The sequence below is a fragment of the Rahnella sp. BIGb0603 genome (assembly GCF_024808755.1).
GTDB classification, from domain to species: Bacteria; Pseudomonadota; Gammaproteobacteria; order Enterobacterales; family Enterobacteriaceae; genus Rahnella; species Rahnella contaminans.
Genome location: NZ_JANUEX010000001.1, coordinates 288,358 through 403,700 on the forward strand (window position 1 = coordinate 288,358; position 115,343 = coordinate 403,700).

General features: G+C 52.3%; 106 protein-coding genes, 3 tRNA genes and 1 other RNA gene (2 of these 110 only partly in view). 54 read left to right on the top strand and 56 right to left on the bottom strand.

What is annotated here, in order from left to right:
• The 3 genes from cmoB to M2403_RS01325 all read left to right on the top strand — a co-directional run.
• Positions 1–264, top strand: partial view of a tRNA 5-methoxyuridine(34)/uridine 5-oxyacetic acid(34) synthase CmoB gene (cmoB, locus tag M2403_RS01315; RefSeq protein ID WP_259228374.1) — the final stretch only. Its footprint begins 708 nt before the window's first position; the window shows 264 of its 972 coding nt (coding positions 709–972); its start codon lies beyond the left edge, outside the window; it ends in the stop codon at positions 262–264.
• Between the two features lie 166 nt (positions 265–430).
• A complete protein-coding gene (locus M2403_RS01320) occupies positions 431–634 on the top strand; it encodes a hypothetical protein (RefSeq protein ID WP_104922452.1) in 204 nt (67 codons plus the stop codon).
• Positions 635–1,061: 427 nt separating this feature from the next.
• Positions 1,062–1,304 carry a hypothetical protein gene (locus M2403_RS01325; protein ID WP_152325795.1) on the top strand — a complete coding sequence of 81 codons (243 nt, stop codon included), beginning with the start codon at positions 1,062–1,064 and terminating at the stop codon, positions 1,302–1,304.
• Positions 1,305–1,408: 104 nt separating this feature from the next.
• Here the strand turns inward: M2403_RS01325 and cutC are convergent, their stop codons facing one another.
• The gene (cutC, locus tag M2403_RS01330; protein ID WP_165056982.1) at positions 1,409–2,167 is read right to left on the bottom strand and encodes a copper homeostasis protein CutC; all 759 of its coding nucleotides are present in this window, start codon (positions 2,165–2,167) and stop codon (positions 1,409–1,411) included.
• A gap of 112 nt (positions 2,168–2,279) precedes the next feature.
• Between cutC and M2403_RS01335 the strand changes: the two genes are divergently transcribed.
• Entirely contained in the window at positions 2,280–3,428 is a 1,149-nt protein-coding gene (locus M2403_RS01335; RefSeq protein ID WP_259228376.1) for a MalY/PatB family protein, read from the top strand.
• On the opposite strand, the gene M2403_RS01340 is transcribed toward M2403_RS01335, so the two are convergent.
• Positions 3,425–3,985 carry a VOC family protein gene (locus tag M2403_RS01340; RefSeq protein WP_259228378.1) on the bottom strand — a complete coding sequence of 187 codons (561 nt, stop codon included), beginning with the start codon at positions 3,983–3,985 and terminating at the stop codon, positions 3,425–3,427. The genes M2403_RS01335 and M2403_RS01340 overlap by 4 nt on opposite strands.
• A gap of 354 nt (positions 3,986–4,339) precedes the next feature.
• Between M2403_RS01340 and argS the strand changes: the two genes are divergently transcribed.
• Both argS and yiaA read left to right on the top strand, forming a co-directional pair.
• Entirely contained in the window at positions 4,340–6,073 is a 1,734-nt protein-coding gene (argS, locus tag M2403_RS01345) for an arginine--tRNA ligase (RefSeq protein WP_165056978.1), read from the top strand.
• A 162-nt stretch (positions 6,074–6,235) separates the two neighbouring features.
• A complete protein-coding gene (gene yiaA / locus M2403_RS01350) occupies positions 6,236–6,682 on the top strand; it encodes an inner membrane protein YiaA (protein ID WP_152325790.1) in 447 nt (148 codons plus the stop codon).
• Positions 6,683–6,762: 80 nt separating this feature from the next.
• Here the strand turns inward: yiaA and murJ are convergent, their stop codons facing one another.
• The 4 genes from murJ to rimJ form a co-directional block, all read right to left on the bottom strand.
• Positions 6,763–8,298: a murein biosynthesis integral membrane protein MurJ gene (murJ, locus tag M2403_RS01355; RefSeq protein ID WP_152325789.1), complete on the bottom strand. Its 1,536-nt coding sequence runs from the start codon at positions 8,296–8,298 to the stop codon at positions 6,763–6,765.
• Positions 8,299–8,493: 195 nt separating this feature from the next.
• Complete coding sequence (locus tag M2403_RS01360; protein ID WP_259228384.1) at positions 8,494–9,405, bottom strand: Gfo/Idh/MocA family protein; 912 nt, start codon at positions 9,403–9,405, stop codon at positions 8,494–8,496.
• 12 nt (positions 9,406–9,417) lie between these two features.
• Positions 9,418–10,071: a YceH family protein gene (locus M2403_RS01365; protein ID WP_217152956.1), complete on the bottom strand. Its 654-nt coding sequence runs from the start codon at positions 10,069–10,071 to the stop codon at positions 9,418–9,420.
• A 10-nt stretch (positions 10,072–10,081) separates the two neighbouring features.
• A complete protein-coding gene (rimJ, locus tag M2403_RS01370; RefSeq protein WP_259228386.1) occupies positions 10,082–10,669 on the bottom strand; it encodes a ribosomal protein S5-alanine N-acetyltransferase in 588 nt (195 codons plus the stop codon).
• A 212-nt stretch (positions 10,670–10,881) separates the two neighbouring features.
• Between rimJ and mdtH the strand changes: the two genes are divergently transcribed.
• From mdtH to M2403_RS01385, 3 genes are all read left to right on the top strand, one after another.
• Positions 10,882–12,087: a multidrug efflux MFS transporter MdtH gene (gene mdtH, locus M2403_RS01375; RefSeq protein ID WP_152325785.1), complete on the top strand. Its 1,206-nt coding sequence runs from the start codon at positions 10,882–10,884 to the stop codon at positions 12,085–12,087.
• Between the two features lie 256 nt (positions 12,088–12,343).
• The gene (gene grxB, locus M2403_RS01380; protein ID WP_152325784.1) at positions 12,344–12,991 is read left to right on the top strand and encodes a glutaredoxin 2; all 648 of its coding nucleotides are present in this window, start codon (positions 12,344–12,346) and stop codon (positions 12,989–12,991) included.
• Between the two features lie 141 nt (positions 12,992–13,132).
• Positions 13,133–13,696 carry a lipoprotein gene (locus M2403_RS01385; RefSeq protein ID WP_152325783.1) on the top strand — a complete coding sequence of 188 codons (564 nt, stop codon included), beginning with the start codon at positions 13,133–13,135 and terminating at the stop codon, positions 13,694–13,696.
• A 76-nt stretch (positions 13,697–13,772) separates the two neighbouring features.
• Here the strand turns inward: M2403_RS01385 and M2403_RS01390 are convergent, their stop codons facing one another.
• From M2403_RS01390 to M2403_RS01405, 4 genes are all read right to left on the bottom strand, one after another.
• A complete protein-coding gene (locus tag M2403_RS01390; protein ID WP_165056972.1) occupies positions 13,773–14,357 on the bottom strand; it encodes a molecular chaperone in 585 nt (194 codons plus the stop codon).
• Positions 14,358–14,417: 60 nt separating this feature from the next.
• Positions 14,418–15,158, bottom strand: coding sequence for a phosphatase (locus tag M2403_RS01395; protein WP_152325781.1), 741 nt, complete (start codon positions 15,156–15,158; stop codon positions 14,418–14,420).
• A 67-nt stretch (positions 15,159–15,225) separates the two neighbouring features.
• Positions 15,226–16,167 (bottom strand): glyoxylate/hydroxypyruvate reductase GhrA, encoded by a 942-nt coding sequence (ghrA, locus tag M2403_RS01400; protein WP_259228393.1) that lies wholly within the window; start codon positions 16,165–16,167, stop codon positions 15,226–15,228.
• A 125-nt stretch (positions 16,168–16,292) separates the two neighbouring features.
• Positions 16,293–17,735 (bottom strand): peptide MFS transporter, encoded by a 1,443-nt coding sequence (locus M2403_RS01405; protein ID WP_259228650.1) that lies wholly within the window; start codon positions 17,733–17,735, stop codon positions 16,293–16,295.
• Positions 17,736–18,171: 436 nt separating this feature from the next.
• Between M2403_RS01405 and M2403_RS01410 the strand changes: the two genes are divergently transcribed.
• Positions 18,172–18,261: transfer RNA gene (locus M2403_RS01410), tRNA-Ser, on the top strand.
• Between the two features lie 124 nt (positions 18,262–18,385).
• Here M2403_RS01410 and M2403_RS01415 read toward each other — a convergent pair.
• Positions 18,386–18,538 carry a Hok/Gef family protein gene (locus M2403_RS01415; protein WP_217152958.1) on the bottom strand — a complete coding sequence of 51 codons (153 nt, stop codon included), beginning with the start codon at positions 18,536–18,538 and terminating at the stop codon, positions 18,386–18,388.
• A gap of 337 nt (positions 18,539–18,875) precedes the next feature.
• Between M2403_RS01415 and M2403_RS01420 the strand changes: the two genes are divergently transcribed.
• Positions 18,876–20,189, top strand: a complete 1,314-nt coding sequence (locus tag M2403_RS01420) for an FAD-binding oxidoreductase (RefSeq protein WP_259228651.1) — start codon at positions 18,876–18,878, stop codon at positions 20,187–20,189.
• A gap of 51 nt (positions 20,190–20,240) precedes the next feature.
• Here M2403_RS01420 and M2403_RS01425 read toward each other — a convergent pair whose 3' ends face one another.
• From M2403_RS01425 to M2403_RS01440, 4 genes are all read right to left on the bottom strand, one after another.
• Entirely contained in the window at positions 20,241–20,897 is a 657-nt protein-coding gene (locus M2403_RS01425; RefSeq protein ID WP_152325778.1) for a methionine ABC transporter permease, read from the bottom strand.
• Positions 20,878–22,032 carry a methionine ABC transporter ATP-binding protein gene (locus M2403_RS01430; RefSeq protein WP_259228395.1) on the bottom strand — a complete coding sequence of 385 codons (1,155 nt, stop codon included), beginning with the start codon at positions 22,030–22,032 and terminating at the stop codon, positions 20,878–20,880. The genes M2403_RS01425 and M2403_RS01430 overlap by 20 nt, the downstream gene beginning before the upstream one ends.
• Before the next feature lie 12 nt (positions 22,033–22,044).
• Positions 22,045–22,887, bottom strand: a complete 843-nt coding sequence (locus M2403_RS01435; RefSeq protein WP_152325776.1) for a MetQ/NlpA family ABC transporter substrate-binding protein — start codon at positions 22,885–22,887, stop codon at positions 22,045–22,047.
• Positions 22,888–23,065: 178 nt separating this feature from the next.
• Positions 23,066–23,875 (bottom strand): helix-turn-helix transcriptional regulator, encoded by an 810-nt coding sequence (locus M2403_RS01440; protein ID WP_259228399.1) that lies wholly within the window; start codon positions 23,873–23,875, stop codon positions 23,066–23,068.
• Between the two features lie 153 nt (positions 23,876–24,028).
• On the opposite strand from M2403_RS01440, the gene M2403_RS01445 reads away from it, so the two are divergent.
• Positions 24,029–24,424 carry a hypothetical protein gene (locus M2403_RS01445; protein WP_259228401.1) on the top strand — a complete coding sequence of 132 codons (396 nt, stop codon included), beginning with the start codon at positions 24,029–24,031 and terminating at the stop codon, positions 24,422–24,424.
• 131 nt (positions 24,425–24,555) lie between these two features.
• Here M2403_RS01445 and opgB read toward each other — a convergent pair whose 3' ends face one another.
• From opgB to M2403_RS01475, 6 genes are all read right to left on the bottom strand, one after another.
• The gene (gene opgB / locus M2403_RS01450; protein ID WP_165056957.1) at positions 24,556–26,865 is read right to left on the bottom strand and encodes a phosphatidylglycerol--membrane-oligosaccharide glycerophosphotransferase; all 2,310 of its coding nucleotides are present in this window, start codon (positions 26,863–26,865) and stop codon (positions 24,556–24,558) included.
• Positions 26,866–27,286: 421 nt separating this feature from the next.
• Positions 27,287–27,991, bottom strand: a complete 705-nt coding sequence (locus M2403_RS01455; RefSeq protein WP_206738772.1) for an ABC transporter ATP-binding protein — start codon at positions 27,989–27,991, stop codon at positions 27,287–27,289.
• Between the two features lie 8 nt (positions 27,992–27,999).
• The gene (locus M2403_RS01460) at positions 28,000–28,890 is read right to left on the bottom strand and encodes an ABC transporter ATP-binding protein (RefSeq protein WP_259228405.1); all 891 of its coding nucleotides are present in this window, start codon (positions 28,888–28,890) and stop codon (positions 28,000–28,002) included.
• Positions 28,887–30,176 carry a high-affinity branched-chain amino acid ABC transporter permease LivM gene (gene livM / locus M2403_RS01465; protein WP_152325771.1) on the bottom strand — a complete coding sequence of 430 codons (1,290 nt, stop codon included), beginning with the start codon at positions 30,174–30,176 and terminating at the stop codon, positions 28,887–28,889. The genes M2403_RS01460 and livM overlap by 4 nt, the downstream gene beginning before the upstream one ends.
• A gap of 10 nt (positions 30,177–30,186) precedes the next feature.
• Positions 30,187–31,101 carry an ABC transporter permease subunit gene (locus tag M2403_RS01470; protein WP_152325770.1) on the bottom strand — a complete coding sequence of 305 codons (915 nt, stop codon included), beginning with the start codon at positions 31,099–31,101 and terminating at the stop codon, positions 30,187–30,189.
• A gap of 79 nt (positions 31,102–31,180) precedes the next feature.
• Positions 31,181–32,305: a branched-chain amino acid ABC transporter substrate-binding protein gene (locus M2403_RS01475; protein ID WP_259228408.1), complete on the bottom strand. Its 1,125-nt coding sequence runs from the start codon at positions 32,303–32,305 to the stop codon at positions 31,181–31,183.
• A 433-nt stretch (positions 32,306–32,738) separates the two neighbouring features.
• Between M2403_RS01475 and M2403_RS01480 the strand changes: the two genes are divergently transcribed.
• On the top strand, positions 32,739–32,954 hold the full coding sequence (locus M2403_RS01480; protein ID WP_217152961.1) for a YgdI/YgdR family lipoprotein: 216 nt from the start codon (positions 32,739–32,741) through the stop codon (positions 32,952–32,954).
• Between the two features lie 2 nt (positions 32,955–32,956).
• Here M2403_RS01480 and M2403_RS01485 read toward each other — a convergent pair whose 3' ends face one another.
• On the bottom strand, positions 32,957–33,901 hold the full coding sequence (locus M2403_RS01485) for a sugar-binding transcriptional regulator (RefSeq protein ID WP_208952316.1): 945 nt from the start codon (positions 33,899–33,901) through the stop codon (positions 32,957–32,959).
• 207 nt (positions 33,902–34,108) lie between these two features.
• On the opposite strand from M2403_RS01485, the gene dalD reads away from it, so the two are divergent.
• The 3 genes from dalD to M2403_RS01500 all read left to right on the top strand — a co-directional run bounded on the left by dalD (position 34,109) and on the right by M2403_RS01500 (position 38,367).
• The gene (dalD, locus tag M2403_RS01490) at positions 34,109–35,506 is read left to right on the top strand and encodes a D-arabinitol 4-dehydrogenase (protein ID WP_259228411.1); all 1,398 of its coding nucleotides are present in this window, start codon (positions 34,109–34,111) and stop codon (positions 35,504–35,506) included.
• A gap of 10 nt (positions 35,507–35,516) precedes the next feature.
• Positions 35,517–36,980: a xylulokinase gene (xylB, locus tag M2403_RS01495; protein ID WP_259228414.1), complete on the top strand. Its 1,464-nt coding sequence runs from the start codon at positions 35,517–35,519 to the stop codon at positions 36,978–36,980.
• Between the two features lie 91 nt (positions 36,981–37,071).
• Complete coding sequence (locus M2403_RS01500) at positions 37,072–38,367, top strand: MFS transporter (RefSeq protein WP_259228417.1); 1,296 nt, start codon at positions 37,072–37,074, stop codon at positions 38,365–38,367.
• Between the two features lie 46 nt (positions 38,368–38,413).
• On the opposite strand, the gene hemB is transcribed toward M2403_RS01500, so the two are convergent.
• From hemB to M2403_RS01515, 3 genes are all read right to left on the bottom strand, one after another.
• Complete coding sequence (gene hemB / locus M2403_RS01505) at positions 38,414–39,388, bottom strand: porphobilinogen synthase (protein ID WP_152325764.1); 975 nt, start codon at positions 39,386–39,388, stop codon at positions 38,414–38,416.
• A 212-nt stretch (positions 39,389–39,600) separates the two neighbouring features.
• A complete protein-coding gene (locus tag M2403_RS01510; protein WP_259228420.1) occupies positions 39,601–41,700 on the bottom strand; it encodes a peptidase domain-containing ABC transporter in 2,100 nt (699 codons plus the stop codon).
• Positions 41,687–42,973 carry an HlyD family secretion protein gene (locus M2403_RS01515; RefSeq protein ID WP_152325762.1) on the bottom strand — a complete coding sequence of 429 codons (1,287 nt, stop codon included), beginning with the start codon at positions 42,971–42,973 and terminating at the stop codon, positions 41,687–41,689. The genes M2403_RS01510 and M2403_RS01515 overlap by 14 nt, the downstream gene beginning before the upstream one ends.
• 423 nt (positions 42,974–43,396) lie before the next feature.
• Here M2403_RS01515 and M2403_RS01520 point away from each other — a divergent pair, with 423 nt between their 5' ends.
• Positions 43,397–43,588, top strand: coding sequence for a hypothetical protein (locus M2403_RS01520; RefSeq protein WP_015697753.1), 192 nt, complete (start codon positions 43,397–43,399; stop codon positions 43,586–43,588).
• A 92-nt stretch (positions 43,589–43,680) separates the two neighbouring features.
• Here M2403_RS01520 and M2403_RS01525 read toward each other — a convergent pair whose 3' ends face one another.
• From M2403_RS01525 to pspA, 6 genes are all read right to left on the bottom strand, one after another.
• Complete coding sequence (locus M2403_RS01525) at positions 43,681–44,748, bottom strand: YcjF family protein (RefSeq protein WP_259228425.1); 1,068 nt, start codon at positions 44,746–44,748, stop codon at positions 43,681–43,683.
• Positions 44,745–46,142 (bottom strand): YcjX family protein, encoded by a 1,398-nt coding sequence (locus M2403_RS01530; protein WP_259228426.1) that lies wholly within the window; start codon positions 46,140–46,142, stop codon positions 44,745–44,747. Before M2403_RS01530 ends, M2403_RS01525 begins: the two co-directional genes overlap by 4 nt.
• Positions 46,117–46,368, bottom strand: a complete 252-nt coding sequence (locus M2403_RS01535) for a phage shock protein PspD (protein ID WP_259228428.1) — start codon at positions 46,366–46,368, stop codon at positions 46,117–46,119. The genes M2403_RS01530 and M2403_RS01535 overlap by 26 nt, the downstream gene beginning before the upstream one ends.
• Positions 46,369–46,450: 82 nt before the next feature.
• A complete protein-coding gene (gene pspC, locus M2403_RS01540) occupies positions 46,451–46,810 on the bottom strand; it encodes an envelope stress response membrane protein PspC (protein WP_152325758.1) in 360 nt (119 codons plus the stop codon).
• The gene (gene pspB / locus M2403_RS01545) at positions 46,810–47,037 is read right to left on the bottom strand and encodes an envelope stress response membrane protein PspB (RefSeq protein WP_152325757.1); all 228 of its coding nucleotides are present in this window, start codon (positions 47,035–47,037) and stop codon (positions 46,810–46,812) included. The genes pspC and pspB overlap by 1 nt, the downstream gene beginning before the upstream one ends.
• A 79-nt stretch (positions 47,038–47,116) precedes the next feature.
• Positions 47,117–47,788 carry a phage shock protein PspA gene (gene pspA, locus M2403_RS01550; RefSeq protein WP_152325756.1) on the bottom strand — a complete coding sequence of 224 codons (672 nt, stop codon included), beginning with the start codon at positions 47,786–47,788 and terminating at the stop codon, positions 47,117–47,119.
• Positions 47,789–48,021: 233 nt separating this feature from the next.
• On the opposite strand from pspA, the gene pspF reads away from it, so the two are divergent.
• Positions 48,022–49,026: a phage shock protein operon transcriptional activator gene (gene pspF, locus M2403_RS01555; RefSeq protein ID WP_165056939.1), complete on the top strand. Its 1,005-nt coding sequence runs from the start codon at positions 48,022–48,024 to the stop codon at positions 49,024–49,026.
• Positions 49,027–49,252: 226 nt separating this feature from the next.
• On the opposite strand, the gene zigA is transcribed toward pspF, so the two are convergent.
• Positions 49,253–50,440, bottom strand: a complete 1,188-nt coding sequence (gene zigA, locus M2403_RS01560) for a zinc metallochaperone GTPase ZigA (protein ID WP_259228431.1) — start codon at positions 50,438–50,440, stop codon at positions 49,253–49,255.
• 221 nt (positions 50,441–50,661) lie between these two features.
• Between zigA and sapA the strand changes: the two genes are divergently transcribed.
• The 7 genes from sapA to dtpA all read left to right on the top strand — a co-directional run bounded on the left by sapA (position 50,662) and on the right by dtpA (position 59,516).
• Positions 50,662–52,326, top strand: a complete 1,665-nt coding sequence (gene sapA, locus M2403_RS01565) for an ABC transporter substrate-binding protein SapA (protein ID WP_152325753.1) — start codon at positions 50,662–50,664, stop codon at positions 52,324–52,326.
• Complete coding sequence (gene sapB / locus M2403_RS01570) at positions 52,323–53,288, top strand: putrescine export ABC transporter permease SapB (RefSeq protein WP_152325752.1); 966 nt, start codon at positions 52,323–52,325, stop codon at positions 53,286–53,288. The genes sapA and sapB overlap by 4 nt, the downstream gene beginning before the upstream one ends.
• Entirely contained in the window at positions 53,275–54,165 is an 891-nt protein-coding gene (gene sapC, locus M2403_RS01575; RefSeq protein ID WP_165056933.1) for a putrescine export ABC transporter permease SapC, read from the top strand. The genes sapB and sapC overlap by 14 nt, the downstream gene beginning before the upstream one ends.
• Complete coding sequence (gene sapD / locus M2403_RS01580; protein WP_152325750.1) at positions 54,165–55,157, top strand: putrescine export ABC transporter ATP-binding protein SapD; 993 nt, start codon at positions 54,165–54,167, stop codon at positions 55,155–55,157. Before sapC ends, sapD begins: the two co-directional genes overlap by 1 nt.
• The gene (gene sapF, locus M2403_RS01585) at positions 55,157–55,966 is read left to right on the top strand and encodes a putrescine export ABC transporter ATP-binding protein SapF (RefSeq protein WP_152325749.1); all 810 of its coding nucleotides are present in this window, start codon (positions 55,157–55,159) and stop codon (positions 55,964–55,966) included. The genes sapD and sapF overlap by 1 nt, the downstream gene beginning before the upstream one ends.
• Positions 55,967–56,218: 252 nt before the next feature.
• Positions 56,219–57,421, top strand: a complete 1,203-nt coding sequence (locus tag M2403_RS01590) for a peroxidase-related enzyme (RefSeq protein WP_217153636.1) — start codon at positions 56,219–56,221, stop codon at positions 57,419–57,421.
• A gap of 583 nt (positions 57,422–58,004) precedes the next feature.
• A complete protein-coding gene (gene dtpA, locus M2403_RS01595) occupies positions 58,005–59,516 on the top strand; it encodes a dipeptide/tripeptide permease DtpA (protein ID WP_152325747.1) in 1,512 nt (503 codons plus the stop codon).
• A gap of 97 nt (positions 59,517–59,613) precedes the next feature.
• Here the strand turns inward: dtpA and M2403_RS01600 are convergent, their stop codons facing one another.
• Both M2403_RS01600 and M2403_RS01605 read right to left on the bottom strand, forming a co-directional pair.
• The gene (locus tag M2403_RS01600) at positions 59,614–61,509 is read right to left on the bottom strand and encodes a diguanylate cyclase domain-containing protein (protein ID WP_259228436.1); all 1,896 of its coding nucleotides are present in this window, start codon (positions 61,507–61,509) and stop codon (positions 59,614–59,616) included.
• 164 nt (positions 61,510–61,673) lie between these two features.
• Positions 61,674–62,705, bottom strand: coding sequence for an AraC family transcriptional regulator (locus M2403_RS01605; RefSeq protein WP_152325745.1), 1,032 nt, complete (start codon positions 62,703–62,705; stop codon positions 61,674–61,676).
• Between the two features lie 305 nt (positions 62,706–63,010).
• Between M2403_RS01605 and M2403_RS01610 the strand changes: the two genes are divergently transcribed.
• The 5 genes from M2403_RS01610 to gstA all read left to right on the top strand — a co-directional run bounded on the left by M2403_RS01610 (position 63,011) and on the right by gstA (position 68,216).
• Positions 63,011–63,280 carry a hypothetical protein gene (locus M2403_RS01610; RefSeq protein ID WP_152325744.1) on the top strand — a complete coding sequence of 90 codons (270 nt, stop codon included), beginning with the start codon at positions 63,011–63,013 and terminating at the stop codon, positions 63,278–63,280.
• 142 nt (positions 63,281–63,422) lie between these two features.
• Positions 63,423–64,556: a diguanylate cyclase gene (locus M2403_RS01615; RefSeq protein ID WP_152325743.1), complete on the top strand. Its 1,134-nt coding sequence runs from the start codon at positions 63,423–63,425 to the stop codon at positions 64,554–64,556.
• 190 nt (positions 64,557–64,746) lie between these two features.
• Complete coding sequence (locus M2403_RS01620) at positions 64,747–66,420, top strand: bifunctional diguanylate cyclase/phosphodiesterase (protein ID WP_152325742.1); 1,674 nt, start codon at positions 64,747–64,749, stop codon at positions 66,418–66,420.
• A gap of 124 nt (positions 66,421–66,544) precedes the next feature.
• Positions 66,545–67,411, top strand: a complete 867-nt coding sequence (gene dapA, locus M2403_RS01625) for a 4-hydroxy-tetrahydrodipicolinate synthase (protein WP_165056918.1) — start codon at positions 66,545–66,547, stop codon at positions 67,409–67,411.
• Positions 67,412–67,610: 199 nt separating this feature from the next.
• Positions 67,611–68,216 (top strand): glutathione transferase GstA, encoded by a 606-nt coding sequence (gene gstA, locus M2403_RS01630; protein ID WP_152325740.1) that lies wholly within the window; start codon positions 67,611–67,613, stop codon positions 68,214–68,216.
• Between the two features lie 102 nt (positions 68,217–68,318).
• On the opposite strand, the gene pdxY is transcribed toward gstA, so the two are convergent.
• The 5 genes from pdxY to anmK form a co-directional block, all read right to left on the bottom strand.
• Positions 68,319–69,179 carry a pyridoxal kinase PdxY gene (pdxY, locus tag M2403_RS01635; protein ID WP_152325739.1) on the bottom strand — a complete coding sequence of 287 codons (861 nt, stop codon included), beginning with the start codon at positions 69,177–69,179 and terminating at the stop codon, positions 68,319–68,321.
• Positions 69,180–69,280: 101 nt separating this feature from the next.
• Complete coding sequence (gene tyrS / locus M2403_RS01640; RefSeq protein WP_152325738.1) at positions 69,281–70,555, bottom strand: tyrosine--tRNA ligase; 1,275 nt, start codon at positions 70,553–70,555, stop codon at positions 69,281–69,283.
• A 162-nt stretch (positions 70,556–70,717) separates the two neighbouring features.
• A complete protein-coding gene (gene pdxH, locus M2403_RS01645; RefSeq protein WP_259228441.1) occupies positions 70,718–71,383 on the bottom strand; it encodes a pyridoxamine 5'-phosphate oxidase in 666 nt (221 codons plus the stop codon).
• Positions 71,384–71,486: 103 nt separating this feature from the next.
• Positions 71,487–71,798, bottom strand: coding sequence for an MliC family protein (locus tag M2403_RS01650; RefSeq protein WP_152325736.1), 312 nt, complete (start codon positions 71,796–71,798; stop codon positions 71,487–71,489).
• Between the two features lie 84 nt (positions 71,799–71,882).
• A complete protein-coding gene (anmK, locus tag M2403_RS01655; RefSeq protein ID WP_165058651.1) occupies positions 71,883–73,001 on the bottom strand; it encodes an anhydro-N-acetylmuramic acid kinase in 1,119 nt (372 codons plus the stop codon).
• 396 nt (positions 73,002–73,397) lie between these two features.
• Here anmK and M2403_RS01660 point away from each other — a divergent pair, with 396 nt between their 5' ends.
• A complete protein-coding gene (locus M2403_RS01660) occupies positions 73,398–73,868 on the top strand; it encodes a glycine zipper 2TM domain-containing protein (RefSeq protein WP_152325735.1) in 471 nt (156 codons plus the stop codon).
• Between the two features lie 112 nt (positions 73,869–73,980).
• On the opposite strand, the gene slyA is transcribed toward M2403_RS01660, so the two are convergent.
• Positions 73,981–74,415, bottom strand: a complete 435-nt coding sequence (gene slyA, locus M2403_RS01665; protein ID WP_152325734.1) for a transcriptional regulator SlyA — start codon at positions 74,413–74,415, stop codon at positions 73,981–73,983.
• 194 nt (positions 74,416–74,609) lie between these two features.
• Here slyA and M2403_RS01670 point away from each other — a divergent pair, with 194 nt between their 5' ends.
• Genes M2403_RS01670 through M2403_RS01680 form a run of 3 tightly spaced genes read left to right on the top strand, consistent with a single transcriptional unit; the run spans position 74,610 to position 77,755 of the window.
• A complete protein-coding gene (locus M2403_RS01670; protein ID WP_259228652.1) occupies positions 74,610–74,834 on the top strand; it encodes a DUF1656 domain-containing protein in 225 nt (74 codons plus the stop codon).
• A 2-nt stretch (positions 74,835–74,836) separates the two neighbouring features.
• Positions 74,837–75,694, top strand: a complete 858-nt coding sequence (locus M2403_RS01675; protein ID WP_165056914.1) for an HlyD family secretion protein — start codon at positions 74,837–74,839, stop codon at positions 75,692–75,694.
• Positions 75,695–75,703: 9 nt separating this feature from the next.
• Positions 75,704–77,755 (top strand): FUSC family protein, encoded by a 2,052-nt coding sequence (locus tag M2403_RS01680; protein WP_259228445.1) that lies wholly within the window; start codon positions 75,704–75,706, stop codon positions 77,753–77,755.
• A gap of 20 nt (positions 77,756–77,775) precedes the next feature.
• Here M2403_RS01680 and M2403_RS01685 read toward each other — a convergent pair whose 3' ends face one another.
• On the bottom strand, positions 77,776–78,672 hold the full coding sequence (locus M2403_RS01685) for an aldo/keto reductase family oxidoreductase (protein ID WP_165056910.1): 897 nt from the start codon (positions 78,670–78,672) through the stop codon (positions 77,776–77,778).
• 132 nt (positions 78,673–78,804) lie between these two features.
• Positions 78,805–79,044: a DUF1289 domain-containing protein gene (locus M2403_RS01690; RefSeq protein WP_152325730.1), complete on the bottom strand. Its 240-nt coding sequence runs from the start codon at positions 79,042–79,044 to the stop codon at positions 78,805–78,807.
• Positions 79,045–79,446: 402 nt separating this feature from the next.
• On the opposite strand from M2403_RS01690, the gene M2403_RS01695 reads away from it, so the two are divergent.
• The 3 genes from M2403_RS01695 (at position 79,447) to rnt (ending at position 81,928) form a co-directional block, all read left to right on the top strand.
• Positions 79,447–80,538: an alkene reductase gene (locus M2403_RS01695; protein WP_152325729.1), complete on the top strand. Its 1,092-nt coding sequence runs from the start codon at positions 79,447–79,449 to the stop codon at positions 80,536–80,538.
• 162 nt (positions 80,539–80,700) lie between these two features.
• Positions 80,701–81,108 carry a lactoylglutathione lyase gene (gene gloA / locus M2403_RS01700; protein WP_152325728.1) on the top strand — a complete coding sequence of 136 codons (408 nt, stop codon included), beginning with the start codon at positions 80,701–80,703 and terminating at the stop codon, positions 81,106–81,108.
• A 136-nt stretch (positions 81,109–81,244) separates the two neighbouring features.
• Positions 81,245–81,928, top strand: coding sequence for a ribonuclease T (gene rnt, locus M2403_RS01705; protein WP_152325727.1), 684 nt, complete (start codon positions 81,245–81,247; stop codon positions 81,926–81,928).
• 112 nt (positions 81,929–82,040) lie between these two features.
• Here rnt and M2403_RS01710 read toward each other — a convergent pair whose 3' ends face one another.
• Complete coding sequence (locus tag M2403_RS01710) at positions 82,041–82,382, bottom strand: Grx4 family monothiol glutaredoxin (RefSeq protein ID WP_015697793.1); 342 nt, start codon at positions 82,380–82,382, stop codon at positions 82,041–82,043.
• A 463-nt stretch (positions 82,383–82,845) separates the two neighbouring features.
• Here M2403_RS01710 and M2403_RS01715 point away from each other — a divergent pair, with 463 nt between their 5' ends.
• The gene (locus M2403_RS01715; RefSeq protein ID WP_259228653.1) at positions 82,846–83,748 is read left to right on the top strand and encodes a C40 family peptidase; all 903 of its coding nucleotides are present in this window, start codon (positions 82,846–82,848) and stop codon (positions 83,746–83,748) included.
• Between the two features lie 164 nt (positions 83,749–83,912).
• Here M2403_RS01715 and M2403_RS24905 read toward each other — a convergent pair whose 3' ends face one another.
• Positions 83,913–84,002: a YnhF family membrane protein gene (locus M2403_RS24905; RefSeq protein WP_104922526.1), complete on the bottom strand. Its 90-nt coding sequence runs from the start codon at positions 84,000–84,002 to the stop codon at positions 83,913–83,915.
• Positions 84,003–84,335: 333 nt separating this feature from the next.
• Between M2403_RS24905 and purR the strand changes: the two genes are divergently transcribed.
• Positions 84,336–85,361 (top strand): HTH-type transcriptional repressor PurR, encoded by a 1,026-nt coding sequence (gene purR / locus M2403_RS01720; protein WP_104922527.1) that lies wholly within the window; start codon positions 84,336–84,338, stop codon positions 85,359–85,361.
• A gap of 35 nt (positions 85,362–85,396) precedes the next feature.
• Here the strand turns inward: purR and punR are convergent, their stop codons facing one another.
• A complete protein-coding gene (gene punR / locus M2403_RS01725; RefSeq protein ID WP_259228451.1) occupies positions 85,397–86,302 on the bottom strand; it encodes a DNA-binding transcriptional activator PunR in 906 nt (301 codons plus the stop codon).
• A gap of 136 nt (positions 86,303–86,438) precedes the next feature.
• On the opposite strand from punR, the gene punC reads away from it, so the two are divergent.
• Both punC and cfa read left to right on the top strand, forming a co-directional pair.
• Complete coding sequence (punC, locus tag M2403_RS01730) at positions 86,439–87,650, top strand: purine nucleoside transporter PunC (protein ID WP_152325725.1); 1,212 nt, start codon at positions 86,439–86,441, stop codon at positions 87,648–87,650.
• A gap of 360 nt (positions 87,651–88,010) precedes the next feature.
• A complete protein-coding gene (cfa, locus tag M2403_RS01735) occupies positions 88,011–89,162 on the top strand; it encodes a cyclopropane fatty acyl phospholipid synthase (RefSeq protein WP_165056904.1) in 1,152 nt (383 codons plus the stop codon).
• Between the two features lie 109 nt (positions 89,163–89,271).
• Here the strand turns inward: cfa and M2403_RS01740 are convergent, their stop codons facing one another.
• A complete protein-coding gene (locus tag M2403_RS01740) occupies positions 89,272–89,925 on the bottom strand; it encodes a riboflavin synthase subunit alpha (RefSeq protein ID WP_152325723.1) in 654 nt (217 codons plus the stop codon).
• Between the two features lie 254 nt (positions 89,926–90,179).
• On the opposite strand from M2403_RS01740, the gene M2403_RS01745 reads away from it, so the two are divergent.
• The 5 genes from M2403_RS01745 (at position 90,180) to M2403_RS01765 (ending at position 94,484) form a co-directional block, all read left to right on the top strand.
• Positions 90,180–91,553, top strand: coding sequence for an MATE family efflux transporter (locus M2403_RS01745; protein WP_208951306.1), 1,374 nt, complete (start codon positions 90,180–90,182; stop codon positions 91,551–91,553).
• A 232-nt stretch (positions 91,554–91,785) separates the two neighbouring features.
• Positions 91,786–91,862 (top strand) — tRNA-Val (locus M2403_RS01750).
• 32 nt (positions 91,863–91,894) lie between these two features.
• Positions 91,895–91,971: transfer RNA gene (locus M2403_RS01755), tRNA-Val, on the top strand.
• Positions 91,972–92,541: 570 nt separating this feature from the next.
• Positions 92,542–93,954 carry a pyruvate kinase PykF gene (pykF, locus tag M2403_RS01760; RefSeq protein ID WP_015697801.1) on the top strand — a complete coding sequence of 471 codons (1,413 nt, stop codon included), beginning with the start codon at positions 92,542–92,544 and terminating at the stop codon, positions 93,952–93,954.
• A gap of 293 nt (positions 93,955–94,247) precedes the next feature.
• Entirely contained in the window at positions 94,248–94,484 is a 237-nt protein-coding gene (locus M2403_RS01765; protein WP_013576093.1) for a major outer membrane lipoprotein, read from the top strand.
• A gap of 218 nt (positions 94,485–94,702) precedes the next feature.
• On the opposite strand, the gene M2403_RS01770 is transcribed toward M2403_RS01765, so the two are convergent.
• From M2403_RS01770 to sufA, 7 genes are all read right to left on the bottom strand, one after another.
• Positions 94,703–95,716, bottom strand: a complete 1,014-nt coding sequence (locus M2403_RS01770; protein ID WP_152325721.1) for a L,D-transpeptidase family protein — start codon at positions 95,714–95,716, stop codon at positions 94,703–94,705.
• A 260-nt stretch (positions 95,717–95,976) separates the two neighbouring features.
• The gene (gene sufE, locus M2403_RS01775; RefSeq protein ID WP_152325720.1) at positions 95,977–96,390 is read right to left on the bottom strand and encodes a cysteine desulfuration protein SufE; all 414 of its coding nucleotides are present in this window, start codon (positions 96,388–96,390) and stop codon (positions 95,977–95,979) included.
• Positions 96,391–96,418: 28 nt separating this feature from the next.
• Positions 96,419–97,639 (bottom strand): cysteine desulfurase SufS, encoded by a 1,221-nt coding sequence (gene sufS, locus M2403_RS01780; RefSeq protein WP_152325719.1) that lies wholly within the window; start codon positions 97,637–97,639, stop codon positions 96,419–96,421.
• Positions 97,639–98,940: a Fe-S cluster assembly protein SufD gene (sufD, locus tag M2403_RS01785; protein ID WP_152325718.1), complete on the bottom strand. Its 1,302-nt coding sequence runs from the start codon at positions 98,938–98,940 to the stop codon at positions 97,639–97,641. The genes sufS and sufD overlap by 1 nt, the downstream gene beginning before the upstream one ends.
• The gene (gene sufC / locus M2403_RS01790) at positions 98,915–99,661 is read right to left on the bottom strand and encodes a Fe-S cluster assembly ATPase SufC (protein ID WP_165056895.1); all 747 of its coding nucleotides are present in this window, start codon (positions 99,659–99,661) and stop codon (positions 98,915–98,917) included. The genes sufD and sufC overlap by 26 nt, the downstream gene beginning before the upstream one ends.
• A 123-nt stretch (positions 99,662–99,784) precedes the next feature.
• Positions 99,785–101,308, bottom strand: a complete 1,524-nt coding sequence (gene sufB, locus M2403_RS01795; RefSeq protein WP_152325716.1) for a Fe-S cluster assembly protein SufB — start codon at positions 101,306–101,308, stop codon at positions 99,785–99,787.
• 54 nt (positions 101,309–101,362) lie between these two features.
• A complete protein-coding gene (gene sufA, locus M2403_RS01800; protein ID WP_104922540.1) occupies positions 101,363–101,734 on the bottom strand; it encodes a Fe-S cluster assembly scaffold SufA in 372 nt (123 codons plus the stop codon).
• Positions 101,735–102,192: 458 nt separating this feature from the next.
• On the opposite strand from sufA, the gene M2403_RS01805 reads away from it, so the two are divergent.
• On the top strand, positions 102,193–102,597 hold the full coding sequence (locus M2403_RS01805) for a hypothetical protein (RefSeq protein WP_152325715.1): 405 nt from the start codon (positions 102,193–102,195) through the stop codon (positions 102,595–102,597).
• Between the two features lie 129 nt (positions 102,598–102,726).
• On the opposite strand, the gene M2403_RS01810 is transcribed toward M2403_RS01805, so the two are convergent.
• Together M2403_RS01810 and M2403_RS01815 are read right to left on the bottom strand one after the other, a co-directional pair.
• Positions 102,727–103,146, bottom strand: coding sequence for a hotdog fold thioesterase (locus M2403_RS01810; RefSeq protein WP_152325714.1), 420 nt, complete (start codon positions 103,144–103,146; stop codon positions 102,727–102,729).
• A gap of 16 nt (positions 103,147–103,162) precedes the next feature.
• On the bottom strand, positions 103,163–106,219 hold the full coding sequence (locus tag M2403_RS01815; protein ID WP_259228467.1) for an FAD-binding and (Fe-S)-binding domain-containing protein: 3,057 nt from the start codon (positions 106,217–106,219) through the stop codon (positions 103,163–103,165).
• Between the two features lie 326 nt (positions 106,220–106,545).
• Between M2403_RS01815 and ydiK the strand changes: the two genes are divergently transcribed.
• Positions 106,546–107,643, top strand: coding sequence for an AI-2E family transporter YdiK (gene ydiK / locus M2403_RS01820; protein ID WP_152325712.1), 1,098 nt, complete (start codon positions 106,546–106,548; stop codon positions 107,641–107,643).
• Positions 107,644–107,831: 188 nt separating this feature from the next.
• An RNA gene (gene rprA / locus M2403_RS01825) (antisense sRNA RprA) lies at positions 107,832–107,942 on the top strand.
• Between the two features lie 123 nt (positions 107,943–108,065).
• On the opposite strand, the gene ppsA is transcribed toward rprA, so the two are convergent.
• On the bottom strand, positions 108,066–110,441 hold the full coding sequence (gene ppsA, locus M2403_RS01830; RefSeq protein ID WP_152325711.1) for a phosphoenolpyruvate synthase: 2,376 nt from the start codon (positions 110,439–110,441) through the stop codon (positions 108,066–108,068).
• 508 nt (positions 110,442–110,949) lie between these two features.
• Here ppsA and M2403_RS01835 point away from each other — a divergent pair.
• From M2403_RS01835 to M2403_RS01855, 5 genes are all read left to right on the top strand, one after another.
• Positions 110,950–111,771 carry a pyruvate, water dikinase regulatory protein gene (locus M2403_RS01835; protein WP_101077080.1) on the top strand — a complete coding sequence of 274 codons (822 nt, stop codon included), beginning with the start codon at positions 110,950–110,952 and terminating at the stop codon, positions 111,769–111,771.
• A 127-nt stretch (positions 111,772–111,898) separates the two neighbouring features.
• Entirely contained in the window at positions 111,899–112,945 is a 1,047-nt protein-coding gene (locus tag M2403_RS01840) for a 3-deoxy-7-phosphoheptulonate synthase (RefSeq protein WP_152325710.1), read from the top strand.
• A 341-nt stretch (positions 112,946–113,286) separates the two neighbouring features.
• Entirely contained in the window at positions 113,287–114,321 is a 1,035-nt protein-coding gene (locus M2403_RS01845) for a hemin-degrading factor (RefSeq protein ID WP_152325709.1), read from the top strand.
• Positions 114,318–115,148: a hemin ABC transporter substrate-binding protein gene (locus M2403_RS01850; protein ID WP_152325708.1), complete on the top strand. Its 831-nt coding sequence runs from the start codon at positions 114,318–114,320 to the stop codon at positions 115,146–115,148. The genes M2403_RS01845 and M2403_RS01850 overlap by 4 nt, the downstream gene beginning before the upstream one ends.
• Positions 115,145–115,343, top strand: partial view of an iron ABC transporter permease gene (locus tag M2403_RS01855; RefSeq protein ID WP_165056888.1) — the 5' end (the start) only. The gene runs 830 nt beyond the window's last position; the window shows 199 of its 1,029 coding nt (coding positions 1–199); it begins with the start codon at positions 115,145–115,147; its stop codon lies beyond the right edge, outside the window. Before M2403_RS01850 ends, M2403_RS01855 begins: the two co-directional genes overlap by 4 nt.

A 115,343-nucleotide genomic window follows, 5' to 3' on the forward strand; every position in this document is an offset into this window, starting at 1 on the left:
CTGGTGCCAGGCGACCGTTACGCGCAGATGGGAAATATCTATTTCATTCCGTCTGCCGAAGCGCTGAAAGACTGGCTGATTAAATGCGGATTTTTAGATGTGCGTATCGCGGATGTCAGCGTCACTACAGTTGAGGAACAGCGCCGTACCGACTGGATGACCAGCGAATCACTGGCCGAATTCCTAGACCCGAACGATCCGACGAAAACTATTGAAGGTTATCCGGCACCGCGCCGCGCGTTGCTTATCGCCCGCAAACCTTAAACCTGTTTTCTCCGCCAGGCACACTGTCTGGCGGAAACCTTCTCCGCATTTATCTCCGGCTTTCTACCCCCTCGCGCTGTACATCCGGGATTAAAAAGGTCTAACCTTTCGGAATGGCTATCTGTTTGTTCTGACAGAGATCGTGGTTAACGTTCTGGGAGGATGTATGAAATTCCCTAAAGGCAGTATCGTTCAACACAGATCCGGCGATATCAAAGGCACCGTGATGAATACGTTTGAATCTGATAAGGAAATCGTCTCATATTACGTTTCCTGGGAAGATGGCAGCAGCAGTCTGCATCAGGAAAACGAATTGCACTGGGCCAATATCGATGTCGCAATCAAAATTAAAAACTTCTACGAAAAGTAGCCAGCACACTTCTGACTGACATAAATCTTCCGAATTTATTCACCTTTTGCGGCCTTAAGATCAGGGCTGACGGCCTCTGTGCGCCAGGCCTTTGTAAAGCTTCCTGTTTTCATACTTTATCGTTGGATTGATTCATAGTGTTTCGTGTATAAATTCGGCCAAAGTTATTCATCAGAACGCGAACCTGTCGCGGAGATAAGTATGCGCCGGCGAATCCGATTCCTTTTTGATCGTGCAGTGATTGTTTTAGGCCTCTTTGTGATGTGTCTGGTGGTTAAAGCCGGCATGTTTGGCGTGGCTTACCTCACCTGGGGCTGACACTTTTCAGATTAAATGACAACATTTGTCCAATTTTCGATCTGACACCCTTTCCAAATGTAATGGAAATGCTAGTCTCCTATAACCATTCAAACCACAAGGTTATAAAGTGTCCGACTCACACGAAAACCCGGATGTTCTCCTGCGCACCGCTCAGGCACTGGAGGCTGCAATAGCATTCAGCATCGCTTCAATTTCGGTAAATCTTCCCGATGTAAAAACGGAAGTTGTTGAGTCTTTACGCCGTAATACGGCGAACAGCGATAAACAGGATCCCACAAAAGACGCCATCGAACATCTGGTGACGCTGATTGAAACCGCAGCAGGCTCTTCCGAAAAACACCGCGTCTAGCAGAGATATTAAGTATAAAAAAAGCCCCGCCAAAATGACGGGGCCTGGTACTTGCGCAGGGCGACGCAATAAGGGTCGTTTGACCCGGTTAAATCTTGAGATTATTACGCCGTGCGGGATATTTGATCGTCAAACTGCAATGTACTTTTCATTGCGGCAACAATATCACCGTCCACGCAATAACGACTGAATTCATCAAAATCGGTGTCGGAACTCATGGTGACACCGGCTTTGCGGTAGCGCATAGAGGAAGGCACCTGACGCCCTGCCGAGCTGTGTAATTCGGTCAGCCCGATATCCACAAACTTTTGCAGATTCGTCAGACGCACACCTGCGCCAGCCATAATAATAGGACCACGCGTGAGCTGATTCAGTTCCCGAAGCATCGGCAAACCGACTTCCGCATTTTGCTGCTGTCCGGAAGTCAGAATGCGCGCCACACCTAGCTGAGTCAACTGCTCAAGCGCAATCTTCGGGTTCAGGCACATGTCGAAAGCGCGGTGAAATGTCACAGCCATATCGCCGCATAACGCCATGACTTCCCACATTCTTGGCATATCAATATGCCCTTCATCGTCGAGCATGCCGACCACCAGACCTGGAAAACCGAGATCGCGGATCATCGCGATGTCGCTTTTCAAAACATCAAATTCGCTTTGGCTATAGCAAAAGTCACCACCCCTCGGACGTACAATCGGATGTACAGGGATCGTCACTTTTTCCCTCGCCAGTTTGAGGGTGCCGTAACTCGGCGTAATACCGCCGTCGGCCTGACTCGCGCACAATTCGACGCGATCGGCTCCGGCTTGTTCTGCTGTTAACGCACAATCCACGCTGTAACAACACACTTCTAATTTAGTCATGTGACCTCTCCTGATTACGGCATTATGCTACAACACTTGTGTGTAACCGGCCATGTCGCGTAGGCTCTGACATGAGCATTCCCGCCCAACTGCCTGCTTAGGAAAGCTAACTATGGCACTCAATTTTGATTTGTGGGTAGACCGCAGTCACAGTGATAGCGTTAAGTGGAATAAATATCATCAGCAGGATGTGATTCCGCTTTGGGTCGCCGATACCGACTTCACGTCTCCGCCTCAGGTAATTAAAGAACTGCAACAACGCGTGGCCGAAGGTGTCTTTGGTTACGGTATTACTCCGCCGGAACTGATTGATATTGTGGTTAAACGGCTTACAGACCTTTATGACTGGGCGATTCAGCCGGAATGGATTGTCTGGCTTCCGGGTCTGGTCTGCGGGCTGAACGTGGCCGTGCGCGCCAACGTGGCGCCGCACGAAAGCAGCCTGATGCCGATGCCCATTTATCCGCCTTTTATGCAGGCCGCACAATCCGAAGGCCGGGCATTTAAATCCATTCCGGTCACCCAACAGCAACAACGCTGGGTGGTCGATTTTGCCGCCGCCGAAAGCCAGCTTGATGGCAGTGAAAAGCTGCTGATGCTCTGCAACCCTTACAATCCGGGCGGTACGGTATATCGTCGCGATGAACTGCTGCAACAACATGAATTCGCCAGACGCCACAATCTGGTGGTGTGTTCCGATGAAATCCACTGCGACCTGATTCTGGAGCCGGATCTGAAGCACGTCCCCTTTGCCTCACTCAATGCGGATGCAGAACAACGTTCGATTACGCTGATGGCACCGTCGAAAACCTTCAATCTGGCCGGACTGGGTGCCTCGATGGCGATCATCCCAAACCCCGAACTGCGCCGGAAATTTTTTGACACCAGCAAAGGTATCGTGCCGCACGTCAATATTCTGGCGTATGTTGCGGCGACTGCGGCCTACCGTGATGGCGAAGCGTGGCTTAACGCACAGCTCGATTATTTGCGTGAAAACCGGGATCTTGTGGCGACGCGTATTAACGCCATGCCAGGTTTACGCATGCTGGCACCCGAAGGCACCTATCTTGGCTGGATTGATGCCAGCGCATTGCCGGTGGACGACCCGTACCGTTTCTTTGTCGAAGCGGGCGTGGGCTTCTCCGGCGGAGCCGAATTTGGCGCGCCGAAGTGCGTGCGCATCAATTTCGGCTGTCAGCGCGCCCTTCTCGGGAAAGCACTCGACCGGATGGAAGCCGCACTCGATAAGCTCCGGCGTTAACCTGCTTCTCTTTCGCTGGCGACAATTTCACGCAGGCTGTGCGGATGGAATTTAATCGTTACTGAACCGTCAGTGACCGCCAGCGTAGGATTAGGCAAACGCTCATTGTCCCCTTTGGGCGCACTCTGCTTCAGTTTTATACCGGGCGTCATCAGCGCTTCATCGGCAATCAGTGCCAGCGCCCGCGTATACAACTCTTCTTCTGCGCCCGGCAGCACAATCTCAATATGCTCCCACCCCTCGTGCGGATATCGTTTATCACCCGGATAAGGCAATTCCACCAGATCAATGCTCAGCGGCCCGACCGTGAGCGGCTCATCGAGCGTAAACAGGCAAATAGGCCGCCCGTTAATCAGGGTTTCATTGAGCAGGCTGCCGCATTTTCCCAGCCCGGATTTCCAGCGATCGGCTGTCGTGTTCTGATGACAGCGCACAGAAATATGATCGGCATGAAATTCACTCAGATTGATCTGCAATTTTGCAGCGAATGCCATTAATACGTCGGAAAATCGCGACATATCGTCAACTAAATCCTGTAACTCTGGCACATGTTTCATGGCGGGCATCCTATCTCTTTTCAGTTTGCAGATCTTTAGGGTCGGGTAATTTACACAGCCTTTCATCCGGTTGCCAGAGACATGCCGCAGAATCACGCTTTCATGCCGTTCAGACGTGCGGCGATACTGACGCCGCAGGGCTAATATGATATAAACACGCATCATTTTCGGTTAATCCGTTAAAAACGTATAACCAGTAAACAACTACATTCTTCCCCTAAATCATTCGGGTTGCATCAAGGCAGCAACTGACCCAATCCTGGGAGCATACATCAGTATGTGACCAAGGTTCGCAAAGGCAGCCGACACAAAGGCGGCGCGAAGGATGACGGGGATAAATTATAAGGTAATCCGGTGAATATTCAGTCACTCCTTTCAGAAAAAGTCAGCCAGGCACTGATCGCAGCAGGCGCATCCGCCGACAGCGAAGCGCAGGTCCGTCAGTCCGCCAAAGCTCAGTTTGGTGACTATCAGGCTAATGGCGTAATGTCCGTGGCGAAAAAACTCGGTATGCCGCCACGACAACTGGCAGAGAAAGTGGTTGAACTGTTGGATCTGAACGGCATCGCAAACAAAGTCGAAATTGCCGGTCCGGGTTTCATCAATATCTTCCTGGATCCGGCATTCGTCGGCGCCCACGTTGACAGCGCACTGAATGACGAAAAACTGGGCATTGCACCCGTTGAGCCGCAAACTATCGTCATCGACTACTCTGCGCCAAACGTGGCGAAAGAAATGCACGTTGGCCACATCCGCTCCACCATTATCGGCGACGCCGCCGTGCGTACCAACGAACTGCTGGGTCATAAAGTGATCCGCGCAAACCACGTTGGTGACTGGGGCACACAATTCGGGATGCTGATTGCCTATCTCGAAAAAGTGCAGAACGAAAACGCCGGTGACATGAATCTGGCTGATCTGGAAGAATTCTACCGCGCAGCGAAAAAGAACTACGACGAAGACGAAGCCTTTGCCGAGCGCGCGCGTGGCTACGTGGTGAAGTTGCAGGGCGGCGACGAATACTGTTTGCAAATGTGGCGCAAACTGGTCGATGTGACCATGAAGCAAAACCAGCTGACTTATAACCGCCTGAACGTCACCCTGACCGAAGACGATGTCATGGGTGAAAGCCTTTATAACAGTATGCTGCCGGGTATCGTGTCTGACTTGCAGTCAAAAGGTCTGGCCGTCGACAGCGAAGGTGCCGTCGTGGTTTATCTGGACGAGTACAAGAATAAAGAAGGCGACCCGATGGGCGTCATCATCCGTAAAAAAGATGGCGGCTACCTTTACACCACCACCGATATCGCTTGTGCGAAATACCGCTACGAAACGCTGGGTGCCGATCGCGTACTGTATTACATCGACTCCCGTCAGCATCAGCATTTGATGCAGGCCTGGACCATCGCGCGTAAAGCCGGTTATGTCCCTGATTCTGTCGCGCTTGAGCACCACATGTTTGGCATGATGCTGGGCAAAGACGGCAAGCCGTTCAAAACCCGCTCAGGCGGCACGGTGAAACTGTCCGATTTGCTGGACGAAGCGATTGAACGCGCACGCAAGCTCATCACAGAAAAGAACCCTGAGCTAAAAGATGCGGAAGAACTGGAAAAACTGGTCAACGCCGTGGGTATCGGCGCAATCAAATACGCTGACCTGTCGAAAAGCCGTACCACCGATTACATCTTCGACTGGGACAACATGCTGGCCTTCGAAGGTAACACCGCGCCGTACATGCAATATGCTTACACCCGCGTGGCATCAATCTTCAAACGTGCAGAGATTGACGTTAACAGCCTGACTCAGCCGGTCGTGCTGCGTGAAGAACGCGAGGCGGCACTGGCTACCCGTTTGCTGCAATTCGAAGAAGTCCTGACCGTTGTTGCCCGCGAAGGCACACCACACACCATGTGTGCTTATCTCTACGACGTCGCCGGCCTGTTCTCAAGCTTCTACGAACATTGCCCGATCCTGAACGCAGAAGACGAAACCAGCCGCAACAGCCGCCTGAAACTGGCACTGTTAACGCAGCGCACGCTGAAAACCGGTCTGGATACGCTGGGTATTGAAACCGTAGAACGTATGTAATTCCAGTTACACTCATATTATTAAGGGCGCCCGGCGCCCTTTTTTATTTCATTAATTTCATTCCGTAATTTGCAGTTATATCGTAATATCCGTCGCGCACGAAATCACTTAGGAAAGTGATTAATAAACCAAATTCTATTGGTCTTCAGATAAAGGATATCTATGAATAATCTTCAAAATCGCCCTTCTACTGCTTTTGTTTTCGCTTCATGGATTGCGCTGCTGGGTGGCGTTATTATTTTTCTCATTGGCCTTAATAACGCACAAATGCAACTGAATGAAAAAGGCTACTATTTTGCCGTTCTGGTTCTGGGTCTGTTCTCTTCAGTTTCCTTGCAAAAACATGTGCGTGATAAACTCGAGGGTCTGCCTACCACTGCACTGTATGCGAACCTTTGCTGGGCAGCTTTCGCGATCGCCATTGCGCTGATGTGCATTGGCTTGTGGAATGCTGAATTGCTGTTAAGCGAAAAAGGGTTTTACGGCGTCACCTTTTTTATGTGCTTATTTGGGGCTACTGCTGTGCAGAAAAACACGCGCGACACGGCCGCATTAAACATCGCTAAATTGCAGGAATATTCTGACAAAGAAAACATGACCGAAGAATAAATAATAACTTTCGCATTAAAAAAGCCCGCCAATAATATAGCGGGCTTTTATTGATTTTTGGAATAATAATACTATAAATCCTAATCCAGTCGTCTCGCAAACTCTTTCACGCGGAACCCTAACAGGCCGAGCACGGCGAAGTACGCCACCACGCCAGCCGCGACAACGGCCGCCAGACGCGCCAGACGATACGCCATTCCGCCGACATCCCAGGCAGGCATCAGCCACATCATGCCGAGCAGCGCCGCAGACATTGCAATCACCGCGACAAACAGTTTGATCAGGAAGACTTTCCAGCCCGGCTGGGGCTGGAAGATATCCTGTTTACGCAGTTGCCAGTAAAGCAGAGACGCGTTCAGGCATGCAGCCAGACCAATCGACAACGAAAGACCGGCATGTTTCAGCGGACCGATAAATGCAAGGTTCATCACCTGTGTCATCAGCAATGTAACGATGGCGATTTTGACCGGTGTTTTAATGTCCTGACGGGAATAAAAGCCCGGCGCCAGAACTTTCACCACAATCAGCCCCATCAGGCCGACGGAATATGCCACCAGCGCGCGCTGCGTCATTGATGCATCGAAGGCGCTGAATTTTCCGTACTGGAACAGCGCAACGGTCAGCGGTTTCGCCAGAATACCCAGGGCGACAGAACTTGGCAGTGCCAGCAGGAAACAAAGACGTAGGCCCCAGTCCATCAGGCGGTTGTATTCGGCATGATTGCCGCTCGAAAAACTCCGTGCCAGCGACGGCAGCAGAATTGTCCCCAGGGCCACGCCCAACACCCCGGACGGAAACTCCATCAGACGATCAGCGTAATACATCCATGACACGGAACCTGAAACGAGGAAGGACGCGAAAATGGTGTTGATAATCAGGGAAATCTGGCTCACCGAAACCCCCAGAATTGCCGGGCCCATCTGACGCATAACGCGCCAGACGCCGGCATCTTTCAGGTTCAGACGCGGCAGAACCAGCATACCGATTTTCTTCAAATGCGGGAGCTGATAGCCCAGTTGCAGCAATCCGCCTGCAACCACCGCCCAGGCCAGCGCAAGCACCGGCGGGTGGAAATAAGGCGCAGCAAACAGCGCAAAGCCAATCATGCTGACGTTCAGGAACGTCGGCGCAAAAGCCGGTATCGAGAAACGGTTCCAGGTATTGAGTATCGCCCCGACCAGAGAGGCCAGGGATATCAGCAGGATATACGGGAACGTGATGCGCAGCAGCGAACTGGTCAGTGCAAATTTATCGGGCGAATCCACAAAGCCGGGAGCCGTAATATAAATTACCCACGGAGCGGCGAGCATACCAAGCACGGTGACAATCGCCAGAACCAGCGTCAGCAGGCCCGAAACGTAAGCAATGAACGTCCGCGTGGCTTCCTCACCTTGCTGAGTTTTGTACTCGGCCAGAATGGGCACGAAAGCCTGAGAGAATGCGCCCTCAGCGAAAATACGACGTAATAAATTGGGCAGTTTGAACGCCACAAAAAAGGCGTCGGTCACCATTCCGGCACCAAAAACGCGGGCCACAATGGCGTCGCGGGCAAAGCCTAATACACGTGAAAACATCGTCATTGAACTGACGGCTGCCAAAGATTTAAGTAGATTCATGTCACTTTTCTTGTTTGCCGGTGGCCTGTCTATAACTCAATATTGATCAACAGGTTAAACAACCACGCCTGCATCAGCAGGCGTGAAAGATGAACCGGCATGGCTCAAAGATGCGCTTAGTCTACGCATCCGCCATGCAATAGCCAACGGCAGTTGTTATAGATTGTTACCCGCACCATCCTGTGCGGCTTTCACTCAGTTTTGCAGAATTTTTTCGATCATGGCCTGCGCGTAAATCGCCTGTTCGCCGCTGGTTTCAGGTGCGGTCTGGTTCGAGACGCAATCGACGAAATGCTCAATTGCCCCGACAAAACCACGCTGCGCCAGCGTACTTTGCCAGCCAGCAACAGGTTGCTGCGTCAGGATATCATCACGTTCATCGCGCCAGATTCGCATATCGTCGAGCTGATAAACGGCGCCTTCAGTTACCGCCTGCACGCTTTCGCGGAATGTTCCGGCGCGGCGATGCATTGAAGTCGTCACCAGCGTTTCTCCGCACAGGAAATGATGCTCGCCATAAAGCATCTGGTCAGCCTCGTTAATCTGAATCAGCCCGCTTTCCAGGCTGGCATTGCCGCCCGCCAGCCACAGCGCCGTATCCACGACGTGCAGATAATCATCCAGCAACGTAAAACGCAGATCGTGTGGCCCGACGCTGTTCGTACGGTGTTTATCCATACGCAAGGACGCCGGTTGTTGCATCTGTTCTTTCAGCTGACGATATAGCGGCGCAAAACGGCGGTTAAACCCGACCATCAGCGCTTTGCCTGCCCGGTTAGCCTGTTCAACCAATTGTTCGGCCTGATCCAGCTCAGCTGCCAGCGGTTTATCCACATACACATGGACGCCCTGCGCCAGCAATTGCCCGACGACATCGAAATGGCTGGCCGTACTGCTGTGGACGAATACCGCGTCGCACTGGCTGGCCAGTTCGTCCATCCGGGAAAAACAGGCCATCCGGTAGCTATCGCAAACGGCCTGTGCTTTTTGCTGATTCGGGGAGAAACCGCCGACCAGCGTCCATTTTTCAGCATGACTGAGAACCGGCAGATACGCTTTTTGCGCGATCCCGCCAAGTCCGATAACGCCTATCCGAAGTTTACTCACGACGTTTTCCTTTTAATCACCCAAATGTTGCAGGAGGCTTTCCAGACGTTCTTTCAGTTCGGCCACCTCTGCCTCAAGCGCTTCCACGCGTGCGGCCAGCCCGGAGTCCGGTGCGGCGGCGCTTAAAAATGGCTCTTCTGTGGCGCTGGCCGCCTGGCTGACTTCACCGCTGAACAGATGCATAAATCGGCTTTCGCGCTTGCCCGGTTCACGCGCCAGACGCACGCAGAACGGGCCATCTTCGCGGTTAGTCAGATCGGTCAGAGTTTGCTCGACTTCAGCAACGTCAGAAAAATCATGCAGGCGGTTGGTGCGGGTGCGTAATTCGCCCGGCGTTTGCGCGCCGCGCAACAGCAGCGTAGTGACGACCGCCACTTCCTGCGGTGAAAATTTGAGATTGCCGAATTCGGAATTACAAAAACGATGCTCGTACTTCATGGTGCGGGAACCGCTGAGGGTGCGGATGATGTGCTTGCGCAGCAGTAAATCCAGCGTTTGCTGAACGTCACTTTCGCTGAGTTCCATCACTGGTTCACGGTTAGTTTTCTGGTTGCAGGCGGTGGTTAATCCGTTGAGCGTCATCGGATACTGTTCCGGCGTGGTGAGTTGTTTTTCCAGCAAACAACCGACAACCCGGGCTTCCCGGTCACTGAGTTCATGTTTCATGTTGCGCTCCTTATCGGGACGGGGGCGTCCATTCTTGCCAGGTTAGCGCCGTCAGCACGTGATCCTGCCATTTGCCATCAATCAGTAAATAGTCTTTCGCATAGCCTTCACGCTCGAAGCCCAGACGCTCGAGCAGTTGCCCGCTGCGTTTATTGTGCGGCATATAATTGGCCATAATCCGGTGCATTTTTTGCTGGCGCTGCATATAACGGATTAACGATTGCAACGCTTCCTGCATCAGCCCTTTCCCCTGCCACTCGTGACCCAGGGAATAACCGAGGAAACAGGCATGGAATGAGCCGCGCAGAACATTACTGAAATTTGCCACGCCCATAATGCGGTTTTCATCGGGATCGAGCAGGATAAAATAATACGCGCTGCCCTGTTTCTGCATTTCGGAAATTAACCCGAGACGCGCCTGCCATCCGGAAGGATAACAATGGCTTTCATCCCTGACCGGTTCCCAGGGTTTCAGAAACGCCCGGTTCTCCGCATAGTATTCAGCCAGCCGGTGCGCATCGCGGTCATGAACCAGGCGCAGAACCATCCGGTCAGTGGTAAGCCGCACTTTCGGCACGGCAGATTTATAGCCAAACATCCCTTCCTCCACATCCCGCTCGGGTCGATGAATAGAATTTATAGGAAACACCTGATCATCGCCAATTCTGCCAGTCAGAACGCGGCTTGACGATAAAAAAATATTATCAATAGCGCCCTATCTAATTGCCTGATTCCAGTTCAGACTGGAACGGTCTTTTCTTCCTTTCTGTATCTGCCGGACAGGGTACAAATAATCGCTCATGGTGAAGCATGTCTCTGGTATCACAAGCTCGGAGCTTGGGTAAGTATTTTCTGTTATTAGACAACGCGCTGGTTATTTTAGGCTTTTTCGTGGTTTTTCCGTTGATCTCGATCCGATTTGTCGATCAGCTCGGCTGGGCCGCGATGGCCGTCGGTCTGGCGCTGGGTGTCCGCCAGCTCACGCAACAGGGATTAGGCATTTTCGGCGGCGCAATCGCTGACCGTTTCGGTGCCAAACCGATGATTATCACCGGCATGCTTTTACGCGCTGCCGGATTCGCCACCATGGCAATGGCAGATGAACCGTGGATTTTAGTCTGTTCCTGCATTCTCTCCGGCCTCGGCGGCACCTTGTTCGACCCGCCGCGCACCGCGCTGGTGATCAAGCTGACCCGTCCGCACGAGCGCAGCCGTTTCTTCTCCCTGATGATGATGCAAGACAGCGCCGGAGCGGTTATCGGTGCGCTCATCGGCAGCTGGTTGCTGCAATATGATTTCCATTACGTGTGCTGGGCCGGTGCGGGCATATTTGTGCTGGCCGCCGCCTGCAACGCCTGGCTGCTGCCTGCTTACCGCATTTCCACCATGCGCACACCGATGCGTGAAGGCATGATGCGTGTGCTGCGCGATCGCCGTTTTCTGGCGTATGTACTGACGCTGACCGGTTATTACATGCTGACCGTGCAGGTCATGCTGATGTTGCCGATTGCAGTCAATGATGTCGCGGGCAGCCCGGCGGCAGTGAAATGGATGTATGCGATTGAAGCCGTGCTTTCCCTGACGCTGCTGTATCCGATTGCACGCTGGAGCGAAAAACGCTTCCGCCTTGAGCAGCGTCTGATGTTCGGCCTGCTGATCATGACCCTCAGTCTTCTGCCCGTCGGGCTGGTGACATCGATTAACCCGCTGTTGCTGCTGATCGGTTTCTTCTACATTGGGTCAATTATTGCCGAACCGGCGCGCGAAACGCTGAGTGCCTCGCTGGCCGATGCCCGCGCACGTGGCAGCTACATGGGCTTTAGCCGTCTGGGGCTGGCGCTAGGCGGTGTGATCGGTTACACCGGCGGCGGCTGGATGTATGACACCGGCCGTGCGCTTGAGCTTCCTGAATTGCCCTGGTTTTTACTGGGCATCGTGGGCTTCATCACCCTCACCGGTTTGTACTGGCAATTCAATCTTCGCCGCATCGAACCGGCCATGCTGAGCGGTAATTGACGTCAGCAAATACACAAAATGATTGGCGTTGTAACAAGGCGGCAAAAGAGCGAATCCCGATGAGCTGACCAGTGTCAGTGATTCGGGTGAGGAAGCGCGGCCAACGCAGTTACGGCGACAAGCATGACGTGTATGTTTGATCTCCCCTCCTCAATTACCCATACTGGTTTCAGCGTATCGATTAAATCCGAACCTATATCCGGCAGTTTCCACGCACCCTACAGGTCAACGCCGGCGACAACAGGAGCTATGAACCATGAGACTTTACGTTTACGAACATTGCCCTTTTTGCGTTAAAGCACGCATGATTTTCGGTCTGAAAAACATTCCGGTAGAAATCAAAGTTCTGCTCAATGATGACGAGAAAACCCCGATTTCCATGGTGGGCAAAAAGATGGTGCCGATCCTGCAAAAACAGGATGGCGGCTTTATGCCGGAAAGTATGGACATCGTGCATTACGTGGATAAAAGTGACGGAAAACCGCTGCTGACCGGCCCGCTGAATGCGTCTATTGCGACCTGGCTGCGTCATGTTTCTGAATATATGGGTCGTCTGCTGCTGCCTCGTTTTGCAGCCGCGCCGCTGGAAGAGTTCTCCACGCCGGAAGCGCGTAAATATTTCTCCGACAAAAAGCAGGCTGCCAGCGGCGATTTTCAGGAGCATCTGAAACATTCAGAAGGTCTGGTGAAAAAAATCAGCCAGGACTTACGTGCACTCGATAAGCTGATCGTCGAACCAAACGCCGTCAACGGCGAGCTTTCAGAAGATGATATCAATCTCTGGCCGGTACTGCGTTCGCTGACTATCGTTCAGGGAATTGAGTGGCCGTCCCGCGTTCAGGCTTATCGCGACAATATGGCCAAACAGACGCAGGTTAATCTGTTTACACGCCTCGCCAGTTAAATCTTGCGCCGGAAGCCTGCTTCCGGCGATTTTCCCTTTTCTTCCCCTTCTCCAGCACTTAGGCTAATCAGCGTTGTCTGATTGGAGCGAAACCGTTTAGCGGTCATGCTGACAAAATAGTTTTTACGTAATGAGGGAAGAATGACAAAGCGACTTTTAGGTGCTGCAGTTCTGATGTGCGCCAGCCTGCTGGCAGGGTGTAACCAGCTGACGCAGTACACCATCAGCGAGCAGCAGGTTAATGACTATCTGCACAAGAACAATAATTTCGAGAAACAACTCGGCGTGCCGGGGCTGGTGGATGCGAAATTAGTGCTGACCAATCTCAGCAGCCAGATTGGCCGCGCCGAACCAGGCGTCGTGACGCTGACCGGCGACGCACATGTCGATATCTCGTCATTATTTGGCCCGCAGAAAGCCGATATGCACCTGACGCTTAAAGCCAATCCGTCTTACGACAAGGATAAAGGCGCGATTTTCCTGAAAGATATGCAGGTGGTGGATTACACCATTCAGCCGGAAAAAATGGACAGCGTGATGAAAGGCCTGATGCCTTACCTGAACAATTCGCTGAAAACTTACTTCGATCAGCGTCCGGCGTACGTACTTAATGGCGATCGCAGCAAAGGCGAAGCGATGGCGAAAAAACTGGCGAAAGGCATAGAAGTGAAACCGGGTGAACTCGTCATCCCGTTTACTGACTAATATAAAAAGCTGATTAATATAAAAAGCCCGGCACATCTTCATGGCCGGGCTTTTTTATTTCTGACTCATCAGGGATTTACTGATCGTCTTCTTCGTCGTCATCCAGATCCGGCGGCAGCTGTTCTTCCAGCTCATCGCGCATCACCTGCAATGCTTCGCGGCTGATTTCAGCCAGCGTGCGGTAAAAACCGCTGGTGGCGTGCGCTTCAACTTTACCCAGGAATTTCCCGCACCACGGGAACAGGTAATCATCGAACAAAGTGATTTGCGCGCCCACTTCATCTTCCTGCGACTGATCTTCCAGCCATGACGCAGCAAGCAGCATCGCACCGAAGTGATCGGCAGGCGCTTCGCCTAACGGCATTCCGCGCTGTTGCAGGAAAGTACGGATATCCATTTCATTTGCACCATCAACGTAAGCGCTGCGCAAAGGCGAAACTGCACATTCTGAGCCGACAAACAAACGGTTAAACTCAGCGGCCAGCGCCTGAGGATCAGCGCTTTCCTGCAAACGGATCAGCAACGCATCCTGCTCCAGCGGCCAATGTTCGCGCAATTTTCCGTCCTGAATCAGGCCAAAAAGCGGAACCAGTAACGGATCCTGCGGCTGGCGGTAAAACAGCGTGCCCAGAATACGGCAGACAATTGAAAATTCATTCATAGCAATAACCTGATCAGTCGGTGAGAAGGGGCAATCCCCCGCAAATTGGCCGCGACAATGTCACAGTTCGCTTAATTCTGCAATTGGTGCGCGCCCGCGTTTCTCCAGAAAATCCAGGAAACGGCGCGGGCTGACGTTCAGAATACGGTCTTCCGGGAAATCAACTTCACGCAAAATACGTTCGCAGTGCTCAAACCCGCCCAGTGAATACGCAATGTGCGAATCCGATCCCAGCGCCAGCCAGCCACCGGCTTCTTTCACCGCCAGCGCAACCGCACGGCAGTTGGGTTCGCTGCCTTTACGCGAGTGGATGAAGGAGGAGTTATTCAGCTCCAGCGCGACGTTATATTTCGCCGCCGCCGCCGCAACGGCTGGAATATCAATCGGGTATTTCGGGTTACCCGGATGCGAAATAATATGCACATCGCCGCCCGCCATCGCAGCAATCATCGCCGCGGTGTGCGTTTCTTTATCCACCGGTTGCATTACCGGCTCATGGAAACCGGCGATGATCACGTCGATTTCATCGAGCATCGGGCCGGTGCAATCAATGTCGCCCTGAATGTTTTTGATGTTCGATTCGATACCGCGCAGGATGCCGATTCCGTTCACCAGACGCGGCCAGACCCGCATATTCATGAAATGCCAGTAGTGCGGGGCATCGGCCATATCGGGGCCATGGTCGGTGATGGCAAACAACTTAATGCCCTTCTCCGCCGCCTCATCAATATAATCATGTAATGTGCTGTAAGCATGCGTGCTGGCAACAGTATGCATATGCAAATCAACGGGGTACGGCATGTGCTCTCCTTAAGTGATTCCGTGACGACTGCATGGCCGCCACGTGAGTAATTTTAGCAGATGAACGTTAATAACCCCGGTCGAGGCAGACACGCCCTGCCGGTTCCCGTCCTGCTTCAATAGCGAGAATATTCGCCGCAATGCTGTCCATCGCTTCTTCCGGCAAAGTATCCGCACCCACGTGCGGCGTGATGCTGACGCGCGGATGCGACCAGAACGGATGCATGCCTGGCAACGGCTCTTCGGCAAAAACGTCGAGCGTGGCGGCAGCAATCTGCCCGTTGTCCAGTGCGCGCAGCAAATCACCTTCCACCAGATGTCCGCCGCGTCCCAGGTTAATCAGATAAGCATTATGCTGCAGATTTGTGAACAGTTGATGATTGAGGATCCCGGCGGTGTGCGGCGTATTCGGCAGCAGGTTAATCAGCACCTTGCAGCCGGTCGTAAATGCCCCCAGCTGATCGTCTCCGTAAAAGCTTTGCACACCGTCCTGAGATTTCCCGCTACGACTCCAGGTGCGCACGGTGAATTGCAGATCCACCAGCGCTTTCGCTACGCTGCTGCCCAGCACGCCAGCACCAAGAATACCGACAGTAAATTCACCACGTGAATGCGGTGCCAGTGGCCGCCATTGTTTTTGTTGCTGGAACAAATGGTATTCATCCATGCGGCGGAAATACCGCAACACGCTGGCCAGCGCGTATTCCTGCATCTGCAACGACATCCCGGTGTCTTCAAGACGAATCAGCGGCACACCGGCGGGCAATGTGCCCGGCTGGCGTTGTTCCTGCGTGAGAATGGCATCCACGCCTGCGCCGAGGGCAAAAATGCCCTTGAGCATCTTGCGCGGGGCCAGCATGGCGTGCGGTGGCCGCCAGACCAGCGCGTAATCGGCGGGTTCGTGGTCTGCGGCGTTCCATACGCGCATTCTGGCCTGCGGTATGCGTTTTGTTATTCCGTCAATCCAGGGCTTTGCATCAAATGTCGGGTGGTAAAAAATAATGTTCATCGGGGACGCCTCCTGTGAGCTGATAGATTTCCCTGAATATCATCAGGATGCAACCCTGAGGCCGAAAAAAGAAAAAGCCCCGAAAATCGGGGCTTGAAGATTCACTGATAGCGTTGTCGTTCAGGTCAGGCAACGGCAGGCTCGCGGCGGATCATCCGGCGTAAAAGCGGGATCAGAACCAGAAGAACCACACCGGTGATAACAGAACCCCAGCCAAGCACATTGAAGACTTCGCTGTAGCCCGGGTTAGTCAGCACCGGCGTACTGCCTTCGTTTTGCGGCATCAGGCCGGAGATGTAGCTGGCGAGCACCGAAGCCACGCCGGTCACCATCATCCAGCAGCCCATCATCACGCCCTGATAGCGTGCCGGGGCCAGTTTGCCAATCATCGCGTAACCGATAGGAGAAATCAGCAACTCACCAATGCTTTGCAGCAGATAGCTGATGGCAATCCATTTAAACGCCACCAGCCCGTCGCCGCCCGCCAGATGGATCCCCAGCGGCAGAACCAGCATTCCCAGCCCCATGCAGAATAAAGAAGCCGAAAACTGTGCCGGAACATCAATTTTCCAGCCACGCTGACGCAATTTATTGAACCACAGCGCCATCAGCGGGCCGCCGATAACAATCACAATGGTATTAATATTCTGGATCCACTGCGGTGCCACGCGGATGCCGTAAACGTTCAGATTGATGTTGTTTTCAGAGAACAGCATTAACCCCATCGGGGCCAGCTGATACAGCGTCCAGAACACCAGCGAACCCAGCGCCAGCAGCAGATACGCTTTCATGCGGCGGCGTTCATCAGCCTGGCGGTGACGGAAAGTGACCAGCGTCATTAACGCGAAAATGATAATGCCCAGTGCAACCACAAAATAACTGCTGAACTCTGCGTGGGTTAGCAACAGTCGGATAACTGGCACGAGGACGATTAAAATGGCGATACCGGCAGCCATACGGCGCAGCAACTGACCGCGGCTGGCTTCTTTAAGCGGCGTGCTGATATCGGCCAGAATCGACCAGCGAGACAGCGTCACAACCACCGCCGCCACGTTGCCCAGCGTGGCAAACAGGAACAGCGCGCGATAGTTTTCGCTCAGCTGGAAATAACCGGCAACGGCGAAACCAATAAAGAAGCCCAGATTCATCCCGGCATAATTCCACAGGAACGCCGATTCGCGGCGGTCATCATCCGGTGCAAAACGCTGCGTCAGCATCATATTCAGGCAAGTCACGTTTAGCCCGCTGCCGGTCAGGAACATCGCCAGCCCCCAGTAAAGGCCGGTTACACCTTCCAGCGCAATCAGCGCACAACCAAAGACCTGCAACACCATGCCCAGCACAAACAGGTTACGGTTACTCAGATAACGACCGCCGAGATAACCGCCAAACATATGCAGGCCATAGTTGAACGCACCGAACACGCCCATAATGGCGTTGGCGTTATCTTCGCTGAAACCGAGTTTTTTTGTGGCATACAGCACCAGAGTGGAATACAGCACCGCGAAGCCGAGCGTCGCGAAAGTCTGAACGAAGAATAATGTGCCCGCGCCGGCAGGTATCGCCATGCGGTGCTGCGACGCTGTCGCGTTATTTGACTGACTCAAGTAAGAACCCCTGTCCCGTTGTGTGGATTTATTCTGCTTCTGGTTTTAACTAGCCCAGTTTTTATACGAAGCATTTTTTTGGAATCCATTGTTATACCTTCGAGACTGGCTATTTTCACAACATATTTTGCTATTTAGCCGTAACGGGAAGTGTTTGCTGCTTAATCGCACTTTTATGCAGTTAATCTAATTATGTATTCACAAGCATTAGCGGAATTAATGACGTTGCGTGACTTACGACAAACTGGTCATCCTTAATACAGTTTTTGGTCTCTAAATCAGCAAACTGCTCTAAGTTTGTCTAAACAGCACAGAACCTGCAAAAAGAAGGTTGACGCTGAACGCGGTTTTCCCTACATTAGCGCCGGTCAGCAGCACTGCGGTGTAGCCGACGACTGGAGAGGTGTCTGAGTGGCTGAAGGAGCACGCCTGGAAAGTGTGTATATGAGCAATCGTATCGAGGGTTCGAACCCCTCTCTCTCCACCACACAATACGAGAAGGCCCGAATGAAAATTCGGGCCTTTTTGTTTTTGCGTTTTCTGCAAATGGATGTCTGAGGCCAACTTGCTTTGGCAACATCCAAAAAGGTGGGGCGAACCCCACCTTACGGTTAGCCGTTAATTTCGTCGCTTAAGACTGCCGCAATTTCCGTATTTCCCTGCTTAACAGGCAACTCGCACAGCGAATCACGCACCATCCAGGTCCAGGCCAATAACGTGAAAGAAATCACCATGAGCCCGTACAAAATCAGCTTTCGCGCCATCTTAACCTCCGTTACATTTCTGCATCTATGTGGCTAACCTTACGTTGTCTAGGCGTGGTGGGTAGCCTCGGGTTGATTGAAAAAATTAACCCGGGGCTTTCTTCTTATTACACCTTGAACAACACTGCTCAAGACCCATAAGCCTCAAGCACCCGCGCGCATTCTGGCAAGTTAACCTCCCCGCCATCTGGTTACTTAATATTCACTTTGTCCTGATTTTCGCCTGCCTGCTCGCCCTGCCGTGAGACGAATATATGTTTATCATCATTGTGCATTAGACATCTAAACGTCCATAACTTAGGATCGAACCACCCGGGATAACAATTTGATGTCGCAAATGAAAATTAAAAACTTACCACTCGATCAGAATATCAACGGCTGGGCGGCGCTGCGTGGCGTCACAACACGTCATCCGGCCCTGCATAGCAAGGTAACGGCAGACTGGCTGGTGATCGGCGCAGGATTTGCCGGGCTGGCTTTTGCCCGCCGGATTGCAGAGCTTCGTCCGCATGAGCACGTCGTGGTGCTTGAGGCGCTCGACGTGGCCGATAACGCCTCGGCGCGCAACTCCGGCTTTGTCATTGATTTACCGCATACCGTGGGCAGCACATCGGCTGAGCTGGAACACGCCAATGCGTACCGGCGTTTGTTGCAGTACGGTCTGCATCATCTGAAAGAGACCGTCGATAAGCATGATATTGCGTGCGACTGGCTGAATTCGGGGAAATACCATTGCGCCGTGAGCGAACAGTTTGACGGCGAGATTGCGCATTATCAGAAAGAGCTGACCACGCTCGGCGAGAGCTTTGAATATCTGGATAACGCCGCCCTGAAACAGCGTCTGGGCACAAGTTTCTACCGCAGTGCGGTGTATACGCCGAACTGCATTCTGGTCAATCCGGCGGCGCTGATCAGCGGTTTAGTGGCGACTATGCCGGAAAATGTCACGGTTTATGCCCATTCCCCGGCTTTGCAGATTGATACACAGGGTACGATCCGCGCCGAAACGCCGCACGGCGAAGTCCGCGCCCGTAAACTGATGCTGGCGATTAACGGTGCCGCCCGCGGGCTGCCGCTGTTCAAAGGTAACGTATTCGCAATGTCGACGTTTGCGACGCTCACCGAGCCGCTGACACCGGAACAGCGCCGACTTATTGGCAATATCTCTGCGTGGGGATCTACACCGGTGAATGCGCTGGCGGGCGCAACGTTACGATATACCGCTGACCATCGTTTCCTGATCCGCGAGCACGTCAATTTTGCGCCGGATCTGGTGACCAGTGCGGTGGAAACCGGCCGCCACGCGCGCCGTCATCAGCAGCTGTTTGCGCGGATTTACCCGCAATTGCAGGATGTGAATATGGCCTACACCTGGTCAGGGCTGATCAGCATTACGCGTAATGGCGCACCGGTGTGGGGGAATTTATCGGAGAATGTCTATTCGTCGGCAGGCTGTAACGGCTCCGGCAGCTCGAAACAGAGCGCGTTTGGCCGTTTGCTGGCAGAACATGCGCTGGGTGAAGATAACCCGCTGCTGGCGGATATGGCAGCGGTCGGACGCGCCAATTATCTGCCGCCGCGCCCGTTCCTGGATGTGGGTGTCAAAAGTTTTATGGCCCGTGAGCGCTGGCGTTCACGCAGTGAGATGTAGCATTTTTGAGCCAATCTGATAAAGCCGGTCGCCCGATGACGACCGGCTTTTTTAATGACGTTTGTCCACGCGCGCCACAATGCGATCGCCCAGCCACTGAATGCCGCAGACGATGACAATCAGCACCACAATCACTTCCACCATCACCACGGTTTCAAAGCGCTGATAGCCGTACCGGATAGCCAGGTCACCCAATCCGCCCGCGCCAATTGCGCCCGCCATCGCCGAGGCCCCAATCAGTGCGACCAGTGTGACGACAAATCCGGACAAAATTCCCGGCAATGCTTCGGGGATCAGTACGTCCCAGACAATACGCAGTTTGCTGGCACCCATTGCACGAACGGCATCTATCAGCCCGCGATCCACATCCCGCAGCGACACTTCGGCCACACGGGCGAAATACGGCGTGGCGGTAATGGAAAGCGGAACAATCGCCGCCCACGTGCCCAGCGAAGTTCCGACCAGAAATCGGGTCACCGGTATCAGTGCTACCAGCAAAATGATGAACGGCAATGAACGGAAACCGTTGATCACCAGCCCGAGCGAGCGGTTAACCCAGTGATTTTCAGCAATCCCTCCCGGGCTGCTCATCACCAGAATCAATCCGAGCGGCAAACCGGCAATCAGTGAAAATAAACCTGAAACCGCCGTCATCAGCAGCGTTTCCTGGACGGCATTGAATAAAAGATCAAGCATTACCGGAGACATAGCCCGTCAGCTCCACAGTTGCCTGGCGCTGTTGCAGCCAGTGTAAAACGGCCTGCTCGGCGGCTGTATCAGCCACCGGTACCGAGTAGAAAAATCGCACGATAGCGTAATGCTGAATGTGATCCACACCGCCCTGAATGAGCCGGAACTTACCCGGTAATTCCGCCGCCATCCGGGTGATGATCTCCCCCTGAATGCCCTGTCCGGCATACTGCACGCTGTAAATCGCCTGCCCCTGACGATCAGCCGTCAGTTCATCGGCCAGCGCTTCCGGTAACTGAGGCAGAAGGCCCTGCAATAATGTGCGGGTGAGTTGCGACTGCGGATGGGCAAATACCTGCCACACAGGGCCTTCTTCAATAATTTCACCGGCGTTAATCACCGCCACGCGATGGGCGATTTTCTTGATCACTTCCATCTCATGAGTGATCAGCAAAATCGTGATCCCCAATTTCTGATTCAGTGACTGGAGAAGCGCGAGAATTGAGCGGGTCGTTTCAGGATCCAGTGCCGACGTGGCTTCATCACACAGCAACAGCGCCGGGCTGGCCGCCAGCGCGCGGGCAATGCCGACACGCTGTTTTTGGCCGCCGGACAATGCTGCCGGATAACTTTTGGCTTTATCTTCCAGCCCGACCAGCGCCAGCAATTCGGCGACACGCGCCTGACGTCGTGCCTTGTCGAAACCGGCAATCTTCAGCGGCAGTGCGACGTTCTGCTCAACAGTTTTGGCCGACAGCAAATTGAAATGCTGAAACACCATCCCGACGCGGCTGCGCACCGACTGCCACTGTTTTTCACTCAGCCCGGTAATGGCGTGACCTTCGATTTCGATCACACCGTCATCCGGTTGCTCCAGCCCGTTAAGACAGCGGATCAGGGTCGATTTTCCTGCCCCGCTGCGGCCAATAATCCCAAGAATTTCGCCCCGTTTTACCGTTAATGACACGCCGTTCAGGGCCTGAGTTTCCCCAAACCGGCGGCTGACCTGATGCAACCGCACCACATTTTGTGCAGCATCCTTGTCAGCAATCCGGTCAGTCTGTGCCGGAGTGCCCGCCAGAGGGCGGCGGGCATTGTCCTTTTCCGGGGACGTCGCGGTAAACTGCGCCCCGGTCTCAGTGATTATTGTCATGCTTTTACATCCTTACCAGGCCGTCACGCCGGTGCCTTTATAAACCTTATCAAACTCCTGTTTGACGGCATCATTCTGGTAAGAACTGACCAGCGTTTTCACCCACGGCGCGTTAACATTCTCTGTTTTCACCGCAATAAAGTTGTTGTAAGGATTACCTTTTACCGGCTCCTGCGCGATTCGGTCGGCAGGCGTCAGACCACTTTTCAGCGCCCAGTCGGTATTCACAATCGCCGCGTCTAAATCAGGGACGGAACGGCCAATAATGCCGGAATCCAACTCCTTAATGGTCACATGGCGCGGGTTCTCGGTGATGTCAGCGGTAGTCGCAAAAATACCGGCACCGGGTTTAAGCTTAATGACGCCAGACTGCTGGAGCAGGATCAGGCCACGGGCTTCATTTGATGGATCGTTGGGTACACCAATCACCGCGCCTTCTTTCAGTTCATCGGCTGATTTTACTTTTTTGGAATACAAACCGATTGGCCACACGGCGGTATCGCCAACGCGCACGATGTTGTAATGATTCACTTTAATCTGATTATCAAGGAATGGCTGATGCTGGAAGGCATTGGCATCGACTTCGCCATTTTGCAGCGCTTCGTTCGGCTGGTTGTAATCATTGAAAATAACCGGTTTCACGGTCAGCCCTTTCGCAGCCGCCTGCTTCACCACCTCACGCCAGACATCTTCATCCTCCCCGCTGATAATGCCGACTTTTATAGTGGTTTTATCGGCGGCGTGTGCCGCACTCAGCGGCGCCAGCACGGTACCGGAGAGAATGGCCGCAGACATGGCGGCCAGCAAAAATGCACGGTTAATACGGGTCTTAGCTGTGTTTAATGTCTTGCGCATAGGTATCCCCAAAAGTGTGATGAGAGGCCTGCACCGGGCTGTGTTTTAGTGCAGGAATTTGGCGAGTATACCCATCGGCTTATTTCTTTATAATATTGTTTTAATGATACATATTTCGAAAACGAATAACTAAAACGGGATAGTAATTCGATAAAAGAGCTAAGGCCTCATGGCGGATTTATTCGTGTTCTGCAAGGTATCTGGCGGGGGGTTTTCCGACGGCTTTACGGAACATCGTGACAAAACCACTGGCATTTTCATAGCCCAGATCGAGCGCGACGGTCTGCACACTTTCGCCCTGTGAAAGTCGCTGCAGGGAGAGGATCACATGCAACTGACGCCGCCAGCGACCAAAACTCATCCCTATTTCCTGCATCAGCAACCGGCTCATATTGCGCTCGCTCATGCCAATCCGCGTGGCCCATTCACGGAGCCGGATTTTGTCTGAGGGATTGGCCAGCAGCAATGTGGTCAGCCGCTTCAGCCGCGCATCTTTTGGCATCGGAAGATTGAGCCCCTCAGCGGGTGCTGCGGAAATCTCATCGATCAGGGTGGCAATGAGTCGCCCTTCCCGCCCTTCTTCAGCATACAGCTCAGGAAATTGTGTCGCCTTCAGCATCAGCTCACGCAGCAAAGGTGAAACCGCTATCGTGCAACAGCTTTGCGGTAAATTCGCCGCCGTTCCCGGTTCGATAAACAGGCAGTAGCATTCGGTTTCCTCCGTCCCCCTTGCCACATGCGGCAGATTACCCGGGATCCACACCGCGCATTGCGGCGGCACAATCCATACGCCCTGTTCAATTTCACAATTCAGGATGCCGCGAAGGGTATAGAACAGTTGCGCACGGCGGTGACTGTGGCGGGCATATTCCCAGTTTTGTGAGGCAACCGTGGCATTGAGCAATACAACCGGGCGCGGCACGTTATCCACGTCAAAGGTGACGGAAGGCTGGTTGCGGGATGTGGCGCTCAGTGAAACCGACATCATAAAAGTGTCTCCTCAACAGGAACCGGATCTGGCCGGAATGAACAATAGTCTGGCGATTCTGTGCAATGACTGTGCGCAAGCGGGTCGGGTAAGGTAAGCACCTCTGCGGGAAGCGCCCCCCGCGTTGCCACTTTATATTCCAGGAGCAACTCCATGTTTATTAATGCCGACCAGTTTCCCGTCGTCCGCTTGCAGTTTAAAGCCACCCCGGTTGATGGCAGCAACTCCTCTCCTTTTGCCCACTTTGATGCCCTGCTGGAACGCAATCAGCCCTTCGTTTTCATCAATGATGAAGGTCTTGGCAATGAGCGCCATGAGCAATCGAAAGAAGAAATGCAGGCTATCGTGCAATGGCGAAAAGTGAACCGCGTGGCGCTGCGCACCCTGGTTAAAGCCAGTATTTACATCGAACCGGACACCGCCAACCGGATTGCGGCAGAAGATTTCGCCCTGACCTATGAAAAATTCTGGGGCTACCGGATGCTGATGGTGGCTGACGAACAGGAAGCGCTCGTCCTGGCACATAAAATTTTGACCGGTAATAATTGATAGTGATTCTCATTATCACAATAACAGTGACACCTAACCGCTGTCCAGTGTGAAATCCCCTCTGAAAAAGCCTATAAAAAAACCCGCCGGAGCGGGTTTTCATTTCAGCCGTAATGCCTCACACGCGCTTATCAGGATTGCGGTTCTTCAACCGGCTGAACTTCCAGTGACACCATGCCAATGCCCAGTTTACGTGGCTGGAAACCGCCACTGGTGCCTTCGGTGGGTTCGGTCGGCGCCGGTGGCGTGATAACAATACTCTGCGCCGCTTCCGGGTTGGTGAACTGCACTTTCACAATACCGTCCTGATCACCGAAGGTGACAAATTGCTCCTGATCGCCCACGCGGACAGAGACCGGCTTATCGATGTTATTGCCGTAAGCACGCGCGCGGATCACCACATCAAACGTAGTGGGCAACGGTTTGACGTAATCGATTTTCACCGATGGCGCCAGATTCGCATCCGACCAGCGTCCCCAGTTTTCCACCGTGGAAACGCCGGTAATCGCTTTCACCTGCTCCGGTAAACCCGGCACCATAAAGGCGATAGCCGGAGACTGATACTTCGTTGCTTCATCGTCAATATTGAGCGCCTGAAGCGTTTGCTGGTAAATCGCATTACTGCCTGAGGTGTCTTTGGCGAAATCAACTTTACCTTTGAAGGTGTCGCCGGTTGCCTGCACGATAGAAGGTTTCGCACCCAGGTTACCGGAAGCCACGCAAAGACCGGTATTGAGCGAAAGCTCCGGTGCCCAGACGCGCCCCATTTCGTAGCATTTATCCACCCAGACAAAGTTGTCACTGGTTGCCAGTCCGGCCAGCTGTTTTTTCAGCGGCGTGGAGAGATAGACGTCGAACATAGGCTCGATTTTTTCGCCAGTCACTTTCAGGATGAACGGCGTTTTGATGGTCATACCGGAGAACGTGAAACTGTTGTCCTTGTTGTTGACCGTGTAATTTTTAATGCTGTTCGGGAAGCCCCACTGTTTGATAACCGCAGGTTTCCAGGCATTCACCTTGTCATCAATATTGAGGAACTGCGCGGTCATGGAAGTCGCGGAAAAACCGCTACGCCCCAGGCCGATGTAGTTGTCGCCTCCCATGATATCAAGCACCGTGGCACCGTTATCAAGAGTACTGCGTTTCGCGGCATTCAGATCGCCAACCGGTTTACGGCCATCGAGCACAAAGAACAAGTCCTTGCGGTTTTGCTTGGTCAGAATGTTATACGCGGTGTTGTTCATCGCCAGATGGTCGGAAGACACCACAATGATGGTGTTATCGAAATAACCTGACGCTTTAATCTTGTCGATAAATGCCGAAATCAGCTCCTGACTGCACGATACCGCGCTCAGTGACTGATTGGATTTCCCGTTCACTTTATAGTCTTTGCGGGTACAACCACGGGAAATAAAGCCGTCCGGGTGATGCGTATCGACCGTCAGCGTGAACAGCGAGAAAGGCTTGCCCTCTTTGCTCAGCGTGATGAATTTTTTATAAACCTCGTCAAGCAGCGTGTCATCATACCAGCCCCAGTCATTTTTATACGCCGGGTCAGCCACGGTCGGACGCAGTTCATTGTAGCCATACAGATGATCGAAACCGTGAGATTTCAGGAAAGTGCCTTTACCGGCAAACGCCAGTTCCGCACCCTGATAGAAATAGTTGGTATAACCCGCACCTTTCAGCACGTCGCCGAGACAGACGTTTTCCGGATAGAACGTGGCTAATGCGCTGGACGCATTGCCATCAAACGGGGCAAACAGCGGGATACCACACTGTGAAGCCACCATGCCGGCGATGGTATATCCGGTGCCGGGAACCTGCTTGGTATTGGTAAAATCAATACTTTGCGCTTTATGGCGGCTTAATTCGGTGGTCAGCCCGGGGAACACTTTGTCATCAAAATAAGTGCGTTCCAGACTTTCACCATAGATGTAAACCAGATTCGGCTTTTTCGCGCCTTTCACCACTTTCTCCGGCACTTTGTAATACGTGTCGAAGTCCGCGCCATTGCCGCTGATCTGCGTTTTTACCAGACGGGAAATATTCTGGAAAGCCTGTGTGGATCCGACCGAGAACACCGCCAGCACCACGGCCAGTACGCTGTAGACCGCGCTGCTGTTTTTAGCACGACGCTGTTTCAGACACCACGCCAGCAGGGCAAAAACGGCAATCAGACCAGCGAGTAAACCGATGAATGGCAGGATATATTTGTTCAGCCCGGCGCCTTTCAGGCTGCTGGTGACGGTGTAAAGCACGGCGTCAGTAATGCCTTCGCCAGTAAAATAATTACTGCCGATCAAAATGACGTTGAGGATGACGTAAAGCCCGAGGAAAAACAGAACGAGCGAAAACCAGATACGGCTGGCCGACGCGCGGGTGACGTAGAAAAAGATAGAGGAAAGAAATAAAACAAAAGAAATTATCTCAGAAGCCATTTCAGCACCCTGTCTGATTAAACAATAAACGCTACGACCCATTTCTGCTGTTTTACGAGCAGCGCCGACGGTTCAACTCATCGAATGAATGGCCCGTTCGCCATTCACTTCATCCTTGATCCTTGAGACAGGAAAATTCATGCCAAAAACGGACAGCGTTATATAGCCCGTTGCCCCCTGAGGGTCAACGCTTTAACACTGCGTCAGGTCATTGATTCATCCTAAAAAACTCATCTTTAACAAATTTTTGATGGGTAACTCTGCATGATAACTCAGAAATTTAACTTTCCAGTCACCAATTTGTAAGAATTGCATGATAGCCGAACAGTATGAGCGAAATGTGGAGGGAGATGCAAAATTGAGAAAGAAATTTGTGGGAAAGCCCGCAATACGCGGCATTACGGGCATAAAGAAGGAAAAATCAGATTCCGCCTAAGTAGGCTTTACGCACCTCCTGATTATGCAACAATGCTTCCCCGCTTCCGCTCAGACGTATCTGCCCGTTGACCATCACATAGCCCCGGTCGGAAAGCTTCAGGGCGTGATGCGCATTTTGCTCAACCAGAAAAATCGTCATGCCGTTGCGCGCCAGTTCACGCAGCGTCTGGAAAATCTGTTTAACGATAATCGGTGCCAGCCCGAGGCTGGGTTCATCGAGCAATAACAGTTTCGGGCGGCTCATCAGTGCACGCGCTATCGCCAGCATCTGCTGCTCACCGCCGGACATGGTCATCGCGCGCTGTTTCCGCCGCTCTTTCAGGCGGGGAAATAAATCGAACATGGTTTGCAAATCTTCCGCCGCATATTTATTTCCCACCGGGATGGTGCCCATCAGCAGGTTCTCCTCGACGGTCATATCGGGGAAAACGCGCCGCCCTTCCGGCGATTGCGCAATCCCGGCCGACGCCACAAAGTGCGTGGATTTACGGCTGATATCTTCTCCGCGAAACAGTATCTGCCCGCTCTGCACGCGCGGCTGCCCGAAAATTGACATCAGCAGCGTCGATTTCCCTGCGCCGTTCGCCCCGATCAGCGCCACGGTTTCACCCTCGTTAACCTGCAACGATACTTTTTGCAGCGCCTGAATCGCGCCATAAAAAACATCGACCTCACGAAACTCCAGCATCGCATTGCTCACAGGCTGACCTCATCTTCACTGGCGCCCAGGTAAGCGGCGATCACTTTTTCATCATTTTGAATGGCTTGCGGCAAACCTTCGGCAATCACATCGCCGTGGTCGAGCACGATGATGTGGTCGGAAATGTCCATCACCATGCCCATATCGTGTTCAATCAGCAGGACGGTGATATCGTGGTGATCGCGCAGAAAACGGATGATTTTACTCAGCGTGCGCGTTTCCACCGGATTCAGCCCTGCCGCCGGTTCATCGAGGCAAATCATCTCCGGCGCGGTACACATCGCCCGCGCGATTTCCAGACGCCGTTGCTGACCGTATGACATTTCGCCCGCCAGCCGGTTGGCGCAATCGACCAGTTCCACCACTTCCAGCCAGTAAAATGCCCGGTCGAGTGCCTGATTTTCCGCACGGCGATAAGCGGGCGTATTGAGCACACCGGCGATCAGATTACGGTTGGTTTGCATATGCTGCGCGACCAGCAGGTTTTCGATCACCGACATTTCGCGAAACAGCCGGATATTCTGGAAAGTACGCGCCAGTCCTGCACGGTTCACCAGATGCGTGCCGCCAAACATTTTGTAGAAAATCCGCTTACCCAGTTGCGCGGGTTTTATCCAGTCATCTGGCTGGAATTTCTGTCCAAGCACCTGAATCACATTGGTGGTGCGACGGCGGGTATTGAGGAAAACATTGCCACCAGAAGCTTTGTAGAATCCGGTCAGACAGTTAAATACCGTGGTTTTCCCCGCGCCATTCGGGCCTATCAGCGCGGTAATTGAGCCGCGTTTGACCGCCAGATTCACATCGTTTAACGCTCTGATGCCGCCGAAATGCATGCGTAAATGCTCGACGCTCAGAATAGTGTTATCTGCTAACGCTTCACTCATGGCGCGACTCCTTTACGCACGGTAAACCCGCTGCGGCTGATACGGATTAACCCGCGCGGACGCCAGATCATCATCACTACCATCAGCACACCGAACAGCAGCACGCGATATTCGGCAAAACTGCGCAGCAGCTCCGGCGCAACGGTGAGCACAAACGCCGCCAGCACCACGCCGAGGGTCGAGCCCATTCCGCCCAGCACCACAATGGCGAGGATCAGCGCAGATTCGAAGAAGGTAAAAGAGGTCGGGTTGACGAATCCCTGATACGTGGCGAAAAACACGCCCGCGATCCCGGCGGTTGAAGCGCCGAGCGTAAACGCCGAAAGTTTTACCAGCACATGGTTCAGCCCCATGGCACGACAGGCGATTTCGTCTTCACGCAGCGCTTCCCACGCACGGCCAATTGGCATGCGGGTCAGACGATGTTTGATATACAGCACCAGCAACACCACCAGAACCAGCACCGCATAGATGAAAATAAACTTCATGTTCGGGTTGTAAGTCAGATGGAAAAACTCGTGGAAAGGCACGCCGCCCTCTTTCGCCCGCCGGCCAAATTCCAGACCGAAAAACGTCGGTGGCGGTGCGGAGACACCGTTCGGGCCACCGGTAAACGACAGCCAGTTAGTCAGCACCAGGCGGATAATTTCGCCGAAACCGAGTGTTACAATCGCCAGATAATCGCCGTGCATACGCAGCACCGGAAAGCCCAGTAACGCGCCCGCCAGCGCGGCCATCAAGGCAGCCAGCGGCAGCATCGACCAGAATCCGAGGCCGAGATACTGATATCCCAGCGCCAGCCCGTAAGCGCCGATGGCATAAAAAGCGACATATCCCAGATCCAAAAGCCCGGCCAGCCCGACCACAATATTCAGCCCGAGACCCAGCAGCACGTAAATCAGCCCTAAAATTGCCACGGTCAGAATGTATTTCGTGGCCACGAACGGGAAGAAGACTGCCAGCACCATCAGCAGAGGCAATATCCAGCGCAGATTGCTTTTGTAATCCGGCGGACGAACGTACACACCGGCGCTGTCGGATTCGAAGCGCGCGCGCATTCTCTGCCCGCTCGCGGTTTCCAGGAACGCACTGAGTAAAAAGCGCCCGAGCATGACGGCGGCAATAATCCAGACAAGCCGCTGGGAATGGAAGGTAAAGCTATAGCCGTCCAGCACCACACCCACGACGGGCCCGAAAATAATCAGCGCCACCAGCCCGGCGAAAATGGCATCCAGCAGGCAGCGTTTAAGCGAAAATCCGCTGCTCACAGCAGTTTGTGTCGTCATTTTATTTCCCTCACACTTTCGTCACGACCGGACGGCCCAGCAGACCCTGAGGGCGGAAAATGAGGATCACCACCAGCAATCCAAACGAAAAGACATCTTTGTAATCCGAGTTCACCATGCCTGAGAACTGCGCTTCGGCGATCCCCAGAATCAGGCCGCCCAGCATCGCCCCCGGCAACGAACCAATGCCGCCTAATACCGCCGCCGTGAACGCTTTAATACCAATGATAAATCCGGCGTAAAAATCGAAAGTGCCGTAATTCATGGTAACCAGCACACCCGCCAGCCCGGCCATCGCCGCCCCAATCATAAAAACCAGCGAGATAATACGGTCAGTGTTGATGCCGAGAATTGAAGCCATTTTTCTGTCCTGCTGCACCGCACGACACATGCGACCGAGCTTGGTATTACTGATAATCCACGACAGCACCAGCATTCCGAGAAGCGAGGCCACCAGAATGAACAGCTTGGTGTAGGTCATCTGGACAAAGCTTTCGCCGATATGAAAGCGGATGGCACCGTCCAGCATGGTCGGGATCCCCTGCTGTCGCGGCCCCTGACTGATTTGTGCGTAGTTCTGCAAAATCAGCGACATACCGATGGCCGAAATCAGCGGCGCAAGGCGTGTGGAGTTTCGCAGCGGTTTATACGCAATGCGCTCAATCGCCCAGCCATAGACGCCGGTGACCACGATGGTGAACACCAGCGTGCCGAGGATCAGCAGCGGAAAGGAGTGCAACCCGAAGAAGGAAAGCAACGCCAGCGCGATGGCGCAGAGGTAGGCGGAAATCATATACACTTCGCCGTGGGCAAAGTTGATCATGCCGATAATGCCGTAAACCATGGTGTAGCCGATGGCGATGAGACCGTAAACCGCACCGAGCGTGATGCCATTAAACAGTTGTTGCAGGAAGAAAGAATCCATAAATACGCTGTCTCTTTTTGTGACCGCGCCTGGCTAAGGCGCAGTCTGACACGGGTTCAAAATGGCAAATCAAACAGCTTTATTCTTTCACTTCCTGATATTTGCCTTTGTCATCCCATTTATATACGACGTAATCAGAGACTTTCAGGTCGCCTTTACTGTCCCAGGATTTTTTACCCATGACGGTATCGACGCTGTTGGCTTTCAGCCAGGCGCTGGCTTTGGCGGAATCGCTGCCGCCTGTGGCTTTGAATGCGGCAGCAATGGCCTGAACGGACGCGTAGGAATAGAGGGTATAACCTTCCGGTTCAAATTTGCTGGCGCGGAATTTATCGATAACGGCTTTGCCGTCAGGGATCAGACGCGGGTCTTTACCGAAGGTCATCAGAATGCCGTTGGTGTATTGCGGGCCGCCGGCTGCGGTCACCATTTCTTCGTTAACGATACAGTCGCCGGAGAAGAAGGTCGCCTGAACGCCCTGCTCACGCATCTGGCGGACTAACGGACCGGCTTCCGGATGGCAGCCGCCGAAGAACACCACATCTGGTTTCTGCGCACTGATTTTTGTCACCAGCGCGTTGAAGTCTTTTTCGCCGCGCGACAGGCCTTCATACATCACCTCTTTCACGCCACGTTTGTTGAGCGCCGCTTTGGTGGCATCCGCCAGACCCTGACCGTAGGTATCTTTATCGTGGATGATGACCACTTTTTTGGCTTTCAGTTTGTCGATGATGTAATCGCTCGCCACTAATCCTTGCTGGTCGTCGCGGCCACACATGCGGAACATGTCACTCATGCCGCGTTCGGTGATTTGCGGGTTGGTGGAGCCCGGCGTGATGGCGATAATTCCGGCGTCGTTATACACCTCGGAGGCAGGCATGGTGGAGGAAGAACAGAAATGTCCGACCACGGCCTGCACTTTATCCTGATCGACTAAACGGTTAGCCACCGCCACCGCCTGTTTCGGTTCGCAGGCGTCATCGCCCTGGACCAGTTTAATTTTCTCGCCATTAATCCCGCCTGCGGCATTAATGTCTTCGGCAGCCTGCGTGGCCCCATGCCAGTACTGATCACCGTAAGTCGCATTCGGCCCGGTAAACGGACCCGCAACGCCAATCAAAATATCCGCACGCGCGGAGAAAGCGGTAACCAGACAACCGGCCAGCAACAAAGAGAGCGGACTTTTCATAAATTTCATCGACATCGTCATGATCCTTAGCACTGTGTTTGAGTAGAAACCTGAACTAAAAAGAAAATTCTGAAGCTTGATTTTGAAATTCACGGCTGACGCCAAAAGACGAAAGGTTTCCCGAGGTTTAATCAAAGGTAAGAAACATAAGCAAAATATCTGCCAGTGTTTCCAATGCTCTGAGAATGTGTCGGGTTCTGTGAGTATAGATAGCGCTCAGCCCGCGTTACGGGCAACTGACAGAAACGACGACGGGATCACACCGCACTGGGCTGGTGCTAAAAAGCGAAGAAAATGAGGATAGCGAAACGGCGTGCACCAAAATGAGTCGTGATAAATCAGTCACTCCGTTCACACAATTACGCCTGGTGACATTTTTATCCTTTGCTTCTTGCGGCAGGTTGTTTTGTAATGCGGGCAGATGATTGCAACGGGAAACTACTGAACAATGAAGAAATTATCCTGCCTGACGGCTGTGGTTCTGGCGCTGACATTGACGGGTTGCGCCGGCGATTATGTGATCAATACCAAAGCCGGCGATCAGCTTTTCGCCCATGGCGAACCGGATCGCGACCGCGATACCGGTATGACCAGCTATACCGACATGAACGGCGATTATCATCTGATGAACACCAATGATATCGCGGGGATTGTGAAGAAGTAGGGTTAAACCAGCAACGCCTGCGCGCAGGACTCATCGGTGACAAGCCCGTTGATCCAGCGACCTTCGAGGGCGGCGCGGATAGCAATCTGCTTATCTGCGCCACCGGCCAGCGCGATCACCGGTTGATCATCATGCGGATGCGGTCCGACGCTGGTGAGGCGCGAATTCAGCACACTGTCGATGCGCTGTCCGTCCTGTCCCATAAAGTGCCCGAGCACTTCTCCCACGGCCCCGCTTTTCGCGAGTTTTTCCACTTCTTCCAGACTGATAAATCCGTCCTTGTGCAGCGGACACCCCGGTTCAATGGTGCCGATACCGATAAACGTCACGTTGGCCTGACTGGCCTTTTCACTGACCGTGCGGTAGATACGATGATTGCACCACATCGCGCGATCGTCTTCGCCGTCGGCAAACAGGGGTGCAGGCAGGATGAAATAGCGTCCCTGTGTTTTTTGCGCCATCAGCAGCGGCACGTCGTAACGGGTACAGGAGCCGTCCGACGCAATCGCGCCAATCAGCGAAACGCTGCTGTGCTGCGGTCTTTCAATATCCGCCAGTTCGTCGATGGCCGCTTTCAGCGTTCTCCCGGAACCCACGCCGATAATCATCGGTTCATCGCTGCGGATAAACTGCGTCATCACTTGCGCTCCCGCCACCGCAATGGCGTGGCTGATGCCCGACGGCGTCATACCCTGCCCCGGCACCACCTGGCAAATATCCAGCCCGAAACGCTTTTGTAATTGCGCCGCCAGTTCCATACAGCGCCCCACGGAATGGGAAATGTGAACGCTGACCAGCCCGTTATCGATCGCGCTGGCTACCAGCCGCTGGGCGACCTGCCGCGAAACGCCTAAGGCTTCGGCGATTTCATGCTGGGTTTGCCCGGCGACGTAATACATCCACGCCGCCCGTGCAGCCAGATCCATTTTCTTGTCGTTCTTACTCATGCGCGCATTCCAGCCGGTGTTTTCAGTGGCGAGATTTTATCGTTTTTCGCCTCTTCCTGTGATCGCTAAATACATCGCCCCACGAAATGTGTGAGCTAAAGCCCATTTAACGGGCAAATATTCCATTAGATTAACCGCAATCGAGCAAAAGCCCACTAAAAGGGCTTAAGCTCACATCAAATCAATAATCACTTTGTGGAGAATCTGATGAAAAATGCTCACCAACCGCAATCGTCTGTCTGGCTGCATATCGGCAGCGGCTCTTTCCACCGGGCCCATCAGGCATGGTATCTGCACCGCTTACTGGCGAAGGGAGATAACAGCTGGTCAATCGCACTGGGTAACATTCGCGAAGATGGCGTTCCGCTGCTGAACGCGTTGCAGGCGCAGGGCGGTAAATACGTGCTGGAAACTGTCACTCCGCAGGGTGAGCGTGAATATGAAACCATCACTTCCATTCAGAAAATCATTGCGTGGGATAACGAACTGGCCGCGCTGGTGGCTCAGGGGGCAGATCCGCACACCAGAGTGATTTCCTTTACCGTGACCGAAGGCGGTTATTACCTTGATAACCAGTTCAATCTCGACCAGCAAAATGCTGATATTCAGGCTGATTTGCAGGGCGCATGCCGCACGATTTATGGTGCCATCGGCCATATTCTGGCGCGTCGGATTGCGCTTAAGGGTGGCGATATCACCCTGCTGAACTGCGATAATCTTCGCCATAACGGCGAACGTTTCCGTCACGGTCTGCTGCAATTTCTGGCCCTGCGCCAGCAACACGACATCAGCGACTGGGTAAAAAATCACACCCGCAGCCCGAACACGATGGTGGATCGCATTACCCCGCGTCCGTCACCGGACGTCGCCGTGCGTGTGGCTCAGGCAACCGGATTTGAAGACCGGGTGCCGGTTATGGGCGAGGCTTTCATTCAGTGGGTAATCGAGGATGATTTCATCGCGGGTCGCCCGCACCTGGAAGAGGCTGGCGTAGAAATGGTGGAGTCCGTTCTGCCGTATGAAGAAGCAAAAATCCGCATTCTCAATGCCAGCCACAGCTGCATCGCCTGGGCGGGGACGCTGACCGGTCAGCGCTTTATCGATGAAAGCACGCGTACTCCCTCCATTTGCCAGATGGCGTATGACTACGTCACGGAAGACGTGATCCCCTCCCTGACGCCAAGTCCGTTAGATCTGGCGCGCTACCGCGATGTCGTGCTCGAGCGTTTCAGTAATCCACACATTCAGGACACAAATCAGCGTGTTGCCGCCGATGGTTTCTCTAAAATTCCGGGATTCATAACCCCGACCTTGCAGGAATGTTATCAGCGCGGTCAGACGCCACGGGCCACTGCCATGCTGCCTGCGCTGTTCTTCGTTTTCATGCAGCAATGGCATCTCGGTCTTCTGCCTTACGAATATCAGGACGGTATTCTCGACGCTCCGGCGGTGCATGCCCTGTTCAGCAGCGCTGATCCGGTGGCGCAATTTGCCGCCGATGAAAAGCTGTTTGCCGGACTGGCGGGCGATAAGGCCTTTACCGAAATGATGCGCCAGTCCGTTGAGCGCGTCCGTCACTGGCTGAATGACGCAAAACGCGTCTGAGGAGCACTCTATGTATCTCGGACTGGATTTAGGGACGTCGGAAATCAAAGCGGTCGTAATTGACGATCAGGGCCGGTTACTGGCCAGTGCCGGTGAGGCGCTCGAAGTCAGCCGCCCGCATCCGCATCATGCAGAACAGGATCCGCAAGAGTGGTGGCAGGCCACGCAGCGGGTGATTTCGAGCCTGCGCAGTAAGTTGCCGCAACGATGGTCAGAGGTCAGCGCCATCGGTTTATCCGGGCAAATGCACGGCGCGGTTCTTCTCAGCCGCGAAGGCCGGGTACTGCGTCCTGCCATTTTATGGAATGACACACGCAGCGCAGCGGAATGCGCACAACTCACGCAAAGCGCACCGCAACTTCATCAGGTTGCAGGAAATCTGGCTATGCCTGGTTTTACTGCCCCGAAACTCTTGTGGGTGGCGCGACATGAACCGGAGATTTTTGAACAAACGGCGACCGTCCTGCTGCCTAAAGATTATCTGCGCTGGATGATGAGCGGCGAGAAAGTCTCTGATATGTCAGACGCGGCGGGCACCCTGTGGCTCGACGTGGCGAAACGTGACTGGTCGGATAATCTGCTCGCCGCCTGCGGCCTGACGCGTGATCACATGCCGCGTCTGGCGGAAGGCAGCGATGTCAGCGCCACGTTGAAAAATGACATTGCCCGCGCCTGGGGCCTGCGCGACGACGTGGTGATCGCCGGAGGCGGCGGGGATAATGCTGCCAGCGCCGTCGGTATCGGCGCGGTCGATCCCGGCGATGCTTTTATTTCTCTCGGCACGTCCGGCGTACTTTTTGCGGTTAATGACCGCTTCCGTCCTAACCCGAAATCGGCAGTGCATGCATTCTGCCACGCCCTGCCGGACCGCTGGCACCAGATGAGCGTGATGCTCACCGCGGCCAGTGCGCTGCGCTGGTATTGCAATCTGGTGGGCAGTAACGAAACCACGCTGCTGGCAGAAATCACCCAGCTTAATCCGTCGCAACAGCGTCAGGCGCCGCTGTTCCTGCCTTATCTTTCCGGCGAACGTACGCCGCATAACGATCCTTATGCCACCGGGGCATTTCATGGCATGACGCATACCACGGACCGTGCCGCTTTGGGTTATGCCGTGCTGGAAGGCGTGGCATTCGGCATGGCCGACGGACGCGATGTGATGCAGCAGGCCGGAACGCAATTACAGCAATGCTCGCTGGTTGGCGGTGGCGCGCGCAGTGACCGCTGGGCGCAGCTGATGAGTGACGCACTGAATCTGCCGGTCGTCACCCACAGCGGCGGCGAGGCCGGTGGCGCACTGGGCGCCGCACGGCTGGGCTGGCTGGCAGCGGGCGGAGACTTTCGGGACGTGTGCCGCAAACCGCCGGTGGCGCAGCACTTTTACCCTGATGCCCAAACCCGCGACATGCTCGCTGAGCGCCTGAAAACCTGGCGTCAGCTCTATCAGCAGCAGGTCGACCTGCGTAACGCCTGAACGATGTAATAACCACCGGGGGCGCCTGAGCGCCCCGTCTCTGACCCTGACAACATAACCAGCTGCGAAATCTTTCGCAGAGGAGTCTGACATGCACGATCTACACAAACCGCGCACCCACTGGTTCGGTCTGCCGATGAATCTTTTCTGGGGCTATATCGCCATTGCGCTTTTCATGAGCGGCGACGGCTTCGAAATGGCGTTCCTCTCCAAACATATTATTGATATGGGTTTCACCGCCTCTGAATCTGCCGTGGTCTTTACGGTTTACGGTCTGGCGGCGGCGCTGGCGGCGTGGAGTTCCGGCGTGGTGGCGGAAATCATTACGCCGCAAAAAGCGATGCGCATCGGCTTTATACTCTGGGTGGTGATGCATGTGCTGTTTATGCTGTTTGGTCTGGGGATGAAAAATTATCCGCTGATGCTGCTGTTTTATGGTATCCGCGGGCTGGCCTATCCGCTGTTTATTTACTCCTTTGTAATGCTGGTTGTGCAGACCGTGCCGAAACAAAATCTCTCCTCTGCGATGGGCTGGTTCTGGGCGATGTACTCCATTGGCATCGGCTGTATCGGCAGTTATCTGCCCAGTTTCACCATTCCCTTTATGGGCGAAACCGGCACGTTATGGTTTGCGATTGCGTGGGTGGTTGCTGGCGGACTCATGGCGATGATCCTGCTACGCAATGTTGGGAAACCCGGCAGTAAAGCCAGTCTGACACCGAAAGAAAAGCTCGGCGAACTGAGCCGCGCGGTGACGATTTTATTCACCAACCGCAATATTTTTATGTCATGCCTGATCCGCATTATTAATACGATCTCCCTGTTCGGTTTTGCGGTGATCATGCCGATGCTGTTTGTCGGACGGCTGGGTTTTACCATGTCGGAATGGCTGCAAATCTGGGCGGTATTCTTCTTCGTGACGATTTTTACCAACGTGATGTGGGGCGTGTTAGGGGAGAAAATTGGCTGGCTGCGGCAGGTGCGCTGGTTCGGTTGTATCGGCTGCGCGATATCCAGCCTGGCATTCTATTATCTGCCGGTCTGGGCAGGACATAACTTCTGGGTGGCGCTGATCCCCGCCGTCATGCTGGGTATCACCGTTGCGGCTTTCGTGCCGATGACCGCCGTCTTCCCGGTTCTGGAACCCAATCACAAAGGCGCGGCAATCTCGATTTATAACCTTTCCGCGGGCCTGAGTAATTTTGTTGCACCGGCCGTTGCCTCGATTGTGCTGCCGTTCTTCGACATCGAAGGTGTGGTCTGGGTCTATACCGCGCTGTATCTGGTCGCCGCCGTGCTGACGGTGATGGTCAAAGTGGAGCAACCGGGACATCCTGCCAAAGTCAGAAGCGGAACCCTGCCCGCCGGTTCTGCCGCAAGGACATAAAAAAACCGGGCGAAAGCCCGGTTTTTGTTTGCAGCGGGAGCAGAAATTACAGCCCCTGCTCGGCAATATCCATCGCAAAGTACGTCAGAATAATATCTGCGCCTGCACGTTTAATCGCGCCCAGGCTTTCACGCACCACGGCGCGTTCGTCGATGGCACCGGCCTGAGCCGCGAACTTGATCATCGCGTATTCGCCGCTGACCTGATACGCCGCCAGTGGCAGGCGGGAAGCCTCGCGGATATCGCGGATCACATCCAGATACGCGCCAGCGGGTTTCACCATCAGCGCATCCGCCCCTTCCTGCTCATCCATCAGCGACTCACGCACGGCTTCGCGGCGGTTCATCGGGTTCATCTGATATTGCTTGCGGTTGCCTTTAAGCACGCTGCCGCCCGCTTCACGGAACGGACCGTACATTGAGGATGCGAACTTGGTGGAATACGCCATGATCGAGGTGTCAATAAATCCGGCTTCATCCAGCGCGCTGCGGATGGCCTGCACCTGACCGTCCTGTGCGGCGGATGGCGCAATGAAATCTGCACCGGCGGCAGCGGCAACCACAGCCTGTTTGCCGAGATTGATCAGCGTGGCGTCGTTATCCACGCCGTGGTCGTGCAGCACGCCGCAGTGCCCGTGCGAGGTGTATTCGCAGAAACAGGTGTCGGACATGACGATCATTTCCGGCACGGTGTCTTTACAGATGCGCGCCATACGGGCGACCAGACCGTTTTCGTTCCAGGTGTCGCTGCCGGTGGCATCCATATGATGCGAGATGCCAAACGTCATGACCGAGCGGATACCGGCGCGGGCGTAGCGTTCGATTTCAAACGCCAGGCGGGATTCAGGAATGCGCAGCACACCAGGCATGGCTTCGATCGGTACGTATTCAGAGGTCTCTTCTTCTACGAAAATCGGCAGTACCAGATCGTTGACGCTAAATTCAGTTTCCTGAAAGAGAGTGCGCAGGGATTCGGACTGTCTCAGGCGGCGAAGGCGTGAGCTCGGGAACTGATTCGACATGAAAACTCCTAAAAATTAGTCTGTTGCGCTGATATTTTTTAGAAACAGGAGCGCAGACAGTTCAGACGGCAGGAGGCAATGCAGCGCCGTCAGACGATGAAGCCCGCATTTTATAATAACTTTTAAACAAATGATGAACTTTCCGTGAGGAGATGTAACAGAGGTGGCATTATTGGAAAGGCGATCCCAATTCCGGGGATCGCCGGAAAGTGTTATCCCAGCTTAACTTCCCTGTCTGCTGAAGCAATCGTCGATGGCCGGTGCGCGATAAATATCCGCGTAATATCCAGTTCACTGATCGCCTGGTTGATGCGCATTTCGTTGTCCAGATCCAGATGGCTGGTGGCTTCATCGAGGAACAGGATCGCCGGACGACGGTATAACGCGCGGGCAATCAGCAAGCGCTGTTTCTGCCCGCCGGACAAGCTGCCGCCCAGTTCGCTGATCAGTGTTTCATAGCCCATCGGCATACGTTCGATATCGTCGTGAATATTACAACGGCGGGCGCAGTCGATAATCCGCGCTTCGTCTTTCTGCTCATCAAAGCTGGCAATGTTCTCGCCGATGGAACCGGCGAACAACGTATCATCCTGTAACACACAGGCGATGCAGCTGCGGTAATTGTTCAGCCCGGCGGTGGTGATATCCATTCCGTTGATGAGAATGCGGCCTTCGGTCGGCGTCAGCAAACCGGTCATGATTTTCATCAGCGTGGTTTTGCCCTGCCCCGACGGCCCGGTGATGGCCACGCTTTCCCCCGCCGCCACCGACAGATTCAGGCCGTTAATCAGCGGTGCGGACAGGCTGTCGTACTGGAAAACCAGATCCCGCACATCCAGTGACGCTGCCTCGCCGGCCCGCAGCAATTCACGTTCCGGCAGGGATTTTTCAGTCTCCGTCAGTGCGATATCGGCGATACGGTCGCGATGCAGGGACAACATCCGCAACTGTAACATCATATTCAGCAGATTGGCCGCACGTTCGGAAAACTGCCCGCGATAAGTGTTAAATGCCACGAACATCCCAAGCGTCATATGCCCGTCAATCACCTGCGTTGCACCGAGCCACAGCAGCGCGACCTGATCGAGCGTGGCGATCAACGTATTACCGCCGGTAAACATCATTTCAAATTTGGTTTTGCGCACCGTCGCATTGGCGTTATCAATGTTCAGATTCAGCCAGAAATTGGCGCGGGCTTTCGATAAACCGAGCGCCTTCAGCGTGCTGATGCCGTAAAGCGTTTCCATAAAGTGCGAGCCGGCACGCGCACCTTTAACGATTTGTTCTTCCGACACCTGGCGGTAGGCGTTATAGGTTGTCAGACGGAACACCACGTAAATCGCCGTAAAGCCGAGGATCACCCAAATCAGCCAGCCGCCGTACAACACCATCATCACGATCAGCCCGACCGACATAATACCGTCGATAATACTGTTGACGACGTTGGTGGTCAGTGTGGTACGCAGCGTGTCGAGCGAGGTGAAGCGTGACTGAATGTCGCCGAGTTTGCGCTTTTCAAAATAATCGAGCGGCAGTTTGAGCAGATGGTCGAACAGCCGCGCTTTCCACTGCACGTCAATCAGCGTACTCATCACCAGCGAGGTCCAGGCGCGCAGCATACTGACGCCGGTGCGGAAAATGATGAAGAACAGCAAGCCGAGGCAAATCAGCGTCAGTAAATCAGGGTCTTTCGCCGGGATCACGTGATCCATCACCAGCTGCATGCCGACCGGCAGCAACAGATTGACCGATTCGATCATCAGCGACAGGCAGAAGATTTTGGTCAGCGCCGGAATAAGCCCGCTGACGTTGCCCATCATTTTGCGCAAATCGAGCCGTACGCGCGGTTTTTCAGAGGTAAAACCGTTATCCGGCCACAACTCCAGCGCCACGCCGGTGAAGTGTTCGGAAACCTCCCGCATGCCCAGCGAGCGACGGCCAAACGCCGGATCGTGAATAACCACCTTGCCCTGCTTCACGCCGACCAGTACCACGAAATGATTGAGATCCCAGTGCAAAATACACGGCGTTTTCAGCGCATTCAGTTCGTCAATATCGAGCTTCAGCGCGCGGGATTTCATCTCATTCGCCGTGGCGATATCCATCAGCGTGCGCAGCGTCGCACCCCGCGATGAAATGCCGTAGTGCTGACGCAGACTCTGCAAATCAACATGTTTTCCGTGATAGCCAAACACCATCGCCAGACTGGCCAGCCCGCATTCAGCGGCTTCTGTTTGTATAATCTGCGGCACCCGGTGGCGCCAGCTAAAGTGCAGGCGGTCAGCCAGCTCCCGTACGTTATCGAGATTCATTAATTGGCCCCACCACGCTTTTCTTCATGCTGTAATACGGAGACAACATCCACTGATACAGCGGCCTTTTCTCCAGGAATAAGGTTGATTCGGCTTTCATGCCGCTGGATAAATTCAGCGTCTCGCCGTGCCAGTCCATCGCTTTTTTATCCAGTGAAACAATCACTTTGTAATAAGGTCCGCTGACCGTGCCGTTTGCCGTACGCGGCGCGCTGGCGTAGGAATTCAGTTCCTGCTCAGAAACCGGTGCAGAAGAGATTGATTCCACCTTACCGGGGAACTGACCATATTTTTCAAACGGATAGGCTTCGTAACGGATATTAATGTGCTCACCGGCTTTGACGTAAGGCACGCTTTCATTGGGCAGCCAGGCGACGAGGAAGAACGGAGAATTACTGGCAGGCACCAGCTGCGCCAGACTGTCGCCTGCATTCACCATCTGTCCGGGAGTGACGCTCAGCGAGGAGATTTTACCGGAGGTCGGCGCGGTGATCAGCAGGGAACCTTTCGCATCGGCCTGCGCCAGCTGACGCTCCAGATCGTTGCGCTGGTAGCCGTACTGCGAAATCTGATTATCAAACTCGGCGGCGCGCGTCACCAGTTCGCTGCGCAGATTGGTGATCTGCAAGGCCTCCTGAATCGCCTGAGTGTTCAGGCTCTGGAACGAGGTTTGCTGCTGGTAAAACAGGTAGCGCTGGTTATTCAGCTGGTCGGTATTGATGAGGCCTTTCTTCTGATACGCGCCGTAGTTCTGCATGCTTTTTTTCATGGCATCCAGCCCTTCCTGCGCGGAATCGACCATGCTCTGCGAAACCTGATGCGCTTTCTCATACTGCTCTAACTGCTGTTGCAGGTTTTGCAGCGTTTCCTGCTTATTGTGCTCAAGCTGAGCGACAATCGAGTCAATTTGCTCACGCTGTTTTTTGATGGCGGCGAGCGTGGTGGTACTGACATTGCCTGCCTGCGTCACGCGGCTGACGTCAATTTCATACAGCGGCTGACCCTTTTTCACCGGCTTGCCGGTATCGACATACAGTTTAGTGATCACCCCCTGTTCCGGGCTGAACAAATTAATGCTGTGCGGCTGAGTGATAATTTCACCGCTGACGTTTATACGCCGGGTGTAATTAGTGAAGATTAGGAATATCAGTAAAGAAATAAGAAAAAGAGTGGTCAGCGAGGTCACAATCCATAACGGCCAGCCAGCGAGTAATAATGCTTTACCCGTCCAGTGGTTTTGCTGATGTTCATTGACCTCTTTGCGAAAGAGCATATTTTTGGTTCCGGAAGCACAGGCTGTAAAAACAGAATCGTTGAAAGATAGCAGCCTGAAAGCCTCCTGCCACCGCGATTACTCTGAAACATCGCCCGGAGGTATTAACGCACAGAGACAGTTACGCCGTAATATTAAATAACTTTTTGTCACAGGCATTATTCACCCGGAGTTATTCGATTATTTTTTATACGTGAAATTAATAAATCAGATTTTATAAAGTATTTTTATATATAGAAACAATGAGTTGCGTATAACATTCCACTTAGGAGATTATTCCTAGTCAAATTCCGCCGCCAGTGCTCTAGGCTTAATCCCCGTGAAGACATTGCGTAGAAATTATCTCCATAGCATTACTCAATGTTTTCATCGCCCCCGGTTTTTAAGGGGACTTGCTTTAACAGATTAAAAGGAAGGCCTAAGATGAAACAATTAACAGAACATGATATTGAAATGGTTAATGGTGCGGGTTGGTCGGAAGATGTGAATAAAGTTGCCGATCGCCTATCAAGCTTTGGTCAGGACGCGGTAAGTGACACCAGTAATGCGGTGAACAAAGCGTATTCACAAATTTCCGATGGTCTTGCTAAAGCACAGAACTATCTGACGACCTAGTTTTCAGTCTTTAAAGGTTATTCAGAGTAATACAAGCCCCGCTCACGCGGGGCTTTTTTATATCAGCAGGAAATCTTTATATCCACGGACAATCAAACGCCCGCTTTGGTTTTATCGCTCTTCACCATGCTGTTTTTCAGCTTGCCGATAAGTTCTTTGCGAAAATCACCCAGTTTGGGTTTATCGCCTTCAAGCCACGGCAGCGGACGGCAGAGCTCCATGGTTTTGATACCCAGACGTGCAGTGAGCAATCCGGCACCGATGCCCTGTGCAGCACGGGCAGATAGCCGCGCCGCCAGATCCTGCGACATCCAGTCCATCCCCACTTCGCGTACCAGTTCGGACGCACCGGCAAAAGCCATATTCAGCAGCACCAGACGGAACAGACGAATGCGGCTGTAATAGCCAAGCTCAATGCCATAAAGCACGGCGATGCGGTTGACCAGACGCAGGTTGCGCCAGGCGATAAAGGCCATATCGACCAGCGCCAGCGGGCTGACGGCAATCATCAGCGCAGATTCGGCCGCCGAATGGCTGATTTCGCGACGCGCCTGTGCGTCGAGTACCGGCTGAACCAGACGGGCATAAAGCTCGACCACTTCGCGGTCATTTTGCGTTTCGTGCAGTGACGCCTGCCAGCGTTGCAGCGCCGGATGGCTGTTATCGAGCCCGGCTTGTGCCGCCAGTTTTTCGCAAAACGCCCGCCCCTTTCCTGTTCCGTGGCTGTGCATCAATTCACGCGCCTCATCGCGCTCATCGGCACGCTGACGCAGACGATACAGGCGACGCCATTCAGTCGCCACGGATCCAACACCGGCGACGATAATCAGGCCGCCTGCCGTGCAGGCACCGAGCGCCACCCAATCCTGCTGAACCCACGCCTGATGCACCCATTGCACGCCCTGCGCGACCACGCTGATGCCCAGCACCGCAACGCCAAGACGTACAATTTTGCCCCAAAAACTGCGGCGCGGTTTGAGCGCATGGCTGAGTACGGCTTCGGCTTCGCCCTCTTCCTGCTGTTCGTCGGTTTCGACGGTCACCGGAGTAAAGCGTTCTGAAATCATTTCGTCAAAGGTCAGCGCCGGTCTGATCACCGGATCCGCAGGCGCTTTTAATTCCGTTTCAAAATCGATACGTGGTTTTATCGGTTCGCTCATCGCATTTTATCTCCCAGTAAAAACTCCATTACCGCATCCAGACGGATGTGCGGCAACGGCGTGTCCACGCTCATTTCGCGCGGACGAAACTCGTCAAAATGAAACCCCTGTTTTTGCCAGAACGCCGCGCCCGGCAAACGCGCAGGCACTTCGCCGGGGAACACCGTCAGCGGCGCGCCATCCTGCAAGCGTTGGCCTTTCAGCGCTGGCAAACTTTGCCCCTGATATTCCACCCTGCCGGTTTCTGTCGCCTGAACGGAGGCCAGCCCGGCGCAATCCATGCTGATGCCTTCGAAGGCCGCATTTTGCCAGGCTTCCTGCACCAGTTGCTGCAACAGCGACACCAGGTTCGCATGCTGATCGCCGGTAATGTGGTCGGCTTTGGTGGCCGCAAACATCAGTTTGTCGATGCACGGATTAAACAGGCGGCGGAACAGCGTACGTTTGCCGTAGTGGAAACTTTGCATCAGTTGCGTCAGTGCGAGGCGCATATCGCTGAACGCCTGCGGCCCGCTGTTAAGCGGTTGCAGGCAATCCACCAGCACGATCTGACGGTCAAATTTCACAAAGTGATCTTTATAAAAACCTTTCACGATGTTCTGGCAGTAATAATCAAACCGCGCGCGCAGCATGCCGAGATTGCTATTTTTATCCGCCTGTACCAGCTGTGCGTCGCTGTACTGATGCATTTCCGGCCACGGGAAAAACTGCAATGCGGGCGCGCCGGCTAAATCCCCCGGCAAAACAAAACGCCCCGGCTGGATAAAGTGCAAGCCTTCGGTTTTGCAGCGGATCAGGTAATCGGTATACGCCTGCGCAATCGCGCCCAGCAGATTTTCATCGGCAGGTGCCAGCGGGTCGCATTGCTGGCACAGTTCGAGCCACGGCTTCGCCCATTGTGCGCGATCACCCTGCAACAGCCCCGCCATCTGGCGTGACCAGTCGAGATAATTTTGCTCCAGCATCGGCAAATCCAGCAGCCATTCGCCCGGATAATCGACAATTTCCAGATACAGCGTCGAGGTGTCTTTGAAGTGGCGAAGCAGGGAATCGTTGGAGCGATAACGCAGCGCCAGCCGGATTTCGCTGACGCCACGGGTCGGCGTTGGCCACGCAGGCGGCGTACCGTAAAGTGCTGCCAGCCCTTGGTCATAAGCAAAGCGCGACACACCCAGATCCCGCTGCGGGACGCGTTTCACGCCAAGCAGCCGCTCCTCGCGGGCAGCCGAAAACAGCGGTAAACGTGCGCCGCTGTGCATATGTAAAAGCTGGTTAACGAAGGCGGTAATGAAAGCGGTTTTACCGCTGCGGCTTAATCCGGTAACAGCCAGCCGCAGATGCCTGTCCATGCCGCGATTGATCAGTGAATTAAAGTCGTTTTGTAGTCTTTTCATTGCTCTCCCTGGCGTAGCGCCCAAACAGCACGGTAAGAATACGTTTAAATAACGGTTCTAATAATAGTGCTAAAACATACCGGAGTGGCCCTTTTCCCACCACGCCCAGCACACGCGCTGCCAGTCCGGCAGGACCGAACGTCAGCGCCAGCGTAATGATAACGCTGAAAATTTTTGAAAACAGGCTGCGCTTACCCGGCAGCGAGGAATTCAGGTAACGGGTCATAAAGATTCCTTAAGCGGGACGTGAGAGGGAAAAAGCAGCCGGAACAATGTCCGGCAGCAGAGGTAAAGCGGTGAAGAGAAAATTAGAGCTGGCGGAAACGGCTGCGTACGCCGAAGGTTTCCGAGGTCACGTAACGCTCGACCTGTCGCAAACGCTGTTCGCTGGCTTTCAGTTCGCGGTCAGCCTCTTCCAGCAGGTTACGCGGAGAAGGCGCGTTCTCGCCTTCAAATTCACTGGCAGGCATCGGATCCAACACATAGCTGAGGATCACGTACGCCACAAAAGTGAACATGAATAAGCCGAAAAACACAGACAATACCGCCATAATCCTCAGCAGTTTTACCGGTACGCCCAGATAGTGCGCCAGCCCGGCCAGAACGCCTTTTATCACGCCCTCTTCCGGCACGCGGTAGAGTTTTCGTTCAGACATTCGGTTCGCCATTATGAATTCCTCCAGCCGGGATGTTCGGCATCGAGAATTTCTTCCAGCGCCTGAATACGTTCGCGCATGCGTTGCGCTTCATGCGTCAGGCTGGTGAGATTTTGTATCTCATGCTGACTGAGCTGACTGCCATTTTGCTGGCGATTGCTGTAGTGAAGCCACAACCAAACAGGCGCCACAAATAAAACAAAAATAGTCAGCGGAATTGCTAAAAACAGGAAGCTCATTATTTATCCTTAATTCTGATGAGTCTTATGGTGCAGGAACTCCGCAACCTGCCTGCGGACAGGCAGGTTTACCGGAAAATTACGCGTCCTGATTACCGTTCATTTTGGCTTTCAGGGCAGCAATTTGCGCGCTGATTTCATCGTCAGCTTTCAGCTCAGCAAACTGCTGATCCAGCGATTTCTTTTTGCCAATACTGACGCTTTCCGCTTCTGCTTCCATATGATCAATGCGGCGTTCGAACTGCTCAAAACGCGCCATCGCTTCATCAATTTTACCGCTGTCGAGCTGACGACGAACGTCACGCGAAGAGGCTGCCGCCTGGTGACGTAATGTCAGCGCCTGCTGGCGGGCACGGGTTTCAGTCAGTTTGCTTTCCAGTTCACCAATTTCGGACTTCATGCGATCCAGCGTTTCTTCTACGACGGTCACTTCGTTCTTCAGCGTCGCCACCAGCTCGGTCAATTTCTGTTTCTCAATCAGCGCAGCACGCGCCAGATCGTCTTTGTCTTTACGCAGGGCCAGTTCGGCTTTGTCCTGCCATTCAATCTGCTGGGATTCACCCTGATCAATGCGGCGGATCAGCTGTTTCTTTTCTGCCAGCGCACGGGCGGAGGTTGAACGCAGTTCCACCAGCGTGTCTTCCATTTCCTGAATCATCAGACGAACAAGTTTTTGCGGATCTTCTGCTTTATCCAGCAAGGTGTTGATGTTGGCGTTAATGATGTCAGCGAAGCGAGAAAAAATACCCATAATCGAAATTCCTCTTTGTTTCTGTTTGGTTTCCGGCCAAATGATTACCGGTCAAATCCGCAGGAAAATTTTCAACTGCGGCGATAAACCTATATCAGGATCCGTGCCAACTTTTTAAAATCATTATCTGCATGAATAAATTGAATTTTTTATCTTCGTCTCTGCTATGCTTATTTTTCGAGATGAGTAATTTCACTAAGAGTTAGTGTGTTTCACCACACAAGGAATGCCAAATGACGGATAACACAGACAATTTGCTCGGTGAAGCCAACGCCTTTATTGAGGTGCTGGAACAGGTTTCGCAGCTGGCGAAACTGAATAAGCCGGTACTGGTGACCGGTGAACGCGGCAGTGGTAAAGAGCTGATTGCGCACCGTCTGCATTATCTGTCGCCGCGCTGGCAGGGGCCGTTCATTTCGCTCAACTGTGCGGCGCTCAATGAAAACCTGCTGGATTCCGAACTGTTTGGCCATGAAGCGGGCGCGTTTACCGGCGCGCAGAAACGTCATCTCGGACGCTTTGAACGCGCGGACGGCGGAACGTTGTTTCTCGATGAACTGGCGACCGCGCCAATGCTGGTGCAGGAAAAATTATTACGCGTGATCGAATACGGACATCTGGAACGCGTCGGCGGCAGCCAGCCGTTACAGGTCGATGTGCGGCTGGTATGTGCGACGAATGATGATCTTCCGGCACTGGCCGCCGCCGGAAAATTCCGCGCGGATTTGCTTGACCGCCTGGCGTTTGACGTCGTTCAGCTTCCGCCGCTGCGTGAGCGCCAGCAGGACATCATGTTGCTGGCTGAGCATTTTGCCATCCAGATGTGCCGCGAACTTTCTCTGCCGCTGTTCCCCGGTTTTACCGAACATGCCCGCGAAACGCTGATGCGCTATCGCTGGCCGGGCAATATCCGCGAACTGAAAAACGTCGTGGAGCGCTCGATGTACCGGCACGGCACCAGCGATTTTCCGCTGGATAACATTATTCTGAATCCGTTTGCTCAGCGGGCAGCGTATTCCGCACCGGAGGAACCGCGTGAGAGTATTTCGTTACCAGCATTGCCGCTGGATTTAAAACAGTGGGTCACCGGTCAGGAAAAAAATCTGATTGAACAGGCGTTGCGGCAGGCGCGTTTCAACCAGCGCAAGGCCGCTGAGCTGCTTAACGTGACGTATCATCAGTTACGCGGAATGTTGAAAAAGCACGGGATACAGGTTAATACGCAGGAAAGTGACTGAATAACAGGCAAAAAAAAAGCCAGCACCCGAGCTGGCTAAGTAATACTGGAAGCAATGTGAGCAATGTCGTACCTCGCGATTAACGCCCCTGGCGGGACACCTCTCGTCCGGTGAAAAGAATGATAATGGTTCTCAGTATCGTCTGTAAAGTGTTTTGTTGAGAATATTTCTCATTACCACACTGTTTTTACGGCTACTTTTTGAACAACCTTATCGTCATTACGGACTACCATTTCGGGAAAGGATCGGCCATCGCGATCCAGCTGTCGATCCCTTCGGCCATTTGTTGCTCGCTCAGCAGACATGCATCCAGCCGGTGAATAATCTCTTCTTTATCCAGATGCTGGCCGATGAATACCAGCTCCTGACGCATATCGCCAAACGGCTCAACCCACTTTTCCATGATTTGCTGGCGGGTTTCTTCATCCTGCGGCCAGTCATTTTCGGGCAATGCACGCCAGAAAATCCCCGCCATGCCATAACGCGCGATCCCGCCCGCCTGGCTCCACTGCCCGGCGAAACGCGGACGCGTCGCCAGCCAGAAAAAACCTTTCGACCGCAGCAGGGTCCCGCCGCCCCAGTCGCCGTGTACCACGCGATAAAATTTATCCGGATCAAACGGCCGGCGCGCGGTGTACACAAAACTGCTGATGCCGTATTCCTCGGTTTCCGGCGTATGTTCACCACGCAGTTCCTTCAGCCAGCCCGGAGCCTGCTGCGCTTTGGCAAAATCAAAAAGACCGGTATTGAGCACATTTTCCAGCGGCAAACTGCCCGGTGATATAGGGATGATTTGCGCTTCCGGGTTCAGGCTTTTCAGTAACGCAATCACTTCACGCTGCTGCTGGCTGTCGAGCAGATCCGTTTTGCTTACCAGTAAGACGTTACAAAATTCAATCTGGTCAATCAGGAGATCAGTCACGCTGCGCGCGTCGTCCTCGCCCAGACTTTCACCCGTCTCGTGAACGCTGCGGGCTTCCTGATATTGCTGCATAAAATTGACGCCATCCACGACGGTGACCAGCGTATCCAGCCGAGCAAATTGTGAAAGGCTTTCGCCGTTTTCATCTTCAAACGTAAAGGTTTCCGCCACCGGCAGCGGCTCTGAGATCCCGCTCGATTCAATCAGCAGATAATCAAACCGCCCCGCCTGCGCCAGTTCGCGCACGGAGATCAGTAAATCTTCCCGCAACGTGCAGCAGATGCAGCCGTTGCTCATTTCCACCAGTTTTTCCTGCTGGCGGTCGAGCGTAATTTCGTTAGCGACCAGTGCCGCATCAATATTTACTTCGCTCATATCATTGACGATCACCGCTACGCGCATGCCCTCACGGTTGTTGAGAATGTGGTTCAGCACGGTAGTTTTCCCCGCGCCCAGAAAGCCGGAAAGCACGGTGACGGGCAGTAAAGACATAGTTAACCTCGAATCAGAAGACCGCGCAGGCAAAATACTTCGCCTGCGATTATTGTTATAATATAACATAACAATGTCAGCGCGATTTCAAGGGTTTTCTGGAAGAACGGATAAAATCTGCGCGAAGTGCCGCAGGATTTCACCCTGTTTTGTGCAATGGATTGGGGTACCTCGCAGAGTACGGTACACTTGAGACATTGCACCTTAACTTTGAAGCCTTTATGCGTCGTCTAACTTTGTGGATGCTTTTACTGAGCAGTTTGTCCACAGCAGTTTTTGCTGAGACTGCTCCAACACATGCCAGCCCGACGGTGGCCAGCGCGCCAGTCAAAGATATTCGCCAGAGCGGCTTTGTCTATTGCGTCAACGGCATGGTCAATACCTTCAATCCGCAAAAAGCCAGCAGCGGGCTGATTATTGATACGCTCGCTGCACAGCTTTACGACCGTCTGCTGGACGTTGACCCGTATACCTATCGCCTGATCCCTGAACTGGCGCAAAGCTGGGAAGTGCTCGACGACGGCGCAACCTACCGTTTCCATCTGCGCAAAGATGTACCTTTTCAGAAAACCAGCGGATTTGTACCTTCACGTAAAATGAACGCCGATGACGTGGTGTTCAGCTTCCAGCGCATCATTGATCCGAATAATCATTTCCACGGCGTTAACGGCGAAGAGTATCCGTATTTCGACAGTTTGCAGTTTGCCAAAACGGTGAAAAGCATCAAAAAGCTCGATGACTACACAGTCGAGTTTCGCCTGAACAATCCCGATGCCTCTTTCCTCTGGCATCTGGCGACCCATTACGCACCGGTACTTTCCGCTGAATATGCGGCCAGTCTGACGAAATCAGGCAATGAAGAAGAAATAGACCGTCAGCCTGTCGGCACCGGCCCGTTCCAGTTGGGCGAATACCGCACCGGCCAGTACGTGCGTCTTGAACGCAACGGACAATACTGGAAAGGCACGCCGCGCATGGCGCAGGTGGTGATCGACATGGGCGTCGGCGGTACCGGACGTTTGTCTAAATTGCTCACTGGTGAGTGTGATGTTCTGGCGTATCCGGCGGCCAGCCAGCTGTCGATTTTGCGTGAAGATCCGCGTCTGCGCCTTTCCCTGCGTCCGGGAATGAACGTCGCCTATCTGGCGTTTAATACCAATAAAGCGCCGCTCAACGATCCACGTATCCGTCGGGCCGTTGCGCTTTCTATTAATAACCAGCGTCTGATGCAGTCAATTTATTACGGCACGGCAGAAACAGCGGCGTCAATCTTGCCGCGCGCCTCGTGGGCGTATGACAGCAATGCGCAGGTAACGGAATACAATCCGGCTAAAGCCAGACAAATCCTCAAAGATCTCGGACAGGAAAAACTGAATCTGCATCTGTGGGTACCGACGGCGTCGCAGTCGTTTAACCCGAGCCCGCTGAAAACCGCTGAACTTATTCAGGCGGATTTAGCACAGGTTGGGATTAAAGTGACGATTGTGCCGGTTGAAGGCCGTTTCCAGGAAGCCAAGCTGATGGAGATGAACCATGACCTGACGCTGACCGGCTGGTCGACGGACAGTAATGACCCGGACAGTTTCTTCCGCCCGATGCTCAGTTGTGCAGCGATTCATTCGCAGACCAACTATGCTCACTGGTGTGATCCGGCGTTTGATGAATTGCTGCGTCAGGGCCTGTTGTCGCAGCAGCTTTCGCAGCGCATTGAGTTTTATCAGCAAGCTCAGAAAATCCTCGAGCAGGAATTACCCGTGCTGCCGCTGGCTTCCTCGCTGCGTCTTCAGGCTTACCGTTACGACATCAAAGGGCTGGTACTGAGTCCGTTCGGCAACTCTTCATTCGCAGGCGTCTTCCGTGATGACGAAGGAAGGAAAGCACCATGATTATCTTCACGTTACGCCGCATTTTGTTGCTGCTGGTCACGCTTTTTTTCCTCAGTCTGGTAGCGTTCAGCCTGAGCTATTTCACGCCGAATGCACCGCTGCGCGGTGCGTCTTTGTGGGATGCCTATCGCTTTTATTTCATGGGGCTGTGCCAGTTTGATTTTGGCGTCTCGAGCATCAACGGCGAAAGCATTACTTATCAGCTGAAAGCGGTCTTCCCGGCCACCATGGAACTGTGCGTTCTGGCCTTTGCGCTGGCGCTGTTCGTCGGGATCCCTCTGGGTATTCTGGCGGGCGTAATGCGCGGGAAATGGCCGGATGTGGCGATCAGCAGCCTGGCGCTACTCGGTTTCTCGATCCCTGTTTTCTGGCTGGCCGTTCTGCTGATGTTGTTCTTCTCTTTACAGCTCGGCTGGCTACCGGTTTCTGGTCGTCTTGATTTGCTGTATCAGTTGAAAACCGTGACCGGCCTTACGCTGGTCGATGCCTGGCTTTCACATTCGCCGTATCGCCACGAGATGATCATCAGCGCCATCCGCCATATGATTTTGCCGATTGCCGCGCTGGCCGTTGCGCCGACCACTGAAGTGATCCGCCTGATGCGGATTTCGACTGATGACGTCCTGGCGAAAAACTACGTGAAAGCCGCTGCAACCCGCGGGCTGTCGCGCTTTACCATTATCCGTCGTCATGTTTTACACAATGCGCTGCCGCCGATTATCCCAAAACTGGGTCTGCAATTTTCCACCATGCTGACGCTGGCGATGATTACGGAAGTGGTCTTTAACTGGCCGGGCATTGGCCGCTGGCTGATAAACGCGATCCGCCAGCAAGATTATGCCGCGATTTCCGCCGGTGTGATGGTGGTAGGCTCACTGGTGATCGTCGTCAACGTGCTTTCAGACATTCTCGGTGCCCTGATGAACCCATTGAAACATAAGGAATGGTATGCCCTTCGATAATGTATACCGTGAAAAACAGGTTCCCAGCCCGCTGCGTCATACGTGGGGAATTTTCTATCGCGATACGCTGTCGATGATCGGCTTCTACGGTGTGCTTGGGCTGCTGTTCCTGTGTGTTTTCGGGCATCTGCTGGCGCCGTATGCACTTGATCAGCAATTCCTCGGTTACCAGTTGCTGCCGCCGTCGTGGTCGCGCTACGGGAACGTTTCATTCTTCCTCGGTACCGACGATTTAGGCCGCGATTTACTCAGCCGGATGTTAACCGGCGCGGCACCGACCATCGGCGGTGCGCTGGTGATTACCCTCGCGGCGTCACTGTGCGGCGTGATTATCGGCGTGCTGGCGGGCATCACGCGCGGTCTGAAATCAGCGATCCTCAACCATATTCTCGATACGCTGCTGTCCATCCCTTCCCTGCTTCTGGCGATTGTGGTCGTGGCCTTTATCGGCCCGAAACTTGAACACGCTATGCTGGCAGTCTGGCTGGCGCTTTTGCCGCGTATTTCCCGTACGATTTACAGCGCCGTGCATGACGAACTGGAAAAAGAGTACGTGGTGGCCGTGCGTCTGGACGGTGCATCGACCTGGCAAATCCTGCGTTACGCGGTGCTGCCAAACATTGTGGCCGTACTGGCAACGGAATTTACCCGCGCGCTGTCGATGGCCATTCTGGATATTGCCGCATTAGGTTTTCTGGATTTAGGGGCGCAGCTTCCCTCACCAGAATGGGGAGCGATGCTCGGCGATTCGCTGGAGCTGGTTTATGTCGCGCCCTGGACAGTGATGCTGCCGGGTGCAGCAATCCTTATCAGCGTGCTGCTGATCAACCTGCTGGGTGATGGTGTGCGCCGGGCGATTAATGCAGGGGTGGAATAATGCCGTTACTTGATATCCGTAACCTAACAATCGAATTTATGACCGCCGAAGGCCCGGTAAAAGCCGTCGATCGCGTGAGCATTACGCTTAATGCCGGCGAAGTTCGCGGGCTGGTGGGCGAATCCGGTTCAGGCAAAAGCCTGATTGCCAAAGCCATCTGCGGCGTCACCAAAGACAACTGGCGCGTCACCGCTGACCGGATGCGTTTTGATGATATTGATCTGCTGACGCTGTCCCCGCGCGAACGACGCAAGCTGGTCGGGCAGAACGTGTCGATGATTTTTCAGGAACCGCAGTCCTGTCTGGATCCCTCCGAAAACATTGGCCGCCAGCTGATTCAGGCCATTCCCGGCTGGACGTATAAAGGCCGCTGGTATCAGCGCTGGAAATGGCGGAAAAAACGCGCCATTGAGCTGCTGCACCGCGTCGGGATTAAAGATCATAAAGACATTATGGCCAGCTATCCGTATGAGCTGACCGAAGGCGAATGTCAGAAAGTAATGATTGCCATCGCGCTGGCCAATCAGCCGCGTTTGCTGATTGCGGATGAACCGACCAACGCCATGGAGCCGACCACACAGGCGCAGATTTTCCGCCTGCTGGCGCGGCTTAATCAGAACAATAACACGACCATTTTGCTCATCAGCCACGACCTGCAAATGATGAGCAAATGGGCCAACCGCATAAACGTGCTGTATTGCGGACAAACCGTCGAAAGTGCGGTGTGCGAAGACTTGCTGGCTGCGCCGCATCATCCTTACACGCAGGCGCTGATCCGCGCGATGCCGGACTTTGGCCGTTCGCTGCCGCATAAAAGCCGTCTGAATACGCTGCCGGGGGCCATTCCTTCGCTGGAGCATTTGCCGATTGGCTGTCGTCTGGGGCCACGCTGCCCTTATGCGCAGAAAAAATGCATTGAAACGCCGCGCCTTCGTCTGGCAAAAACGCACGCATTTGCCTGCCACTTTCCGCTGAATATGGAGGAGCAATAATGGGCGAGACCTTGCTTGAAGTCCGCAACCTGAGCAAAACGTTCCGTTATCGCACCGGCCTGTTCCGCAAGATGGATCTCGATGCCGTGAAGCCTGTCAGCTTTACGTTGCGTGAAAAACAGACGCTGGCGATTATTGGTGAGAACGGTTCGGGGAAATCCACGCTGGCGAAGATGCTGTCGGGCATGGTTGAACCGAGCGGCGGTGAAATCCTGATTGATGAACATCCGCTGGAATTTCGTGATTACCGGTTCCGCAGCCAGCAAATTCGCATGATTTTTCAGGATCCGAGTACGTCGCTGAACCCGCGTCAGCGCATCGGACAGTTGCTTGAAGCACCGCTGCGCCTTAACAGCGAGATGGATGCCCAGCAGCGCGAACAGCGTATCAACCAGACTTTACGGCTGGTGGGTATGTTGCCGGACCACGCGTTTTATTACCCGCATATGCTGGCCTCCGGGCAAAAGCAGCGTGTCGCACTGGCGCGTGCTTTAATCCTGCAACCGAAAGTGATTGTTGCCGATGAAGCGCTGGCGTCGCTAGATATGTCTATGCGCTCGCAAATCATCAACATGATGCTCGAATTGCAGGAAAAGCAGGGTATTTCCTACATTTACGTGACGCAACATTTGGGCATGATGAAACACATCAGCGATCAGGTGCTGGTGATGCACGAAGGCGAAGTGGTTGAGCGGGGAAACACGGCGGAAGTGCTCGCCGCACCGCTTCATGATCTCACCAAACGGCTCATCTCCAGCCATTTTGGCGAGGCATTAACTGCCGATGCCTGGCGTCGCGACGGGAACTGACACAGACGATCTCTTACGCCTTTCTGCCACTAAAACCGGCATCAGCTTCCTGAGCCGGTTTTTTTATGATTCCAATTTCACAAAATGTCGATAAAACGTCTGCCGAAATCCTTTCATCTGGAATATTCACGGTCTTCTATTCCATTTCGCTATGATTTATCGCTTAACATTATTTTATCTCGACAGCGGTATCGGCAAGGATAGGGTCTGTAAATTCGCCTGAGTGACAGGCTTGAAGCAAAGGACCCGATCATGGAACAACAACGCAAGGCCGCGCACAGCGGCTGGTATCACGAAACACAATCCAGCCAGTATGGTCACCTGCCACTCGATCCTCATGCCGCGTTGATTCAGGATCGCTTTTTACTCGGACTGGAAAACCAGCTCGACCCGACGCTTCGCCCGCTGATTAACGACCGCCAGGGTTTGCTGCGCGCTTCCCGCGCCTGTTACGAGGTGCTCTTTCCGGACAGCCTGAGCGTTTCGCGCACCGAAACGTTGTCGTTATATGACCGCCTCAGCAGCGCGCTGACTGTCGCGCAGGTGAGCGGCGTCCAATGTCTTTGTAGCCATTACGCTGCCCGCCTCGCCCCCCTTTCCAGCCCCGACGCCTCACGTGAAAGTAACATCCGCCAGACCCACATTACCCAGTTCGCCCGCTTACTTGCCACGCAACCCACGTTAATTACTGCACCGATGCTCAGTCAGCTTTACGACGTCGGGCTGAGCACACGCGATATTGTCACGTTCACGCAGCTCATTGGTTTTGTCAGCTATCAGGCGCGCGTGCTGGCCGTTCTGAACGGTCTGCGTGGCCGCGCGGCGGCTGTATTACCAGGATTCCCGTCGCCGGAAGGTTGCGAGCAAAAAGGGTTCTCACTGGCGATGCTGCAATGGTCGTCGCGTTTGCCGGAAGTGGTGCCGGAAACCGCCAGCCGTCACCAGCAGGATGTGCTGGATTTGATCGCACCGGATGCCCGTTCTTCTTCTTTCTATACGCTGCTGGTACACGACGCCGATGCGCTGAGCGAATTCTCGGCCGTATTCAATAATATTATGCAGGCTGGCGAACGCCCGAAAGCCGCGTGGCGCGAGTTGTCAGCGGTGACCACCTCGCAGTTAAACGGTTGTCTGTACTGCGCGGGGATCCACGGCCGTCTCTATCTGGAAGCGGGCGGAAGTGAAACGCTGATCGAGGAATTGTTTAAAGAAAGCCATCGTGATGACGCCGTTGATTTTGTCTCGCAAAAACGGGCAGATGCCAAAGAAGCGGCGTTGCTCGAAGCCGTGATTACGTTAACCCGTACACCGGAACGTTTTGACGCACGCCGTCTGCACGGTTTGTCTGACGCAGGCTACAGTGCAGTACAATCTCTGGATATCCTGTTGACCGCAGCGCTGTTCAGCTGGTCGAATCGTCTGATTCAGACGTTGGGCGATACGCTCAACAGGTAATGTAGGGCATGTTTTTCATTCATGCTTTACCCCTCCTTTTCGGCAGGATATTTGCCTGCCGAATCCATCAAATGTAAATACCTCCGCCTTCTAACCGCCATAAGTCGTACTAATCTTATTTTCAATCGGAAATTTAGTGTTAAAACGAGAGGCAGATCACATCAGGTTATTTACTGCTCTGGTCACAGCTTCACCCACCACGCTTTGATTCATAAAACCCCGCAACAACCGCTACAAGTCAGAGATATTCACTGCATATTCACTATTTTCCAGCCAATGAATCCGCTTATCAGTTTTCCGGTAAAACAAATACAAATCACACTTCCGGATTATTATTCATACAACATTTTCACATTGTCTATTTAGAAAACATAAACGTTAATTCTGCATAACATTTCGAACATAGTTTAATCAGGACGGATAAGTTAAATGTAACGATACATTTCAAACTCCTTGCCACATTTACGAAGATAGTGAACATTACCTGCCGTCATCCCATCTTATAACAATGCAAAGGGTGCTTATTTCGCGCCACTTATGCGTTTTCGCCATTCACGGGCGAAAGGAATAAACAGAGGTACGAGTGTCAACTGCAAACAAAACACCAAATAATGAAAGCGTGAGTCTGAACGCGTTCAAACAGCCAAAAGCGTTTTATCTGATCTTCTCCATAGAATTGTGGGAACGTTTCGGTTACTACGGCCTGCAAGGGATCATGGCGGTTTACCTGGTCAAAATGCTTGGCCTGAGTGAAGCTGACTCCATTACCCTCTTCTCCTCATTCAGTGCGCTTGTGTATGGCTTCGTGGCTATCGGCGGCTGGCTGGGCGATAAAGTGCTGGGATCGAAACGCGTGATCGTGCTGGGTGCGATCGTGCTGGCGCTGGGTTATTCCTTCGTTGCGTATTCCGGCCACGAAATATTCTGGGTTTATCTGGGTATGGCGACTATCGCCGTCGGCAGCGGCCTGTTTAAAGCAAATCCATCCTCATTGCTTTCTACCTGCTACGAAAAAGATGACCCGCGTCTTGATGGCGCATTCACCATGTATTACATGTCGGTCAACATCGGTTCATTCTTCTCTATGCTCGCCACACCTTGGCTGGCCGCGAAGTATGGCTGGAGCGTCGCGTTCTCCCTGAGCGTCGTCGGTATGCTGATCACTATCGTGAACTTCCTGTTCTGCCGCAAATGGGTGAAACGTCAGGGCTCAAAACCAGACTTCGCGCCGCTTCAGTTCCAAAAATTGCTGATGGTGCTGGTTGGCGTCGTGGCGCTGGTGTTTGTTTCCAGCTGGTTGCTGCATAACCAAACCATCGCACGTATGGTTCTGGGTGTGGTTTCTGTCGGTATCATCATTGTGTTTGCGAAAGAAACCTTCGCCATGCAAGGCATCGCACGCCGTAAGATGATTGTGGCGTTCCTGCTGATGATGGAAGCGGTGGTGTTCTTCGTGCTGTACAGCCAGATGCCAACCTCTCTGAACTTCTTCGCTATTCATAACGTCGGTCACGATCTGCTGGGTATCAGCTTCCAGCCTGAGCAGTTCCAGGCGCTGAACCCGTTCTGGATCATGGTTGCCAGCCCGATTCTGGCAGCTGTTTACACCAAAGTAGGCGACCGTATGCCAATGCCGCATAAATTTGCGATCGGTATGGTGCTGTGTTCAGGTGCCTTCCTGGTGCTCCCGTGGGGTGCAAGCCTCGCCAACGAACATGGGATTGTGTCGGTTAACTGGCTGGTACTGAGCTATGCGTTGCAGAGTATCGGTGAGCTGATGATTTCGGGTCTGGGTCTGGCGATGGTGGCACAACTGGTTCCACAACGTCTGATGGGCTTCATCATGGGCGCATGGTTCCTGACGACCGCCGCGGCTGCGATTATCGCGGGCTATGTGGCGAACCTGACCGCGGTTCCTGCGGATATCGATGATGCACACGCTTCGCTGGCAATCTACAGCCACGTGTTCCTGCAAATTGGTATCGCGACTGCCGTAATTGCCGTACTGATGCTGGTTACCGCATCTAAACTGCACCGTATGACGCTTGACCGTGAAACTGATGAAAAACAACCGGAACTGGCTTCTGCTCAGTAATTGCAGAACGTTCTACCGTGTTGATAAACGCTTCCTTCGGGAAGCGTTTTTTTGTGCTCAATTCCCTGCCCTAAATACTTTTTATCCTAAATACTCTTTATCCTAAGTAATAACGCCCCTTCCCGCCCTGCTTCGCACGGTACATTGCCGCATCGGCTCTTGCCATTAGCGTATCCGGTAACAGAGGCTGGCGCGCCCGCCCGACCGCCACACCGATACTCGCCGACAACGCCACAGGCACACCGGCCACCCGTTCGATGGAGTGTAAGGCGCTCATCAGGCTGATACAAATCCGGCTGACATCATTTTCGGTGTTCACCAGATGCCCGAGTAAAACCGTAAACTCATCGCCAGCCAGTCGCGCCACTATGTCCTGTGAACGCAGATTATCGCGTAAGGTATGGCCGAAAAACTTCAGGATCAGATCGCCAAATTCGTGCCCGTAGGTGTCGTTGTAAGCTTTAAAATTATCAATATCTAAAAAGAGTAATGCGATGTCCTTATCTGCTTTTTCTTGTTGTTTTGCGGCAAAAATCAGTGACTGCTGGAACGCGCGCCGGTTAGGTAATCCGGTCAGTGAATCATGATTGGCCTCAAACTCAAGCTGTGCCTGAAGTTCTTTGATTTCGCTGATATCAGTGGAAAGGCCGTAGTAGCCATTACGCACATCGTCACATGGGATTAGCGTGGTGTGCAAAACGCCGCCCTTGCCGTGACGTGAATTATCTGGCAATTCAATTTCGTAGCTGACCGTCATGCCCTGCAAAACTTGCCGGATATACGGCTGAATTTTTTCGTAACTCTCGTACCCCACCACATCCCTGACCTGCTGCCCGTTGACTTTATTTTCTTCCACGCCGTACCAGTTCGCGTGGAAATGGTTCACAAACGTATATTGTTCATTGGCATCCACGTGGCAAATCAAGGCCGGAATGTTATCGGTTATGGCCCTGAGGCGGTTTTTACTTTCAGTCAGCTCGCGTTCACGAGTCAGACGCTGCGCTATTTCCTGATGGAGCTGGTCCATCGCCATCTGAAGCTCGTGCGTGCGCGCTGCCACCCGACGTTCCAGATCTTCCTGTAAGGAATAAAGCGCCTGCTCGATATGCTTACGTTCAGTGATATCACTGATGACGACGATATAGTGGTGGGCATCACCGGCGATATTACGTACCAGAGATGCCGTCAGCGTAACCCAAAGCGTGCCGCCGTCAGCGCGCTGGAGCAGTTTTTCAACGCTGAAACTGTTGATTTCCCCCGACAGCAGGCGCGGTAAGAGGATGTTTTCAGCGTAGAGATCGTCCGGATGGGTAACATCGTGAAGTAAGCAGGTACGCAGCTGGTATTCGGCGTAACCGAGCATATTGCAAACCTGAGGGTTAATGCGTAACCAGCGCCAGTCCAGCCCGACAAGAGAGAAACCGACCGCCGCGTGGGCAAACGTCTGCTCAAATAAGGCTTCGCTTTTGGCGAGGTTGTCTTCCACCCGCGCCGTGTACTGGCGGTTTTCCAGGTGAAAGATGTAGCTTTGTACCAGCGCGGTCATGTCCGTCAGCGTCTGCTGATCTTCTTCGCTCCACTCCCGCGTGCGGTCGTCAATCAGGCACAACGCACCGAGCGCCACGCCCTCTTTTGAGTACAGCGCACAGCCTGCGTAAAAGACAATGTGGGGATCACCGACCACCAGCGGGTTATCGTGAAAGCGTAAATCCAGCCGCGCATCCCGGACAATCAGCGGACATTGCTGGAGAATAGTGTGGCCACAAAACGAGGTATCGCGGGGAGACTCATTGATATCAACGCCGGTGTGTGACAAAAACCATTGCCGGTCAGCATCGATCAGTGAAACAACGACCGCCTTCGCCTGAAACTGGCGGGCTGCCATCCGTGTGATGCGGTCGATTTCCTCAATTCTGGGGGAATCTACTATGCCCAGAGAAGCCAGTATGGCAAGACGAGCTTGTTCATCAACTGCCTGTTGAGGGACTAACATAATGCACTCTCAATGATTACTGGTGAATATTCCACCAAGTCTACTGTGTTTAACCGGAATAACGGCCCAGATTCCGCCCTTCACGGGCAAAATTCAGAATAGTGACAGATCACGAAATGCGTATAATTTTAACAAATTTTGTACAAGGTTCGACAAATCAACCATTAAAGTGAACTGACCCAGTTCACATGCGTGGCATCAGCCTGTCCGGATTGTTCTGAGTCGCGGCGATATTTCTCCCGCATCTCTGATGGCGTGGTGCCGTAAAACTCATGGAAGTACCGGCGCAGCGCGCTCAGTTCAAGACCGCAATGGCGTGCAATGGCCGCCAGGCTTTGGTCCGACATCGAAGATGTGCGTAATAAACGTTTTGCCAGCAGAAGGCGACGGCTGCGGATAAATTGCGCAATACCGCCAAGCGGCTCAAATAACCGGTACAACCCGGATCGTGAAATGGCGAAGTTTTTACATAAGACGTCGATGCTGATGGGCTTGTTAAGATGCTTCTCAATGTAGAGGCAGATCCTCTCCAGCCGTGCGCTTTGCTCAAACGGATGCTCGACTTTTTTACCCGCCACCAGATGCAGCGTTTGTAAAAACACCGAGGCAGCGCCCTCTCCGGTGCTGAGCACTTCCTGCTCCGTCATCTGATCAAAAACCTGTACCATCGTCGCAAAGTGGTTACGCAAAATGATGTTTACCGGCGAGGCCGCAGGAATACGCTTGCCATGCAGCGAGGCTATATCAACATTAAAGTGCAGGCTGTGCTTGGGCATAATAATGTACTGATACGAGCCCAGACGCGGCTTACTTTCACCAGGATAAACGTGGATCTTGATGGGCTGCGACATATCCTGAATCAGGATATCGCCCTGAATTAATTCGAAACGTTCACCAAAACACTGGCACGACATCCCGCCGGCAATCACGATAAAGATTACGATGTGATCCGGCATCGAAAACAAGTTTCCATACTGCCGGTTGATGTCGTGCTCGCTGACCGTCAGTACGCCGCCGATGACGCGGCCGAAATTGTAGCCGGTGACGCCCCAGTCAAACTCTTCGCGGTGACGATCCGGCAGTTCCAGTTTAAAGCCGGCGCTGGACATCCCGTCTTCCCATTCGTAAAAACGGGTTTCGAAGTCCTGATAAATGTTGGCACCGTCAACGATCTTTCGTGATGATGAATCGCTCATTATCTCACCGAAAATTAAGATTATTCCGAAACGATAATCTACGTCATACTGAGAAATCAATGCTCAGCAGCAATTGGTAATACTTTTTCACCAAAAACGTCTATTTTCTGCGTCCGACAGGTCCAGGCAAAAGACTGTGAAATCAGTCAATAAGCGTGGTTATTCGTTCGATTGCTCCAATGTTTACTCCGCGATAATTATTTTCGAATCAGTTAATATCGCCTTGAAGCTTTTCATTTTTGTGATTTGCTATTCTTTTAAGATGCACGACAACGCTTTTCACTTACTCCCACCAGGAAATTGCGATGGATAAACGAAAAGTCCTGGATGAAGGACGTCAGCTCAAACGCCTGAATGCGGAAACCCGCCGGCAGGTGCACATGCATAAATGGTTCGCTATCGTGGCGGCACTCGATTGTGTACTGGTCATTTTCTACGATCAGGACATGCGTAATATCGTCTTCTCAGCGGGTGTTTGCGTGGTATGTACCTATTTATGGCTGAAAGGCAGAAAACAATCCCGTAGCTACCGGCGCGAGTGGGACGCCAAATTTGGCACAAAAAAGCAGCTCTGAACCTGTTTCGTCGGTTTTAGCTGTTCTTCCTTTATTCCTTTCATAAAGAAATTCCTAATTTTCACGAAAGTGTTTCTGTTCCGGCATGATAATCGGCCAAAATAACATTTGGCATACCCGCAAATAACAACTCATACAATTTATGCATCTCGACGTTTACACGTTATTTATTTTCGAACTTTATATTCTCATTCTGCTGACCGGCGTCATGCTTTTTGCGTGGATCGGCGGCCGCAGGGATCCGACGCTCGGACTGATGGCGCTCATGCTGGCTTTCGCTACGGCGGGAACACAGCTCAGTAGTATGCGCTCAGATGTGAACGATATTATTCCGGTTCTGTTCAGTAACCTGCTGATATTGCTTTGTTATGGCATTATGTGGTCAGCTGTCAGGGTATTTACGGGCCGCCGTATTATCCTGCCTGGCGTACTTGCCGGGCCACTGATTTGGGCATTTTTCTGCCTTTCTCCGGATTTCTATCACAGCCTTTCTCAGCGGATTTTGCTGACATCCATACTGACCGCCGCGTATACGCTGATGACCACCGTGGAGCTGTGGCATGTCCGCAGACAGCTGAACGTTACGTTCTGGCCTGCACTGCCGCTTAGCCTGTTTCATGCGGGATTCTATCTGATGCGGCCGGTGTTTGATGACGGCTTACCTTACGCCGAAATGGCCGGACGTCACAGCAGCGGGTTCTTCGCTATACTCATTTTCGAAGCGATTCTTTACGCCATCTGCCTGACTTTTATCATTCTTGCCATGGTGTATGAACGCGGACAGCTGAGCTACAAACTGGCTTCGCTGCGGGATCCGCTCACTGGAGTTGGAAACCGTCGCGCGTTTCTGGAATTTGGTAACGAATTGATCAGAAAGCGTAAAAACTGCACCTTACCGCTGCAATTGATGTTATTTGATTTGGATAATTTTAAAAAACTGAATGACCAGTACGGTCATGCAGGCGGTGATTCCGCGCTTATTTTCTTTTGCAGCATCGTTAATTCCCTGCTGGAAAAGAAAGATGTATTTGCCCGCATCGGCGGTGAAGAATTTGCCTGCCTGACAAGTCAGCCTAAAGAACAGGCAATAAAAATGGCAGAAACGATTCGTTTCCGGCTGGCGCAAAGTTCACAGCATAATATTCCAATGACGGTCAGCGTCGGTATTGCGTTCAGCGATCTTAATCAGGACACGATTTCTCACTTATTGATTCAGGCAGATCATGCTTTGTATCGGGCTAAATCTGCGGGTAAGAACCGGATTGAACTGAGTTGATCGTTATTCACCCGAACATTATATCGAATACCTTACTTAGGGCGTGATAACCAATTGAATTTTCAAATTTAATAACAACGGTAATAATCTCATCAAAATGTGAGTAATAATTGCAAAAACAACCTGATGAGGTTACTGGCTAAAAAATGTTGCCAGAACACACTCATTTCCTGCTCGGGGTATTTAACTCATGCTTACTGATATTGCGATATGCCAGGCAGTTCTTGATGCTCTTCCCGAAGCGACGGTACTTAAAGACGACGAACGCAAACTGGTATTTTTGAATCAAAAAGCCAGTGAGTTCTATGGCCGCACACGTGAAGAACTGATCGGCCAGGACGTCTCGTTTTTTACCGATCCTGAGCAGGCAGCCCGTCAGCGTGAGCGGGATATTGAAGTGCTGGTCACCGGCGAAAAGACGGTAAACGAAGAAACGCTGGTGGATCCTTCCGGTAAGCGTCGTAGTGTTCTGGTGCGTAAGTCCCGCGTTACGCTGGAGACCCGCCATTTTATTCTGACGTCCATTATGGACATTTCCCTGTTGCGCAGTTCAGAAGCGCAGATCCGTTATCTTGCCCGCCACGATGTGTTAACCGGTTTGCCGAACCGGACCGCCCTGAGTGAAGAACTGAGCCAGATTGCCGCACAGCGAATGTACCGCCCCGAGCCTTGCGCCCTTTTCCTGTTAAATCTTAACGACTTTAATTACATCAACGATACCTACGGCTATCAGGCCGGAGACGCAATTTTATGTGAATTTGGCCAGCGTCTGCGTAACGAAGTCGGTAATAACGGTACGGTTTCCCGGATTGGTGGCGACGAGTTTTCCATTATTTTGCGTAACAGCCCGACCAGCGAAATGGCCAATAATCTGGCCCTCGAAATCCTGGTGATGATGCGCCAGCCGTTTACGCTGACGCGCGCCAATCCGATGATCACCATTTCTTTCGGCATTGTGATGTTTGGTGCCGAGAATATTACCGCTGGTGAAATTATGCGCCGGGGCAATACCGCCTTGCTGGAAGCCAAGCAGCGCGGCAAAAATATGTTCTCGTTCTATTCTGAACTGCTCGATGCCAGCAGCGTGAGTAAACGCATTATGGTGAAAGCGCTGGCTGAATCGCTGGCAAAAGACGGGGATTTGTCCTGCGTCTATCAGCCGATTTTGCGCAGCCGCGACGAAAAAGTGGTGTGCGTCGAAGCCCTCGCCCGCTGGAACCACGGCGTGCTCGGGCAGGTTTCACCGGTGCAGTTTATTGCGCTTGCGGAAGAAACCGGGCTGGTGATTCAGCTGGGTGAAATCGTCCTGCGACAGGCTTGCCGGGATATCAAAAACTTTGAGCAGCTCAATCTGGCAATTAACGTTTCTGCCGTACAGCTCGGAGAGCCGGATTTCGGGCCGCGTTTTCTGGCCGTGCTGGAAGAAGAGGATTTCCCGCCTTCGCGGCTTGAGCTGGAACTGACCGAAACGTCAGTCATGAACGCCAATGCGAACAGCCTCAGTCAGCTGGCGAAACTGCGTAAACTGGGGGTTAAAATCTCTCTGGACGATTTTGGCACAGGCTATTCCAGCCTGAGTTTGCTGAAAGATATCTCCGTGGACAGCGTGAAAATCGACCGTTCATTTGTGCAGTACGTCACAGAAGTGAATGATACGGCCGCCATCGTGACGGCGGTTTCTCAGCTCGGCAATAAAATGCATCTCAACGTGATTGCGGAAGGTGTGGAAAATCAGCTGCAAAAATCCTTCCTGGTTTCAGCAGGTTGCTCGCATCTCCAGGGCTATCTTTTTTCGCGTCCCGTGACCGTCGAAGTGTTAAATAGTTTGTTGAGTAACGAAATGGATATGTTAGCTGGTACATAAAACCCGCAAACATAAGCACCATAGATAACTCAAAACACCTTATTAATTCATTCAATTGGCGCTCGTCCCTGTTTTACTGACATGATCCGAGGCTGATAAAACACGCCGTTTAAGGAATTACAACATGTCATCGTTTTCAGGTATCTGGGTCCCGCTGGTCACGCCGTTCCATCAGGGTGAGATCGACTTTACTGCACTCAAATCATTGTGCACCCGGCTCCTCAAACGGGGTGTGGACGGCGTCGTCGTCTGTGGTACTACCGGTGAAGCGCCAATGCTCACCAAAGAAGAACAGCTTCAGGTGCTGGACGCCGTACTGGAAGTCGTTCCCGGCCAGCAGGTGATCATGGGACTTTCCGGCACGCATATGCCGGTGATCCGCGCCATGCAGGACGCTATTTCAGAGCGTCCTGTTGCCGGTCTGCTTATCCCCGCGCCTTACTATATTCGCCCCTCTCAGGCCGCGCTGGTCACCTGGTTTACCGAAATTGCCGACCACTCGACGGTGCCGGTTGTGGTGTACAACATCCCTTATCGTACCGGTGTACACATGGAACTGGACACACTGCGCCAGCTGGCTAAACACCCGCAGATTACTGCGGTGAAAGATTGCGGCGGCAGCATCGACCTGACGCTTTCACTGATTGCAGACGGCGAGTTGGACGTTCTGTGTGGCGAAGATGTGCAGATTTTCTCGACCCTGAGTCTCGGCGGAGCAGGCGCGATTGCGGCGTCATCACATATCTTCCCGGAAGAGTTTGTGGCGCTGATTAAGCAGTTCAGAGAGGGGAACATTGTTGCCGCCCGAAAAACATTCTTTGGCCTTCTGCCGATGATCCGCCTGATGTTCTCCGCGCCGAACCCGGCGGCGATTAAATACGCTCTTTCACTCGACGGGCTGATGGACAATGAGCTGCGTTCGCCAATGCTGACTGCACCGGAAAATGTAGAAACAGCGGTACGTGATTTCCTGAACCAGCGCTCCCGCTGATTTCACCGGATGGTGGGCAAAACATCCGTCATCCGGTGCGGTATAAAGTGAACAATTGAACGCCCCGTCACAATTAAATCACTGACTTTTGCTCCCGCCGGTTCTAGGATAGAAGCAGACCTTATATCGCCGTGCAGCTGTTTCCCGAAGCCGAAATGTTTCGCGGGCGCAGGCTGGTAGCTCATCCAATGGAGTGTTTATGAAACTGTATTACAAACCCGGTGCCTGTTCCCTTTCTCCACATATCGTCCTGCGTGAAGCAGGTCTGGATTTCAGTATTGAGAAAGTCGATCTGGCGACCAAGAAAACAGAAACCGGTGATGACTTCCTGACAGTGAACCCGAAAGGGCAAATCCCAACCCTGCTGCTCAGTGACGGCAGCATTCTGACCGAGGGCGTTGCCATCGTTCAGTATCTGGCTGACCAGAAACCCGACCGCCAGCTGATGCCGGAACAAGGTACGCTGGCCCGCTATCATGCGCTGGAATGGCTGAACTACATTGCGACCGAACTCCACAAAGGTTTCTCGCCGCTGTTCAACCCGAAAACGCCTGACGAATTCAAGGCACTGACCCGCGAAGCGCTGAGCAAGAAATTTGCGTACGTGAATGAATCCCTGAAAGGTCACGCATTCCTGCTGGGTACACGTTTCAGCGTAGCCGATGCGTATCTGTTCACCGTGATGGGCTGGGCGAAAGCGCTGAAGTTTGATTTCACGGCGCTGAGCGAGCTGAACGCCTATCTGGAGCGTGTTGCTGCACGTCCGGCTGTTGACGCAGCCATGAAGGCTGAAGGCCTGAAATAAGCATTCCCTGAGTTAAAAAAATGCCCCGGCTGAATAATCAGTCCGGGGCATTTTTATTGAACCGTGATGTCGCGTTTTACGCGGATCCGATCCTTACGCCGGTTACAGTTTTACCGCCGGGAAATGATGCTCCGGTTTAACCATTTTGTCCTGCGCAGCGACGATTTGCAGCTCGTACTCGCCCATCGAATGAGTGGTCAGCATCACTTCATAAACGGCGGCGGTCACATGCTCCAGCGCTTTATCCAGCGCCTCGCCCTTGAGCAGATTCACCAGCAATAATCCGCTGGTCAGGTCGCCCACGCCAACCGGCTGACGCACGCCGAAATCGACCAGCGGGCGGTCGATATGCCAGGCTTCATCCGCCGTCACCAGCAACATTTCAAAACGATCGCTGTGATATCCCGCCCGGCTCAGATGTTTCACCAGCACGATTTTCGGGCCTTTCGCGATAAGCTCACGCGCCGTGGTAACGGCTTCTTCAACGCTTGCCACCGCATGGCCGCTCAGCAGTTCAAGCTCCAGCAGGTTTGGCGCAACGATATCGCAGTTCACCAGCGCCTGATTGCAGTGAAATTCCGCCACGCCCGGCGCCACGATACAGCCTTTCTCTGGATGCCCCATAACCGGATCGCAAAAATACCAGGCATTGGGATTCGCCGCTTTCACCTTCCGGACGATCTCCAGAATGCTTTGCCCCTGCTCTGGCGAGCCGATATAACCGCTCAGCACGGCGTCACAGTCTTTCAGGCGATCGATTTCCGCAATTCCTTGCGCAATTTCGGTCAGATGGCTGGCGGGCATCACGCAGCCTGTCCAGTGTCCGTACTGGGTGTGGTTGGAAAACTGAACCGTATTCAGCGGCCAAACGTTTGCGCCCATACGACGCATAGGGAATTCAGCCGCGCTGTTGCCGGCGTGCCCAAAAACAGTATGAGACTGGATAGAAAGAATGCTTTTCATGAGGAATTTCCGATAGCAGCGTCATCGGTGGATGGCGGAATAGCTGAGATCACAGGTCAAAACGGGGAGCATTTCGCTCCCCGTCGTGCCGGTCGTAAAACTTATGCCCAGAGCAGCAGGGTGTAGTTCTTTTTACCGCGACGCAGCAAGGTGTAGCGGCCAAACAGGCGGTCACTGTCAGTGAAACTGTACTCGGTGTCAGTCTGTTTTTCACCGTTAACGGACACGGCGTTTGACGAAATCATCGTACGCGCCTGACCTTTAGACGGCGCCATACCGGCGATCACCAGCGCCTGTTGCAGGTCGGTATCACGCGGGACTTCAAACAGCTCCAGGCCGTCCTGCGCCAGCTGGCCGAAATCGACTTCGGTCATTTCGCTCAGGGAACCGGAGAACAGGCTTTGCGTGATACGTTTCGCGGCAGCCAGACCTTCTGCGCCATGAACCATGCTGGTCACTTCTTCGGCCAGAACGTATTGTGCACGCGGGGCTTTACCGCTGTTTTTATCTTCTTCTTCCAGGGCATTGATGTCTTCGATGCTCATGAAGGTGAAGAATTTCAGGAAGCGGTAAACGTCGGCATCTGCTGTGTTGATCCAGAATTGGTAGAATTTGTACGGGCTGGTTTTCTTCGGATCCAGCCAGACTGCGCCGCCTTCGGTTTTACCGAATTTGGTACCGTCAGCTTTGGTGATAAGCGGAACGGTCAGGCCGAAGACCTGTTTCTGGTGCATACGGCGGGTTAAATCAATACCGGACGTAATGTTGCCCCACTGGTCGGAACCACCAATCTGCAGGACCACCTGATGGCGGTTGTACAGCTCGGAGAAATCGTAACCCTGCAACAGGTTATATGAGAATTCGGTGAAGGAGATGCCGCTGTCATCACGGTTCAGTCGCTGTTTCACCGCTTCTTTGTTGATCATCTGATTAACGGAGAAGTGTTTACCGATATCACGCAGGAAAGTCAGCACGTTCATGCCGCCAAACCAGTCGTAGTTATTCGCGGTAATGGCGCTGTTTTCGCCACAGTTGAAATCCAGGAACGGAGAAACCTGCTGGCGGATTTTCTCAACCCACTCGTTGACCGTTTCATTGGTATTCAGTTTACGTTCCGTGGCTTTAAAGCTCGGATCGCCGATAAGGCCGGTCGCACCGCCGACCAGCGCCACAGGCTTGTGGCCATTCAGCTGGAAGCGTTTCAGGCACAGCAATGGCACCAGATGACCCAAATGCAAGCTGTCTGCGGTAGGATCGAAACCGCAATAGAGTGCAATTGGCCCTTGCGCCAGTTGCTCAGCTAACGCTTCTTCATCCGTTACCTGGGCAACGAGGCCCCGCTCTTGCAATTGTTTAATCAGGTTGCTGCTCGCCATCAAAGACTCCGTTTGTATGTACTGAAAATTATGTACTGAATGTGTGCAGATTCATGTCTGACATCATGCCGAGCATGTGCCTTTTCTCTCACCTTTACGGGGAACGACATAGAATAAAGCGCTCGTCGTCCGAGCGCTAGGGAATCGCGTATTTTTTCATGGTTAGGGGGCGAGGCGGTCTATTTTCCAGCCAGTTTCTGTTTCTGCTTCATCGCGCTGATAGATAAACCGGTCGTGCAGACGATGTTCGCCGCCCTGCCAGAATTCCATCGAATCCACTTTCACGCGAAAACCGCCCCAGAAGCTGGGAAGCGGGACTTCGCCGTTGCTGAATTTTTGTTTGAGTTCGAGGAATTTGCTTTCCAGCACGCCACGCGCGGAGATACGGTTCGACTGCTGCGATACCCAGGCGCCGATCTGGCTGTCTTTCGGGCGGCTGGTGAAATATTTCATGACTTCCAGCGTCGAGAGGCGTTCTGCCTGACCGAGGACGATGACTTGTCTGTCCAGCATATGCCACGGGAACAGCAGGCTGATGCGGGAATTGTTCGCTAACTGCTGCGCTTTGCGGCTGCCCAGATTGGTGTAGAACACCAGCCCTTTTTCGTCATAGTGCTTTAACAGAACGATACGCTGAAACGGTTGCCCGCGTTCGTCAACGGTCGCCACAACCATCGCCGTCGGATCCGCCAGACGCGCATCGCAGGCCTGCTTCAGCCAGTGTTCAAACAAAGGAAGCGGTTCGGGAGTTAGATCTGCGCGACGCAGCCCGCCGCGCGTGTATTCACGGCGCGAGTCCGCAATATCAAATTCTTTGTTATCAGCCATATGGATTCAAATGCGTCTCTGAGGAAGGTAAAACGCATTGTGCACCCGACGCGTCAGGATCTCAACGTTCCTGACGCAGGGTTTTGGAAAGCGGAAAGCGAGGCTATTTCTGGACGCAATCGTCGATAATGACGTTATCCCCGCGCTGGACGAAGGCCTGATTGCCTTTTGACCAGAAGGTATAGCGGCCATCGCTGTAACGGGTTCCTGAGGCGGCTTCGACCTGTTTGAGTTTCAGCTGCTCGCCATCCAGCACCATGCTTACCTGCTGTGCCGGTTTATCCAGCGTGACGGTCAGTGGCAACGTGCCGCACTGATAATGTAATTCTTCCGTCGGGCTTTCAGCCTGATGACTGAACTGGCTGCATCCTGCCAGCGTTAATCCGGCTAACGAAGCGATAATCGCCTTTTTCATGTAGTGCTCCCTGTAGGTTCTGGTTTACCTCCGTTATGTACCACGCCAGATGGCGCAGCACATTGAGATAAAACCGAGAACGCATCAGGGACGGCTTGAAACCACCGGATAAATCGCGCCAAGCACAGTTTCGCGGCTGGCACCGGTCACGGACGGCAAATTACCCGGCTGGCCGGATAACGTTCTGAATGCCAGCCACGCAAACGCCAGCGCTTCCATATCATCACCGCTTATACCACAGGAATCCGTAGTGCAGACTTCAGTGCCCGGCAACATCGCTGAAAGCCGCGCCATCAGTAACGGATTACGTGCGCCACCACCGCACACCATCAGGCGATCGCAGCCGCCGGTCAGCTGAACCTGTTCGGCGATGCTTACTGCCGTCAGTTCGGCCAGCGTGGCCTGAACATCTGCGGGGGCAATTTCCGGTGATCGCGCGAGCTGTTTTTCCAGCCACGCCATATTGAAATATTCACGCCCGGTGCTTTTCGGCGCAGGCTCCGCAAAATAGGGATCCGAGAGCATCTGCTGAAGCAGACGCAAATTGACCCGCCCCTGACCAGCCCATTCCGCACCTTTATCGTAAGGCCGGGCTTTATGACGCCAGATCCACGCATCCATCAGCATATTGCCCGGCCCGGTGTCATACCCGCGCACCGGTTGTCCCGGCAAAAGCATAGAGAGATTCGCAATGCCGCCTATGTTCAGGATCATCCTGCGCTCAGCAGCGTCAGACAGTAATGCCTGATGAAACGCCGGAACCAGCGGTGCGCCCTGCCCGCCCCACGCCATATCGCGGCGGCGGAAATCGCCCACGGTAGTAATACCGGTCATGGCCGCAATACGGTTGTTGTCGCCAAGCTGCATCGAAAAAGTGGTTTTGCCTTTAGGCTGATGCCAGACGGTCTGCCCGTGGCAGCCGATCGCTGTGACTTCGTCCGCAGAGATGTTGGCACTTTTCAGTAAGCCTAAAACTGCTTCGCCAAATAAAATTCCCAGCTGAGTATCGAGCTCGCCGACCTGTTCAAGCGTCACCTGTTGCCCCTGGCACATCCCCAGAATGGCATTTTTTAGCGCCAGAGGAATGGGATGAGAATAGCTCGCCTGCTGCGCCACCATGCGTTCGTCAATGGCGGCCAGCACAACATCAACACCATCGAGACTGGTGCCGGACATCACCCCGATATAGCGACCTGACTTCATAGATAACATCCCCAACTCCTCAGGAAAAACGTCCGACAAAGTAATAGCCACAGAGTAATCGGTATTTAGAGAGCAGCGCCATGAGTTACTGAATTTTTTATTACGCCGTGTGATGACTTCGTGTTTTTCTTGTTACGGTTTTTTATTTTTAAAAATAGGTGCGCTGCAATAATCGCCAATAACAACATTAAGCCAGAAATTTTGATTTAACAGATGGCTGTCTAAAACTTAAACCTGCGTTTATTATTAGTTGAGTCCCTCTCCTGTATACTGGAGATAGTGAAGTGAATTTCTGTTATGACACCCTCGACACTGATGTTGAACTGTGTACTGTTTTTTCTCTGTTGCTGCCGCTACTCTGAAAGATGTGCAGTAGCATAAAAAAAGGAGCTCTTTATGATTAAGCGTTTACTCGTCGTCGCCCTTGCCGGTGCAACCCTTGCTGGCTGCGTCAACGATAATTCTCTGTCTGGCGATGTTTACTCCGCATCTCAGGCTAAGCAAATTCAACAAGTTACCTACGGGACTATCGTTTCTGCACGTCCAGTACAGATTCAGGGCGGAGATGATGCGAACATCGTCGGCGCTTTGGGCGGGGCTGTGCTCGGTGGCTTCCTGGGTAACACTGTCGGTGGCGGTACTGGCCGCAGCCTGGCAACCGCCGCGGGTGCTGTTGCCGGTGGTGTAGCCGGTCAGGGCGTTCAAAGTTCTCTTAACCGTTCAAATGGTGTGGAACTACAAATCCGTCGCGATGACGGCAGCACAATCCAGGTTGTTCAGAAAGCCGGACCGACCAAATTCAGCGTCGGTCAGCGTGTGAGCATGGCAAGCAGCGGCAGCACCATTACTGTCTCTCCTGGTGCCTGATAGCTTTCCCCGCAAAACAAAAAACCGAAGCCAATGGCTTCGGTTTTTTTTATGCGCCCTGCTTTTCCGGCAGAGCAAATACAACGCTGTGTGACGTAAAAAAACTCAATTCTTATGATTTGCTTTGCAGGGAAGCGATATTTTTTTCCAGCCGGGACAGCATCCCGCCCAGTTGTTCAATTTCTGCAGACGACATACCTGACAAAATTTCTTTGCGCGTGGAATCAATCACCGACTCCATTTCACTGATGATAGGTTCCGCTTCTTCAGTCAGCTTGATGCGTTTAGCACGGCGATCGCTGGCACAAGTCTGACGGGTAATCAGTTTCTTTTCTTCGAGCTGATCCAGCGTGCGGACCAGAGAAGGTTGTTCAATCCCAATGGCTTTTGCGAGCTGAATTTGAGACTGTTCAGGAGGTAACATATTGATATTGTGCAGTGTTACCCAATGTGTTTGCGTGAGTTCCAATGGTTTTAGCCGATCGTCAATCAACGCACGCCAGGCACGAACTAATCGTGCTAGATCTGACCCCAGATTCGATTCCAATTATCCCCTCCTTATAATTAGCATGCTAAGATAACTCCCCAGAGTTTAGCTTAGTTTTAGGAACTTTAATCGAGAAATTACAATTCTATATATAATGGTAGGTACTATTGCATCCGGAAGCGGGTCGCCTGCTTCCAAAGGTAAACTTGTTTATAACACAATCACTGGCAGAGATTAATATTGTGAATGCGCAAATGTTTGACTCAGGCTTCCCCTTACCGGATCTGGTCCTGGGTGCCTCACTTTATTTCCCCCCAATGTTCAAAGCATTTTTACTGGGGCTGGTTTTCTGGCTTCTGATACACCGGGTTCTGCGTGATTGGATTTATTCTGGTGAAGTGTGGCATCCCACCCTGATGGATTTATCCCTTTTTGTTATCTCTATTTGTGCCGCACTGATGCTTATGGTGAACATCTAAAAATGAAATTTAAGACACTCAAATATTTCTCAACCGTGCTGGTTTTTGCGGTCGCTATATGTGCGGGCTGGTGGATGTGGAATTACTATATGCAATCGCCGTGGACGCGAGACGGCAAAGTTCGCGCCGAAATTGTCGACATCACGCCTGAGGTTTCCGGACGGATTATCGACATCAATATCCATGATAATCAGTTCGTAAAAAGCGGAGACCCACTGTTCAGCCTGGATCCGGTCCCTTTCAGGATCGCTGTCGATAATGCACAGGCGGCGCTGGCAAAAGCGGCGGCAGATCTAGCCAAAGCAGAGCATGAGGCAACGCGCCGTCGCGGTCTGGGCACTAACGTTATTTCTGCCGAGTCGCTGGATGAATCGAATATCAGCGCCAAAGCTATGCAGGCTGCTTATCAGGCTGCGCAGGCGTCCTTAGAACAGGCAAAATGGAATCTGAGTAAAACCAATATTGTCGCGCCGACTGACGGTTATATAACCAACCTGCAAACCCGCAAAGGGAATTACGCCACCACGGGCACTCCGCTGGTGGGGCTGGTAGATATTCATTCTTTTTACGTACTCGGCTATTTCGAAGAGACGAAACTAAAAAGTATTCGCGAAGGCAGCCAGGCTGATATCACTTTATTTAACGGGAATATTCCGCTTCAGGGGCGCGTCGAAAGTATTGGCCGCGCCATTTATGACCAGAGCCTGGATACGCCGTCGGATTTACTGATGAACGTGAAACCTAATGTGCCGTGGGTTCGTCTTGCACAGCGCGTTCCGGTGCGGATTAAGCTGGAAAATGTCCCCGAACATGTCGTTCTGGTGGCGGGTACCACCTGCACTATTTCCATCCGTGATTAAGGCCCTGCCGTGAATCTTTCCTGGCTCGAGTGGAAAAATACGCCGTGGGGCAAAGCGACCGGCGGCCAATGGCGATACGCATTGCGCAATTCTATCGCCATGATCCTGGCGCTGTATATCGCCTTTGAATTCCAGATGGATGAGCCTTACTGGGCACTGACCTCCGCAGCAGTCGTGAGTTTCCCCACCGTTGGCGGCGTTATCAGTAAAAGTATCGGACGTATTATTGGCAGCCTGCTGGGGGCGGTGGGCGCAGTTTTTATCGCCGGACACTGTCTGAATGAGCCGTGGCTGTTTACGTTTTCTATCGCCGCCTGGCTGGGCGTCTGTACGTATATTTCCAACCACTATCAAAATAACGTTTCGTACGCCTTCGCGCTGGCCGGTTATACCGCGGCGATCATCGCGTTTTCGACCGTAGACGTGACCGACACGACGCAGATTTTTGATATCGCTCAGGCACGCGTCGGGGAAGTGATCACCGGTATTTTGTGCGGCGGTTTCATGATGATGGTTCTGCCGAGCACCTCTGACGGCGACGCCCTGCTCACTTCCCTGCGAAAAATGCACACACAGTTGCTGGAGCACGCGCAGTTGTTGTGGCGGGCCGAAATCAATGAGCAGATCCGTACTTCGCATGAAGGATTGATCGGGCAAATCCTGACCATGAATCTGCTGCGCATTCAGGCTGTCTGGAGCCATTACCGCCTGCGCCGTCAGAACAACGTTCTCAATTATTTGCTGCATCAGCAACTGCGCATGACAAGCTACATTTCCAGCCTTCGCCGGATGCTGCTGAACTGGCCCCATCCGCCGGAAAATCTGGCCGACGTATTAACCGTTTTACTCGATGAACTCCGCAAACCGGACACCGATAAATATAGGCTATCAAAAATCCTTCAGTGCATTAAGCCTCATGACACCGCAGATTTTCGCCATCAGGCATTCTGGAAGCGGCTGCGTGATTTTTGCTGGCTTTATTTGCGCAGTGAACGCTGGTTGCGCCGCGTTGAAAAGGCCAATGCCGCAGAAGCAGAAATGCTGCAACCACCAAGAATCAGCCATCTCGCTCAGCATACTGACACTGTTGAAGCTGCTTATAACGGTCTGCGGACGTTCCTGTGTATTGTTATCGGATGTGCGTTCTGGATGACCACGCAATGGGATTCCGGTGCCGGTGCCGTGGCGCTGACCGCCGTCAGTTGCGTGCTTTATTCCTCAACCGCATCGCCCATCGGCAGCATCACGCTGTTAATTAAATCGCTCGGCCTGTTATTCATTGGCTGTTTTTTACTGAAATTCGGCCTGATGGTACAAATCGATAATTTCTGGGTGTTCTGCGCGTTCTTCCTGCCGATGCTGGTGACCATGCAGATGATGAAGCTGCAATACAAAAGGTACGCCGGATTGTGGGGCCAGATGATCGTGTTTATGGGCTCGTTTCTGGCCGTCACAAACCCGCCGGACTTTGATTACGGATCGTTTATGAATGACGGCGTCGCCAAAATTGCGGGCGTCATGCTGGCGGGGATCGCGTTCCAGGTTTTACGCCCAAGTTCGGATAAACGTAAAAGCCGTCGCATTATTCGCGCCCTGCGCCGCGACTTTATGGATCAGCTCAGCCGTAAACCTTCTCTGAGCCATTTCCAGTTTGAATCCCTGATTTACCACCGGATGAATCAGCTGAATCAGAGTAAAGACCAGATCTCGCGTACCTGGCTGCTGCGCTGGGGGGTGGTGCTGCTCAATTGCAGTCACATCGTCTGGCAGCTACGCGAATGGGAAACGCGATCCGACCCGCTTTCTGCGGTACGTGATGTCTGTATTCATTGTCTGAAAGGCGTGATGACGGAGCGTGGCGTCAGCCATGCAAATCTGGATGGTACGCTGGCTGAATTACTGCGTATGAGTGAATCACTGGCGCATCATCCTGAACCGGCGGCGCGCGATCTGGCGGGAGTGATCTGGCGTTTATATTGCTCGCTGTCACAGCTGCAACAGGCGATTTCAACGGATGACGGCCCGGCGGATCCTGCGCTTGCTGCCACAAAACCCGCCTGACCGTTAAGACTCAAAACGGGTTACGGAACATCGTAACCCAGAGCCGCTTTACGGATGCGGAACCACTGCTGGCGCGTCATCTCAAGCGATAATGATTTCAGTGCTGACGCCACGCGTTCGATTTTGCCCGAACCGATAATCGGCAACGGCTGTGAAGGCAGACGCATCACCCACGCATAAACCACCTGTTCAATGGTGTCTGCACCGGTTTCATTGGCCACGGCCTGAAGCTCGTCACGCAGCGGCTGGAATTCTGCCTCGCTGAACAGACGACCGCCGCCCAGACAGGACCACGCCATCGGTTTGATACGCAGCTGCTGGCAGAGATCTAAGGTTCCGTCGAGAATAGCGGGCTGATGAATCGGAGAAATTTCTACCTGATTGGTGACCAGTGAGAACGGCAGGCGCGACTGCAAAAGGCTGAACTGCGCTGGCGTAAAATTGGAGACACCAAAGTGTTTCACTTTGCCGCTTTTATGCAACTGCGTGAACGCTTCTGCCACTTCGTCGGCATCCATCAGCGGATCAGGGCGGTGGATCAGCAGTAAATCCAGCGAATCCGTATGGAGATTGCTCAGGGATTTCTCAGCGCGTTCAACGATATATTTATGATCGGTAATGTAGTGACCAATCTTGTTGTCAGGGTTTGCTTTAGTCGCGATACCGCATTTGCTCACCAGCTGCATTTTTTCGCGCAACGACGGTTTCAGACGCAGAGCCGCGCCAAACGCCGCCTCACACTGATAATCGCCATAAATATCCGCATGATCGGCGGTCGTGATACCCAGCTCGATATGCTGCTCCATAAACGCCAGAACCTGCTGCGGCGTCATATTCCATTCCATCAGACGCCAGTAACCGCAAATCAGTTTTGAAAAAACCGGGCCTTGCGGCGAAATCGGAGTACGTGCTTCCATTATGATTCCCTTAAGTTTTTCGTATTTTCAAGCTACAGAATACACAACGTCTGTGATGCTGTATTGATGCGAAGCGGAAGAATTGCAAAGAAGCAGACCGCCATCACGACCCTGACAATCTGCGTTACGTATTCAGAACAGTTCGGGTTGTTCCGGCAGCGGTTCGTCCGGCTGTTTTCCGGCACGTTGCTGGCGCGCTAAACGTTGCTGACATAAGCGCAGCACGTGGCGTTTTTCCGCATCGGTCATTTTCATCCAGCCAAAACGTTCTTCGCGGCTGCGCAGGCAACCACGGCAATAACCACGTTCATCGGCCTGACAAATTCCACGGCACGGACTGGGGATGTCGAAAAACTCAAGCTGCTGGGCCACACGCCCTCCGCAAATAACGGTGAACTTTTATTCAAGACGTTTTCTCGCCATCCCGCAAGATGATTTATCGCCCGATGTCTCAATCTTCAAATATCTGCAACACGGCGCTGCTACCTTACGCGTGGCTGTTTATTCTGTCTGAAAACAGCCCTACTGTTTCCCCGACATCAATAAGAAAACAGATGTTTGCCCTCACCTCAGCCGGCACCCGCCGGCTCTTTTTTCTTCATTTTTCGCCCGCACAGTGATACGACGCAGGGTAAGTTTTTTCGAAAAGGCACCGTGCGCGTAGTCACAAGCGCCCCGGATACGATAGAAAGAGCCATGAATAAACGGTCGTATGCGGGGAGTACGCTCCATAATGTCATACCGATCAATCCCATAATTTCGGAGTTACTCAAAATGACTAAGCTTTTCACCCCTCTTGTTGTTGGTAAAAACACTCTGCCAAACCGCGTGTTTATGGCTCCACTGACCCGCCTGCGCAGCATTGAACCAGGTGATATCCCGACGCCGCTGATGGGTGAATATTACGCACAGCGCCACAGCTCCGGCCTTATCATCACCGAAGCGACACAAGTTTCCTTCCAGGCGAAAGGTTACGCGGGCGCACCCGGCCTGCACACGCCGGAACAGGTTGCGGCCTGGAAAAAAATTGTTGCCGGCGTGCATCAGAAAAACGGCCACATCGCCGTACAGCTTTGGCACACCGGCCGCATTTCGCACAACAGCGTTCAGCCGGACAACCAGACGCCGGTTGCGCCCTCAGCGGTCAATCCTAATACGCGTACCAGCCTGCGTGATGAGCAAGGCCACGCCATTCGCGTCGATTGCCCGACACCGCGCGCGCTGGAGCTGAGTGAAATCCCAGGCATCGTGAATGATTTCCGTCACGCAGCAGCCTGTTCAGCAGAAGCCGGTTTCGATTACATCGAACTGCACGCGGCGCACGGTTATCTGTTGCACCAGTTCATGTCTCCGGCCTCTAACCTGCGTGAAGACCAGTACGGCGGCAGCATTGAAAACCGCACGCGCCTGACGCTCGAAGTGGTAGACGCCGCTATTGACGCCATCGGAGCTGATCGCGTCGGTATCCGTATTTCCCCGATGGGCCCGTTCAACGGCCTCGACAACGGTCAGGATCAGGAAGAAGCGGCAATTTATCTGCTGGATGAACTTAACAAACGTAAACTGGCCTACCTGCACATTTCTGAACCTGACTGGGCGGGCGGCAAACCTTACACCACAGAATTCCGCGAAGTGATCCGCGCGCATTATCAGGGCGTGATTGTCGGTGCCGGTGCGTATACCGCAGAAAAAGGCGAAGAGCTGATCGAAAAAGGTTACATCGATGCCGTGGCGTTTGGCCGCAGCTACATCGCCAACCCGGATCTGGTCGAGCGCCTGAAATCACATGCACCACTCAATGAACCAAAACCTGAAACCTTCTACGGCGGCGGTGCTCAGGGCTATACCGATTACCCAACGCTGTAATCAATAATAAATTTTTACACCTTCTTTGCGGCAGCCGACGCCCTCCGGTTGCCGCTTTTTTTGGTCAGTCATTCAGCAACTGATTGCCGTTTTACGGACAAAACGGTCACTATCAGTTAGGCTTGAAATAATAATCATCATGCTGCGAATAAAGAGGAAATTATGCGTTTACTCCATACCATGCTTCGCGTCGGCGATCTGCCGCGTTCAATCAGCTTTTATACCGATGTTTTAGGCATGCGACTGCTGCGTACCAGCGAAAATACAGAGTACAAATATTCACTGGCCTTCGTGGGTTACACCGAAGAAAGTGAAGGCGCCGTGATCGAGCTGACCTACAACTGGGGCGTAGACAGCTACGACATCGGTACCGCCTATGGTCACATCGCGCTGGGCGTAGATAACGTTGCGCAAACTTGTGAAGATATCCGTAATGCGGGCGGTAAAGTGACGCGTGAAGCGGGCCCGGTTAAAGGCGGTTCAACTATCATCGCGTTCGTGGAAGATCCGGATGGCTACAAAATTGAATTGATCGAATCCAAACATGCCGGTCAGGGTCTGGGAAATTAATCCTTTGCAATAATGGCCTTAACCGCTGACAGGGGCGCTGATGCGCCCTTTTTTATTGCCAATTTCTCCGTGCCCCTGTAACGGGTGACAAAATTTGTCATAATGCGCGCTGAATTCGATGAAGATTAAGAAGCTAATGGCCGAGAATAGTGACATTAACGCCCTGAAAGGTCGTTTTCGTGGTTTTTATCCCGTGGTGATTGATGTGGAAACCGCCGGATTTAATGCCAAAACTGATGCCCTGCTGGAAATTGCCGCGATCACGCTGAAAATGGATGAGGACGGCTGGCTGCAAAGCGACGAGACCGTACACTTCCACGTTGAGCCTTTCGAAGGCTCGGTGCTGGTGCCGGAAGCGCTGGCTTTCAACGGTATTGATCCGACCAACCCGTTGCGTGGTGCGGTCAGTGAATACGAAGCGCTGCACGAGATTTTCAAAGTTATCCGTAAAGGGATGAAAGAACAGAACTGTAACAGGGCGATTATCGTGGCGCATAACGCCAATTTTGACCACAGTTTCCTGATGGCCGCCGCCGAACGTGCGGGGCTAAAACGCAATCCTTTCCATCCGTTTGCCACCTTTGATACCGCCGCGTTAAGCGGGCTGGTGCTCGGGCAAACCGTGCTGGCGAAGGCCTGTATCAGCGCCGGTATCGTGTTTGACAGCAGTCAGGCGCATTCCGCCCTGTACGACACTGAACGCACAGCAGAACTGTTTTGCGAGCTGGTGAATCGCTGGAAACGCCTCGGCGGCTGGCCGCTGGCACTGTCTGCGGATGAAAACGAAGTGGAAGAAGCACCGGAAGAAAATCAGCAATAATTTTCGCGGCTTTCATGCAGTCGAAAGGACAAATAAAAAGAGCGACATAATGTCGCTCTTTTTTTACCGGTAACCCCGGGTCAGGCTGCCGGTATTTCTGAATCGCCCTGAATTACTCTTCAGAGGATTTGTATTTCTCAGCCGTTTCTTTGATCAGCTGTTGCAGTTCACCGCGCTGGAACATCTCAACCACGATGTCGCAACCGCCAACCAGCTCACCATCAACCCACAGCTGCGGGAACGTTGGCCAGTTAGCAAATTTTGGCATCTCAGCACGAATATCCGGGTTCTGCAGGATATCAACGTAAGCGAAACGCTCGCCACACGCAGACAGCGCCTGAACAGCCTGTGCTGAAAAACCGCAGCTTGGCAGTTTTGGAGAACCTTTCATGTACAGCAGAATCGGGTTTTCAGAAACTTGCTTCTGAATTTTTTCAATCGTTGGAGTGGTCATTTCTTGCTTCCTCAAGCCGGTACAGGCTGTCACGGTCATTACTCTTCACGCGCAGCACACAGAGACGGTGTGCAATCACAATGCTTTCTATTGTAACGATGGCTGCCACCAGATAAAAACGCCAATTTTTGTGGGGTCTTTCTCAATACTGGCATTTCGCTAAACAATCTTCTGCGCTTGCGTTCAGGTTCACATATTTAAAGATTCATCGAGAATAACATTTTTGCCGTTCCACGATAATGTCAGATTTGCAAAATCCCATTCTTTAACTTAAATAATAACATGATGAAAAGTGGTTATTTTTTTGACTAAAAATGGCGGTTATTTCGACATAAAAAAAGCTATTAACTTTTTCTCACAATATGATCTAGAATCGAGGCAATTCGTGCTTTTTTGTCTCGTTCTTTTAGGCAATACTCTGACATCCCTGATGTTTAACCCTACCACTCATGGTAACGAAGCTATGCGCTTACTGTTCACGCTTTTTGTGCTGCTCTTTACCCAGCTGTTTCTGAATATGGCTCATGCGTCGCCACAGACTCGTGTCGCTGCCGACCAGCGAAAGAGTCATGTTAACCAGGTCACGCCGGAAGAACGCCGAAAGCGAAAAACGGCAGCCGCGAAAACCAGCAAGAAAACCAAAGTCGCGCCGGTTTCAGAACCTAAAACTCAGGAAAAAAATTCGAAGAAGAAAGTCAAAAGCACCGAACTGGTTAAGCGAAAGACGTCTTCTGAAAAAACAGTAAAAACGACGCGGGCCGAGAGTAAAAAAGAAAAAACACTCAAGACAACCCGGGCCGAGGCGAAAGCAGGGAAGGAAACGAAAACCCGCTCTCTCGCTAAAAACAGCAGTGAAAAGGCCAGTAAAAAAGAAGCGTATGGCCGCCACCGCAAAGGCAAAAAGTTACGTGAAGAAGACAGTAAACCGATAACGCTCAGCGCAACACACAAGAAACGTTATCAGCACGCACAACAAACCGCGATGACCAAGCTGATGCACCAGGTCGGCAAACCTTACCGCTGGGGCGGAACGTCACCGAATACAGGTTTCGATTGCAGCGGACTGGTTTACTACGCATATAAAGATTTGATCCGTATTAAAATGCCCCGCACAGCGAATGAAATGTACCACTTGCGCGATGCGGCCCCGGTCAAACGGGGTGAATTAGAATCCGGCGATCTGGTTTTCTTCCGGATTAATAACCGCGGCGCCGCAGACCATGTCGGTGTTTACGTAGGAAACGGGAAGTTTATCCAGTCACCGCGCACCGGCGAAGACATTAAGATCACCTCACTGGGTGACGATTACTGGCAAGATCATTATGTAGGCGCACGACGGGTAATGACCCCTAAGACGATCCGATAATAAACAATTCGTTAAGTCTGAAGTTTCGCTAATCAGCCATTGAATAGCATTTAACGAAGAGTTTCTGCAGGGAAGAGTATCGGCGGAATGGGTGACTGCGTAAAATTGAAAAGGGCGATTCCTGTTATAGGTAATCGCCCTTTTTATTGCGGCTTTCGCGCAAATCAGTTCATCACTGCGGTGAAACTGAAAGCAATAATCACGAGCAAAGCGCAGACCGTAGTGATCAAAGAAAATTTCAGGTTGCTGTCCATTAAACCCCCTTACGGATCAAATTGTGGCGTTCGTATAGCCACACTGAATGTGTGCCAACGCATTTTCTCATAATTCGCATTGAAAATCTTGTGCTGAATGACACCAGGTTCATGACAATTTTACTTCCACTTTCCTGCATTATAAGTGAAAATTGTCGGTTACCACGCCTGTGTGCCGGTCGATTTCACCCGAGAGCATTTCACGCCTCACTCTGAAGAATCCACCCAACGATTTCACTGCCCTTTTCGAAGTCAGCAGTTAAATCCACGCAAGCAAACGATTAACATAATGCTAACGTGCTGAAACACGTGAGCACAGGAGTCATTTTTTACATGGCAACGATTAAAGATGTCGCAAAGCGCGCTGGCGTTTCCACCACAACCGTGTCGCACGTCATCAATAAAACCCGTTTCGTCGCCGAAGAAACCCGAGCCGCGGTTCTCCTTGCAATCAAAGAGTTGCACTATTCTCCCAGCGCTGTGGCACGTAGCCTGAAGGTCAATAACACCAAAACGATCGGTCTTCTGGCAACGTCCAGTGAAGCGCCCTACTTCGCCGAAGTGATTGAGGCCGTGGAAAACAGCTGTTTCTCAAAAGGCTATACGCTGATTTTGTGTAACTCACACAATAATCTGGAGAAGCAACAGGCCTACCTGCAAATGCTGGCGCAAAAACGCGTCGACGGTTTACTTGTGATGTGCGCGGAGTATCCGGACGAATTGCTGAATATGCTTGAAGAATACCGCTCCATCCCGATGGTTGTGATGGACTGGGGCGAAGCGCGTAAGAATTTCACCGACAGCATTATCGATAACGCGTTTGAAGGCGGCTATATGGCCGGACGTTATCTGATTGAACGCGGTCATCGCGATATCGGCGTGATCCCTGGGCAACTGGCGCGAAACACCGGCGGCGGCCGTTTCCAGGGCTTTGTGAAAGCACTGACGGAAGCTAATATTCCTCTTCGTGAAGAATGGGTCGTTCAGGGCGACTTTGAGCCGGAATCGGGCTATCAGGCCATGCACAAAATTCTGATGCAGAAAAACCGCCCGACGGCTGTATTCTGTGGCGGTGACGTGATGGCGATGGGGGCAATCTGTGCCGCCGATGAGCTGGGCCTGCGCGTACCGCAGGATATTTCCGTGATTGGCTATGATAACGTGCGTAACGCGCGCTATTTCTCACCGGCACTGACGACAGTTCATCAGCCAAAAGAACGTCTGGGCGAAATGGCCTTTACCATGCTGCTGGACAGAATTATCAGCAAACGCGAAGAGTCGCAGACCATTGAAGTGCATCCCAAACTGGTTGAGCGCCGTTCCGTGGCCGACGGCCCGTACCGCGATTACCGCCGTTAACTTTCAATAAACGCCTGTGCCGCAGGCGTTTATTGTCAGTCGCGCAACCATTCCCGGTTCATCGTTTCCGTATCGCCCATGTATTCCAGCAGCCACGCCAGCGAAGGCGACGGATTGCTCTGATCCCACGTCAGGCAGCACGGGCTGTCCGGAAAGGTATTTTCCAGCGACAGTACCTGTAATTTTTGCTGTTCAATCCAGGGTGTCACGCGGTGAACCGGCATCATGCCAACACATAAACCTTCGTTCAGACATTCCAACGCACACGTCCAGTCGGGAACCACCAGCCGCCGCTGGTTATCCAGCGTCCAGGTATCGCGTTTCGGCAATGTCCGCGATGTATCTTCCAGGCAAAGCGCCGGATAAGGCCGTAACTGATCGTCACTCAGTATTCCCTGCGTCTGGGCCAGCGGATGTTGCGCGCTGACCACACAATGCCAGTCCATAAAACCCATATCGCGGAAATTGAACCGTCCACCGACGGGGATCGCCCGCGTCGCGCCGATGGCGACATCCGCCCGCCCGTCGACCAGCGCGTCCCAGACACCGTTAAAGACTTCCGAATGAATGATGAGTTCGGTATCAGGGAAATGGCGATAGAAATCCAGCACCAGCTGCCGTGTCCGCACAGGTTTAACGATACGGTCAACGGCCACCCGTAATTCTCCGCGCCAGCCATTGGCGACCTGCTGACACTGGCGGCGGGTCGCTATCATTTTTTTTGTCAGAACCCGCGCTTCGTCGACAAAAACTTTACCGGCAGGAGTCAGAATAACGTCGCGATGTCTGCGTTCAAACAACGGAACGGCCAGCCATTGTTCAAGCTGGCGAACGGTGTAGCTGATGGCAGAAGGAACCCGGTGCAAGTCCTGCGCGGCAGCGCTAAAACTGCCTGTTCGGGCGACGGCATCGACCACTTCAAGTGCATATTCTGACCACATCGTTTAGCCTTCAATATTTTTGATAGCAGATTGCAAATATTAGCGTTTCACAAGCCTGTTATCAAAGCGTTAAACTCCGCATCCGATACGATTTCCGCGTCAAATCATCTGCAATAAATAAATTAAAGAGACAATAATGAAACCCTCACTTGGATTTATGCTCTATCTTGCCGGGCTGAGCATGCTTGGCTTTTTAGCGACCGATATGTACCTTCCGGCCTTCAGCGCGATGCAAAGCAGCCTGATGACCAGCCCGGGCATGATCAGCGCCAGCCTGAGTATTTTCCTTGGCGGCTTTGCCATCGGTCAGCTGTTGTGGGGGCCGTTGTCCGACAAGATTGGCCGCAAGCCGGTATTGCTGATTGGCTTAGCGCTCTTTGTCGTCGGTTGTCTGGGCGTGCTATGGGTTGAGAATGTCCGCGCCCTGCTGGCGCTGCGTTTCCTGCAAGCTGTCGGCGTCTGTGCCGCCGCCGTCACCTGGCAGGCGCTGGTGGTAGATCGCTTTTCTGCCGATGTTGCTAAAAAAACCTTTGCCAGCATCATGCCACTGGTTGCGCTTTCCCCTGCTCTGGCACCTTTGCTGGGCGCCTGGGTTCTCAACCATTTTGACTGGGAAGCGATTTTCGTTCTGCTGACCGCCGTAGCCGTTATCTTGCTTATCACCACGTCCACACTGCGCGAAAATGCGCCAGAGGTTCATGCTCCTGCTGATAAAACCGGTTTCGCGAAGCTTCTCGCTTCCCGGGTTTACAGCGGTAACGTGATGATTTATGCCGCCTGCTCTGCCGGCTTTTTCGCGTGGCTGACTGGTTCCCCGTTTATTCTCAGCGACATGGGGTATTCGCCGGGTGTGATTGGCCTGAGCTATGTTCCACAGACCATTGCTTTCCTTCTTGGCGGTTTTGGGTGTCGTGTGCTGATCAGCAAAACGGATGGGAATAAGATCCTGCCGTGGCTGCTGGCAGGTTATGGCGTCAGTGTGGCGGGTTTGTTCGGCGTGGCTATATTTACTGATGCGAGTCTGGTGAGTCTGTTAATTCCGTTCTGCCTGATGGCTTTGGTGAATGGCGCGATTTATCCCATTGTCGTCGCAAATGCATTAATGCCATTTCCTGCTAATACAGGTAAGGCCGCGGCGTTGCAAAATACACTGCAGTTGGGTCTATGTTTCCTCGCGAGTTTGCTGGTTTCCGCATTTATTGTGCAACCACTCATGGCGACAGTCACCACGATGCTGTCTACACTACTGTTGGTAGTTTTAGGCCGCTGGCTGTCACTGCGTCAGGAAGAAGTGCAATCCGGTGAACAGGAACCGGTGCAGAAACAGCATGCACGGAATGCAAACTAATAGTGATAATGACTTTAAGTAACAATCACTTAATGGACATTTACATTCGTAGTGATTAACTATTGAGAATGCCAGCCAGCGAGCCTATACTCAACTGAACCCAATAAAATAGCATTTTTACAATACTTTTATTACATAGTTAGCGTCGGCGCGAGGTTCGCGTCACACTATTTATTCTGGTTCGTTTTTCAAGGATGATTTTCCTGCCCACATTTTGTGTGCAGGCGTTCTTCTAATTTCCTCTGTTGGTGTCGAATATCGGACGTGGCGCAAGTCGTCTGTTCTCATAAAGACCTGCAAAAATAGCCTTTGCTTTTCCCGGCAGGTTAATAAGTCAGAAGAGAAAGTGATGGAGAAGCTATGAGTTCATCGTGTATAGAAGACCAAAGCATTCAGGACAATCAGTGGTATCGGATAGTCAGTGAAATGCTGGCTACGGCAGACATCCAGGTTAACGGTAATCGCCCTTTCGACCTTAAAGTAAAAAACACTGACTTCTTCAAGCGTGTTTTACAGGAAGGTTCTTTGGGTCTGGGTGAAAGTTATATGGATGGTTGGTGGGAATGCGAGCGCCTTGATATATTTTTCCAGCGCGTTCTCCGTGCCGGTTTGGAAAATAAACTCCCCCACCATTTTAAAGACACACTACGTATCGCAGCAGCACGCCTCACCAATCTGCAGTCCCGTAAACGGGCGTGGATCGTCGGGAAAGAACATTACGATTTGGGTAATGATTTATTTACCCTGATGCTCGACCCGTATATGCAATATTCCTGCGGCTACTGGAAAGATGCCACGACGCTTGAAGAAGCGCAGGAAGCTAAACTCAAAATGATCTGCGATAAACTGCAACTGAAACCGGGCCAGCGTTTGCTCGATATCGGCTGCGGCTGGGGTGGATTATCTGAGTTTGCAGCCCGCAATTATGGCGTCAGCGTGGTTGGCGTTACGATTTCTGCCGAGCAACAAAAGCTGGCCCAGAAACGCTGCGAAGGCCTGGACGTCACCATTTTGCTACAGGATTACCGCGATCTTAACGATCAGTTCGACCGTGTTGTTTCCGTCGGTATGTTCGAGCATGTGGGCCCCAAAAATTATGAGACCTACTTTAATGTCGCCCGACGTAACATCAAACCTGACGGCATTTTCCTGCTGCACACCATCGGTTCTAACAAAACAGATCTGAGTGTCGATCCGTGGATAGATAAATATATCTTTCCAAACGGCTGCCTGCCGTCTGTCCAGCAAATTGCTCGAAACAGCGAATCATTATTTGTGATGGAAGACTGGCACAATATCGGCGCAGATTATGATCGTACTCTGATGGCCTGGAATGAACGTTTCCAGAAACACTGGCCTGAACTGGCAGAGCGTTACGGCGACCGCTTTCACCGGATGTTCACCTATTATCTGAATGCCTGTGCAGGTGCTTTCAGAGCCCGTGATATTCAGCTCTGGCAAGTTGTGTTCAGCCCTGAAGGTGTGGATGGTGGGATGCGCGTGCCACGCTAATTCGCAGAATCCTTTTACCACGCTTTAAAAGCAAAAAACCGGACGTTCATGTCCGGTTTTCTTTTTGGTTTTTCTTTTTGGTTCCTGTTAACGCACGTGCTGAAAATGATTATTCAGCCTTTTCGTTCATCGCCTGCGCAGTGGCGATTGCGGCTTCGCGGCTGGCCAGCACACGTTCAACCGTATCGACGATGGCCTGCGTTTGCGGATCAATTTCAATATTAATTTTATCCCCGAGACGCTTAGTGCCCAGCGTGGTTCTTTGCAGCGTTTCAGGAATTAAATGCACACAAAAACGGGTGCGGGTCACCTCCCCGATGGTCAGGCTGATACCATCAATCCCGATATACCCTTTATGTAAAACATATTTCATTAAATCTTCATGCGGCATGCGGAACCAGATTTGACGGTTATTTTCTGACGTCAGAATCTTCGCCACTTCGGCAGTACAAATAATATGTCCGGACATTAAATGCCCGCCAATTTCGTCATTAAAACGCGCAGCGCGCTCCAGATTGACCTGATCGCCAACATTCAGATCGCCGAGATTGGTCAGACGCAGGGTTTCTTTCATCAGATCGAAACTGACTAAATTCCCCTTTACTTCTGTGACAGTCAGACAACAACCGTTGTGCGCGACAGAAGCCCCCAACTGGAGGTTATCAAGCATATCCTCAGGCAGGCGCACTACATGGGTACGGAAATTCGGTTTTTCGTCAATGGACACGACCGTTCCGGTTCCCTGAACTATTCCGGTAAACATAGCCTATTCCTCAATGTTTAAATCTGCTGTATTAAGACGACGCTAAGGTCAGTTTGCCGCAGAATTAAATGAAAGCCAAATCTCTGCGGACAAAAATAGTCTGGTATTGACGGATTTCATTATTTAACCGGTCATTAACAGCATTGTTTGCTTAAAAATATTGAAGATGTACAATCTTCTGGCTATTTTCCGCTCTTAAATGCCGTCACGCGTGGCGTTTTTTATTCAATATAATCAACAAAAAAGGTGTATCAGTGCAGAAGTACCTTGCAGAGGCGCGGGTATTGTTGGCGCTTGCGATCCCGGTCATCCTTGCGCAGGTCGCTCAGACCGCCATGGGCGTTGTCGATACCATTATGGCCGGTTCAGTCAGTGCCACCGATATGGCTGCGGTTGCCGTCGGCACCTCCATCTGGCTGCCCGCGATTCTATTCGGCCATGGTTTATTACTTTCACTGACGCCCACGGTTGCTCATCTGAACGGCGCCGGTCGCCGCGAAAAAATCGGCCATCAGATCCAGCAGGGATTCTGGCTGGCTTCCGGCGTTTCCGTGCTGATCATCGTCGTCTTGTCCCAATGTGATCATCTCATCGGCCTGATGCACAACATCGATCCTGAACTGAGAGAAAAAGCTGTCGGATATTTGCACGCCATCATGTGGGGTGCGCCGGGCTATTTATTCTTTCAGGTATTGCGCGATCAGTGCGAAGGCTTGTCAAAAACAAAACCCGGTATGGTCTTCGGGTTTATAGGGCTGCTGGTGAATATTCCCGTTAACTACATTTTCATCTACGGGAAATTTGGCGCGCCGGCCCTCGGCGGCGTGGGTTGTGGTGTGGCAACCGGCACGGTTTACTGGGTCATGTTCTTCATGATGCGATTTTACGTGCGCCGCAATTATACGATGCGCGATATCGTTGCCCCTTCCCGCTTTGCAAAACCTGACTGGCCGACGCTGCGCCGTCTGATTCAGCTCGGGATGCCAATTGCGCTGGCGCTGTTCTTTGAAGTGACGCTGTTTGCGATTGTCGCGCTGCTGGTTTCACCGCTAGGTATCGTGGCCGTCGCCAGCCATCAGATCGCACTTAATGTCGGCTCACTGATGTTTGTGATCCCCCTTTCGCTGGGCGTTGCTGCGACGATCCGCGTTGGCTCGCGGCTCGGTGAATCTTCGGTAGAAGGCGCCAAAGTGGCGGCTTACACCAGTATTCTGACCGGCATTATGATGGCCTGTTGTACAAGCATGGCCGCCATCATTTTCCGTGAACATATCGCGTCACTTTATAATGACAATGTCGAAGTGGTGACGCTTGCGTCTCACCTGCTGATATTTGCCGCACTGTTCCAGATTTCAGATGCAATTCAGGTGATCGGCAGCGGCGTACTGCGCGGATATAAAGATACGCGTTCGATCTTCTATATTACATTTGTCGCGTATTGGGTGCTGGGATTGCCGGTGGGCTATGTGCTCGGGCTGACTGATCTGCTGGTGCCGCAAATGGGGCCAAGCGGATTCTGGTGCGGCTTCATTCTGGGTCTGACTTTTGCGGCGGTCATGATGACGTTTCGTATGCGCTGGTTACAAAAACAACCCTCATTTACTATTTTACAAAAAGCAGGCCGCTGATCTGATTTGGGATTGCATGGTTTGAAATTCCGCGCGAGGCGAATGTGATGCAGCGCGCGGAAAATTTCGTCATCTGACCGGCCGTTATGCCTAAAAAAACAACGCAATGCGCATTCGCTCGGCAATCACTCACAATATGACAGTAAAATGTCTTTTTTCCCTTGCCAGCATTCAGAGAGGTCGCTAATATTCGTCCCCGTCGCCGACACTGGCTGACACCGAAGAAAACGATGCGTCCGTAGCTCAGTTGGTTAGAGCACCACCTTGACATGGTGGGGGTCGGTGGTTCGAGTCCACTCGGACGCACCATTCTTCTTCAAAGCTTTACCGTTGCACATTGTGCGTCCGTAGCTCAGTTGGTTAGAGCACCACCTTGACATGGTGGGGGTCGGTGGTTCGAGTCCACTCGGACGCACCAAAGCAACGTTCTCTCTCCTCCCGCTGTTTTACATTTTCCCTGAACACTTCCAGTTTCTGAATAAATCTGATTTGAATTCTCCGTTCACCATACTTCTGAGTTTTAAATCGCTCCGCCGTCATCCGTTTGTATTTTTTTAAGATTATTTCGTAAATGTGGCATTTTCGAAGGTACCGTGACGAAACTGTTATGCCTTCGGGTTTTTGCTCTGCCCGCTTTGGATAATTGCGCAACAAAGCTCTGTCATCTGCCCTAAGCTTGCGCAGCATCACGTTTTTTATTTGGTTTCCCGCCCCGTTCCCCCCTATAATACGCATCGTCTCTTCGATTGAATGGTTTCAGCCCCTTGATCTGTCGATATCGCACTTATAAAAGCGTGACCACTCCAGTAGCGATGATAAATCGCACAAATCGCTATGCTTTGGCTGAACTTAATACACCATTCCTTTCACAGTCTTCTACGCTTAGTAATGATTTGATTCAACCAGGCAACACCTCAATTCCGCGCGGGCAGCCATGCTGTCAGGCAAACACTTTTCCAATCCATCACAACTTGTAGATAAAATCGTCATGAAAAAGACCAAAATTGTTTGTACCATCGGGCCGAAAACCGAATCCGAAGAAATGCTGACCAAACTGCTTGATGCAGGCATGAACGTTATGCGTCTGAACTTCTCTCACGGTGATTACGAAGAGCACGGTCAGCGCATCCAGAATATCCGCAATGTTATGGCTAAAACCGGTCATAAAGCAGCAATCCTGCTGGACACCAAAGGTCCAGAAATCCGTACCATGAAACTGGAAGGCGGCAAAGACGCTTCCCTGGTTGCGGGTCAGACTTATACCTTCACTACCGATCAGAGCGTTATTGGTAACACCGAACGTGTTGCTGTGACCTATCAGGGTTTCGCTGCTGACCTCAAAATTGGTAATACCATTCTCGTCGACGATGGTCTGATCGGCATGGAAGTCACTAACGTCACTGAAACTGAAGTGACCTGTAAAGTGCTGAATAACGGCGACCTGGGCGAAAACAAAGGCGTTAACCTGCCGGGCGTTTCTATCGCACTGCCAGCGCTGGCTGAAAAAGACAAACGTGACCTGATCTTCGGTTGTGAGCAAGGCGTTGATTTCGTCGCCGCTTCCTTCATCCGTAAACGTTCTGACGTTCTGGAAATCCGTGAACACCTGAAAGCACACGGTGGCGAACACATCCAGATCATCTCCAAAATCGAAAACCAGGAAGGCCTGAACAACTTCGACGAAATCCTCGAAGCTTCAGACGGCATCATGGTTGCTCGTGGTGACCTCGGCGTTGAAATCCCTGTCGAAGAAGTTATCTTCGCGCAGAAGATGATGATTGAAAAATGTAACCGCGCACGCAAAGTGGTCATCACCGCAACGCAGATGCTCGATTCCATGATCAAAAACCCACGCCCTACCCGCGCAGAAGCCGGCGACGTCGCTAACGCCATCATCGACGGTACCGATGCCGTTATGCTGTCTGGTGAAAGTGCGAAAGGTAAATACCCGCTGGAAGCTGTAACCATCATGGCTACCATTTGCGACCGTACTGACCGTGTGATGCAGAGCCGTATCGATGGCCAGAATGAAAACCGTAAGCTGCGTATCACCGAAGCTGTTTGCCGTGGCGCTGTAGAAACCGCAGAAAAACTGGATGCTCCGTTGATCGTTGTTGCAACCAGCGGTGGTAAATCTGCTAAAGCTGTGCGTAAATACTTCCCGCACGCCACTATCCTGGCTCTGACCACTAATGAAATCACTGCCCGTCAGTTGATCCTCACCAAAGGTGTTGTCACTCAGCTGGTAAAAGAAATTGCCTCTACTGATGATTTCTACCGTATCGGTAAAGAAGCTGCGATCGAAAGTGGTCTGGCTCAGAAAGGCGATATCGTTGTGATGGTTTCTGGCGCGCTGGTACAAAGCGGCACAACCAATACTTCTTCGGTGCATGTTGTTTAATTAGAAACGTGACCCAAGGCATTAATAGACGTTGCATAATGCAGCGTCTATTTCTTCAAAAAGGCTCTTCTTACTTAAAAAGTGCTAAAAGCAGTAGCAGCAAAATTGGGATAAGTCCCATGGAATAAGGCTGTTTTCGCTGCAATTTTTAACTTTTTCGTAAAAAAAGATGCTTCTTTGAGCGAACGATCAAAATATAGCGTTTACCGGCAAAAAATTATTCTCATTAGAAAATAGTTTGTGTAATACTTGTAACGCTACATGGAGATTAACTTAATCTAGAGGGTTTTATAATGAATCGCACTAAACTGGTACTGGGCGCTGTAATCCTGGCTTCAACTATGCTGGCTGGTTGTTCAAGCAACGCTAAAATCGATCAACTGTCTTCAGACGTTTCTACTCTGAACTCTAAAGTTGACCAACTGAGCAACGACGTGAACGCAATCCGTTCTGACGTTCAAGCAGCTAAAGACGATGCAGCTCGCGCTAACCAACGTCTGGACAACCAAGCTCACGCTTACAAGAAGTAATATTTACTTCTCTAGTTCAATGGCGCACTCAGTGCGCCATTTTTTTTGCCTGTCATTCCGGCATGTTCCCTACTCTTCCTTTTCCGTTTCCTGAATATCCCCTCCTGTTCTCTTTCCCATTTTACGCCTTGTACGCCTCCTCCTGAGCTTCGGAAACAATAAAGGAGCCATATTGGCTCCTTTGGGGAAAATCGCTTCTTAAACGTTTCTGTATAACGTTACTGCGTACTTGCCGTCGTAACTGCGGGTGTATCCGCAGACACAGTTTGCGGCGCATTCGCTGCCGGGGGCATATCCGTCGCTTTATCACCCACACTGACCACAACAGGCATCCCTGAACGGCGCCTGATAGCCTCTTTTACAATCTCTGCATTGGTATCATCGCTTTTGATGAATTTTTTCATCGCAGCCGTCAGAAGAATAGGTTTAGTTTGCGGATCGTCCTTCTCGGTATGCGACAACGGCTGATGTACTTCGATGTAACGTTTGCCATCCGGCTCAACGTCAAACTTGATGGGCTGATTGACTATCTGGACGCGGGTGCCTTTTGGCACGGAATTAAACAGCGCTTCGATATCATCCGGACGCAAGCGGATACAACCGGAACTGACGCGCATGCCGATACCGAAATTAGCATTGGTCCCGTGGATCAGATACTGCCCGGTACCGGCAGAAAGACGCATTGCAAACAGCCCCATCGGGTTATCTGGCCCCGCAGGAACCATACCCGGCAACGTGATGCCGTCTTTCAGGTAGGCTTTGCGGATGTTGGCCGTTGGCGTCCAGGTCGGATTCGGTATCTTCTGGCTTACTGACGTCACCATTTCAGGGGTGTTACGGCCTAACTGGCCAATACCAATCGGATAAACAATGACTTTATCTTCACCCTTCGGATAGTAGTAAAGACGCAGTTCTGCGAGGTTCACGACGATCCCTTCACGCTTGGTATCCGGCAGGAGCATTTGCGAAGGAATGGTCAGCACAGTTCCCGCTTTCGGCAAATACGGGTCGGTACCCGGGTTCGCTTCCAGCATCGCAATCAGCCCGATTTGGTATTTAGCCGCCACGTCTTCTAAAGGTTTACCGTCATTGGGCACGACATACGTCGTGTTTTCGCCAATCAGGCGGCTGTTGTCCGGCGGCAAGGGATATTCTGCTGCACCTGCGGTCATGGAATGTGTTGTCAGAAATGTGCCAACCAACATTGCCAGAAGGGGTAATGCGCGTCTCATACTCAGTCCTTTTTCGGCTCGCATTCAGACCATCTGAAGCAAGACAATTATCTCGTCTGATAATACTAGCAGCGCAGAATCGGGTGGCAATCAAACCACAGAAAATCAGAAAGTTACCTTACGCAGATGCAGGGAAATACACAGAAGATAGTGGGTTGAAAAATCAGGAGTAAATGAGTTCACACAGGGAGAAGTGAAGAAATGACTTTGCTCATTAGCAGACAATTCCTAATGAGCAAAGGTGTCGCGCAGGAACCAGCTTAGGCCAGCTCAGCCGCTTTTGCACGGATAGAACGAATCATGGCTTCCAGCCCCTGAGAGCGGGAAGGCGTCAGATGCTGGCTGAGCTCAAGCTCAGAGAAGAACGGACGCACATCCAGTTCCACAACATCACGCGGTGTTAAGCCCTGATAAAGGCTGAATACGATAGCCACCAGACCTTTCACGATAGCGGCATCACTGTCACCTTCAAAGGTCAGCGCGCCCGTTTCATCCATGCGCATCACGATCCAAACCTGGCTCTGGCAGCCCGCAATCAGATTTTTGTCCTGACGATGTTCTTCAGGCAAAGCAGCCAGCTGGCCGCCCAGTTCAATCACATACAGATACTTTTCTTCCCAATTCGGGCATCGGGCAAAATTTCTGACTAACTTATTTTTATCTGGCAAAGCCATAACGACGTCCTGCTCAGGGCTGTCAGGATTAACCCAACAGCCGGTGAATACGTTGCAATCCTGCGACCAACCGGTCGACTTCTTCACGGGTATTGTACATCGCCAGTGAGGCGCGGCACATGGCCGGAACACCGTAGAAGGACATTAATGGCATCGCGCAGTGATGACCGGTGCGGATTGCAATACCGTATTGGTCGAGGAAACTGCCCACGTCGTAGGCATGGTGTTTACCGAGATTAAACGCAATCACGCCAGCGCGTATTGCCGGGCCGTAGATCTGGATGTCAGGCACCTGCGCCATCGCTTCAAGCGCATAGTTCATCAGCTCCTGCTCATAAGCGTGGATATTCTCCAGCCCCAGGTCGGTGACATAGTCCATCGCCGCGCCCAACCCCATGATACCGCCGGTGTTTGGCGTGCCCGCTTCAAAGCGCCACGGTGCTGCTGCAAAGGTGGTTCCTTCGGTCAGACTGACGTGTTTAATCATTGAGCCGCCACCTTCCCATGGAGGCATCTGATCGAGCAATTCCTTACGACCATAAAGAATGCCAATGCCCGTTGGCCCGTAAAGCTTGTGCCCGGACCAGACATAGAAATCACAGCCCAGCGCCTGAACGTCCACCGCATGGTGCATGACTGCCTGTGCGCCATCGACCAGAACGGTCAGACCGGCAGCTTTCGCCTGAGGAATGATTTTCTCAATCGGGTTAACGGTGCCCAGCACATTGGAAACATGTGCCAGCGTCAGCAGTTTAGTGCGTGGCGTAATCAGCTTTTCAAACTGTGATAAATCCAGTTCGCCTTCCGCTGTCAGGTGCCAGACGTCGATATGCAGGTCGCGCTCTTTCGCCAGCATCTGCCAGGGAACGATGTTAGCGTGGTGCTCCATTTCGGTCAGAATAATGTGGTCGCCGGGCTGCAAAAACTCGCGTCCCCAGGTATTTGCGACCAGATTAATGGCTTCCGTCGAACCTTTTACGAAAACAATCTCTTCTGCCGACGCAGCATTCATGAATTTTGCGGCCTGCGTGCGGACGTTTTCCATCTGCTCAGTCGCTTCCGCACTCATCGTATGAATGCCGCGGTGAACCGCAGCATAACCCTGTTCGAAGAAAGACATCTCACGGTCAATAACCTGACGCGGTTTCTGTGCGCTGGCCGCACTGTCCAGATAAGCCAGCGGCTGGCCGTTAACTTCACGGCTCAGCACAGGGAAATCGCTACGTACTCTTTCCAGTGGAAAACTCATTACGCACCTCGATTGAGTCGGCCTGCAATTCGGGCAATCACGACTTCACGCAGGGTTTCATTCTCAATGGCTTCCGTCAGTTCAGCAGCAAACGCAAAGATGATCATTTGCTGAGCATCCTGGCCGCTGATCCCACGGGTACGCAGATAGAAAAGCTGTTCGTCGTCGATACGACCCACAGTGGCACCATGGCTACATTTCACGTCATCGGCATATATTTCAAGCTGAGGTTTGGTATCAACTTCAGTGTGCTTGCCCAGCAACAGGTTGTTGTTGGTCATTTTGCCGTCGGTTTTCAGAGCGTGCTGCGCCACCTTGATCATGCCGTTGAAAATCGCTTTTGCACGATCGTTCACGATCACTTTATGCAACTGATTACTATTGCAATAACCTTTGTTGTGTTCCAGGTAAGTACGGGTATCAGCAATTTCAGAATCAACAGGCAATACCAGACTGTTGATGTTCAGATCGCTGTTTTCACCGTTCAGTTGCGCACTGGTGTTATTACGGGTCAGGCCCGCACCGAGCAGGAAACTGTGGCTGGAAACACGGGAATCACGCCCGATTACCAGATCGTTGTGCGAAAAGTGGAAGCTGGCCTGGCTTTCGAAGGCCAGTTTATAATGCGTGAAACCGGCATTATCGCCCACTTTTACCGTCATACGTGCACCGGTGAAATGACCGTGATCGTTAAGGCTTAGGTAATGTTCAATGACTTCTGCGCTGGCACCGTTTTCAATCTCGACATGATAACGGTGGTGAACCGTGTTCATTTCGCGTGACTGATCACGACCGCTGCTCAGATGCAGTAAATACAACGGCTTATCAGCCTGTTTACCGGCAGCCAAACGCACAGCAAAAGAATCCTGCGCCAGACTTTCTGTCAGGTGCAAAAAGACTTCAGACTGAATCGGGTCAGGCAGCGTTTGCTGCGCAGCCGCGTTCAGTTTTTCAATTTCAAATGCGCCGGTGTTTTCATCACTCAGGCTCGCATCAAAACGGCCATCTACGAAAACCAGACGATAGCAATCAAGCGGCAAAGCCAGTGATTTAACATTCTCAACTGTCAGCGCCTGCTGCTGCGGGGCGAAGAACTGATTGCCCAGCAGTGAAGAAACTGGCGTGTATTTCCAGTCTTCCAGTTTTGCGTGTGGAAAACCAAGGCGAAGCACTTGTTGCCAGTGTGCGTGCGCGTGAGCAGATTGTTCACCACCACGGCTTTCAAAAAGACGGTAAAGCTGCTGCATGGCGTGGGAACTGCCCGCCGCAGGCGCATTACTCTTCGTCGGTAAGCCAGCCATAGCCCTGCTCCTCTAACTGTTTAACCAAGGTGAAATCGCCGGATTTAACAATGCGGCCCTGATACAGAACATGCACGTAGTCAGGCTTGATATAGTCGAGGATACGCTGATAGTGGGTCACAATTACAAATGAGCGTTTGCCGTCACGCAGTGCATTAACACCGTTAGAGACGATTTTCAGCGCATCGATGTCAAGACCGGAGTCGGTTTCATCCAGAATGCACAAGCTTGGCTCAAGGGCCGCCATTTGCAGAATGTCGTTACGCTTTTTCTCACCGCCGGAGAAACCTACGTTGACTGAACGGGTCAGCAAATCCGCAGGCATTTTCAGCATGGCAATTTTTTCTTCGATAAAATCGGCGAAATCAAAGCGATCCATCGGAGCCTGTTCGCGGTACTTACGTACAGCGTTTACGGCAGTTTGCAGGAAGAAATGGTTGGTCACGCCAGGAATTTCTACCGGATACTGAAAGGCCATAAACACGCCTTCTCCGGCACGATCTTCCGGGGCAAGCTCCAGCAAATCTTTACCGTTGAACATTACGGAGCCTTCAGTCACTTCGTAATCTTCACGGCCAGCCAGTGTCGCGGAGAGTGTACTTTTACCTGAGCCGTTCGGACCCATGATGGCGTGTACTTCACCCGGCTTGATCTCGAGATCAAGTCCTTTCAGAATTTCCTTTTCTTCGACACGGACCTTCAAATTCTTAATGCTTAACATACGTATCCTTGAGTTTGCGCCTGCGCGCTCATAATTCTGTTTATGCTTTGACTGTGCTGAACTCAAACCTGCCCGGCGCCGGCGTCACACCACGCGGCGGCGGGAGGAAAAGCGTTCGGAAGATTAACCGACGCTGTGTTCAAGGCTGATCGCCAGCAGTTTCTGCGCTTCGACAGCAAACTCCAGCGGCAGCTCGGAAAAGACATCTTTACAGAAACCGTTAACAATCATGGAAATCGCGTCATCTTCGCTGATACCACGTTGCAGACAGTAGAACAGCTGGTCATCGCCGATTTTTGAGGTCGTGGCTTCATGCTCCAGCTGAGCTGTGTTGTTACGCACTTCCACATACGGGAAAGTATGCGCAGCGCTGTCCGCACCAATCAGCATGGAGTCACACTGGGTAAAGTTACGGGCATTTTCAGCACTTGGCAGGATCTTCACCAGCCCGCGATAGCTGTTCTGGCTGTGGCCTGCGGAAATACCTTTGGAGATGATGGTCGATTTGGTGTTTTTACCAATGTGGATCATCTTGGTGCCGGTATCTGCCTGCTGTTTCCCGCTGGTCAGTGCAACTGAGAAGAATTCACCGATTGAGTTATCGCCTTTCAGGATAACGCTCGGGTATTTCCAGGTAATCGCTGAGCCGGTTTCAGACTGCGTCCAGGACATTTTCGAGCCCGCGCCTTCGCACAATGCACGTTTGGTCACGAAGTTCAGGATCCCGCCGCTGCTATCTTTACTGCCGGAGAACCAGTTCTGCACGGTGGAATATTTCACTTCCGCATCTTTATGCAGAATGACTTCAACCACGGCCGCGTGGAGCTGATAGGTATCACGAACCGGTGCGGAACAGCCTTCGATATAGCTGACGTAACTGCCTTCGTCTGCAATCAGGATTGTACGTTCGAACTGACCGGTTTTCGCTGCGTTAATCCGGAAATACGTAGACAGTTCCATCGGGCAACGGACGCCTTTAGGGACATACACGAAAGTACCGTCGGACGCGACCGCCGCATTCAGCGCTGCAAAGAAGTTATCCTGCGCAGGCACAACGGTACCGAGGTATTTACGCACCAGGTCCGGGTATTCGTGAATAGCTTCGCCGAATGAGCAGAAGATAACGCCTGATTCAGCCAGCTTTTCACGGTACGTGGTAGAAACGGAAACGGAGTCGAAAATGGCATCAACCGCCACTTCTTTCCCTTCACGCACAGGAACACCCAGCTGTTCAAACGCTTTCTCCACTTCGCTGGTCAGGTAATTTTTACCGTCAAGCGCAGGAATGCTGTGAGAATTTTCAGGAGGTTGCTGCGTGGCACCAGGCTGAGAACCACAGGTATCATCACAGCTGCCGCATGAAGGTGCGGAGTAATAGCTGTAATCCTGATAGTCGAGAGGCGTGTAATACGCTTTCAACCAGTGAGGTTCTTCCATTTTCAACCAGGCATGATAAGCCTGCAGACGGAACTCCAGCATCCACTCCGGCTCATTGCGCTTTGCGGAAATGGCACGCACGACATCTTCGTTGATGCCTGATGCTAATTCATCGGTTGCCAGCTGGGTGAAGAACCCTTCCTTATAGTTCGTCTCCTCGCCGACCCAAGACTGCACATCATCTGGAATTTCTACGTTGCTTCGTGACATGTTGGTTACATCGCTTTGTTTACAATAATCTTAAAGACTGTTTGCCCGGCTGACTTACAGGCCGAAACTTTCACCACACCCGCAGGCATGCTGAGCTTTTGGATTATTGAATTTAAATATCTGATTCAGCCCTTCGCGGACAAAATCTACCTCGGTTCCGTCAATGAAAGGCATCGCCTTCAGCGGAACAAACAGCAAAGCGCCGTCATGTTCAAACACCAGGTCATCGCTGGCCGGTTGTTTGGTTAAATCCAGAACGTAGCCAAAGCCGGCGCAGCCCGATTGTTTTACCGAAAGCTGGAGACCTTTGACTTCTGGATCCTGCTCCATCAGGTTCTTCACCTGTTTAGCTGCAGAATCAGTCAGGATCACACCTTGCCATACGTTGTCGTCTAAAGAGAAAGAGCCGACAGTTTCAGTTTGCATCTGTCTTACCTCATATTTTTACGGTCATAGAGAAGACCTATTGTCTCTATTCTAGTGATAAGATTTATCACTTCAACCTCTTGTTTTAAGAGGGTATAGCGATTGCGCATGAGGAAAGTCGCTCAATGTGCATCGGGTTTACATCTGGCTGCTGGCGGGTCTTGAACACCGCAACCATCAACTGATTGAATAAGTTGTCAATTTTTTGTTAAAAATTAAAATTAACCTTATATTTTGTGTGGCTTAATAGCTTTCATTGTGTCTATTATAAAACATTCATCGGAAATGCCTATTTATGAATTCGCCACAATCAAAATAATTAAAGCTCTTTTTGCTTACCTGCTCTGGCGCAACAAAATCAAAAAAACCGGATGAAAACGTTGATCCGGCGATTTTTTGCCAATATGATACTTATTCTTTGATAATGATTATCATTCAGATAACCCGGAATACTGAGAATGGCTCAATCGGTAAATGCGTGGTTGCAGGGCAAGATAGACGACTACAAATCGAGTGTCCGCGATGCCACCGTGGATTTCTATATGGCGGATGCCGCCTTACGACGCCCGGACGCGCATCTTTGCCAGCTCAAACGCTTTAACAGCATTTGCCTTGATATGGCTAATCTTTGCCTGCAAAACGGGGACGACCACAGTTATCTGCATGCTTTGTGCAAGCTTCACAACCGGCTGATCCTTGAAATCAACAGCGTTGTGCGTTGTGAACTTTTCCGTGTACAGAGCTATCATTTTGCCAGACACACGCTAAAACTCATTTGTCAGTATTATGCCATGATGGGCATCTGGGAAAAAGCGACGGCATTTCAAACTGATTTTGCCAAGCGCGTTCCCTTCCAACTTTAGTTAGTTTTCAACGTGCCAGAGAAAGATCTCAGGCAAATAAAAAGGCGGACACATTAACTGTGAATCCGCCTTTTGCATTCAGCTTAGGGATATGACGTTGAAAAAACGCGCTAACCTGATGGCCTGAATTTAATGATCAATGACCATTGTGGTCAGTCTGGAAATACAACACAGGCCACCCTGCTCATCGAAAATCTCAATCTGCCAGACCTGGCTCCGTTTCCCGGTTCGCAGAGCACGGCAAACCCCGCGCACAACCCCTTCCCTCGCGGACTTCATGTGACTGGCATTTATTTCAACCCCAACGACCGTCTGATGACCTTCAGTGCACAGATAACCGGCCATCGATCCCATAGTTTCCGCCAGAACCACCGAGGCGCCTCCGTGTAAGAGGCCAAACGGCTGAGTCGTTCGCTCATCTACTGGCATCGTCGCTTCAAGAAAATCTTCGCCCAGCCTGGTGAAAACAATCCCCACATGTCCAACCATACATCCCTGACTGCGCTGGTTCAGTGCTTCAAGGTTTGCGTTCCTTTTCCAGAATGACATCGAGCCTCCTTATTGGTTAAGGGATGATATCCAGTAATGCCTGCAACGGATGGCGAACCCCGTTGCCTTCAATGCGTTTTACCTGGCTGCGGCAGGAGTAACCAGTCGCCAGGCAGCGCTGGCGCGGCAACCGCTGTAAAGAGGTATGCCAGGACAGCTCGTAAATCCCCAGCGAATTTTCAAGGTTTTTACTTTCATGTCCGTAGGTTCCCGCCATACCGCAACATCCCACACTGACATTTTCCAGCTTCGCGCCATAGCGGGCAAAGATATCCCCCCACTGTTTGCTGCTGTTGGGTAATGCCGTGCTTTCAGTGCAATGGCCGAACAGATACCAGGACTCTCCGCTTTGCTGCTGTGCCGGTCGTTCGCCCAACCAGTTATCCAGCCATTCATGTACAAGCTGAACCTGGAACGAGCCACGTGATTCGCCAAGGATTTCTTTGTACTCATCGCGATAACACAGCACCAGCGCCGGATCGACACCGACAAGCGGCATACCTAACTGCGCCACACGGTTGAGAAATACCGACGTCTTGCGTGCCGTTTTCGCGAAACGCGTCAGGAATCCTTTGATGTGCTGCGCTTTTCCGTTTGGAGAGAAAGGCAATAGCACCGGTTTGAGACCCAGTTTTTCAATTAACCGTACAAAATCAGCCACGACCTGCGCATCATAGAAACTGGTGAAAGGATCCTGCACCACCAGAACGTATTCGCCGCGCTGTGCCGGAGGGATTTTTTCCAGCTGTTCAAGCGTCATTTTACTGGCGCGGTGCCCCAGCAACTGCTCGCGTAACGTCGGGGAAGACAGCAAAGGCAAATCCACCATGCCAATACTTTTGCGGCTCATTTCCCGTACCCAGGGCTGCCTGAGGAAGAAGTTAAACAGCTTTGGCGCTTTCGCCATTATTGGTGCATAGCTTTCGACACTTGCCACGAAATGGTCACGCGCCGGGCGCAGATAGCGGGTGTGATAAAGCTGGAGGAAGCGCGAGCGGAAACCGGGAACATCAATTTTGATCGGGCACTGTGTCGAACACGCCTTACAGGCCAGACAACCCGACATCGCTTCTTTTACTTCATGGGAGAAATCATATTCGCCTTTGCTGGCATGCCAGGTATTACGGGTACGGTCGATCAGGCTGCGGAAACTCAGGCCTTTTTCCGGCAGTGCATTTTCCAGCGCCAGCGGATCGACACCTTGTTCTGACAGTAAGCGCAACCATTCCCGCACCAGACCGGCACGCCCTTTCGGCGAATGGATACGGCTGCCGGTAATTTTCATCGACGGACACATCGGGCTTTTCGCATCAAAGTTAAAGCACAGACCGTTGCCGTTACACTCCAGAGCGCCGCGGAATGACTGGCGCACTTCCAGCGGGATCCGGCGATCAAGGGTGCCGCGTTTCGGCGCATCGACCTTCATCATTGGCTCATCGCATTCCAGCGGCGCGCAAATTTTGCCCGGATTAAGACGGTTATCCGGGTCAAAAACCGTTTTGATCCGGCGTAATTCATGGAACAGCGCTTCTCCGAAGAAAGCCGGGCTGTATTCGGCGCGGAAACCTTTACCGTGTTCTCCCCACAGCAAACCACCGTATTTGGCCGTCAGGGCAACGACTTCATCCGATATCTGCTTCAGCAGCATTTCCTGTTGTGGGTCACACATGTCCAGCGCAGGGCGAACGTGCAAAACACCGGCGTCCACGTGCCCAAACATGCCGTAACTCAGGTTATGGCTGTCGAGCAACGCACGGAATTCAACGATATAATCGGCCAGATGCTGCGGCGGCACGCAGGTATCTTCTGCAAACGGCAACGGCTTAGCCTGCCCTTTCGCATTCCCCAGCAGGCCGACGGCTTTCTTACGCATATTATAGATGCGCTCAATCCCAGGCAGATCCGCGCAAATCTGGTAGCCAATAACGCCACCTTCTTTGTCGCTCATCAGCCCGTCAAGACGCTCACATAACGCACTGACCTGACCTTCAATAAGGTCGGCATCATCGCCCGCAAACTCAACAATGTTGAGTCCCTGCATATCCTTACCTTCAACGTCGGTGATGTAATCACGCACGCTGTGCCAGACGATATCTTCACGGGCCAGATTCAGGACTTTGGAGTCAACGGTTTCAACCGACAACGCTTTGGCTTCCACCATGAAAGGGGCATTACGCAGCGCGGAGTTGAAAGAATCATATTTGATATTCACCAGACGCCGCACTTTGGGAATTGGCGTGATATTCAGACGCGCTTCAGTAATAAAGGCCAGCGACCCTTCAGAGCCCGTGAGGATGCGGGTCAGATCGAAGGTTTGCAGGTCATCACTCAGGACATGGCGTAAGTCATAGCCCGTCAGGAAGCGGTTTAATTTCGGGAATTTTTCAATGACCAGCGCACGGTTATCGCGGCAACTGTCCAGCACCGTACGATAAATCCGCCCGATAACCGAATCTTCTTCACCGAGTTTTTCCGCCAGCGCCACCGGCACTGCAACGGTATCAAGCATCTCGCCGCCGAGCACAATCGCACGAACCCCGAGAACGTGATCTGACGTCTTACCGTAAACCAGCGAACCTTGTCCGGACGCATCGGTGTTAATCATGCCACCGAGCGTTGCACGGTTGCTGGTCGACAGCTCCGGAGAAAAGAAATAACCAAAAGGACGCAGATAATCATTGAGCTGGTCTTTAATGACACCGGCTTCGACCTTGACCCAGCCTTGTTCAACGTTGATATCCAGGATGCGGTTCATATGACGGGACATATCAACCACAATTCCGCGGTTCAGCGACTGACCGTTGGTACCGGTACCGCCACCACGCGGCGTAAAGACCAGCGTTTTAAAACGCTCCTGCCCGGCAAGACGCGCAATCAGTGCAACATCAGACGTGGCGATAGGGAATAAGACAGCATCCGGCAACAGCTGATAAACGCTGTTATCAGTTGCCATCGTCAGGCGGTCCGCATAAGTCGTCGTGGCATCACCTGTAAAACCGTTACTTTTGAGCGCTTCCAAAAAATCGAGCACCAGCTGGATGACACCCGGCGCCTGAGAAATCTGTGGGATCATTGAATTATGACTCTGTCTTTGTTGTATGCCTGGCGGGCCCGAGGCGACCTGCCGGATCTGCGAGGCAGATCCACCCTGTTATTTACCCAGAATAAAAACTAACATACTTCGTTTTTAAGCGCTCCGTCTGGTTCGCCTTTGTTGCATTTGTTTCATGACACGCCGCAAAAAGCACGACTGGCAACAACGTGTTGCAACTAATTGTGTGCGGCGCTATCCAAAAGCAGCCTGATGTCCCATGCTTATTTATCGCTATCCCAATGTAGCTGTAGTTTTTAAGGCACAAGGCGCGTGCCTTACTTCGTTTATCCAAATGAGAAACATGAATGAATCTCCCAATTAAACGTTACGATTTGCCCCAGATTATGTTCGGGGTATTGTTCATAGCACTGATGACCATCGCCAGTATCTGGATTGTTCAGCCTTTTATTCTTGGCTTTGCCTGGGCGGGGATGGTGGTGATTGCAACCTGGCCGCTGATGATTAAATTACAGCGAATTCTGTGGGGACGGCGTTTCCTGGCCGTCATCGTGATGACGCTGTTGCTGATCCTGTTGTTCGTTTTGCCGATTGCCTTGCTGGTCAGCAGCGCAATTGAAAATGGCGCGCCGCTGGTGGGGATCGCCACCAATCCGTCGACCCTTCATATGCCGGATTTTCACTGGCTAAACTCTATTCCTCTGGTCGGCCATAAACTTTACAGCGGCTGGCATGCCCTCATTAACGGCGGCGGTAATGCCCTGATGAGCAAAGTCCAGCCTTATGTCGGGCAAACCGCTTCCTGGTTTGTCACGCAGGCCGGGCATCTGGGCCGTTTTATCGTCCACTGTTCTCTGATGTTGCTGTTCAGCGCGCTTCTTTATAGTCGTGGCGAGCAGGTCGCGATGGGCATCCGCCATTTCGCCGTGCGTCTGGCGGCAGAACGTGGCGATGCTGCGGTTATTCTCGCCGGCCAGGCAATTCGCGCCGTTGCGCTGGGCGTGGTGGTCACAGCGATTGTTCAGTCAGTGCTGGGCGGCATCGGCCTGGCAATAGCCGGTATCCCGTATGCAACGGTTTTAACCGTGGTGATGTTTGTTTGTTGCGTCGCACAAATCGGACCTTTGCTGGTGCTTATCCCGGCCATCATCTGGCTTTACTGGTCGGGTGATAATACCTGGGGCACGGTGCTGCTGGTTTGGAGTTGCGTCGTGGGCTCGCTGGATAACGTTTTACGCCCGGTGCTTATCCGTATGGGTGCAGATTTGCCTATGCTGCTGATTTTATCCGGTGTTATTGGCGGTCTGTTCGCGTTCGGGATGATTGGCCTGTTTATCGGCCCTGTCGTTCTGGCGGTATCTTATCGCCTGATTTCGCTGTGGGTTCACGAAGCGCCAGAACCGGATGCCGATCCGGAAGAAGCGCTGAAAGCACTCGATGAGTAATTGTTCCGCGAAATAATTTCATCCGGCGTTGTCTTGGATCTTAAAAGGCAACGCCCTCTTCTTTATTCCTCATTTCTTCTTCCTATTTTGAAACCTTCAAAACAATCCTTCTCATCTATTAATATGAGAATAATACCTATTAGGACGATTCTTACAGACTAAATATCTCGAGAAATCTAGTATTATTAACAGTTCGGATTTCAACCCACTGATTTATATACAGGCTTTCCCCTGAGCCGGTATACCCCAAATTGCTGTGTGTAGTCTTTGCCTGTCTCCAATGACGGGCTTTTTTTTTTATTTTTTTCTCCCCTGGAGATTAATTACGGCACCTCCATTTACCTGATTTAATTTTTCAAAAAAAAGGCCATTGCCCGAAAGCAACAGCCTTTATTTCATTTATTCAAACCTGAAGTATTTATTTACTTTTCAGCCAGCGCCAGCCAGGTCTGCACCACGGTATCCGGGTTCAGCGACAGACTGTCGATGCCTTCTTCCATCAGCCATTGTGCAAAATCCTGATGGTCAGACGGACCCTGCCCGCAGATTCCAACATATTTACCCTGTTTCTTAGCTGCTTTGATTGCCATTGAAAGCAAAGCTTTAACCGCTTCGTTGCGCTCATCAAAGAGTTCAGACACCACGCCGGAATCACGATCCAGCCCCAGCGCCAGCTGAGTCATGTCATTTGAACCGATTGAGAAACCATCAAAATGCTCAAGGAACTGATCGGCAAGTAATGCATTCGATGGAATTTCACACATCATAATGACCTTAAGGCCATTCTCTCCGCGCTTCAGCCCCTGATTTGCCAGTTCCTTCACCACAGCCTCAGCCTGCGCCACAGTTCGGACAAATGGGATCATAACTTCAACGTTGGTCAGCCCCATATCGTTACGAACCCGTTTCATCGCCTCACACTCCAGCGCGAAACAATCGCGGAAGCTGTCTGAAACGTAACGCCCGGCACCGCGGAAGCCCAGCATCGGGTTCTCTTCGTGCGGCTCATACTTCTCGCCGCCCACCAGATTGGCGTATTCATTCGATTTAAAATCGGATAAACGCACAATCACACGTTTTGGCCAGAACGCTGCGCCCAGTGTCGCGATCCCTTCCGTCAGACGGGCAACATAGTATTCACGCGGACTGTCGTAGCCCTGAATCAGTTTCTTAATTTGTTCCTGTAATTCCGGCGTCTGAGTATCGAACTCCAGCAACGCTTTTGGATGGACGCCGATCATGCGGTTGATAATGAATTCTAAACGCGCGAGCCCGACGCCTTCATTTGGCAGACAGGCAAAATCAAAAGCCCGGTCCGGATTACCGATATTCATCATGATTTTCAGCGGCAACTTGGGCAGCTCATCGACTTCTGAGCTTTGCACCGTGAAGTCCAGTTCGTCCTGGTAGACATAACCGGTATCGCCCTCAGAACAGGACACCGTCACTTTCTGATTTTCTTTCAGTTTTTCAGTCGCATCGCCACAACCGACAACGGCAGGGATCCCCAGTTCACGGGCAATGATTGCCGCATGGCAGGTTCGGCCGCCACGGTTAGTCACAATGGCTGAGGCCTTTTTCATGATCGGTTCCCAGTCAGGGTCCGTCATGTCAGTAACCAGAATGTCACCCGCTTTCACATGATGCATTTCACTGATGTCATGGATGATTTTCACCGGCCCGGCACCGATACGATGCCCAATGGCCCGGCCTTCAACCAGAACTTTGCTGCTGCCATTGAGCTGATAACGTTCCATTACCTGACCGTTTGAACGTACGGTCTCAGGACGTGCCTGCACAATATATAACTTGCCGTTATTACCATCTTTCGCCCACTCAATATCCATCGGGCGGCCGTAGTGCTTTTCAATCAATAATGCCTGACGTGCCAGAGCCTGCACTTCGTCATCGGTCAGCGAGAAACGGGTGCTCAGTTCAGCCGGCACGTCTTCAATTTGTACCTGTTTACCGTGTTCCTGGCTTGGCGCATAAATCATGCGGATTTTCTTTGAGCCCATGGTACGGCGCACAATCGCAGGCTTATTTTTGGCCAGCGTCGGTTTATGCACGTAGAACTCATCCGGGTTCACCGCGCCCTGCACCACCATTTCGCCCAGACCATACGCGGAGGTGATGAAGACCACCTGATCAAAACCCGACTCCGTATCGATGGTGAACATCACGCCCGCAGCCGCGAGATCAGAGCGAACCATGCGCTGAACACCCGCAGACAGCGCAACGCCGCGGTGGTCGTAGCCCTGATGTACGCGATAAGAGATTGCGCGATCGTTAAATAAGGAGGCGTAAACATGTTTCACAGCGATAAGAACTGCATCAAACCCCTGAACGTTCAGGAAGGTTTCCTGCTGCCCGGCAAAAGAAGCGTCGGGCATATCTTCCGCGGTGGCAGAGGAACGCACAGCAAAGGACGCGTCCGGCTCGCCTTCAGAAAGCTGCTGATAAGCTTCACGGATGGACTGTTCCAGCTCAGGCTGGAATGGCGTATCAATGATCCACTGGCGGATTTGCGTGCCCGCCTGGGTCAGTTGCCCGATATCATCCACATCTGTTTTGTCCAGTAATTCGTGGATCCGATGGTTAACGCCGCTTTGATCAAGAAAATCATTAAAAGCCTGAGACGTAGTGGCAAAACCGTTAGGCACGGAAACACCCAGATCAGACAGATTAGTGATCATTTCCCCGAGGGATGCGTTCTTACCCCCGACTTTATCAACGTCGTTCATACCCAGTTGGTTGTACCAGATAACATTGCGTAAATCGGGATCGAGATGAGCCATGAAACAATCCTTTCTTAATTTATTCACAGTAAAAGTCAGTAGGAGTGTAAAACCGGTCGTGCAATCGTTGCCTGAGGCAATTGGATGCCAATAAGCAACGTTGTCATTTCGAGACTAGCATAATGATCCATAAGACATAGACAGGTGAATCGATCCAGCAAATTAAACTATTTTCGTTTAGGAAAATTCCAGAACGCTAAAATTCTTCAGCAACACGACAACAACATAATCCCTTATGAATCAGTGAGAAGTGCGTATTAGTTTCGCAAGTAAATTAACCATAACAAAGTTGCTGAAGTATTGCTGACGCAATTCATAAAGCTGCGAGATATCGCGGAAAATTTAAAATGCCATTTCATTTATTACAGCCATTTTGCGCACTGTCTCGCAGGGATTAAAGGAAGGTAATGGTTAAGAAGAATTATCCTTTTTATTTCCTGAAATTCTGGTTATTACTTACGGAGTCCCGACAGGGGAAAGTGAACTGATATAAATTTAGGAGCAATGAGTGGACAGATGCGTGTTTTATATTTCCGATGGCACGGCGATTACCGCTGAAGTGGTAGGTCATGCCGTGCTTTCACAATTCCCGGTCAATTCGACGACCTACTCATTGCCCTTTGTTGAAAGCGAAGAACGGGCTCAGGCCGTCAGCCGCCAGATCAATGAGATTTTCGAAAAAACGGGCGCGCGTCCGCTGGTGTTCTACTCCATTATTGCGCCGAAGATCCGTCAGATTATTGAAAGCAGCGAAGGATTCTGTCAGGACATCGTTCAGTCCCTGGTCGCACCGCTTCAGAATGAGCTTGGCGTTGAACCGACACCGGTGGCAAACCGTACGCACGGTCTGACAGCCAGCAATATCAGCAAATATGATGCCCGTATTGCGGCTATCGATTACACGCTGGCGCACGACGACGGTATATCCCTGCGTAATCTCGATCAGGCACAAGTTATTTTGCTGGGCGTTTCGCGCTGCGGTAAAACACCCACCAGCCTTTACCTTGCATTACAGTTTGGGATCCGCGCGGCAAACTATCCGTTTACCGCCGATGATATGGATAATATTCAGCTTCCCGCCGCGCTGAAACCGCACATGCACAAGCTTTTCGGGCTGACGATTGACCCGGAAAGGCTGACCGCTATCCGTCAGGAACGGGTGGAAAACAGCCGCTATGCGTCATTACGCCAGTGCCGGATGGAAGTGTCTGAAGTCGAAGCATTATTTCGCAAAAATCAAATTCGTTATCTCAACAGTACAAATTATTCCGTTGAGGAAATTTCGGCGAAGATTATGGACAGCTTTGGTATGAGTCGCCGCATGTTCTGATTCATTTAATGATTTGGATGGCAGAACGTGCCGAGAGTGATTGAAATCATCTGTTTTTGCGTTATTGTGATCGCCATCACTTCCCGGTATTCCTGCCGCAGCGAAGAAACAAATTTTCGAGAACACCATGTCACAAACAGATGAACTGCGTACGACGCGCATCGACAGCCTGATTACGCCTCAGGCACTGGCAGACAAATTGCCAATCTCCCCGTCGGTCGCACAGCATGTAATGGAATCACGCAAACGTATTGAAAAAATCATCAGCGGCGAAGACCCGCGCCTTCTGGTGATTGTTGGTCCCTGCTCTATTCACGATATTGAAGCTGCAATTGATTACGCTGGTCAGCTCAGCGTATTACGCGAAAAATATCAGGATCGTTTAGAGATCGTGATGCGCACCTATTTTGAAAAACCGCGAACCGTCGTGGGCTGGAAAGGCTTAATTTCTGACCCGGAACTTAACGGTTCCTGCCGCGTGAATGACGGAATTGAACTGGCGCGTAAAGTCTTGCTGGCCATCAATCAGTTAGGAATTCCAACGGCCACTGAGTTCCTGGATATGGTTATCGGCCAGTATATCGCCGACCTTATCAGCTGGGGCGCAATCGGTGCGCGCACTACGGAAAGCCAGATCCACCGTGAAATGGCTTCTGCGCTGTCTTGCCCGGTTGGTTTTAAAAATGGTACTGACGGCAATACGCGTATCGCCATCGATGCCATCCGCTCGTCACGCACCAGCCACATGTTCCTGTCGCCGGATAAGAACGGTCAGATGACCATTTATCGCACAGCGGGCAATCCTTACGGCCACGTGATTATGCGCGGCGGCAAAAAGCCTAATTATCATGCCGATGATCTTGAACAGGCCTGCCTGAGTTTGTCTGAGTTTGACCTGCCGCAACGTCTGGTAATCGATTTCAGCCACGGAAATTGTCAGAAGCAACATCGCCGCCAGCTGGACGTCGCCGAAGACATCTGCCAGCAAATCCGCAATGGCTCAACCGCCGTCGCGGGTATTATGGCCGAGAGTTTCCTGGCAGAAGGCACGCAGCCTATTGTTCCCGGCAAACCGCTGGTTTACGGCAAATCCATTACCGACCCTTGCCTGAGCTGGGCTGACACTGAAACCCTTCTGTCGATGCTGGCTGAAGCGACCAATTCAAGATTCTGAATACCCCGAAGTCATCTTCTTAAGGGCAACATATGTTGCCCTTTTTAATGCCCGCTCCAGCGCAATTCTCCTTCCCTGCAAACGCTTCCAGTGACTTCCCCCGCGGCTTATCCTCCGCAAATTAAGGGGTTATCAGTGAATAATTACATTCCATCAACAAAAATTTTCTTGATGTGTTTGTGCAATGATTTGATAATGATTATCAAATTGATATTAATTCCTATTACCAGCAATGAAATTAGCTGGTCTCTGGTCCAAATATTTTTACAAATCATTCACATGACAACGCGATTTTTTATCTGCCTGATGGCAGATGACGTTAAGACAACGAGGAGACAGCAATGCATTCAGTTCACTATCAGGACTATTTACAGGCCAAAGAAGCCAATCCCGGTAAATATGCCCGCGATCTGGCGGGAATTTTAGGTATCAGTGAAGCCGAGTTAACCTCTTTACGCGTTTCGCATGATGCAGTGAAACTGGATGTCGATGCCCGTACATTGCTGGCCGCACTGGAAAATGTGGGCGGGACCAAATCCATCACCCGCAATGATTATGCTGTTCACGAACAGCATGGTCGCTATGAAAACCAGCATCTCAGCGGCCATGCGGGGTTAATCCTGAATCCGCGCGCGCTGGATTTACGTCTTTTCCTTCAGCACTGGCTGCACGTTTTCAGCATGTCTGAAAACACAGCCCGCGGCGTGCGCCACAGTATTCAGTTCTTTGATGCACACGGCGACGCGGTTCATAAAGTGTATAACACCGACGAAACCGACATGGCAGCCTGGGACACGCTGATTGCCCAGTACAAAACTGATGTCAATCCTCCGCTGCAGATTGAACCGGTCGCGCCTGTGGCTCCGGCCAGCGTTTCTGATACCAGCAGCATCGATGCTGACTGGCGCGCAATGACAGATGTTCACCAGTTCTTCCAGCTTCTCAAACGCCATGATGTCACCCGCCAGCAGGCTTTCAAAGCGGTAGGCGACGATCTGGCATGGCGTGTCGAAAACGGTTCACTGACCCGTTTGCTGAACATCGCAAAAGATGATCAGAATGAAATTATGATTTTCGTTGGCAACCGCGGTTGCGTGCAAATCTTCACTGGCCAGATTGAAAAAGTGATGCCACACGGCGAATGGATTAACGTTTTCAACGAACGCTTCACCCTTCATCTGGTGGAAAGCGCCATCGCAGAAAGCTGGATCACCCGTAAACCGACCAAAGACGGCTTTGTCACCAGCCTGGAATTATTTGCCGCAGACGGCACGCAAATTGCCCAACTGTACGGCCAGCGTACTGAAGGCACGGCAGAACAGACCCGGTGGCGCGAACAACTGGCACAACTAAGCAGCGAAGGCGTTGCCGCATGAAAACACCTCTGAAAGCGCTGATTGCCGCTGCGGCAATTTTGTCTGCACCCGTGCTCCACGCCGCAGAGAAACTGGTCAGCATCGGCGGCGATGTGACCGAAATTGTCTACGCCCTCGGGGCAGGCGATGAAATGGTGGCACGCGACAGCACCAGCCTGCGTCCGCAGGCGGTACTGAAACTGCCGGATGTCGGTTATATGCGCCAGCTCAACACCGAAGGGATCCTGTCCATGCGCCCTTCGATGGTGCTGAGCAGCGAGCTGGCAGAACCTTCACTGGTTTTACAGCAACTGGCACAAAACGGCGTGAAGGTCATTCGCGTGCCGGGCACGGCTTCTGTCGATACCGTACCTAAAAAGATTGAAGTGATTGCAGACGCGCTCAACCGTCAGGCAGAAGGCGCAAAGCTGATTGTCACGTACCGCTCTCAGCTTGATGCCATCCATCACGATGCTTTGCCGGTAAAAATTCTGTTTGTCATGAGCCACGGCGGAATGTCGTCTATGGCAGCAGGCCAGAATACGGCGGCTGACGCGATGATCACGTCCGTAGGTGCGAAAAATGCTATGCAGGGGTTCAGCCGTTATCGCCCTCTTTCGCAGGAAGGCGTCATTGCCAGTGCTCCGGACATTTTATTGCTGACCTCCGACGGCGTGAAAACGCTGGGCGGCATGGATCAGGTCTGGAAATTACCGGGGGTTGCCATGACGCCGGCAGGCAAAAATAAGCGCGTTTTAGTGCTTGATGATATGTCGCTGCTGGGCTTTGGCCTGCAAACGCCGGTCGTTATGGCACAACTGCGTCAGGCGGCGGAACAAGCGAAATGAGCAGCATGAGCCCCCCAATGCCGTCCCGACGCCGTTCTCCTGTCTGGGCGCTGATCGGCCTCGGTGGTGCTCTGCTGGTACTGGCTATTCTGGCAGCCAATACCGGGGCGATGGCGTTGTCACTGCGTACCTTGTTAATGCGGCCTTTTGACGACGGGTTATGGCAAATCTGGCTGACAGTTCGTCTGCCCCGCG

Excerpts from the sequence above, each read along its gene's own strand:
- sufE (WP_152325720.1), bottom strand. The coding sequence starts at position 96,390 with ATGGCTTTGCCAGATAAAAATAAGTTAGTCAGAAATTTTGCCCGATGC.
- dalD (WP_259228411.1), top strand. The coding sequence starts at position 34,109 with ATGAAAAATGCTCACCAACCGCAATCGTCTGTCTGGCTGCATATCGGC.
- opgB (WP_165056957.1), bottom strand. The coding sequence starts at position 26,865 with ATGGCTTCTGAGATAATTTCTTTTGTTTTATTTCTTTCCTCTATCTTT.
- M2403_RS01385 (WP_152325783.1), top strand. The coding sequence starts at position 13,133 with ATGACAAAGCGACTTTTAGGTGCTGCAGTTCTGATGTGCGCCAGCCTG.
- M2403_RS01390 (WP_165056972.1), bottom strand. The coding sequence starts at position 14,357 with ATGAATGAATTTTCAATTGTCTGCCGTATTCTGGGCACGCTGTTTTAC.
- M2403_RS01535 (WP_259228428.1), bottom strand. The coding sequence starts at position 46,368 with ATGACCCGTTACCTGAATTCCTCGCTGCCGGGTAAGCGCAGCCTGTTT.
- cutC (WP_165056982.1), bottom strand. The coding sequence starts at position 2,167 with ATGACTAAATTAGAAGTGTGTTGTTACAGCGTGGATTGTGCGTTAACA.
- M2403_RS01320 (WP_104922452.1), top strand. The coding sequence starts at position 431 with ATGAAATTCCCTAAAGGCAGTATCGTTCAACACAGATCCGGCGATATC.
- M2403_RS01420 (WP_259228651.1), top strand. The coding sequence starts at position 18,876 with ATGAAAATTAAAAACTTACCACTCGATCAGAATATCAACGGCTGGGCG.
- pspF (WP_165056939.1), top strand. The coding sequence starts at position 48,022 with ATGACGGATAACACAGACAATTTGCTCGGTGAAGCCAACGCCTTTATT.
- M2403_RS01340 (WP_259228378.1), bottom strand. The coding sequence starts at position 3,985 with ATGAAACATGTGCCAGAGTTACAGGATTTAGTTGACGATATGTCGCGA.
- ppsA (WP_152325711.1), bottom strand. The coding sequence starts at position 110,441 with ATGGCTCATCTCGATCCCGATTTACGCAATGTTATCTGGTACAACCAA.
- sapC (WP_165056933.1), top strand. The coding sequence starts at position 53,275 with ATGCCCTTCGATAATGTATACCGTGAAAAACAGGTTCCCAGCCCGCTG.
- sapD (WP_152325750.1), top strand. The coding sequence starts at position 54,165 with ATGCCGTTACTTGATATCCGTAACCTAACAATCGAATTTATGACCGCC.
- ghrA (WP_259228393.1), bottom strand. The coding sequence starts at position 16,167 with ATGAACATTATTTTTTACCACCCGACATTTGATGCAAAGCCCTGGATT.
- pspC (WP_152325758.1), bottom strand. The coding sequence starts at position 46,810 with ATGGCGAACCGAATGTCTGAACGAAAACTCTACCGCGTGCCGGAAGAG.
- xylB (WP_259228414.1), top strand. The coding sequence starts at position 35,517 with ATGTATCTCGGACTGGATTTAGGGACGTCGGAAATCAAAGCGGTCGTA.
- ydiK (WP_152325712.1), top strand. The coding sequence starts at position 106,546 with ATGAATCTCCCAATTAAACGTTACGATTTGCCCCAGATTATGTTCGGG.
- M2403_RS01455 (WP_206738772.1), bottom strand. The coding sequence starts at position 27,991 with ATGCTGGAGTTTCGTGAGGTCGATGTTTTTTATGGCGCGATTCAGGCG.
- gloA (WP_152325728.1), top strand. The coding sequence starts at position 80,701 with ATGCGTTTACTCCATACCATGCTTCGCGTCGGCGATCTGCCGCGTTCA.
- punR (WP_259228451.1), bottom strand. The coding sequence starts at position 86,302 with ATGTGGTCAGAATATGCACTTGAAGTGGTCGATGCCGTCGCCCGAACA.
- M2403_RS01460 (WP_259228405.1), bottom strand. The coding sequence starts at position 28,890 with ATGAGTGAAGCGTTAGCAGATAACACTATTCTGAGCGTCGAGCATTTA.
- sufS (WP_152325719.1), bottom strand. The coding sequence starts at position 97,639 with ATGAGTTTTCCACTGGAAAGAGTACGTAGCGATTTCCCTGTGCTGAGC.
- M2403_RS01510 (WP_259228420.1), bottom strand. The coding sequence starts at position 41,700 with ATGAATCTCGATAACGTACGGGAGCTGGCTGACCGCCTGCACTTTAGC.
- M2403_RS01650 (WP_152325736.1), bottom strand. The coding sequence starts at position 71,798 with ATGAAAAAGGCGATTATCGCTTCGTTAGCCGGATTAACGCTGGCAGGA.
- dapA (WP_165056918.1), top strand. The coding sequence starts at position 66,545 with ATGTCATCGTTTTCAGGTATCTGGGTCCCGCTGGTCACGCCGTTCCAT.
- M2403_RS01525 (WP_259228425.1), bottom strand. The coding sequence starts at position 44,748 with ATGAGCGAACCGATAAAACCACGTATCGATTTTGAAACGGAATTAAAA.
- M2403_RS01435 (WP_152325776.1), bottom strand. The coding sequence starts at position 22,887 with ATGCGCAAGACATTAAACACAGCTAAGACCCGTATTAACCGTGCATTT.
- murJ (WP_152325789.1), bottom strand. The coding sequence starts at position 8,298 with ATGAATCTACTTAAATCTTTGGCAGCCGTCAGTTCAATGACGATGTTT.
- M2403_RS01425 (WP_152325778.1), bottom strand. The coding sequence starts at position 20,897 with ATGTCTCCGGTAATGCTTGATCTTTTATTCAATGCCGTCCAGGAAACG.
- M2403_RS01685 (WP_165056910.1), bottom strand. The coding sequence starts at position 78,672 with ATGGAAGCACGTACTCCGATTTCGCCGCAAGGCCCGGTTTTTTCAAAA.
- rimJ (WP_259228386.1), bottom strand. The coding sequence starts at position 10,669 with ATGTTTGGCTATAAATCTGCCGTGCCGAAAGTGCGGCTTACCACTGAC.
- M2403_RS01845 (WP_152325709.1), top strand. The coding sequence starts at position 113,287 with ATGCATTCAGTTCACTATCAGGACTATTTACAGGCCAAAGAAGCCAAT.
- M2403_RS01415 (WP_217152958.1), bottom strand. The coding sequence starts at position 18,538 with ATGGCGCGAAAGCTGATTTTGTACGGGCTCATGGTGATTTCTTTCACG.
- zigA (WP_259228431.1), bottom strand. The coding sequence starts at position 50,440 with ATGTCTTTACTGCCCGTCACCGTGCTTTCCGGCTTTCTGGGCGCGGGG.
- livM (WP_152325771.1), bottom strand. The coding sequence starts at position 30,176 with ATGACGACACAAACTGCTGTGAGCAGCGGATTTTCGCTTAAACGCTGC.
- M2403_RS01335 (WP_259228376.1), top strand. The coding sequence starts at position 2,280 with ATGGCACTCAATTTTGATTTGTGGGTAGACCGCAGTCACAGTGATAGC.
- M2403_RS01365 (WP_217152956.1), bottom strand. The coding sequence starts at position 10,071 with ATGAAACATGAACTCAGTGACCGGGAAGCCCGGGTTGTCGGTTGTTTG.
- pykF (WP_015697801.1), top strand. The coding sequence starts at position 92,542 with ATGAAAAAGACCAAAATTGTTTGTACCATCGGGCCGAAAACCGAATCC.
- M2403_RS01485 (WP_208952316.1), bottom strand. The coding sequence starts at position 33,901 with ATGAGTAAGAACGACAAGAAAATGGATCTGGCTGCACGGGCGGCGTGG.
- M2403_RS01520 (WP_015697753.1), top strand. The coding sequence starts at position 43,397 with ATGAAACAATTAACAGAACATGATATTGAAATGGTTAATGGTGCGGGT.
- M2403_RS01615 (WP_152325743.1), top strand. The coding sequence starts at position 63,423 with ATGCATCTCGACGTTTACACGTTATTTATTTTCGAACTTTATATTCTC.
- M2403_RS01440 (WP_259228399.1), bottom strand. The coding sequence starts at position 23,875 with ATGATGTCGGTTTCACTGAGCGCCACATCCCGCAACCAGCCTTCCGTC.
- M2403_RS01475 (WP_259228408.1), bottom strand. The coding sequence starts at position 32,305 with ATGTCGATGAAATTTATGAAAAGTCCGCTCTCTTTGTTGCTGGCCGGT.
- M2403_RS24905 (WP_104922526.1), bottom strand. The coding sequence starts at position 84,002 with ATGGACAGCAACCTGAAATTTTCTTTGATCACTACGGTCTGCGCTTTG.
- M2403_RS01470 (WP_152325770.1), bottom strand. The coding sequence starts at position 31,101 with ATGGATTCTTTCTTCCTGCAACAACTGTTTAATGGCATCACGCTCGGT.
- purR (WP_104922527.1), top strand. The coding sequence starts at position 84,336 with ATGGCAACGATTAAAGATGTCGCAAAGCGCGCTGGCGTTTCCACCACA.
- M2403_RS01715 (WP_259228653.1), top strand. The coding sequence starts at position 82,846 with ATGCGCTTACTGTTCACGCTTTTTGTGCTGCTCTTTACCCAGCTGTTT.
- M2403_RS01740 (WP_152325723.1), bottom strand. The coding sequence starts at position 89,925 with ATGTTTACCGGAATAGTTCAGGGAACCGGAACGGTCGTGTCCATTGAC.
- M2403_RS01405 (WP_259228650.1), bottom strand. The coding sequence starts at position 17,735 with ATGGCGATACCTGCCGGCGCGGGCACATTATTCTTCGTTCAGACTTTC.
- hemB (WP_152325764.1), bottom strand. The coding sequence starts at position 39,388 with ATGTCGAATCAGTTCCCGAGCTCACGCCTTCGCCGCCTGAGACAGTCC.
- anmK (WP_165058651.1), bottom strand. The coding sequence starts at position 73,001 with ATGAAGTCAGGTCGCTATATCGGGGTGATGTCCGGCACCAGTCTCGAT.
- M2403_RS01500 (WP_259228417.1), top strand. The coding sequence starts at position 37,072 with ATGCACGATCTACACAAACCGCGCACCCACTGGTTCGGTCTGCCGATG.
- sapF (WP_152325749.1), top strand. The coding sequence starts at position 55,157 with ATGGGCGAGACCTTGCTTGAAGTCCGCAACCTGAGCAAAACGTTCCGT.
- M2403_RS01530 (WP_259228426.1), bottom strand. The coding sequence starts at position 46,142 with ATGAAAAGACTACAAAACGACTTTAATTCACTGATCAATCGCGGCATG.
- M2403_RS01605 (WP_152325745.1), bottom strand. The coding sequence starts at position 62,705 with ATGAGCGATTCATCATCACGAAAGATCGTTGACGGTGCCAACATTTAT.
- M2403_RS01590 (WP_217153636.1), top strand. The coding sequence starts at position 56,219 with ATGGAACAACAACGCAAGGCCGCGCACAGCGGCTGGTATCACGAAACA.
- pspA (WP_152325756.1), bottom strand. The coding sequence starts at position 47,788 with ATGGGTATTTTTTCTCGCTTCGCTGACATCATTAACGCCAACATCAAC.
- yiaA (WP_152325790.1), top strand. The coding sequence starts at position 6,236 with ATGAATAATCTTCAAAATCGCCCTTCTACTGCTTTTGTTTTCGCTTCA.
- cfa (WP_165056904.1), top strand. The coding sequence starts at position 88,011 with ATGAGTTCATCGTGTATAGAAGACCAAAGCATTCAGGACAATCAGTGG.
- sufB (WP_152325716.1), bottom strand. The coding sequence starts at position 101,308 with ATGTCACGAAGCAACGTAGAAATTCCAGATGATGTGCAGTCTTGGGTC.
- M2403_RS01710 (WP_015697793.1), bottom strand. The coding sequence starts at position 82,382 with ATGACCACTCCAACGATTGAAAAAATTCAGAAGCAAGTTTCTGAAAAC.
- M2403_RS01600 (WP_259228436.1), bottom strand. The coding sequence starts at position 61,509 with ATGTTAGTCCCTCAACAGGCAGTTGATGAACAAGCTCGTCTTGCCATA.
- M2403_RS01660 (WP_152325735.1), top strand. The coding sequence starts at position 73,398 with ATGATTAAGCGTTTACTCGTCGTCGCCCTTGCCGGTGCAACCCTTGCT.
- M2403_RS01620 (WP_152325742.1), top strand. The coding sequence starts at position 64,747 with ATGCTTACTGATATTGCGATATGCCAGGCAGTTCTTGATGCTCTTCCC.
- pspB (WP_152325757.1), bottom strand. The coding sequence starts at position 47,037 with ATGAGCTTCCTGTTTTTAGCAATTCCGCTGACTATTTTTGTTTTATTT.
- M2403_RS01670 (WP_259228652.1), top strand. The coding sequence starts at position 74,610 with ATGTTTGACTCAGGCTTCCCCTTACCGGATCTGGTCCTGGGTGCCTCA.
- M2403_RS01765 (WP_013576093.1), top strand. The coding sequence starts at position 94,248 with ATGAATCGCACTAAACTGGTACTGGGCGCTGTAATCCTGGCTTCAACT.
- M2403_RS01395 (WP_152325781.1), bottom strand. The coding sequence starts at position 15,158 with ATGCCGTACCCCGTTGATTTGCATATGCATACTGTTGCCAGCACGCAT.
- pdxY (WP_152325739.1), bottom strand. The coding sequence starts at position 69,179 with ATGAAAAGCATTCTTTCTATCCAGTCTCATACTGTTTTTGGGCACGCC.
- sufC (WP_165056895.1), bottom strand. The coding sequence starts at position 99,661 with ATGTTAAGCATTAAGAATTTGAAGGTCCGTGTCGAAGAAAAGGAAATT.
- M2403_RS01840 (WP_152325710.1), top strand. The coding sequence starts at position 111,899 with ATGTCACAAACAGATGAACTGCGTACGACGCGCATCGACAGCCTGATT.
- M2403_RS01770 (WP_152325721.1), bottom strand. The coding sequence starts at position 95,716 with ATGAGACGCGCATTACCCCTTCTGGCAATGTTGGTTGGCACATTTCTG.
- pdxH (WP_259228441.1), bottom strand. The coding sequence starts at position 71,383 with ATGGCTGATAACAAAGAATTTGATATTGCGGACTCGCGCCGTGAATAC.
- M2403_RS01850 (WP_152325708.1), top strand. The coding sequence starts at position 114,318 with ATGAAAACACCTCTGAAAGCGCTGATTGCCGCTGCGGCAATTTTGTCT.
- sapB (WP_152325752.1), top strand. The coding sequence starts at position 52,323 with ATGATTATCTTCACGTTACGCCGCATTTTGTTGCTGCTGGTCACGCTT.
- gstA (WP_152325740.1), top strand. The coding sequence starts at position 67,611 with ATGAAACTGTATTACAAACCCGGTGCCTGTTCCCTTTCTCCACATATC.
- punC (WP_152325725.1), top strand. The coding sequence starts at position 86,439 with ATGAAACCCTCACTTGGATTTATGCTCTATCTTGCCGGGCTGAGCATG.
- M2403_RS01805 (WP_152325715.1), top strand. The coding sequence starts at position 102,193 with ATGGCTCAATCGGTAAATGCGTGGTTGCAGGGCAAGATAGACGACTAC.
- sufD (WP_152325718.1), bottom strand. The coding sequence starts at position 98,940 with ATGGCTGGCTTACCGACGAAGAGTAATGCGCCTGCGGCGGGCAGTTCC.
- M2403_RS01810 (WP_152325714.1), bottom strand. The coding sequence starts at position 103,146 with ATGTCATTCTGGAAAAGGAACGCAAACCTTGAAGCACTGAACCAGCGC.
- tyrS (WP_152325738.1), bottom strand. The coding sequence starts at position 70,555 with ATGGCGAGCAGCAACCTGATTAAACAATTGCAAGAGCGGGGCCTCGTT.
- sapA (WP_152325753.1), top strand. The coding sequence starts at position 50,662 with ATGCGTCGTCTAACTTTGTGGATGCTTTTACTGAGCAGTTTGTCCACA.
- M2403_RS01445 (WP_259228401.1), top strand. The coding sequence starts at position 24,029 with ATGTTTATTAATGCCGACCAGTTTCCCGTCGTCCGCTTGCAGTTTAAA.
- M2403_RS01515 (WP_152325762.1), bottom strand. The coding sequence starts at position 42,973 with ATGCTCTTTCGCAAAGAGGTCAATGAACATCAGCAAAACCACTGGACG.
- rnt (WP_152325727.1), top strand. The coding sequence starts at position 81,245 with ATGGCCGAGAATAGTGACATTAACGCCCTGAAAGGTCGTTTTCGTGGT.
- M2403_RS01610 (WP_152325744.1), top strand. The coding sequence starts at position 63,011 with ATGGATAAACGAAAAGTCCTGGATGAAGGACGTCAGCTCAAACGCCTG.
- M2403_RS01675 (WP_165056914.1), top strand. The coding sequence starts at position 74,837 with ATGAAATTTAAGACACTCAAATATTTCTCAACCGTGCTGGTTTTTGCG.
- grxB (WP_152325784.1), top strand. The coding sequence starts at position 12,344 with ATGAGACTTTACGTTTACGAACATTGCCCTTTTTGCGTTAAAGCACGC.
- sufA (WP_104922540.1), bottom strand. The coding sequence starts at position 101,734 with ATGCAAACTGAAACTGTCGGCTCTTTCTCTTTAGACGACAACGTATGG.
- M2403_RS01695 (WP_152325729.1), top strand. The coding sequence starts at position 79,447 with ATGACTAAGCTTTTCACCCCTCTTGTTGTTGGTAAAAACACTCTGCCA.
- M2403_RS01430 (WP_259228395.1), bottom strand. The coding sequence starts at position 22,032 with ATGACAATAATCACTGAGACCGGGGCGCAGTTTACCGCGACGTCCCCG.
- M2403_RS01815 (WP_259228467.1), bottom strand. The coding sequence starts at position 106,219 with ATGATCCCACAGATTTCTCAGGCGCCGGGTGTCATCCAGCTGGTGCTC.
- M2403_RS01480 (WP_217152961.1), top strand. The coding sequence starts at position 32,739 with ATGAAGAAATTATCCTGCCTGACGGCTGTGGTTCTGGCGCTGACATTG.
- mdtH (WP_152325785.1), top strand. The coding sequence starts at position 10,882 with ATGTCTCTGGTATCACAAGCTCGGAGCTTGGGTAAGTATTTTCTGTTA.